This window comes from Sphingomonas endophytica, assembly GCF_014199415.1.
GTDB lineage: Bacteria > Pseudomonadota > Alphaproteobacteria > Sphingomonadales > Sphingomonadaceae > Sphingomonas > Sphingomonas endophytica.
Genome location: NZ_JACIJN010000003.1, coordinates 226,477 through 333,861, shown reverse-complemented (window position 1 = coordinate 333,861; position 107,385 = coordinate 226,477). Strand labels below are relative to the sequence as shown.

Genomic DNA, 107,385 nt, shown 5'->3' with positions numbered 1-107,385 from the left:
GCGGCTAGAGTACCCGTCATGGCGAGCGTAGCGAAGCAATCCAGGGCGTCCTGATCCAGCCCTGGATGGCTTCGCTACGCTCGCAATAACGGTAGAGATGTTCGACGGAGCGTTACGGTATCACGCGACCTGCACGACCTCTTCCGGCTCGCGCAGCACATAGCCGCGGCCCCAGACGGTCTCGATGTAATTCTCGCCCTCGCAGGCGAGGCTGAGCTTCTTGCGGAGCTTGCAGATGAAGACGTCGATGATCTTCAGTTCGGGCTCGTCCATCCCGCCGTACAGGTGGTTGAGGAACATTTCCTTGGTCAGCGTCGTGCCCTTGCGGAGCGAGAGCAGCTCCAGCATCGCATATTCCTTGCCGGTCAGGTGAACACGCGCGCCATCGACCTCGACGGTCTTGGCATCGAGGTTCACCGACAGCTTGCCGGTCTTGATGACCGATTGCGAATGGCCCTTCGAGCGGCGGACGACGGCGTGGATGCGCGCGATCAGTTCCTCGCGATGGAACGGCTTGGTGACGTAATCGTCCGCGCCGAAGCCGAAGCTGCGCACCTTCGAATCCATTTCGTTGATGCCGCTGAGGATCAGCACCGGAGTCTGGACGCGCGCGACTCGCAGCTTCTTGAGCACGTCATAGCCGTGCATGTCGGGCAGGTTGAGGTCGAGCAGGATGATGTCGTAGTCGTAGAGCTTGCCGAGATCGAGGCCTTCCTCACCCAGATCAGTATTGTAGACGTTGAAGCCCTCGGTCGACAGCATCAGCTCGATGGCCTTGGCGGTGGTCGGCTCGTCCTCGATCAGCAGCACGCGCATCGGCAATTCCCCGGTTGTCGGTGGCGAGATGCCGTCGTCGGCCACGCCTGTCTGGTTCGTTTACCAAACTGCCTCTGAAGCATAAAGGTTAACTGCCGCTTAAATTGGGTGTTCCCTTTTTTCACTTTGCTTGTCGATATTTGCTTCACGCGGCGTGCCCATTGCCGTGAACAATGTGCGTTCGCGCGAGCGGGGGATGTCCTCGCCCAGCATCTCGCGCAGGTACAGGCTGCGCACCAGCGTGAAGGTGACGACCAGAATACCGCCCGAGAAGAACAGCCCGAACAATCCGAACACCGCGCCGGTGCCGATGATCGCGAACAGGCTCAGCGCCGGCGGGATCGCGACCACGCGGCTGGTGACGAACGGTGTCACGAAATTGGTCTGGATGATTCGCACCGCCGCGAACACGCCCAGCGCCCACAGCAATTGATCGGTCCCGGCGGTGGCGGCGAGCCCCAGCGCCGGCAGCATCGCCGCGACCGGGCCGACATAGGGGATGAACTCGCTGAGCCCGGTCAGCAGCCCGAGCATCGCCGGTGAAGGCACTCCGGCCGCCCACAGCCCGACGCCGACCATCAAGCCCATCGCGGTCATCTGGATCAGCTGCGCGCGCAACCACAGCAGCAGCGTCGAGCCGACGTCGCCGAGCGCATCCTCCAGCGCCGCCCGCCGCGACGGCGGCACCAGCAGCAGCACGCCACGCTCGTAGATCTTGGGATCGACCGCGAAGAAGATCGCGCCGAACAGCACCAGCACGGTGTTGAGCAGCAATTGGCCGGCGCCGCGCACGATCTCGCCGATGTCCTGCGCGACGCGGCTGCCCGCAAAGGCGGCGCGCACCGCGTCGACGACCTTCGCGCCGACCGGACTTTGCGACATATACGCCTGAAACTGGTCCAGCAGCCCCGGCAAGGCGACCACCAAGGTGTTCACCTGCGCGCGGAACTCGACCCCGAACAGCCAGAAGAGCAGCGCAAGGAAGCCAAGCAGCGTCAGGATCGCCGCAGTCATCGCGCGTTTGCTGCCCAGATGCGCGCGGGTCGCGTACAGCTCGGCGATCGCATGGATCACGATCGCGATCAGCACCGATCCGAACGCGAGGATCAGCAGGTGCCGGGCGAGATACAGCGCCGCGACCAGCGCCACGATCACGACGATCCACAGCACGCGGCGGATGAAGCGCGCGTCCGGTTCGTCGGGCGCCAGCCGGTTCATGCGGGAAGGGCAGAACGTTTCACGAGCGGCACAACGCGCCCGTCCCGAAAAAGGCGCGCCGTCACCGCACGATTTTGACTCAGCGTGGCAACAGCGCCACGGGCGGCGTCCAGCGGAGCAGCGCGTCATATTCCTGCGGCGGGTCGGCGAAGCCCGCGCGTGCGACGAGCGCTGGCGTGCCGAGCAGCAGCGCGATGCCGCCGGCGAGGCGCGTGGCGCGCCGTGACGGCGGGCGCTCGATGAGCAACACGCCCGCCAATGCGGTCGCGAGCATCGGCCAGAGATGATAGCGGAGGTCGGCCGCGATCGAGATCGCCGCGAAGCTCGCCTCCAGCGCCAGCGCCGAGGCGAGCAGCCCCAGCGCGAGGCGGCGCGCCGGACCGCGCGGCGCGCGGCCGGCGCCCGCCAGCAGCAGGAGCGCGGCGATCATCCACGCGAACGGCCAGCCGAGCGGGGTGCGGACCATCCCGCCGGCGAGCGTCTGCCACGCCGCCGCGGCGCGACCGGGGCTGGCGATCCCCGCGGCATTGGGCTCGCTGCGCGTCGGCGGCGCGGCGCCGGGCAGATGCGCGGGGACCAGCCACCGCCATGTCATGTTCAGATGGGCGACGCGCTGCGCCAGATACGCGGCCGGATGACGAAGCGCCGCGACGGCGAGCTGGCGATAGAGCGTGCCCGGCGACCGGGTCGCGAGCGGTGCCAGCGCGGCGACGCAGGCGGGCGTGTCGCCGAGCGGATCCCAGAAATAAGGCGTGACGCATTGCGCCGCGCGCAGGGTCGCGCCGGTACCGGCGGGCAAAGCCGCGACCCCCGCGTCGCGGGTGCGCACGGCGATGCCCGCGAGGTCGTAGCGCGGCTGGGTCGAGGTGACGTCGCTCGGCGCCGCGCCGAGCAGGCGATGGTTGATCGTGCCGGACAGCGCGAGCACCGCCGCGACGATGGTGATCGCCGCGCCGAATTGCGCTGCCGGACGGCGGACAGGAGCGAGCGCGGCGATCAGCGGCGCGAGCGCGAACACCGCATTGGCGCGGACCAGCAGCGCATAGCCGAACAGCAGCGCCGCGCCTGCGCCGATCGCGCCCGGCACCGGCCGGTCGCGGAGACGATAGCGCGCGATCAGCCCGGTCGCGGCGAGCGCCGCGCCGACCAGTTGCGCGTCCTTGAGGACCACGCCTTGCCAGCCGAGCAGCGGCGGGAGCAATCCCGCGGCGAGGACCGCCCAACCGGCGCGGCGCCTGCCGATCGCGGTGAGCGCGTCCGCGATCAGCGCGAGGCCGAGCCAGTAACCGGCGAGCTGCACCGCGAGCAGCGGCGCGGTGCCGTGACCGAGCGGCAGCAACGCTTGCCAGAGACGGGCCATGATCGGGGGGTGCCAGTCGTCGAGCTGGTTCGAGACGACCTGCTCATACTGGCGCAGCGTGTCGTATTCGGCATAGCCCGGCCAGAACAGCGCGAGCGACGCCGCGAAGAGGAGCGCGCCGGCGACGAGGTGAGGGCGGCCCGGATCGATGAGTCGGCGCGGTCGCTCGGGCATCATCGGATCGGGATAGTCACGCCGCTCGGGCATTGCGAGTGCGGCGACGCACGCCGGCACTGTGCCTGCATGTGCGGGATCGTTTCATGCGCTCGCGATGGTGCCGATCGTGCTGCCTTCGCGTCGAAGCGAGGCCGGCGCCTTGTCGCTATTCGACGCGATCCGACCCGCGTTGCTGGGGTCGTGGTCAAGAGGCGGGCTCGCATCGACCTACCCGTCCACCGTGCCGCCGCTAAGGATCGATCATCTGCCCCACCCGTCATCCCGGACTTGATTCGGGATCCCGCTTCTCTCTGCTGTTGCCAAGAAAAAGCGGGACCCCGATCTAATCCGGGGCGACGATGGTGTGGGTCAGGATCGACGAAAGCGCCGATCCGGTCGGCACCTGTGTCCTAGAAGTGGATCGCGCGGCCGTAGGCGCCGAGCACGCTTTCGTGCATCATTTCGCTGAGCGTCGGGTGCGCGAACACCGTCTCCATCAGCTCGTGCTCGGTCGTCTCGAGCTGGCGCGCGACGACATAGCCCTGGATCAGCTCGGTGACTTCCGCGCCGACCATGTGCGCGCCGAGCAGCTCGCCGGTCTTGGCGTCGAAGACGGTCTTGATGAAGCCGTCCGCCTCACCGAGCGCGATCGCCTTGCCGTTGCCGATGAACGGGAATTTGCCGACCTTGATGTCGCGGCCGGCTTCCTTCGCCTTCGCCTCGGTCAGCCCGACGCTCGCCACCTGCGGGCGGCTGTAGGTGCAGCCCGGGATGTTCCACGTCTCGAACGGATGCGGGTTGCCGCCGGCCAGCTTCTCGACGCAGACGATGCCCTCGTGGCTCGCCTTGTGCGCCAACCACGGTGCGCCGGTCACGTCGCCGATCGCGTAAATGCCCTCGACATTGGTGCGGCCGAAGCCGTCGACCTTGATATGGCCGCGCTCGGTGGTGACGCCGAGCTTCTCGAGCCCGATCTCCTCGGTGTTCGGGACGATGCCGATCGCGACGATGACGTGGCTATAGTCCTCGGTCGTGGACTTGCCGTCCTTGCCCTTGATCGTCGCCTTCACGCCGTCCGCGCCGGTGTCGATCTTCTCGAGCGCAGCGCCGGTGACGATCTTGATCCCGTCCTTGGTCAGCCGCTTCTCCATGAAGGCGCTGACTTCCTCGTCCTCGACCGGCAGGATACGCGGCAGCATCTCGACGATCGTCACGTCCGCGCCCATGTCGTTGTAGAAGCTCGCGAACTCGACGCCGATCGCGCCCGAGCCGATCACCAGCAGCTTGGTCGGCATCACTTCGGGCACCATCGCGTGGCGATAGGTCCAGATCCGCTTGCCGTCGGCCTTGGCGAACGGCAGGTCGCGGGCGCGCGCGCCGGTCGCGACGAGGATGTGCTTGGCTTCGAGGTCGACCGTGCCGTTGCCCTGCTTGACCGACAGCTTGCCCTTCGCCGTGATCGTGCCGAAGCCTTCGACCACGGTGATCTTGTTCTTCTTCATCAGGCCCTTGACGCCGGCGTTGAGCTGGCCGGAGACCTTGCGGCTGCGGTCGACGATCTTGGCGAGGTCGAAGCCGATGTTGTCGGCCTTGAGCCCGTAATCGCCCGCGTGCGTCATGTAGTGATAGATTTCCGACGTGCGCAGCAGCGCCTTGGTCGGAATGCAGCCCCAGTTGAGGCAGATCCCGCCGAGCCGCTCGCGCTCGACGATCGCGACCTTCAGGCCGAGCTGTGCGCCGCGGATCGCGGCGACATAGCCGCCGGGGCCGGAGCCGAGAACGATAAGGTCGTAGGTGTCAGCCATGTAACCACTCCCGGGCCGCAGCCCCTGTTGTCACCACGGGCACAGCGGCCCGCAAAATCCTTACGCCGCCGTAGGCACTTCGCGCGGGCGGCGGTCCTCGTCGATCGCGACGAAGGTGAAGCGCGCTTCGGTCACCTTGCGCGATTCCTCACCGTGGCGGTCGCGCGCCCAGCTTTCGACCTGGATCGCGATCGAGGTGCGCCCGACGCGCTCGATCTGCGTGTAGACCGACACTTCGTCGCCGACATGGACGGGGGCGTGGAATTGCATCCCGTCCATCGCGATCGTCACCGCGCGCCCGCGGGCGCGCCGCGCCGCGGTCAGCCCGGCGGCCGAGTCCATCAGGCTCATCAGCCACCCGCCGAAGATGTCGCCATACGCATTGGCGTCGGCGGGCATTGCCGAGACGCGGATCGTCGGGGCCTGTTGCGGTTCGGTAGCGCTCATGCGGCGGCTCCTTCGCGGCGCACGCGCCAGATGTCGCGCGCGCCGAGCAGGCCGACCGCGACCAATGTCGCCGCGCCGACCAGCCAGATCGTGTCGGCGCCCTGCGGATAGCTCCACGCCGCGCCCTTGAAGACCAAAGCGGTCACGCCGAGCGACAAGGCGCTCCACGCGAACTCGCGCTTGTCCGCGCCCAGCTCCATCTGCGCCACGCGCCGGTGCCTCAGGCGAGCATCGCCAGCGGGTTCTCGACCAGCTCGCGGAACGCCTTCATCAGCTGCGCACCGTCCGCGCCGTCGATCGCACGGTGATCGAAGCTGCCGGTCGCCGACATGATCGACGCGACGCCGAGCGAACCGTCACCCAGCACCCACGGGCGCTTCTCACCCGCGCCGACCGCGAGGATCATGCCCTGCGGCGGGTTGATCACCGCCTCGAACTGCTTGATCCCGAACATGCCCATGTTGCTGATCGACGCGGTGCCGCCGGTGAATTCCTCCGGCTTCAGCTTCTTGTCACGCGCGCGCGCGGCAAGGTCCTTCATGCGCGTCGAGATGCTCGACAGCGAGGCGGTATCCGCCTCGGTGATGACCGGGGTGATGAGCCCGTCCGGGGTCGACACCGCGACCGAGATATCCGCGCGCTGGAAGCTGACGAGCTGGTCCGGGGTGAACATCACGTTGCACTTCGGCACCTGGATCAGCGCGACGGCGAGCGCCTTGATGAGCAGGTCGTTGACCGACAGCTTCACGCCGCGCGATTCGAGCCCGGCATTGAGATCGCCACGCAGCTTGAGCAGCTTGTCGAGCTGCACGTCGACCGTGAGGTAGATGTGCGGCACCTGCTGCTTCGATTCGGTCAGGCGGCGCGCGATCGTCTTGCGCATGTTGGTGAGCTTGGTCAGCTCGTGCGGGATGTCGGGCACCTCCGCCGGGGTCGGCGCGGGGGCGGGCGATGCCGCGGGGGCCGCGCTGCTCGCGGCGGCGGCCGGCGCGGACGCCTTCCCCGGCTGCGCGCCATCGACGTCGGCCTTGACGATCCGGCCGTTCGGGCCGCTGCCCTTCACGCCCGACAGGTCGACGCCCTTGTCGGCGGCGAGACGGCGCGCGAGCGGGCTCGCCTTGACGCGGTCGCCGTCCTGACGGGCAGGAGCGGGCTTCGGATCGGCGGGCTTGCCGTGGTCGCGGACGTCTTCCTTGGCGGGCTGCGCCTCGGTGCCGGTCTTGTTCGGGTCGGCGGGCGACGGCTTGGACTCGCTCTCCTTGGCGGCGGGGGCGGGGGTGCTCTCACCCTCTTCCTCGCCATCGGCGAGCAGCAGCGCAATGACCGTGCCGACCTTCACGCCGTCCGACCCTTCCGCGACCGCGATCTTCGAGATCACGCCTTCGTCAACCGCCTCGAACTCCATCGTCGCCTTGTCGGTCTCGATCTCGGCCATGATGTCGCCGGCCTTGACGGTATCGCCTTCCTTCACGAGCCATTTGGCCAGCGTGCCCTCCTCCATCGTCGGCGACAGGGCAGGCATCTTGATTTCGATCGGCATCGTGATCCTCGAGAGGCTCGTGGGACAGGCGCCCGTCTCTTGCGGACGCGCGCCGTACGGTCAAGCCCGTCGCCCTGTCTCATGTGCTTGGCGCAGGCGGGCGCGACCGATACACTTGGCGAAAAAGGGGGGCATGGATGCGCATCTATCTGACCGTGATCGACGATACGCCCGAGGCGCTGATCGCGCTGCGCTTCGCGGCGCGGCGCGCGGTGAAGACCGGCGGCGGGGTGGAGATCCTCGCGCTATTGCCGCCGCAGGAGTTCATCCCGTTCGGCGGCGTGCAGGCGACGATCGAGGACGAGCAGCAACGCCATGCCGAGGGACTGGTCGCGCGCGCGGCGGGGACGCTGCTGGAGGAATCGGGGGTGCGCCCGTCGATCACGGTGCGCAGCGGCGACGGACCGAAGGTGATCCGCGCGCTGATCGCCGAGAATCCGCAGATCGCCGCGCTGGTGCTTGGGGCGGCCGCCGACGGCGCGCCCGGCGCGCTGGTCACCCATTTCGCGGCCGATGTCGGCGCCCTGCCGGTGCCGCTGATGATCGTGCCGGGCGGGCTGTCGGCGGAGGCGATCGACCGGCTGAGTTGATCGCAATCGCTTGAGCGCCCGCGATTCCCTCGCCACAAGCGGGGCATGAACCATCGCCTGTTGCTCGCCGCCGCCCCGCTGCTCCTCGCCACCCCCGCCGCCGCGCGCGAGGCGCCGTCGCCGGCGCGGCAGCGTGCCACGGTCGAGAAGCTGGTGTCGTTCGGCACGCGTCACTCGCTGTCGTCGGCGACCGACCCGAAGCGCGGGATCGGCGCGGCGCGAAGCTGGGTGGCGGGGGAGTTCGCTTCGCTGTCGCGCGCGTGCGGCGGATGTATCGCGACCGAGCGGCTGTCGCGGCGCTTCGTCGGCCCACGCGCGCCCGACGGCGTGGTGATCGAGGACGTGCTCGGCGTCCAGAAGGGCAACGATCCCAACCGCTACATCATCGTCGGCGCGCATATCGACAGCCGTGTCACCGACGTGATGAACGTCACCAGCGACGCGCCGGGGGCGAACGACGACGCGAGCGGCGTCGCGCTGGTGCTGGAGGCGGCACGCATCCTGTCGAAGGAGAAGTTCGCGGCGAACATCGTCTATGTCGCCTTTTCCGGCGAGGAGCAGGGGCTGTGGGGCGCGACCTTGCTCGCCGAGACCGCACGGGCCCGCGGCTGGCAGGTCGATGCGATGCTCAACAACGATATCGTCGGCAACACCGTCGGGCAGGGCGGGGTGACGATCGACGGCTATGTCCGGGTCTTCTCCGAGGGCATCCGCAGCAGCGAATCGCTCGTCGAGGCGATCGAGCGGCGCGGCGTCGGCGGCGAGGACGACGGCCCGAGCCGCGCGCTCGCCAAGGCGATCGACGGCATCGCGGGGACGCTGCCCGGCGGGTTCGGCGTGTTCGTCGACCGCCGCCCCGACCGCTTCGGGCGCGGCGGCGATCACGAGCCGTTCCTGAAGCAGGGCTATCCGGCGGTGCGCTTCTCGGTCGCGGCGGAAAACTGGGATCGCCAGCATCAAGACGTGCGCACCGAAAACGGTCGCGTCTATGCCGATACGATCGAGGGGATGGACTTCCCTTATCTGGCGAAGGTCACCGCGATCAACGTCGCGACGATCGCGCGGCTCGCCGCCGCACCCGCCGCGCCGCCGGTCGCGTCGATCTCGGGCGCGTTGTCCTATGACACGAAGGTGACGTGGACCGCGGTGCCGGGGGCGACGCGCTACAAGATCTACTGGCGGCGCGCCGATGCAGCGGCATGGACACAGTCGCGCGAGGCGACCGGCACCAGCCTCGACGTCGCGGGCGTGCCGGTCGACGATCATTTCTTCGGCGTCGCGGCGGTGGGCGCAAATGGTGCGGAAAGCCTCGTGACCTTCGCGGGCCGCGAGAAGAAGTAGTTTCGTCGCCCCGGACCTGATCCGGGGCCCCGCGTCTTCTTGGCGGGCGTTGTTGAAGCGGGACCCCGGATCAAGTCCGGGGCGACGAAGTGTTCAGAGCCGCGCGGCCAGCAGCGCCATCAATTGCTCGCACCCGCGCGCATCCTCTTCATCGAAGCGCGCCGGCAACGGGCTGTCGAGGTCGAGCACGCCGAGCAGCGCGCCATCGCGGACGATCGGCACCACCAGCTCCGAGCGGCTTGCCGCGTCGCAGGCGATATGGCCGGGAAAGGCATGGACGTCGGCGACCAATTGCGTGCGCCGCTCCGCCGCCGCCGTGCCGCAGACGCCCTTGCCCAGCGGGATACGGATGCAGGCGACCTTGCCCTGAAACGGCCCGAGCACCAGCATATCCTCGACCAGCCGATAGAAGCCGGACCAGTTCAGGTCGGGCAGATAGTGCGCGATCAGCGCCGCGGCATTGGCCATGTTCGCGATACCATCGCGCTCGTCGGCGGTCAGCGCGTCGAGCGCGCCCAGCAGCTCGCGATACAATGCCGGCTTTGATTCGGCTTCGATGTGAAAGTCGTACATGCCGTCGAGGTAGGCGCTGCGTGGCTGCTGCGCCAGAGGGAGCGCATCGCGGGACGAACCGAAATTAGGGTGCTGGTAAATGAAGTAAACAGGAAGTAACCAGCATCCTTGAAGCGGTCCCCTAAGTATTCGAACACTTAACGAAAATAAACTAGAAGTGTTAGATTATGTTAGGGTTTTGTCGCTAATCATGTCTCTACAGCGCGGCACCGGCCGTGCCGGTCGAAAAACAGCGTTCGAAAGGAACATGGGTTCCACGAACGCCAACAACGCCAGGGACTGTGATGAACAAAATCGTCATTTCGGGCGCCATGATCCTGGCGGCCTCCACTGCTTACGCTGCCGTCGTTCCGGCAGGTGTTATCAAGGCGATCACGAGTAAGGTGACCGTTATCGCCGCGCCGGTGACCGCAAAGCTCAACGGCGTGCTGCCGCCGACGATTACCGGCGGTGGCCCCGGCAAGGCGATCGAGCCGGTGCCGGGTGCGGTGACCAAGGGGCTGCTGCCGGGTCAGGGCCAGCTCGAGAAGATCGCTTCGAACTTCGATGTGAAGAAATTGCTGGTCCCGTCGTGGGGCAGCGGCGAGATCGCCAGCACCGGTCGCCCCGATGTGGTCGGCGCGTTCCGCTTCATGTGCAGCGCGGGTCAGGTGCTGCGCGACGATCCGATCGTGTTTCCGGGGCAGCCGGGCAAGAGCCACCTGCACCAGTTCTTCGGCAACACTGCCGCGAACGCCTTCTCGACCTATGGCAGCCTGCGCACCAAGGGTGACAGCACCTGCAACAACATCCTGAACCGGTCCGCTTACTGGATCCCGGCGATGCTGGACGGCAAGGGCAAGGTCGTGCGCCCCGATTACGTGTCGATCTACTACAAGCGCCTGCCGGAAAGCAGCCCGGAGTGCCAGCAGATGGGCAAGGCGTGCGTCGCGCTGCCGCGTGGCATGCGCTACATCTTCGGCTATAACATGGCGACCGGTGAAGCCGACCATTTCTACTTCAACTGCGACGGCCCGACCGGCAAGCAGGCGTGGTACCCTGACATCGTCGCCGCGGCAAAGGAATGCCCGGTCGGTAACCGGCTGGGCGCGATCGTCGCCGGGCCGAACTGCTGGGACGGCAAGAACCTGAACAGCGCGGACCACCGCAGCCATGTCGGCTATCCGAAGTGGAACGATCGCGGTCAGCTGCGCTGCCCCGACAATCTGCCCTATGTCATCCCGACCTTCACGCTGGGTGCGTGGTACTCGGTCGACGAGAACCTCGATCGCTCGGGTGAATGGTCGCCGGGCACCTCGACCTGGTCGCTGGCGTCGGACGCCATGCCCGGCATGCCGGTCAAGCGCCCGGGCTCGACCTTCCACGCCGACTGGATGGGCGCGTGGGACGACGAGACCATGAAGACGTGGATGGACAATTGCATCAACAAGCTGCTGAGCTGCAACGGCGGCGACCTGGGCAACGGCACGCAGATGCGCGGTGACCCGAACTTCGACTGGGTCGCGCATCCGCGGCTGGTCGACATCCCCGCCGCCTGATCCCCGGCGCGGACGAACGGGAGGCCCGGTCGCACCGATGGTGCGGCCGGGCCTTCGGCTTTATGGAGCCTGCATGGCCCGCGTTCCCGTCACCCGTTCGATCAGCATCGACACCGATCTGATCGAGGAGAGCTTCACCCGTTCGGGCGGGGCCGGCGGGCAGCATGTCAACACCACCGATTCGGCGGTGCTGCTGCGCTACGACGTGGCGCGTTCCGATCTGCCCGAGCGGGTCAAGCTGCGGCTGGCGGAGCTGGCGGGGTCGCGGATGACGCGCGACGGCGTGCTGACGCTGCGTAGCGAAGGATCGCGCTCGCAGCACATGAACCGCGCCGAGGTGCGCGAGCGGTTGCTGGCGCTGGTGCGCGAGGCGACGGTCGTGCAGGCCAAGCGCCGCGCCACCAAGCCGACGCGTGCGTCACAGGTCCGGCGCGTGGATGCGAAGAAGGGGCGCTCGGCGGTGAAGTCGGGGCGGAAGAAGCCGGGGTTCGACTAGCGTCTTTCAAACGGGTCAGAGGCGGGTAATAGAATGCCTGGCGGGGTATTGAGCGCCGTCGTGCCTCCGGCCATGCACCCTCCATGGCTCCGATCATGGATCCTTCCCCGCCAACAGGCCCACAGGCAAGACGGCGCTGGTGGGCGGGTGTTCCCGCGGTGTGGCTGTCGACCCTGCTATTGCTGGCCGGCGGCTATTTTGGCTCGATGCAACGTTTTGGAGCGTTCCTGTTTTCGATACCCGTGCTCGCGAGCCTGCTGCTCATAGCAGTGGTTGCTGCGATAAGAGCGTCTATGAAGCGCGCTGGGCGTGCCCACCTGCTCGTCGCGTGGTTGCTGATCGGCCTCACCCCCTTAGCTTATCTGGAGTCTTACGACGCCGTTCAGCAGATCCGCTTCTTGGTTTGGGCCGCGACGCACTACCGGCAAGTGTCGGAGGTCGTGAAAGCGAATAACATTGTGATGGGATGGGACAGCTGGGGCATGGCGGGGCAGGACAATTATTCCTACCTTGTAGTCGATGTCGATGATCGTCTAGAGTCGAAAGATCGAGCCATTCGATGGACCAAGCAGGTTGGTCAATCCTGTGGACTGTGGAAAACGCAAAGAGTGTGGCCCGAAATCTACATCGCCACAACTTATACCAATTGTCCTTTCAATGGGATTGAACCGGCGGAATGACTGCTGGACGGCGGCAACCGTTAAATTTTACTAATTGGCAGGCGCCGGCATTGGTGAGAGCCGGCATCTACGAGCCATTTAGCCCGCCGCAAACCCCAACGCCGCGAACCGCGCCGGCCACGGCGCCTCGGCTGCTATGTCAGCCTTGCCCGCACGCGGCAGCGACAGCGCGATCGCGTGGAGCATCATCCCGCCGTCATGCTTGGCACCATAGACGGGATCGCCGGTGACCGGCGCGCCAAGTCCCTCCAGCGCGTGAACGCGGATCTGGTGCGTGCGCCCGGTCGCGGGGCGGAACTCGACCAGCGCGCGGCCATCATGCGTCGCGAGCACGCGCCAGTCGGTGCGCGCCGCCTTGCCGCGCGGGTCGCGGGTCATCCGCCAACCCGCCTCGGCGGTCGAGACCTTGCCGAGCGGCAGGTCGATCGTGCCCGATCCGCCCTCGGGCACGCCGTCGAGGATCGCGACATAGCGTTTGCTGACCTCGCCGCGCTCGAACGCCTGCTGGAAGCGCGCATGCGCCTTCGGATTGCGCGACAGCAGCAGACAGCCGCTGGTGTCGCGATCCAGCCGGTGCACCGCGACCGGCCAGCGCCGGAACCCGAAGGTGAGCGATGCCAGATGGTTTTCGAGGCTGATCCCGCCGGCGCGCGGCGGATCGACCGCCAGCCCGGCCGGCTTGTCGATCACCAAAGCCTCGCCATCGAGGAAAAGAACATGCTCACCCAACATGGCGCGGCTCTTGCCAGTTGGCGCGCGGCATGGCCAGAGGGCGTGGTGCGACTCCCGAAGATCCTCGCCGCGCTGACCGCGCTCGCCGCCACGCCCGTTCAGGCGCAATTGTGCGACGGTCGCCGCGTCCCGACCGCGGCGGACGGACGGACACTGGGGCATCTGCCTTATGGCGACGCCGCGCCCGATGCGCTGGTCGCCGTGCCGGCTACGCTGACGGTCAATCCGTGCGTGCTGCGGCGCGAGGTGCTCCCCGATCTGCAACGGCTGATCGAGGCGGCGGCGCGCGATCCGGCCGCGGGCGGGCAGGTGCTCGCGCTGTCCTGCCACCGCTCGATCACCTATCAGGAAGCGGTGTTCTGCCGCGAGGGGCAGACCGATGCCGCGCAGCGCGCGCTGTCGGTAGCCCCGCCGGGGCATAGCGAGCATGCGACCGGCTTCGCGCTCGACTTCGCCTTCCGCCCGCGTCGCAACGACTGCCCAGATGCCGAGGCATGCGTCGCGGCGACCCCGGCATTTCGCTGGCTGATGAAGAATGCGGCGCGCTACGGGTTCGAGATGTCGTTTCCGGCGGGCAATCGCCAGCGCGTGAAATGGGAGCCGTGGCATTGGCGCTGGGTCGGCGCGCGCGCCACCGCACCCGGGGCGGCGCGGGCGCGGGCGTTGTTCGCGGCGGCGCGTGCGCGCTACCCGGCCGAACCGGCGGTGCCGCGCGACCCGATCGTGATCGCGCAGGTAGCGCCCCCGCCGGTCTATATGGGCGCGATCGCACCGCCGGAATGCCGCAAGGGCAAGTGCAAGGTGGCGCGGGTGAAGAAGCGGTAAGAGTAATGAGGCGTCCCGGACTTGATCCGGGACCCCGCTTTTCTTCCGGATCCGAGAGGAAGAAGCGGGGCCCCGGTCAAGCCCGGGACGACAGCAAGGATTACGCCGTCAGCTTAGCGGCGGTCTCGGCGATGCGCTTGCCCTGATAGCGCGCGCCGTCCAGTTCGACCTGCGAGGGCTGGCGGCTGCCGTCGCCATCGGCCAGCGTGCTCGCGCCATAGGGCGTGCCGCCCTTCACCTCGTCGACGCCCATCTGCCCCTGGAAGCCATAGTCGAGCCCGACGATCGTCATGCCGTGGTGGAGCAGGTTGGTGAGGATCGAGAACAACGTCGTTTCCTGACCGCCATGCTGGCTGGCGGTCGAGGTGAACGCGCCGCCGACCTTGCCGACCAGCGCACCCTTCATCCACAGCCCGCCGGTCGTGTCCCAGAAGGCCGCCATCTGGCTGGGCATCCGGCCGTAGCGGGTCGGCGCGCCGACGACGATCGCGTCATAGTTGGCGAGCGCGTCCGGCCCTTCGATCTCGGGATGCGCGGTGTCGGTCTTGAAGCCGGCCGCCTTGACGATCTCGGCGGGCGCGGTTTCGGCGACACGGCGAATGTCGACCTCCGCGCCGCCGCTGCGCGCGCCCTCGGCGATCGCGTCGGCCATCTTCTCGATATGGCCGTAGGACGAATAATAAAGCACGAGCACCTTGGTCATGGTCGTCAGCTCCTTTCAGTAACGTCAGTTGGCGTCGACGAGCACCAGTTCGGCCTCGTCGATCGCGGTGATGGTGATGGTGCGACCGCCGGTGATCGCGACACCGTCGCGCGCCGCGAAGCGCGCGCCGTCGATCTCGATCGCGCCGGTCGCGGGGACCAGATAGGCGTGGCGGCCTTCGCCGACCGCGTGGGTCAGCGTCTCGCCAGCCGCCAGCGTCGCCGCCAGCACGCGCGCCTCGGCGCGGATCGGCAGCGCCGCGCCCGGCCCGGTCACATCGGCCTCGAACCCGCTGGCGAGCGTCACGAACTTGCCGGTACGGTCGCCCTTGGGGAACGGCTTGGCGCCCCAGCTCGGCGCGCCGCCGCTGCGGGTCGGTTCGATCCAGATCTGGAACAAGGTCGTCGGCTCGCTCTCGAGATTATATTCGGCGTGGCGGACGCCCGACCCCGCGCTCATCACCTGCACGTCGCCGGCCTCGGTGCGGCCGGTGTTGCCCAGCGAGTCCTGATGCGTGATCGCGCCGCTGCGGACATAGGTGATGATCTCCATGTCGCGGTGCGGATGCGGGGGAAAGCCGCTGTTCGGCGCGATCGTGTCGTCGTTCCAGACGCGGATGGCGCCCCAGCTCATCCGTGCCGGATCATGGTAATTGGCGAAGGAGAAATGGTGACGCGCGTCGAGCCAGCCATGGTTGGCGTGGCCCAGCGTCTCGAAGCCGCGACGCTCGATGCCGGCGGGGCGGGTCAGGATGGCGGTGTCGGTCATGATGAACCTCCGTTTCGTTGCCGCCAAGGTAGGGGGCCATGACCTTCGCCAAAACAGAAACGATTGAAACGGATCGTTTCGCGAGATAGGGAAAACGTCATGAGGCTCCCCGATTTCGAGGCATGGGCGATCTTCGCCGCCGTGGCCGAGCACCGGTCGTTCAGCGGCGCGGCGGATGCGATCGGGGTGAGCAAGGCGACGGTATCCAAGGCAGTGTCGCGGCTGGAAGCGCAGCTGGGGGTGTCGCTGTTCCATCGCACGTCACGGCGATTGGCGCTGACCGAGGCCGGCGCGCCGCTTGCCGAACACGCCGCGCGGATCGTCGCCGAGGCGCAGGCGGCCGAGGAAGCGGCGCGGATCGGCGCCAGCGTGCCGAGCGGGCGGGTGCGGCTGGCCGCGCCGATGACCTTTGGAGTGAAGAATGTCGCGCCGCTGCTCGCCGACTTCCTGCGCGAGCATCCGCAGATCGAGATCGAGCTGCACCTCTCGGACGCGCGCGTCGATATCGTTGCGGAAGGATTCGATGTCGCCCTGCGGATCGCCGATCTGCCCGACAGTTCATTGCGTGCGCGGCGGCTGTGCTCGATCGCGGCGCATCTGGTCGCCGCGCCGTCCTATCTGGCCGCGCATGGCACCCCGACTCACGCGGCGCAGCTCGGCGAGCACCGGCTGCTCGGCTATACCAACATCACCGGTCCGTGGCGTTTCCGCGGGCCGGAGGGCGCTGAGGTGTCGGTACGCGCCGTCGGGCCGCTGGCGGCGAACAGCGGCGAGGCGCTGGTCCCCGCGCTCGAGGCCGGGCTCGGCATTGCGCGGCTGCCCGGTTTTATCGTCGGCGAGGCGCTGGCGGCGGGGCGGGTGGTCGAGATCCTCCATGACTGGGCGCCCGCGCCGATCGGCCTGCATCTGCTCACCCCGCCCAGCGCGCTGCGCCCGGCGCGGGTCGACGCGCTGATCGACTTCCTCTCCACCCGCCTGCGCGATTGAACCGTTCGAGGCGTCGCGCTTTTCCCGCGTGAGGAGAAGCAGATGGCCGACGATTACGACACGATTGCGAAAGACTTCGCCGAGGCGGTCAACATGGCGCCCGCCGAGCTGGAGAAATTCCTGGACAGCGACGACAGCAAGCGTGTCGGCTGGAAGGGCGACGACGGCAAGGGATCGGGCGAGAGCGTCGGTCACGAATCGGGGCGGCGGATCGTGGCGATCAAACGCAAGAAGAAGGCGGAGCTGACCGACGACGATTATGCGCATATGAAGAAGGTGGTCGGCTATGTTCACCGCCACCTCGCGCAGGGCGGGCCCGCGAAGGACAAGGAACAGTCCGACTGGCGCTATTCCTTGATGAACTGGGGGCACGATCCCTTGAAGTGAGCCGCCTCGGCGAGCGGTGTGACCCCCCGGCCATCTGGCAGCCGCTCGCGCACCTCGCGCCACGTCAGCACCAGGCCGGCGGTCATCGCGAACGCGCCGACGAACGCACCGCCCGTCAGGTGGAGCAGGAAGGTGGCGTAGGACAGCAGCGAGCCGATCGTCACCAGCCGCACGATCCAGAACGCGCGCGTCGTCGGCCGCAGGAAGACATAGGCACCGGCCAGCAGGTCGGCCATGAAGAAATAGCGATTGTGCATCTTGGGGAGCAGGTACGGCACCACGATCGCGCCGAGCAGCGCGACCAGCACGACATCCTCGGGCTGGAGCAGATGGCGACGCGTCCGCCACGCCACCGCGATCGTCGCGCCGGCGGCGGCGAGCAGGCCGATCGCGACGCCGACCGGATAGGGGATGGTGACCAAAGCGCGCAGGATCTGCCAGACGTTCGGCACCGAGCGCGCCAGGTCGTGATAATGATGCCCTTGGCGCAGATAAAGGAGCGCGAGGTCGATCGCCGGGCGTCCGGCGAGCCACGCGGGCAGCATCGCGACGACATAGGTCGCGGGGATGATGGCGAGCGTCCACCAGCGCGCGCGCCCGGCCAGCAGCATCGCGAGCACCAATGGTGCGATGAAAATCCCTTGCAGCTTGAACGACAGCGCCGCACCGACCGCCATCATCGCCAGCGCCGGGCGTTGTCGGATGAAGGCTGCGACTGCCAGGATCGCGCAACTGGTATAAAGCGCGTCGCACTGCCCCCAGACCGGACCGTTCGCGACCGCCGTGGGCGCGATCAGGGTCAGCGCCGCGCCCGACAGCGCCTGGCGCCGCGTGAGGCGGGTCGCCAGCAGGGCGTACATGGCGACCGAAAGGACGATCGTACCAACGATCGACACCAGTTTGATTGCTGGCACCACGCCGATCACCGGCGCAGTCCAGCTCCCCAGCGCCAGCAGATAGAGATATGGTGGCGCATATTCGGAGAAATTGTCGCCAAAGGCCGCGAATCGCCCGTGATCGAGCAGATAGTGCGTCCACGGGATCAGGTAGTTGCGGACGTCGCCGTTCATCAGCGGCACGCAGGCGACATACAGCAGCGCCGTGCCGATCAGAAGCGCGACGAAATCGCGATCGCGAAAAGCGCGTGCCCGCGCCATGACATTCGGCATCGCGTATCCTGCTAACGCATGTGAGCTGGTGCGCGTCGTAAACGGTTGCGCGGCGGCGGCAAGCGCCGATGCTGCGCAGTGTGGCGATTGACCGACGGGACGAGCGTGCGTATAGCGCGCCGGTCCGGGAGGAGGCGACTCCGCCGGGCAGCTTGAACATTGCTGGATGCATCAAGGGCCATCCGGTCGCCGCCCAAGCGGCGGCGCCGCGGTCCCTTTTCGTATTCCAAGTCTTGTTTTAGGGCTCCAGCAAAGTAACCTATCGGAAAGGTGAAGGCTTCAATGCCGACGATCAACCAGCTGGTCCGCAAGGGCCGCGACCCGCAGAAGGCCAAGAGCAAGGTCCCTGCGATGGAACAGAACCCGCAAAAGCGTGGCGTCTGTACCCGTGTCTATACGACGACCCCGAAGAAGCCGAACTCGGCGTTGCGCAAGGTGGCCAAGGTTCGCCTGACCAACCAGCGCGAAGTCATCAGCTACATCCCGGGTGAAGGCCACAACCTGCAGGAGCACTCGGTGGTGCTGATCCGCGGCGGCCGTGTGCGCGACCTTCCGGGCGTGCGCTACCACGTGCTGCGCGGCGTGCTCGACACGCAGGGCGTCAAGGACCGCAAGCAGTCGCGGTCGAAGTACGGTGCGAAGCGGCCGAAGTAAGCCGCTCCCGTATTCTCACCAGCTGATTGAAAGGTATTCATCATGGCGCGTCGTCGTCGTCCCGAGAAGCGGGAAATCCTGCCTGATCCCGTGTACGGGGATGAGGTTCTGTCCAAGTTCATGAATTCGGTGATGCTCGACGGCAAGAAGTCGGTCGCCGAAGGCATCGTCTATTCGGCGATGAACACCGTCGAGACCCGCGCCAAGCGCGAGCCGATCGGCGTGTTCCACGATGCGCTGAACAACATCAAGCCGGGCATCGAGGTCCGCAGCCGCCGCGTCGGCGGTGCGACCTATCAGGTCCCGGTCGAGGTTCGCCCCGAGCGCGCACAGGCGCTGGCGATCCGCTGGCTGATCACTGCCGCACGTGCGCGCAGCGAGAACACGATGTCGGCGCGTCTGTCGGGCGAACTGCTCGACGCGTCGAACAACCGCGGCAACGCGGTGAAGAAGCGCGAGGACACGCACCGCATGGCGGAAGCGAACCGCGCCTTCTCGCACTACCGCTGGTAACACCGGCGGTGCGGACGCTCCCTGTCTTGGAAGCGTCTCAAATCTGACCTATATCGTGGGGAGCCGGCGACACGCTGCGCTCCCCACATTTGCTCAAGGAAGCCTGTCATGGCCCGCAGCCATCCGCTCGAACTCTACCGTAATATCGGCATCATGGCGCACATTGACGCCGGCAAGACGACGACGACCGAGCGTATTCTTTACTACACCGGCAAGTCCTACAAGATCGGCGAAGTCCATGAGGGCACCGCCACGATGGACTGGATGGAGCAGGAGCAGGAGCGCGGGATCACGATCACGTCGGCTGCCACCACCTGCAAGTGGAAGGCCGAAGAGGGCAAGGGCCCCGAGCATCTGATCAACATCATCGATACCCCGGGCCACGTTGACTTCACGATCGAAGTCGAGCGTTCGCTGCGCGTGCTCGACGGCGCGGTTGCGTGCTTCGATGGCGTCGCGGGCGTGGAGCCGCAGTCGGAAACCGTGTGGCGTCAGGCCGACAAGTACGGCGTGCCGCGCATGTGCTTCGTCAACAAGCTCGACCGCACCGGTGCCGATTTCTACTTCTGCGTCAATTCGATCATCGAGCGTCTCGGCGCGAAGCCGGCGGTGCTGTACCTCCCGATCGGCATCGAGGGCGGGTTCAAGGGTCTGGTCGACCTGGTCGAGAACCGCGCGATCATCTGGCTCGAGGAGTCGCTGGGCGCGAAGTTCGAGTATCAGCCGATCCCCGACGACATGGTCGAGAAGGCGGCGAAGTATCGCAACGACCTGATCGAGCTGGCCGTCGAGCAGGACGACGACGCGATGGAGGCGTATCTGGAGGGCAACGAGCCCGACGCCAAGACGCTGAAGGCGCTGCTCCGCAAGGGCACGCTGAACATGTCGTTCGTCCCGGTCGTCTGCGGTTCGGCGTTCAAGAACAAGGGCGTCCAGCCGCTGCTCGACGCCGTCGTCGACTATCTGCCGAGCCCGCTCGACGTGCCGGCGATCAAGGGCGTCAAGCTCGACGGCGAGACCCCGGACGAGCGTCCGTCGTCGGACGAGGCGCCGTTCTCGGCGCTGGCATTCAAGATCATGAACGACCCGTTCGTCGGCTCGCTGACCTTCGCGCGCATCTATTCGGGCGTCCTGACCAAGGGCGGCTACCTGAACTCGGTGAAGGACAAGAAGGAAAAGATCGGCCGTATGCTCCTCATGCACGCGAACTCGCGTGAGGACATCGAAGAGGCGCGCGCGGGCGACATCGTCGCGATCGCGGGTCTCAAGGAGACGACGACCGGCGACACGCTCTGCGATCCCGCGCACCCGATCATTCTCGAGCGCATGGAATTCCCGGAGCCGGTGATCGAGCTGTCGGTGGAACCGAAGACCAAGGCCGACCAGGAGAAGATGGGCATCGCGCTCAATCGCCTGGCCGCCGAGGATCCGTCGTTCCGCGTGTCGACCGATCACGAATCGGGCCAGACGATCATCAAGGGGATGGGCGAGCTCCACCTCGAGATCCTCGTCGACCGCATGAAGCGCGAGTTCAAGGTCGAGGCGAACGTCGGTGCGCCGCAGGTGGCGTATCGCGAATACCTCAAGAAGGCCGTCGACATCGACTATACCCACAAGAAGCAGTCGGGCGGCACTGGCCAGTTCGGTCGCGTGAAGGTGAAGCTGACGCCGGGCGAGCGCGGCGCGGGCATCGTCTTCAAGGACGAGATCAAGGGCGGCAACATTCCGCGCGAGTACATTCCCGCGATCGAGAAAGGCTTCCGCGAGACCGCGGCGACCGGTTCGCTGGTCGGCTTCCCGATCATCGACTTCGACATCACGCTGTATGACGGCGCGTACCACGACGTCGACTCGTCGGCGCTGGCGTTCGAAATCACCGCGCGCGGCGCGATGCGCGAAGGCGCGCAGAAGGCCGGCATCACGCTGCTCGAGCCGGTGATGAAGGTCGAGGTCGTCACCCCGGAAGATTATCTGGGCGACGTCATCGGCGACATGAACTCGCGCCGTGGCCAGATCCAGGGCACCGACACGCGCGGCAACGCGCAGGCGGTGACCGCGATGGTGCCGCTGGCGAACATGTTCGGTTACGTGAACTCGCTCCGCTCGTTCACGCAGGGCCGCGCCAGCTACTCGATGCAGTTCTCGCACTATGACGAAGTGCCGCAGAACGTCGCCGACGAAGTGAAGGCGAAGCTCGCCTAAGGCGCATGGGAGCAGGGCAACCTGCTCCCGAGACGCCGCAGGCCGGCCGGCGGGTCGGCCTCGCCGATCCCGTCCGACGACGCAGGATTAAGTCCTGCGTCGGCTCGCAAGAGCGGGGCAGGGTTTGCACAACGGTTAAACAGCCGCTATGGGGCCGCGTTCTGGCGCGGCTCCGTTCGCGAAGACGAATCCAAGAAGGTAGGGAAACAATGGCTAAGGCTAAGTTTGAGCGGAACAAGCCGCACCTGAACATCGGCACCATCGGTCACGTCGACCATGGCAAGACCTCGCTGACCGCAGCGATCACGAAGGTGCTGGCGGAGAACGTCGCGGGCAACGCCGCGGTCGACTTCGCGAACATCGACAAGGCGCCGGAAGAGCGCGAGCGCGGCATCACCATCTCGACCGCGCACGTCGAGTATGAGACCGCCAACCGCCACTATGCGCACGTCGACTGCCCGGGCCACGCCGACTATGTGAAGAACATGATCACCGGCGCGGCGCAGATGGACGGCGCGATCCTGGTCGTCTCGGCCACCGACGGCCCGATGCCGCAGACCCGCGAGCACATCCTGCTCGCCCGTCAGGTCGGCGTGCCGGCGATGGTCGTGTTCATGAACAAGGTCGATCTGGTCGACGACGAGGAAATCCTCGAGCTGGTCGAGCTGGAAGTTCGCGAGCTGCTCAGCTCGTACGAATTCCCGGGCGACGACATTCCGATCATCAAGGGTTCGGCGACCTGCGCGCTGTCGGGTTCGAACCAGAAGCTCGGGCCGGATGCGGTCATGGAGCTGATGAAGGCGGTCGACGAGTACATCCCGCAGCCGGAGCGTCCGCTGGACAAGCCGTTCATGATGCCGATCGAGGACGTGTTCTCGATCTCGGGTCGTGGTACGGTCGTGACCGGCCGCGTCGAGACCGGGATCATCAAGGTCGGTGAGGAAGTCGAGATCGTCGGCATCCACCCGACCGTCCGCAAGACCACCGTCACCGGCGTGGAAATGTTCCGCAAGCTGCTCGATCAGGGCCAGGCCGGCGACAACGTCGGCGCGCTGATCCGTGGCGTCGCCCGTGACGAGGTCGAGCGTGGCCAGGTGCTCTGCAAGCCGGGCTCGATCAAGCCGCATACCGACTTCTCGTCGGAAGTGTACGTGCTGTCGAAGGACGAGGGTGGCCGTCATACGCCGTTCTTCGCCAACTATCGTCCGCAGTTCTACTTCCGTACGACCGACGTGACCGGCACCGTCGAGCTGCCCGAGGGCACCGAGATGGTCATGCCGGGCGACAACGTCGCGCTGGGCATCAAGCTGATCGCCCCGATCGCGATGGACGTCGGCCAGCGTTTCACCATCCGTGAGGGTGGCCGGACCGTCGGCGCGGGTGTCGTGAGCGGCATCACCAAGTAAGAAACGACCGGCCGCGTCAGCGGCCTGTCGCAAAAGCTGCCGCCCGGCGCGCCGAAAGGTGCGTCGGGCAGTTGCCTTTTAATGAGGGCGGCACTAATGCCGCCGCTTCGGTTTTCGTTCGAGAACAGCAAGAGGTGCTCCCGATTCGTCGCGCCGGGTCATCCGGCAGGCGGGCAGGGCAGGTACCCCGCTCTTTCGCATTGGTAGGGACTATGGACAGCAACATCCGCATCCGCCTGAAGGCGTTCGATCATCGTGTGCTCGATCAGGCGACCGGCGACATCGCCGAAACCGCGCGCCGCACCGGCGCGCTCATCCGTGGTCCCATTCCGCTCCCGACCCGCATCGAGAAGTTCACGGTCAACCGTGGGCCGCACATCGACAAGAAGTCGCGTGAGCAGTTCGAGGTCCGCACCTACAAGCGGATGCTCGACATCGTACAGCCGACCCCGCAGACCGTCGACGCGCTGATGAAGCTCGATCTGGCGGCCGGTGTTGACGTCGAGATCAAGCTGGCGTAATCGGCCGGCTCCCGCGGTTGACGTGAGTCCCGCGGGTTTGTCGTTTCGTGGCGTATCGCACGAAACGGACGAGCGCACCGCCTGAGCGGACGCTTCGACGACCATGAGATACCGCCGGTCGCCTTCGGGTGGCCGGGTCCAGCGTCTCCCGTCTGCTCTTCCTTCGTGGAGAGCGCCCAGCCCGGGACGGGGGCACGCTTCGCTATTCCGGGCCGGACTGATCCGCGGCGCAAGCCACGGGTCGCAAGCACCCTGGGGATGGGCTTCAGGGTGCCTCTGTCAAGGAGCAAGGGATCATGCGTACTGGCGTGATCGCGAAGAAAATGGGGATGACCCGCCTGTTCCAGGACGACGGCCGCCACGTGCCGGTCACCGTCCTGCAGATCGAGGCGCTTCAGGTCATCGCCCGTCGCGAAAATGACCGGGACGGCTACACCGCCGTCCAGCTTGGTGCAGGTGTCGCCAAGGCCAAGAACGTCGCCAAGCCGCAGCGCGGCCATTTCGGCAAGGCCGAAGTGGAGCCGAAGGCGATCGTCCACGAATTCCGCGTGACCGAGGACAACCTTCTCGACGTCGGCGCCGAACTGTCGGCCGACCATTATGTCGCCGGCCAGCTGGTCGACATCCAGGGTCGCACGCAGGGCAAGGGCTTCGCCGGCGCCATGAAGCGCTGGAACTTCGGCGGTCTGCGCGCCACGCACGGCGTGTCGGTCAGCCACCGTTCGCATGGTTCGACGGGTAACCGTCAGGATCCGGGCCGCGTCTTCAAGAACAAGAAGATGGCCGGCCACATGGGCGACAAGAACCGCACGCAGCAGAACCTCGAGATCGTCGGCACCGACGTCGAGCGTGGGCTGATCTTCGTGAAGGGTTCGGTCCCCGGCTCCAAGGGCGGCTGGCTGTTCGTCAAGGACGCCATCAAGCAGGACCGTCATGAGAGCGCGCCGTTCCCGGCGTCGATCAAGGCGGCCAACAACAATGTTTCCGCAGACCCTGCTCCGGCAGCTGCCGAGAGCCAGGAGGGCTAAGAAGTGAAGGTCAAGATTTCTTCCTTCGCCGGCACCGATACGGGCGAAGTCGAGCTCAACGACGAGGTCTTCGGCCTCGATCCGCGCGCCGACATCCTGCACCGCGTCGTGACCTGGCAGCTCGAGAAGCGTCGCGCCACCGCGCGCGGCACCCGCGAGCGTTCGGATGTCGCACGGTCGGGCAAGAAGCTCGGTCGTCAGAAGGGCGGCGGCGTCGCCCGTCACGGCGATCGTCGCGCCCCGGTGTTCATCGGCGGTGGTAAGGCGCACGGCGCCCGCGTCCGCGATTTCAATCCGGGCCTGAACAAGAAGATCCGCGCGCTGGGCCTCAAGATGGCGCTCAGCAGCCACGCCAAGGCGGGTTCGCTGATCGTCCTGGAAGGCTTCGAGGTCGCCAAGACCAAGGAGCTGAAGGGCCATTTCGCCGGGCTCAACACGGGCAAGCGCACGCTGGTGATCGACGGTGAGGCAGCCGAGGGCTTCCGCGCCGGCCGCAACCTTCCGGGCGTGAACATGCTCCCGGCCGTGGGCGCCAACGTCTACGACATCATCAAGGCTGACACGCTGGTGCTGACGCGCGCGGCGGTCGAGAAGCTGGAGGCGCGCTTCAATGGCTAAGCCGGCAAAGGCGATCGACAACCGTCATTATGACGTGATTGTCGCGCCGCACATCACCGAGAAGGCGACCCTGCTCTCCGAGCAGAACGCGGTGGTCTTCAAGGTCGCCAACAAGGCGACCAAGCCCGAGATCAAGGCGGCCGTGGAAGCGCTGTTCGACGTCAGCGTCGTCAGCGTCAACACGATTGTCCAGAAGGGCAAGACCAAGCGTTGGAAGGGTGCGCCCTACCAGCGGTCCGACATGAAGAAGGCGATCGTCACGCTCCGCGAGGGGCAGTCGATCGACGTCACCGAGGGGGCCAAGTAAGATGGCACTCAAGCATTATAACCCGACCTCGCCGGCGCAGCGCGGCCTGATCCTCGTCGACAAGTCGTCGCTGTGGAAGGGCAAGCCCGTCAAGGCGCTGACCGAGGGCAAGCGCAAGACCGGCGGCCGCAACAACAAGGGCCACGTGACCTCGCGCGGCATCGCGGGCGGCCACAAGCAGCGTTACCGCTTCATCGACTTCAAGCGTCGGAAGTGGGACGTCGACGGCACCGTCGAGCGGCTGGAATATGACCCCAACCGCACCGCGTTCATCGCGCTGGTCTCCTATCCGGACGGCGAGCAGGCGTATATCATCGCGCCGCAGCGTCTGGCCGTCGGCGACAAGGTCGTCGCTGGCAAGAAGACCGACGTGAAGCCTGGCAACGCGATGGAGCTGGGCCAGATGCCGGTCGGCACCATCGTCCACAACGTCGAGATGAAGCCCGGCAAGGGCGGTCAGATCGCGCGTTCGGCGGGCACCTACGTCCAGGTCGTCGGTCGTGACCGCGGCATGGTCATCGTCCGCCTGAACTCGGGCGAGCAGCGCTACATCCATGGCGACTGCATGGCGACGGTCGGTGCGGTGTCCAACCCGGACAACCAGAACCAGAACCTCGGCAAGGCCGGTCGTTCGCGCTGGATGGGCTCGCGCCCGCTGACGCGCGGCGTGGCGAAGAACCCGGTCGACCACCCGCACGGCGGTGGTGAAGGCCGGACCTCGGGCGGTCGCCATCCGGTGACGCCGTGGGGCAAGCCGACCAAGGGTGCGCGCACGCGCCACAACAAGTCTACGGACAAGATGATCATCCGTAGCCGTCACGCGAGGAAGAAGTAATGGCGCGCTCCGTCTGGAAGGGCCCGTTCGTCGAACTGAGCCTGCTCAAGAAGGCCGAAGTCGCACAGGATTCGGGCGGCCGCGCGCCGATCAAGACCTGGTCGCGTCGCTCCACCATCCTGCCGCAGTTCATCGGCCTGACCTTCACCGTCTATAACGGCCGCAAGTTCGTGCCGGTGACGGTGAACGAGGACATGGTCGGCATGAAGCTCGGTGAATTCGCGCCGACCCGCTATTTCCCGGGTCACGCGGCTGACAAGAAGGGCAAGCGCTGATGAGCAAGCCTCAGTCCCCCCGCAAGGTCGGCGAGAAGGAAGCCCTCTCGGTCGGCACGCAGATCCGTGGTTCGGCGCAGAAGCTGGGCCTGGTCGCCGCGCTGATCCGTGGGCGCTCGGCCGCCGACGCGATGAACATCCTCGCCTTCTCGAAGAAGTCGATGGCGGTTGATGCGCGCAAGGTGCTGGCCTCGGCCATCGCCAACGCCGAGAACAACCACAATCTCGACGTCGACGCACTGGTCGTCGCCGAGGCGTCGGTCGGCAAGTCGATCACCATGAAGCGGTTCGCCACGCGCGGCCGCGGCAAGTCCACCCGCATCCTGAAGCCGTTCTCGCGGCTGCGGATCGTCGTGCGCGAGCAGGAAGAAGCCTAATGGGTCACAAGAGCAACCCGATCGGTCTGCGCCTGCAGATCAACCGCACCTGGGACAGCCGCTGGTTCGCCGAGGGTGCGGATTACAAGAAGCTGCTGCTGGAGGATCTGAAGATCCGCCAGTACATCCTGAAGACGCTGCCGCAGGCGGCGATCTCCAAGGTGGTAATCGACCGTCCGGCCAAGCTGTGCCGGATCTCGATCTTCGCGGCCCGCCCCGGTGTCATCATCGGCAAGAAGGGCTCGGACATCGAGAAGCTGCGCAAGACGCTCGGCGCGATGACCAGCTCGGACGTGTCGCTGAACATCGTCGAGATCCGCAAGCCGGAAGTCGATGCCAAGCTGATTGCGCAGGGCATCGCCGACCAGCTCGAGCGTCGTATCGCTTTCCGCCGCGCCATGAAGCGCGCGGTGCAGTCCGCGATGCGGCTCGGCGCCGACGGCATCAAGGTCTATTGTGGTGGCCGTCTGGGCGGCGCGGAAATCGCGCGTTCGGAGAGCTATCGCGAGGGCCGCGTGCCGCTCCACACGCTGCGCGCCAACATCGACTACGCTCATGCCGAAGCGCACACCGCGTACGGCGTCTGCGGCGTGAAGGTGTGGGTGTTCAAGGGTGAGATCCTCGGTCACGACCCGTTCGCCACCGATCGTCTCATGATGGAGGCCCAGACCTCCGGCGTGCGCCCGGCGCGCGACGACCGCCGCTAAGGATTAACGGACATGCTGCAACCGAAGCGCACCAAGTTCCGCAAGGCGTTCAAGGGCCGTATCCACGGCGACGCCAAGGGCGGTACGTCGCTGAACTTCGGCTCCTATGGCCTCAAGGCGATGGAGCCGGACCGTATCACCGCGCGTCAGATCGAGGCGGCCCGCCGCGCGATCACGCGTCACATCAAGCGCCAGGGGCGTCTGTGGATCCGCGTGTTCCCGGACGTGCCGGTGTCGAGCAAGCCTGCCGAAGTCCGCATGGGCTCGGGTAAGGGTTCGCCGGAATTCTGGGCCGCGCGCGTCAAGCCGGGCCGGATCCTGTTCGAGCTCGACGGTGTCGAAGGGCCGCTGGCCGCGGAGGCGTTCGAGCGCGCCGCGATGAAGCTGCCGATCAAGACCAAGGTCGTGGCGCGCCTCGGCGACACCTCGCACCTGGGAGGCGAGTAAGATGGCGAACAAGACCGACTATAACGGCCAGAGCGACGACCAGCTCTCCGAGAGCCTGGGCAACCTGAAGCGCGAGCAGTTCAACCTGCGGTTCCAGGCGGCGACCAGCCAGCTCGAGAAGCCGAGCCGCGTGCGCGAGGTCCGCAAGGACATCGCCCGCATCAAGACCCTTCAGACGCAGCGCAACGCTGCGGCTGACGCCAAGTAAGAGGACGACACATGCCGAAGCGCGTGCTGACCGGAGTGATCGTCTCCGACAAGGGCGAGAAGACGGTGGTCGTGAACGTGGAGCGCAAGGTCAAGCACCCGCTCTACGGCAAGATCATCCGCCGTTCGAAGAAGTACCACGCCCATGACGAGGCGAACGAGTACAAGGCTGGCGAAACGGTGCGCATCGAGGAGATCGCGCCGATGTCGAAGCTGAAGACCTGGAAGGTCCTGGACCGCGTGAACACGCACGTGGCACCGGAGCGGGTCGACGTCGACGCCTGAGCGTCGATGACCGAGTGCCTCGCACCGTTTCGTGCAGGGTCCGTTCGCAAGGGCGGAGACCACATGAGCGGGCGAGGGGCGACGTAGGCTGGAGGGCTTGCCTTTCACCCATGGAGCGGCTACCGGGCTGCTCCCCCTGGCGCGGGCCAAGCCCGCCGCCGGGGGTCGTTTTTTTAGGCGGGGTTGGGTCGGTATCCACCCCATGAGCGAGAAGGAAGCGGATCGATGATCCAGATGCAGTCCAATCTCGACGTCGCTGACAACAGCGGCGCGAAGCGGGTGCAGTGCATCAAGGTGCTTGGCGGGTCCAAGCGCCGCACGGCCAGCGTCGGCGACATCATCGTCGTCAGCGTGAAAGAAGCGCAGCCGCGTGGCCGCGTGAAGAAGGGCGACGTTCACCGCGCGGTGATCGTGCGTACCGCCAAGGACATCCGTCGCGCCGACGGTTCGGTGATCCGTTTCGACGGCAACGCCGCGGTGCTGGTCAACAAGAACGAGGAGCCGATCGGCACCCGTATCTTCGGCCCGGTGGTGCGTGAACTGCGCGGCAAGAAGCACATGAAGATCATCTCGCTCGCGCCGGAGGTGCTGTAATGGCTGCCGCGAAGATCAAGAAGGGCGACCAGGTCATCGTCCTGTCCGGCAAGGACAAGGGCAAGACCGGCACCGTGACCGCGTCGATGCCGCGTGACGGCAAGGTGATCGTGGGCGGCGTCAACGTCGCGACCCGTCACCGCAAGCCGAGCCAGGCGAACCCGCAGGGCGGTCTCGAGAAGATCGAGGCGCCGCTGCACATCTCGAAGGTGGCGCACGTCACCGCCGACGGCAAGCCGACCCGCGTCCGCTTCGAGACGCAGGACGGCAAGAAGGTCCGCGTCGCCGTCAAGACCGGGGAGAAGATCGATGGCTGATGCCTACAAGCCCCGCATGAAGGCGATCTATGACGATCGCATCGTCGCGGCGATGACCGAGAAGTTCGGTTACAAGAATGCGCTGGAGATCCCGCGCATCGAGAAGATCGTGCTCAACATGGGCGTGGGCGAAGCGACGCAGGACAAGAAGCGCGTCGATCAGGCCGCGTCGGAAATGGAGCTGATCGCGGGCCAGAAGCCGGTGATCACCAAGGCGAAGAAGTCGATCGCGCAGTTCAAGCTGCGTGAGGGCATGCCGATCGGCGTCAAGGTGACGCTGCGTCGCGAGCGCATGTACGAGTTCCTCGACCGCTTCATCACCATCGCGCTCCCGCGCGTCCGCGACTTCCGCGGGCTGAACCCGAAGAGCTTCGACGGTCGTGGCAACTATGCCTGCGGCATCAAGGAGCAGATCGTGTTCCCGGAGATCAGCTATGACCGCGTCGACAAGGTGCGCGGCATGGACGTGATCGTGACGACGAGCGCGAAGACCGACGACGAGGCGCGCGAGCTGCTGCGTCTGTTCGGCTTCCCGTTCCCGATCGAGGAAGAAACGACCGAGAAGAAGGCGGCATGACCGCGCTTCTGGTCTGATAGAGAGAGCTTAAGTCCATGGCGAAACTGAGTTCCGTGAACAAGAACGAGCGTCGCAAGAAGCTGGTGGCGCAGTATGCGCCCAAGCTGGCGAAGCTGAAGGCGCAGGCCAACGACCAGTCGCTGGATGAGACCGAGCGTCTCATCGCGCGGCTGAAGATGGCCGAGCTGCCGCGCAACGCGAACCCCACGCGTATTCGCAACCGCTGCGCGCTGACCGGTCGTCCGCGTGCCTACTACCGCAAGTTCGGGCTTGCCCGTGTGATGCTGCGCGATCTGGCCAACAAGGGCCTGATCCCGGGTCTCACCAAGTCGAGCTGGTAAGGACGTAAGATGGCAGTGACCGATCCCCTGGGTGACCTGCTCACCCGTATCCGCAACGGCCAGCGCGCGCGCAAGGACAGCGTCCTTTCGCCGTCGTCGAAGCTGCGCGTCCGCGTGCTCGACGTGCTCCAGCGCGAAGGCTACATCCGTGGCTATTCCGAGGAGCAGATGGGCCCCGCCGCCGGCGTGCGCATCGAGCTGAAGTATTTCGAGGGCCAGCCCGCGATCAAGCATGTCGCGCGCGTCTCCAAGCCCGGCCGCCGCATCTACAGCGGGTCGCAGGACCTGCCGCGCGTGATGAACGGCCTGGGCATCACCATCGTCTCGACGCCGCGCGGCGTGCTTTCCGATGCGGAAGCGCGCGAGCAGAACGTCGGCGGCGAAGTGCTGGCGGAGGTGTTCTGATGAGCCGCATCGGCAAGAAGGCGGTCCCGATTCCTTCGGGCGTTACCGCAACCCGCAACGGCAACGAGCTGTCGGTCAAGGGGCCCAAGGGCACCCTGTCGATGCCGCTGTCGGACCTGATCACCTATGACGTCCAGTCGGACGCGATCGGTGTGCAGCCGGCCAACGACACCAAGCGCGCCCGTGCCTTCTGGGGCATGCAGCGTACGATGGTGCAGAACCTGGTCACCGGCGTGACCGAGGGCTTCAGCAAGAAGCTGCTTATAACCGGCGTCGGCTATCGTGCCGCGGCGCAGGGCAAGACCCTGAAGCTGCAGCTCGGCTACAGCCACGACGTCAACATCGACGTGCCGGAAGGCATCGAGGTGAAGACGCCGGACGCCACCACCGTCGAGATCAGCGGTGCCGACAAGCAGCGCGTGGGTCAGCTCGCCGCCGAAGTCCGCCGCTGGCGCAAGCCGGAGCCGTACAAGGGCAAGGGCATCAAGTACGACGGCGAGTATATCTTCCGTAAGGAAGGGAAGAAGAAGTGACCAAGGGTCTTTCGCTTTTCGAGAAGCGGCGTCGCCGCAACCGTACCGCGCTGCGTGCGCGTGCGGGCACCCGTCCGCGCCTGTCGGTGCATCGTTCGGGCAAGCACATCTATGCGCAGGTCATCGACGACGCGCAGGGCCGCACCGTGGCCTCGGCGTCGACCTTGTCCAACCACGATGGCAAGACCGCCACTGCCGAGGCGGCGTCCGCCGTCGGCAAGCGCGTCGCCGAGGCGGCCAAGGCTGCCGGCGTCACGCAGGTCGTCTTCGATCGTGGCGGCTTCCTGTTTCACGGCCGCGTGAAGGCGCTGGCCGAGGCAGCGCGCGAAGCCGGACTGGAGTTCTAAGACATGGCTGACGAGAACAACCAGCAGCCGCAGGCTGCGGAGAACGAAGCCCCCGCGGCGGCGCCGCAGGACGGCAATGCGGGCGGTTACCAGGGCGGCGGCGAGCGCGGTGCGCGCGGCGGCCGTGGCCGTGGCGGCCCGGGTGGCGGTCGCGGTGGCCCCGGTGGCAATCGTGGCGGTGGCCGTGACGGTCGCGGCGGGCGTCGTGACGACCGTCGCGGTGGCCAGGACGATGGCGGCGAAGAGCTGATCGAGAAGCTGGTCCACATCAACCGCGTCTCGAAGACGGTGAAGGGCGGCAAGCGCTTCGGCTTCGCGGCGCTGGTCGTCGTGGGCGACGGCAAGGGCCGCGTCGGCTTCGGTCACGGCAAGGCGCGCGAGGTGCCGGAGGCGATCTCGAAGGCGACCGCCGCTGCCAAGAAGAAGATGATGCGCGTGCCGCTGAAGGAAGGCCGCACGCTGCACCATGACGGCAACGGCCACTTCGGTGCCGGCCGCGTCACCGTCCGCTCGGCGCCGCAGGGCACCGGGATCATCGCGGGCGGCCCGATGCGCGCCGTCTTCGAGAGCCTGGGCGTGCACGACGTGGTGACCAAGTCGGTCGGTACGTCGAACCCGTACAACATGATCCGTGCGACGTTCGAGGCGCTGGGCAACCAGACCTCGCCGAAGTCGGTGGCACAGCGTCGCGGCAAGAAGATTGCCGACCTGCTGGGCCGCGCGCACGGTGCCGATGCGCAGACCGCCGAGGCGGATGCCGCGGCCGTGGTGGAGTAAGGCGACATGGCGACCATCAAGGTGAAGCAGACCGGATCGCCGATCCGGCGCACCAAGGACCAGCGCGCGACTCTGGTCGGCCTGGGCCTCAACAAGATGCACAAGGTGTCCGAACTCGAGGATACCGAGTCGGTCCGCGGCATGATCCGCAAGGTGCAGCACATGGTCGAGGTGGTGGAGGGCTGAGCCCTTCGTCACTTCGGTGATGACAAGACGAGCGAAGGGGGCTAACCGGCCCCCTTCCTTATTTCAGCGCGTAAAAAGCGAAAGCGAGTGCATAACATGAAGCTCAACGAACTCAGCGACAACCAGGGCGCCCGTCACCGCAAGATCCGGGTCGGTCGCGGCATCGGCTCGGGCAAGGGCAAGACCGGCGGTCGCGGTCAGAAGGGCCAGAAGAGCCGCGAAGGCGTGTCGATCGCGGGCTTCGAGGGCGGCCAGATGCCGCTTCACATGCGGCTGCCGAAGCGCGGCTTCAACAACATCTTCGCCAAGGATTATGCCGAGGTGAACCTGGGCGCGATCCAGAAGGCGATCGACTCGGGCAAGCTGACCGCAACCGACATCGACCATGGCGCGCTGAAGGCGGCCGGTCTGGCGCGTGGCGGCAAGGACGGCGTCCGACTGCTCGCCAAGGGCGAGTATTCGGCGAAGCTGAACTTCACCGTCGCGGGCGTTTCGGCGTCGGCGCGCGAAGCGGTCGAAAAGGCGGGTGGCTCGGTCACCGTGCCAGAGATCGTGCCGGCTGCGGAAAAGGCCAAGGCCAAGCACCGCACCGCGCAGAACGCGCGCACGCAGGCATAACGAATCGGGGAAGGGGCGCGGGCTGGGTCCGCGCCCCTTCGTCGTTTCCGGGCCGGTGGCGCGCGGCAACCGCGCGCGCGGGACGCCCGACCTGCCGGCTTTCCCGCCGTTCGCGCCTCACCGGGTTAGACAAGGCGCGCCAAGCGCCTATATGAGCGGCGGGGCGGTACAAACGCATCCCGCCGTTCTTCGTTTCCAGGATACACCGACACGATGGCATCCGCAGCCGACCAGATGGCGCAGAGCATCAGCCTCGCGAAATTCTCGCAGGCTACCGACCTCAAGAAGCGACTGTGGTTTACGATCGGCGCGCTGATCGTTTTCCGTCTGCTCAGCTACGTTCCGCTGCCGGGGATCGACCCGACGCAGCTCGGCGTGCTGGCCGAACGGATGAAGGGCGGCGTGCTCGACTTCTTCAACACCTTCTCGGGCGGCTCGCTGTCGCGCGCGTCGCTGATCGCGCTCGGCGTGATGCCGTACATCACGGCGTCGATCGTCGTGCAGCTCGCGACCTCGCTGAGCCCGCAGCTCGCCGCGATCAAGAAGGAAGGCGAGTCGGGGCGCAAGAAGCTCAACCAATATACCCGCTACGGCACCGTCGGCCTGACCGCGGTGCAGGGCTATTTCATCGCACGCGGGCTCGAGGCCGGCGGCGCGGTGATCGAGCCGGGGATGCTGTTCCGCGTCGGCGCGGTGATCTCGCTGATCGGCGGGACGATGTTCCTGATGTGGCTGGGTGAGCAGATCACCAGCCGCGGCATCGGCAACGGCGTGTCGCTGATCATCATGGCCGGCATCGTCGCGCATCTGCCGACGACGTTGCTCAACCTGCTCGAAGGCGGGCGTTCGGGGTCGACCAGCGCGGTGTCGATCATCGCGATCGTGGTCGTGGTGGTCGGGCTGATCCTGCTGATCTGCTTCATGGAGCGCGCGCAGCGCCGCATCCTGATCCAATATCCCAAGCGCCAGACGCAGCGCGGGATGCAGGCCGATCGCAGCCACCTGCCGCTCAAGATCAACACCGCGGGCGTGATCCCTCCGATCTTCGCTTCGTCGCTGCTGCTGCTGCCGCTGACGATCACGCAGTTCGCGGGCAACCGCGTCGCGGGCGAGAGCCGCTTCGGCGACATCCTGATCGGGCTGAACCAGTATCTCCAGCATGGCTCGCCGGTGTACATGGCGCTCTACGCCGCCGGGATCATCTTCTTCTCGTTCTTCTACACCGCGGTGGTGTTCAACCCCGAGGAGACGGCCGAGAATCTGAAGCGCTACGGCGGGTTCATCCCGGGCATCCGCCCCGGCAAGAACACCGAGAGCTATTTCGATTACGTGCTGACCCGCATCACGGTGATCGGCGCGGCGTATCTGACCTTCATCTGCGTCGTGCCGGAATATCTGGTGTCGGCGCTGTCGATCCCCTTCTATCTGGGCGGGACCAGCCTGCTGATCGTCGTCAACGTGACGATGGATACGGTGACGCAGATCCAGTCGCACCTGCTGGCGCACCAGTACGGCGATCTCATCAAGAAGGCGAAGCTGAAGGGCGCGCGCCGCCGCTGAGGCAATGACGCCCGGCAGGGACGGGCGCAAAGGGGAGAGTTCGGTGAACATCATTCTGCTGGGGCCGCCGGGGGCGGGCAAGGGAACCCAGGCGCAACGGCTGGTCGAGCACCATGACATGGTGCAGCTGTCCACCGGTGACATGCTGCGCGCCGCGGTGAAGGCGGGCACGCCGGTCGGCTTGCAGGCCAAGGCGGTGATGGAGGCTGGCGAGCTGGTCAGCGACGCGATCGTCTCGGCGCTGATCGGCGAGCGACTCGACGCCGGCACCGCGAACGGCGCGATCTTCGACGGCTATCCGCGCACCGCCGCGCAGGCCGATGCGCTCGACCTGTTGCTCGACGAGCGCGGGCAGAAGCTCGATGCGGTGATCGAGCTGGAAGTCGACGAGGATGCGCTTGTCGAGCGGATCGTCGGGCGCTTCACCTGCGGCAATTGTGGCGCGGGCTATCACGATCGCTTCAAGCAGCCGAAGGTCGAGGGCACCTGCGACGTGTGCGGCGCGCACGAGTTCAAGCGTCGTCCCGACGACAACGAGGCGACGGTGCGGACGCGGATGGCGGAATATCGCGCCAAGACCGCGCCGATCATCCCGATCTACGAAGCGCGTGGGCTCGTGACGCGGGTCGACGGCATGGGTGCGATGGACGCGGTGACCGCGCAGATCGAGTCGATCCTTGAGGCGGTGCCCGCGCAATAAGTGACGGAAATGTCATGGTCGCGTAAGGCGATCGTGGGGTTGGGAGGTGTAGAGGCGATCGGGTCGGCAGCGAGACGCACGCTGCCCCGTCGCTTCTTTCTCCCGAGGGCGACGGCACTGATCGCCGCCTGAACTCCCGAAGGTTGGCGATGGCCGGCGGAGGTTCCCTGTCCTCCGTCGGCCTTTTCTTTTTCGGCGCGGCGGGGTGGTCCTCGCGGTGCGTCTGGGTAACAAGGCGGCGCATGGATGCGCTCACCGCCTTCGGACTGTTCGCGGTCACCTTCACGTTGATCTGCTACGCGCTGGAGGCGCGCGCGGCCTTTTGGACGTTGCTGTTCGCGATCGGCTGCCTGCTGGGATCGGCCTACGGCTTCCTGCAAGGCGCGTGGCCGTTCGGGCTGGTCGAACTGGCGTGGTTCGTCGTGGCGTTGCGGCGCTGGAGCCAGTTGCGGCGAATCGAGCGGAACCCGTCGCTTGACACGACGTTACCGCCCGCCTAACCGCTCTTCCTTCCAATCCATCGATTCCCGGCGGTACGTTCGTGCCTGCCGTTTTTGCCGCGCTCGCGGCCAGGACAACGGGAGGCGGCGGGGCGGAGTTGCAATGCGACGAGATGGGGTGCGTGGCAGCCATGCCGCATCCCGTGGAGCACAGGAGAAAAACTTCATGGCACGTATCGCGGGTGTCAATATCCCGACCAACAAGCGCGTTCTGATCGCGCTGACCTATATCCACGGCATCGGTCCGGCCAAGGCGCTGGAAATCACCACGAAGCTGAACATCGCCGCCGATCGTCGCGTGCAGGACCTGAGCGATCAGGAAGTGCTGCAGATCCGCGAGACGATCGACGCCGACCACACGGTCGAGGGTGATCTGCGTCGCGAGACCGCGATGAACATCAAGCGCCTGATGGATCTGGCCTGCTATCGCGGCCTGCGTCACCGCAAGGGCCTGCCGGTCCGCGGCCAGCGCACGCACACCAACGCGCGTACCCGCAAGGGCAAGGCGAAGCCGATCGCCGGCAAGAAGAAGTAAGCGTCAGCGCTTCTTCCTCTCCGTTGGCCGGTTGCAGGTTCACGCCTCCCGGCCGCGTTGTAAGATAAGGTCAGGAATACCATATGGCACAGGCACCGCAGCGCATTCGTCGGCGCGAGCGCAAGAACATCACCGCGGGCGTCGCGCACGTGAACGCCAGCTTCAACAACACCATGATCACCATCACCGATGCGCAGGGCAATGCGATCAGCTGGTCGTCGGCCGGCATGATGGGGTTCAAGGGCAGCCGCAAGTCGACCCCGTATGCGGCGCAGGTCGCAGCCGAGGACGCGGGCAAGAAGGCCGCCGAGCACGGCGTCCGCACGCTCGAGGTCGAGGTCAAGGGCCCCGGTTCGGGCCGCGAATCGGCACTGCGCGCGCTGCAGGCGGTCGGTTTCCAGATCACGTCGATCCGCGACGTGACCTCGATCCCGCACAACGGCGTCCGCCCGTCCAAGCGCCGTCGCGTCTGACGATCACGCTTCGCGTGGCCGCTGACGAGTGGCCACGTTCATTACCCGGCCGTACGCGTCCCCCGCGTCCGGCCCAACCCCAGGGGACGAGAGCTTGTCTGTCAACGCAAAGAACTGGCAAGAACTGAAGAAGCCCAACCAGCTCGAAAAGAAGAGCGGTGACGGCAAGCGCAAGGCGACCTTCGTCGCCGAGCCGCTGGAGCGGGGCTTCGGCCTCACGCTGGGCAACGCGCTGCGGCGCGTGCTGCTGTCGTCGCTGCAGGGCGCGGCGGTGACGTCGATCAAGATCGAGAACGTGCTCCACGAGTTCAGCTCGCTTGCGGGCGTTCGCGAGGACGTGACCGACATCGTCCTGAACGTGAAGCAGATCGCGATCCGGATGCAGGGCGAAGGCCCGAAGCGGCTCCAGCTTTCCGCCACCGGCCCCGCCGAGGTGAAGGCGGGCGACATCGCGGTGTCGGGCGACATCGAGGTGATGAACCCCGAGCTGGTCATCTGCCATCTCGACGAGGGCGCGACGTTCAACATGGAACTGACCGCCGATGTCGGTAAGGGCTATGTCGCGGCGGTCAACAACCGTCCGGCGGATGCGCCGATCGGGCTGATCCCGGTCGACGCGCTCTACTCGCCGGTACGTCAGGTATCGTACAAGGTCGACCCGACCCGCGTCGGGCAGGACCTGGATTACGACAAGCTGACGCTGACGATCGAGACCGACGGCACCGTGACCCCGGAAGACGCGGTCGGCTATGCCGGTCGCATCCTTCAGGACCAGCTGGCGCTGTTCGTCCACTTCGACGATTCGTCGGTCACGCGGTCGGCGCCGATCGGCGTTGCCGCGCCGGCGGCGACGGGTGGCGAGGCCCCGAGCGACACCGCGCAGATCAACCGTTACCTGCTTAAGAAGGTCGACGAGCTGGAACTGTCGGTCCGTTCGGCGAACTGCCTCAAGAACGACAACATCATCTATATCGGCGATCTGGTCGGCAAGACCGAGGCCGAGATGCTGCGCACGCCGAACTTCGGCCGCAAGTCGCTCAACGAGATCAAGGAAGTGCTGTCGTCGATGGGGCTGCGGCTTGGGATGGAAATCCCCGGCTGGCCGCCCGAGAACATCGAGGAAGTCGCCAAGAAGCTCGAGCAGGAAATCATGGGCTGAGCCGCACGCGCGTAGCCATGCTACGCGCGAGACGGCGCAAGCCCGGCCGGCGGGGCGGCCAGCCGCCCCGACCGACGACGCGGCTCTGCCGCGTCGCCACCCGGCCACCTCCTGCGATAACAACCGGCGTCCCGAACGCCGAACCAGACATGGGCCCCTGCCTCCGCAGCGGCGACGGCAAATCGGGTGAGCCACCGTCCTCACCTGTCCCGGGGTTCCGTCGAACGGCCCCCTGACGAACGAGAAGGAAGACTATCATGCGCCATCGTGTAGGCGGTCGTAAGCTGCAGCGTACCTCGGCACATCGCATCGCGCTGTTCCGCAACATGTCGGCCGCGCTCATCAAGCATGAGCAGATCACCACCACCGTCGCCAAGGCGAAGGAACTGCGTCCGTACATCGAGAAGCTGGTGACGCTCGGCAAGAAGGGCGGCCTGTCGAACCGCCGTCTGGCGCACGCCCGGCTGCTCGACGACGCGCAGCTGGTCAAGCTGTTCGACGTGCTCGCCAAGCGCTACGCCGACCGCAACGGCGGTTACACGCGCATCATCAAGGCCGGCATCCGCGCGTCGGATGCCTCGCCGATGGCGATCATCGAGTTCGTCGACCGCGACGTCTCGGCCAAGGGCCAGGACTCGGGTCCGGTGATGAACGACGACGAGGATTTCGACGCCGCCGCCTGATCGGGCGACCGCGCTGAAACGAACAGGCCGCTCCGGCAACGGGGCGGCCTTTTTCGTGATGTGGCCGGTGCCCGACAGTCTCGCCCGGCCGTCATTCCCGCGAAGGCGGGAATCCAGACGCACTGGCCTCACGACTCTTTCGAAACGCCCTGGGTTCTGGATTCCCGCCTACGCGGGAATGACGGATGAGGTGACACTCGGCTATCCACACCGTATACGCTTCGTATGTTGATAAGTGCGTGGAGAAGTTGTGTGGGCATTGTGAAGATCGACGACGTGCTCCATGAGGAAGCGCGTCGCGCGAGCACGGTGATGTGCCGCTCGATCAATGCGCAGGCGGAATTCTGGATGAAGATCGGGATGCTCGCCGAGGCGAACCCGACCCTGTCGTTCAACGAGATCGTCGCCCGCGAGCGCGCTGCCGTGCCGATCGCGACCGCTGCATGACCGCGATCCTCAAGACTCCGGACGAGCTGGCGCTGATGCGCGAGTCCGGCCGGCTGCTCGCGCAGGTGTTCGCGATGCTCGACCGCGAGACGCTCGCCGGCCAGTCGACGCTGGCGATCAACGACCGGGTCGAGCGCTATATCGTCGACGAGCTGCACGCGCGTCCCGCCAGCAAGGGGCAGTATGACTTCGCGTTCGTGCTCAATAGTTCGATCAACCAGGTCGTCTGCCACGGCGTGCCGAACGACGCCGACGTGATCCGCGACGGCGACATCGTCAATCTCGACATCACGCTGGAGAAGAACGGCTTCATCGCCGACTCCAGCAAGACCTATCTGGTCGGCGAGGTCGCGCCCGCCGCGCGGCGGCTGGTGCGCGTCGCGCAGGAAGCGATGTGGAAGGGGATCGCACAGGTCCGCGCGGGCGCGCGGCTCGGCGATGTCGGCGCGGCGATCGACCGCCACGCCAAGCAGCACGGCTATGCGGTGGTCCGCGACTTTTGCGGCCACGGCATCGGGCGCGAGATGCACGAGGCACCCGAGGTGCTCAATTACGGTCGCCCCGGCACCGGTCCGGTGCTGCGCGAGGGCATGACCTTCACGGTCGAGCCGATGGTCAATCAGGGCACGCGTAAGGTCGCGACGCGCGACGACGGCTGGACGGTCGTCACCGGCGACGGCAAGCTCTCCGCGCAATTCGAGCATACGGTGGCGGTGACCGCGACCGGCGTCGAGGTGCTGACGCTGCGCGAGGGCGAGACGGTGCCGAAAGGGGTGCGTGGCTGACCCTTCTCGTCGCCCCGGACTTGATCCGGGGCCCCGCTTCTTCTTCCTGCTGTCGGAAGAAAGAAGGGGGATACCGGATCAAGGCTCTCCTGAGCTTGCCGAAGGGTCCGGGATGACGGGTGAGAAGTCGAACCCTCAAGCGCCCCTCTTTCCCCCCGCGCGCCATCCCGCTACAGGCCCGCCATGGAGCATCCCGACAACATCCTCATCGTCGATTTCGGCAGCCAGGTGACCCAGCTGATCGCGCGTCGCGTCCGCGAGGCGGGAGTCTATAGCGAGGTCGCGCCCTTCCAGTCCGCGGCCGAGGCGTTCGCGCGGCTGAAGCCGAAGGGCGTGATCCTGTCGGGCGGCCCGGCGTCGGTGGTCGATGACAACAGCCCGCGCGCGCCGCAGGAGATCTTCGACGCCGGCGTCCCCGTGCTCGGCATCTGCTACGGGCAGCAGGTGATGAACACCCAGCTCGGCGGACGCGTCGAAAAGGGCATGTCGGGCGAGTTCGGGCTGGCGTTCGTGCAGGTCGACCAGACCTGCGCGCTGTTCGACGGGCTGTGGCAGGCCGGCGAGAAGCATCAGGTGTGGATGAGCCACGGCGACCATGTCGCGGCGCTCGCCCCCGGCTTCGCCCCCGTCGCCTCCTCGCCCGGCGCGCCGTTCGCGATCACCGCCGACGAGGCGCGGCGCTTCTACGGGATGCAGTTCCACCCCGAGGTCGTCCACACGCCGCACGGCGCCAAGCTGATCGCCAATTTCGCGCGCCACGTCTGCGGGCTGGCCGGCGACTGGACGATGGCCGAGTTCCGCAGCGTCAAGATCGCCGAGATCCGCGAACAGGTCGGCGACCGGCGCGTGATCTGCGGCCTGTCGGGCGGGGTCGATTCGGCAGTCGCGGCGGTACTGATCCACGAGGCGATCGGCGAGCAGCTCACCTGCGTGTTCGTCGACGGCGGCATCTTGCGTCAGGGCGAGGCCGAGCAGGTCGTCGGGCTGTTCCGTGGTGCCTATAACATCCCGCTGGTGCACGTGCAGGCGCAGGACCTGTTCATGGACGGGCTGGCCGGCGTCACCGACCCGGAGGCGAAGCGCAAGTTCATCGGCAAGACCTTCATCGACGTGTTCGAGGCGGAGGCGAAGAAGATCGGCGGCGCGGACTTCCTCGCGCAGGGCACGCTCTATCCGGACGTGATCGAGAGCGTCAGCTTCACCGGCGGTCCGTCGGTGACGATCAAGAGCCACCACAATGTCGGCGGGCTGCCCGAGCGGATGAACATGAAGCTCGTCGAGCCGCTGCGCGAATTGTTCAAGGATGAGGTCCGCGCGCTCGGCCGCGAGCTGGGGCTGCCCGAGGTGTTCGTCAGCCGCCATCCGTTCCCGGGGCCGGGGCTGGCGATCCGCATTCCCGGCGAGGTGACGCGCGAGCGCTGCGACATCCTGCGCAAGGCCGATGCGATCTATCTCGAGGAAATCCGCAACGCGGGGCTCTACGACACGATCTGGCAGGCGTTCGCGGTGTTGCTGCCGGTGCGCTCGGTCGGGGTGATGGGCGATGGGCGGACCTATGACAGCGTGCTGGCGCTGCGCGCGGTGACCTCGGTCGACGGCATGACCGCCGAGGCATTCGAGTTTCCGGGCGGCTTCCTGCCGCGCGTCGCGACGCGGATCATCAACGAGGTCAAGGGCGTCAACCGCGTCACCTACGACTATACGTCGAAGCCGCCCGGCACGATCGAGTGGGAATAAGGCCGGTTCCCCGACCCGCGAACACCGGCGGATGAGCGGCGCTATGGCGCGGCGGTCGCGCCCCGGTTCGCCGCCACGAAGAAGTCGATCGTCGCGCGCACCGCCGGGCGCATCTGGCGACGGCTCGCATGATAGATGAAAAAGCCGGGGAAGGGCGGGCAAAGGTCGCGGAACAGCTCGACCAGCCGCCCCGCGGCCAGATCGTCGGCCAGCACGCTTTCGATCGCGAAGCCGATCCCGGCGCCGTCGCACAGGGCGCGGCGCAGCAACGCGTCGTCGTTGACGATCAGCGTCTGCGGCAAAGCGTCGAGCACCAGATCGGACCCGTCGCGCGTCACCTCCCAGCGATAGACGCCCGCGCCGAGCCGGCGGTGCAGGCAGCGATGCCGGGCGAGATCCTCCAGCGTCGCCGGCCGCCCGTGCCGCGCGAGATAGGCGGGCGACGCCACCGCCGCCATGCGCAGCGGTCCGCCGATCCGCGTCGCGATCATGTCGGGGCGCAGCGTCTCGCCCAGCCGCACGCCGAGATCATAGCCCTCCGCCACCGTGTCGACGAAGCGGTCGTCGATCACCAGATCGAGCGTGATACCCGGAAAGGCGTCGACGAAGCGCGCGAGGTGCGGCGCGAACAGCGCGTGCGCCGATAGCGGCGTCATCGTCACGCGGACCGGCCCGGCGGGCGCGGCATCGCTGTCGCGTGCCTCGGCCACCGCGGCGTCGATCTCGCCCAGCGCCGGCGCGACGCGATCGAGCAGCGCGCGCCCGGCATCGGTCAACGCCAGGCTGCGCGTCGACCGGTTGAGCAGCCGCAGCCCCAGCGCGGTCTCCAGCCCGGCGACCGCATGGCTCACCGCCGACGGCGACAGGCCGAGCGTTCGCGCCGCCGCCCGGAAGCCGCCTGCCTGCACCACGGCGGCGAAGATGCTCAGACGTGCCAGTCGCTCGCGATCCATTGTCCCATCCGGTCGATCGGTGTGTCCGATCGACGCGGTCTAGTCCGCACAATCCGCCGCGCCAATATGCGCGGCGTAACCGACAGTGGAGCGACGACGATGCAGACACGCAAATTGGGCAGCCTCGAGGTTTCGGCGATCGGCCTCGGCTGCATGGGCTTTACCGCGGCCTATGGCGGGCAGGATCAGGCGGCATCGCTCGCCACGCTCCACCATGCGGTCGACCGCGGCATCACCTTCTTCGACACCGCCGAGGTCTATGGACCGTACGAGAACGAGGAGATCGTCGGCCGCGGGCTGAAGGAGGTCCGCGACAAGGTGGTGATCGCCACCAAGTTCGGCTTCGACATCGCGCCGGAGGGCGGCGCCGGCTTCGAGCGGATGCGCGGCGCCGACGGCAGCCCCGACAATGCGCGCCGCGCGATCGAGGGATCGTTGCGCCGGCTCGGCACCGACGTGATCGACCTCTTCTATCTGCACCGCCCCGATCCCGCGACGCCGATCGAGGACTCGGTCGCGGCGATGGCCGGGCTGGTGCAGGCGGGTAAGGCGCGCTTCCTCGGCCTGTCCGAAGTCACCGCCGACCAGCTGCGCCGCGCGCACCAGGTGCATCCGATCACCGCCTTGCAGAGCGAATATTCGCTGTGGGAACGCTATGTCGAGGACGAGATGCTCGCGACCTGCCGCGAACTCGGCATCGCGCTGGTGCCGTACAGCCCGCTCGGCCGTGGTTTCCTGTCGGGCAAGATCCGCAGCACGGCCGATCTCGAGGCGAACGACTTCCGCAGCACGCTGCCGCGCTTCGACGCGGCCAATCTCGACGCCAATCTGAAGCTGGTCGATCGCCTGCGCGAGCTTGCCGGGGAGAAAGGCGTGACCGCGGCGCAGCTCGCGCTCGCCTGGGTGCTGGCGCAGGGCGACGACATCGTGCCGATTCCGGGGTCGCGCAAGATCGCCAACCTCGACGACAATATCGCCGCGGTCGACATCGTGCTCACTGCGGAGGACCGGACGCGGATCGCCGCGGCGATGCAGGGCGTGCAGGGCGCGCGTTATGCCCCGCGCGAGCAGTCGATGCTGCCGCGCCGCTAAGTCCGGTTCGCCGGGTCGCACCGAGCGGCCCGGCAGACGGCCGCCGGCAGGGGAGGACAGGATGTCCGGGTGACAGGCCGCGCCGTTCGCGATAACGACGGACCGGTGCAGGCTGTCCGGCAATTCCTGGCGCAACGCCATCTCGCGCTGTTGCTGTGCGCCGGGGCCTTGTTGCTCAAGCTGTTGGTGCCGGCCGGCTATATGATCGTCGCCGACCATGGCCGGCTCGCGCTCGCCGTCTGTCCGGGCGTGGTGCCGCAATCCGCCCCGATGGCGTCCGCCGCGATGGGCGACACGATGGTCCATGCCGCGATGCCCGGCCATGACGAGACCAAGGATCACGGCAAGAGCGAGATCCCCTGCGCCTTCGCCGGGCTTTCGGCGCCCGCGACCGGCGCGATCGACGCCGTGCTGCTTGCGGTGGCGCTCGCGGTGGTCGCGGCGCTGGCGTTGCGCGCCGTCGGGGCCACGCCGCCGACCGCCGCTCCCTATCTGCGCCCGCCGCTCAGGGGACCACCGCTGCCGAACTGACGGTTGCCGGCCTCGCGCCCGGCGAACCGTCGTTCGTCGTGGCGCGCCGGTGCAGACCGGTCCGCGCTCTCCGTCCGTCCACGCGATGGACCGGATGGGTCGCCCGGCGCAACAGGTCGCCGCGGCCGACCCGCAGCTCAAAGGCATGTGCCGATGTTTCGAAGCCTTTCCCTCGGCGTGGCCGCGCTCTGCGTCGCCGGCCCCGCTTTCGCGCAGCAGCGTCCCGCGCGCGCCGATCAGGACCAACCCGATACCCAGCTCACGATCGGCGGCGACGAGGTCGTCGTCACCGCCGCGCCGATGGCGCGCTCGACCGCCGCGATCCTGACCTCGGTCGACATCCTGTCCGGCGAGATCGCGCAGCGCCAGAACGTCAATTCGGCCTTTGAACTGTTCGGGCGGCTGCCGGGCGTGGTGCTCACCGATTTCGGACAGGGCACCACCCCCGGCCGCTTCTCGATCCGCGGCTTCAACGGCGAGGGCGAGATCAACGCGGTCAAGCTGCTGATCGACGGCGTCCCGTCGAACGACAATGCCGGACGCATGGACTTCATAGACATGATCGCGCCGCTCGACATCGGCGCGGTCGAGCTGGTGCGCGGAACGTCGGACCCGCGCTGGGGGCTGCATGCCATCGCCGGCAGCGCGAACGTGCGCACCCGCACCGGCGGCACGTATCTCGACACGCGCGCGAGCGCCGGGGCGTTCGGCAGCTATGACGCGCAGCTTTCCGCCGGGCTCGAAACGGGCAGGCTCAGCCAGAACTATCTGCTCGGCTACCGCCAGACCGACGGCTATCGCGACCATGCCGGGCTCGACCGTATCAACGTCGCGGGCAAATGGTTCTACGATTTCGGCGCGGCGAAGCTCGGCCTGATCGCGCGGCACAGCCGGATCACCGCCGACGAGCCGGGCTATCTGACCGATGCCGACGCTTATGCCGACCGGCGGCGCTCCTATGCGCTGTCGGCCTATGACGGCGGCACGCGGCAATTGTCGCAATACAGCCTGCACCTCGACACCGACCCGGCGCGGCGCGTGTCGTTCACCGGCACCGCTTATGCGAACACGATCGACGACGATCGGCTGGTGCGCTTCTCGGCGAACGTCGCGCAGCAGCAGCGGCGCGGCAACGAGCGGCAATATGGCGTGATCGCGGGGCTGCACTGGCATGTCGCCGACTGGTTGATGGCCGAGACCGGTGGCGACGTGCAATGGCAGCACAACCAGAGCCGGCGCTGGACCACCGACCGTCGCACCATCGTCGCGGCGACGCGCGATCAGGACTTCGACCTGACGGTGGGCGGCGCCTATGTGCAGGCGGTGCTGTCGCCACTGCGCTGGCTGACGGTTACGCTGGCGTGGCGGATCGATCGGATCGGCGGCGACTTCACCAACCGGCTGAACGGCCGCAGCTATCCGGTCAACGATTATGGCACGATCAGCCAGCCCAAGCTGTCGCTGGCGGTGACGCCGGTCGCGGGGGTGACCGCCTATGGCAATTACGGGCGCACCTTCCAGATCGGTGCCGGGTCGGGCGCGTTCGTGGTCCCGCCGCGCGTTCGCGACGTCGCGGCCTCGATCAACGAGGGGTTCGAGGGCGGGATCAAGCTGGCGCAGGGCCGCTGGCTCAGCGCGCGTGCGGCGGTGTGGCAGCAGACCGCCAGCGGCGAGCTGCGGCGGCGGCTCAACGATCCGTCGGGCGAGTTCGACAATCTCGGCGAGACGCGGCGGCGCGGGCTCGATCTGGAAGCGACGGTGCAGCCGGTCTCCGGCCTGTCGGCCTGGGCGAGCTGGTCGCATCAGAAGGCGGTGATCCGCGTGCCCGATCCCGCCGCACCGCTCACCCGCGGCAACCGGATCGACCATGTCCCGCAGAACGTCTACACCGCCGGGATCGAATGGGCACCGCGCACCCGGCCGTGGCGTGCCTCGCTGTGGGGCAACGGCCAGTCATCCTACGAGCTGACCACCGCCAACGATCGGGGACGCTATGGCGGCTATTTCCAGCTCACCGGCGAGCTGGCGTACCAGCTGACCGACGCGCTCGAAGTGTCGGCGCAGCTGCGCAACCTCACCAACGACCGCTACGAATATGTCTGGTACGACGGCACGCAGCGTCTCCACGCGCCCGCCGATCCGCGCAGCCTGTCCGGCGCGATCCGGGCGCGGTTCTGACGCGCGCGGACCGCGCCCCGGCGGGTCAGCGGACGGTGGCGATCGGTCGTGAAGCGTGCCACAAGCACCGCGTTCCAGACAGGGGATGACCGAATGATTGCCGCCGCTGTGCTCGCTTTGGGGTTGCAGGCCGCTGCCCCGCCGCCGCAACAGCTCCCCGACAGGCCGCAGTTCCGCGGGCAGGGGCAGATGGCGATCTTCGACATGGTCTGCGGCCGCGTCTTCCCCGACGAGGCGCGGATCGCGACCGCGATGGCGCGGATCCCGGGGACGCGTCCGCTGACCCCCGACGAGGTCCGCACCTATCTGAAGGACGATCCCGGCCGCGGCTGGATCATGCCCGCCGGCAGCAGCCAGATCGTCGTCACGATCGAGGCCCCGCCGATCCGCTCGTGCGCGGTGCGGATCACCAACACCGACGGCGTGATCGACGAGCGCAAGTGGCAGGAGCTGCTGACCGCCGCGCAGGCGCGCAGCGGCGGCGGGTTCGTCACGCTGCCGCCGCAGACCTTCGAGGTCGGCGACATCCGCTCGCAGGCCAGCGGCGTCCAGAAGCAGGGCGCGGGTGGCGCGGCGGAGGCGATCTATCTGATCCGCAGCACGCCCAAGAAGCCGGGCTATGCGACCGAGATCCGCATGGTGCGACAGCTGGTGGCACCGCAGGGGCGGTAGGGTCGATGAGATCCACCTGACCCGTCATTGCGAGCGTAGCGACGCAATCCAGGGCGTTCTGGTAGGATCCTGAATTGCGTCGCTGCGCTCGCAATGACGATCGATAGCGTTGACCTTATGTCATCGCGCTCCGGGATGTGCTGGCTCTGCATCGGAGGGCCGCCACCTGCCGTATCTCACCCGGCCAAGCCCGCAACGGCGAAGGTAACGAGCGGATTGCAGCCGACGCGTTTTGCGTTGATGATCCCCACGCAAGACGGGGGGGGGGGGGGGGGCAGCATGACCGGCAGGAAAAATGTCACGCGCGCATTTCTCTGGCTCGCGGTGCTGCTGGGGGGCCCGCTGCTTGGTGCCAAATTGTTCGACCTGCTGGTGCTCGCCGGCGCGTGGAGCGCCGACCCGCCGGCTTCGCTGGCGATGATGCCGTATGGCAAGGCGTGGCCGGTCGATACCGGCGTGTTCTTCATCCCCTTTTCGGCGGGGATGCTGGTCGCCGGCTTCGGCGCGTTGATCGCGGGGTGGCGGACGCCGTGGCGCTATCGCTGGCTGCTCTGCCTGCCATCCGTGGGCATATTGCTGCTGCTGGTCCTGACGGTCGTTGCGTTCTGGCCGATGAACGCCGCGCTTTATTACCACGGCATCGGCTCGGCCAGGGACACGATCACCGACGCGCAGTCCATCGCGATGGCGCACCGGTGGATAGCGCTGGACTGGATTCGCGTGGCGGGAGCGACGGCGGCGTTCGTCGCGCCGCTGAAAGCGCTCACCACGCCATGGCCGGAGGATGTTCCGCCGAGCGATCCCCTGATCGTCCGCATCCTGCTGGCGCTGGCGCTGGCGGGCGTGGCGGGGTTCGTCCTCTGGTTCGTCTCCGGTCTATAGCAGCGCTGACCGTCTTCTTCGACCGATCACACAGGAACCATGATGACCGCCACCCTCTACGGCATCCCCAATTGCGATACCGTCAAGAAGGCGCGCACGTGGCTCGCCGACCACGACATCGCCTTTACCTTCCACGACTATAAGAAAGCCGGCGTCGACGAAGCGGCGCTCGATGCCTGGATCGCGCAGCTCGGCTGGGAACCGCTGCTCAACCGCGCCGGCACCACGTTCCGCAAGCTGCCCGACGCCGACAAGGCCGACATCGACACGGCGAAGGCCCGCGCGCTGATGATCGCGCATCCGTCGACGATCAAGCGCCCGGTGCTGGTCGACGGCGAGCGCATCGAAGTCGGCTTCAAGCCGGAGCGCTACGCCGCGCTGTTCGCCTGATCCGCTTCGCCGTTGACCGCGCGCGCGCGGAAACCTAGGAAAACCGCCCGTGCCCCCGTAGCTCAGCAGGATAGAGCGACGGTTTCCTAAACCGCAGGCCGTGAGTTCGAATCTCGCCGGGGGCACCACACCTGCGACGGAGCAAGACGTGGCGCGTGCGCTCGGCCTCGATTTCGGCACCACCAACACCGTCGTCGCGCTCGCCGAGGACGACGACGCTCGGCTCGTCGAGTTCACCGGCACGGAAGCGACCGGCGCGGTATTCCGTTCGGCCTTGTGCTTCTGGGAAGACGAGCAGGGCTGGAACGGCGTCGCCAGCGAAGCCGGGCCCTGGGCGATCGCCGAGTATCTCGAGGCGCCGCTCGACAGCCGTTTCGTCCAGTCGTTCAAGACCGTCGCCGCCAGCCCGCTGTTCGAGCGGACGACGATCTTCAACCGCCAGATGCGCTTCGAGGATCTCGGCCGGCTGCTGCTCCAGAAGCTGGTGCGCCACGCCGGCGGGCAGCTCGACGATCGCCCGGCGCGCGTGATCGTCGGGCGGCCGGTCGAATATGCCGGCGCGCGCCCCGACGAAGCGCTCGCCCGGCAACGTTACGACCTGATGCTGCGCGAGTTCGGCGCGGAGGTTCATTACGTCTACGAACCGCTCGGCGCGGCGCACAGCTTCGCCGCGCGGCTGACCGAGCCCGCGACGATCCTCGTTGCCGATTTCGGCGGCGGGACGACCGACTTCTCGCTGGTGCGCGTCGCCGCGCCGGGGGCCGAGCGCCGCTGCGTCCCGCTCGCCTCGACCGGCGTCGGGATCGCCGGCGACCGCTTCGACCAACGGATCGTCTCGCAACTGGTGCTGCCGCTGCTGGGGAAGGGCGGGCAATATCGCTCGTTCGGCAAGGTGCTCGACATCCCCGGCGGCTTCTTCAACGACGTGGCGGACTGGTCGCGGCTGGCAATGATGCGCAACCGCCGCACGCTTGAAGAGCTGCGCAAGCTGCAACGCGACGCGCTCGATCCCGAGGCGATCGGGCGGATGATCGCCTTGGTCGAGGAGGAGCAGGGCTTTCCGCTCTATGATGCGGTCGGCCGGCTGAAGCGCGCGCTGTCGGGCGCCGACCATGCCGAATTCGCGTTCGAGGGTGGCGGGATCCGCATCGCCGCCGACGTGACGCGTGCCGATTTCGAGCGCTGGATCGCCGACGATCTGGTGCGGATCGAGGCGGCGCTCGACGCGGCGCTGACGCGCGGCGGGGTGGCGGCCGACGCGATCGACCGCGTGTTCCTGACCGGCGGCTCGTCGCTGATCCCCGCGATCCGCGCGATCTTCGACCGGCGGTTCGGTGCGGAGCGGATCGCGACCGGCGGCGAGCTGACCTCGATCGCGCACGGGCTCGCGCTGATCGGTGCCGAGCCCGACATCACGCCCTGGGAGGCGTGAGCCGCACCGGCGCTCCGGCAAAGTCTTCGGCGAGCACCTGCGCGATCGACCGCTCGATGCCGCGCGTCAGCGCCGGCGGGACCTCGACCATGAAGCCGCGCGCGACCAGTCCGGCGACCGCCCAGCGCACGCAATAATCCGCCGCCACGCCGACCACCGTCGCCGCCTCGACGCCTGCGGCGCGTTGCTGCGCGAAGAAAGCCTCGCGGTCGATCGTCGTCCTGTCGGTGATGCGCTCCACCACGAGGCCCGGTTCGGCCCACATGTCGAACACGCCTTTCTCCAGCCGCCAGATCGGGATCGCCGGGTCGACCATCGCCGAATCGAGCACGTTCGCCCAGCCATCGGTGCCGCGCAGGCAGTGCGGCGGGAACAGCGCTGCCTCGGGCGACGAAGGGTAAAGCGCGGCGTCATGCGTATCGAAGGTGAACAACACGCCCGCCACGTCGTCCGCCCGCAATCCGCGCAGATAGTCGTTCAGCGGCGCGATCAGCGAATCCGCTTCGTTCACCGCCAGCGTGCCCTCTGCGTTCATGAAGTCCGCCTGCGTATCGACCACCAGCACCAGCCGCTTCATCATCGTTCCTCCGCTCGGTCCTGATTGACATAGTCGCAAATTGCACATAAGTAAAGCGCATGACAAATATAAGCCATGACGATCATCTCGATGGCTACGATCCGTCCGCCTATGACCGGCCGTCTGTGACCGTCGATCTGGTGCTGCTCGCCTCGACCGATCGTCGATTGCGCGCGCTGCTCCTTCGCCGCGACCAGCCGCCCCAGGCCGGACGCTGGGCGTTGCCCGGCGGCTTCGTCGCAACCGACGAAAGCCTCGACGCGGCCGCCGCGCGCGTGCTGCGCGAGAAAGTCGGGCTGGACGGCGCGCGTCTCGAGCAACTTTACACGTTCGGCGCGGTCGATCGCGACCCGCGGATGCGGATCGTGACCGTCGCCTATCTGGCGCTGCTGCGCCCGGAGCAGATGGTGCAGGCGCTACGGGGCGGTCGCGTTACTGCCGCGACGCTCGATGGCGATCCACTTGGCGCACTTAATGACGAGGGCGCGGAGCTTCCACTCGCCTTCGATCACCGCCACATCCTGAGCGTCGCGTGTGAGCGGCTGCGTGGCAAGATCGACTATTCCGATCTCGCCTTCGCTTTCCTGCCCGAACGCTTCACGCTGCGCGCGTTGCAGGACGTGCACGAGGCGGTGTTGGGCACGACGCTCAACAAGCCCGCCTTCCGCCGCAAGATGCTCGATCGCGGGCAATTGATCGCCACCGGCGACCGCGAGGCTGACGCCTCGCACCGCCCCGCCGAACTGTTCCGCGTCCGCGACGCGGTCGCCTGAATCCTGGAGAATGGCCATGGTCTACACCGACATCGCGACGCGCACCTGGGATCATGGCTGGCGGCTCGACCCGATCGTGCGCAGCCTGCTCGACACCGATTTCTACAAGCTGCTGATGCTGCAACTGATCTGGCGGCGGCATCGCGAAACGCACGCGACCTTCGCCCTCATCAACCGCACGCACGGCGTCCGACTTGCCGAGGTGATCGACGAAGCCGAGTTGCGCGCGCAGCTCGATCACGCGCGTGGCCTGCGCTTCTCCAAGAAGGAGCTGATCTGGCTGGCGGGCAACAGCTTCTATGGCGAGGCGCGGATGTTCGCGCCCGACTTCCTCGCGTGGCTCGCCGACTTCCGCCTGCCGGAGTACGAGTTGCGCACCGTCGACGGCCAGTTCGAGCTACATTTCGACGGCCCGTGGATGTGCACGACGATGTGGGAGATCCCCGCGCTCGCGATCGTCAACGAGCTGCGCGCGCGCGCCGCGCTGCGTGGCAAGGGGCGCTTCACGCTCGACGTGCTCTATGCACGCGCCAAGGCGAAATTGTGGGAGAAGGTCGAGCAATTGCAGCAACTGCCCGAGCTCGCGCTGTCAGACTTCGGCACCCGCCGCCGCCACGGCTTCCTGTGGCAGCGCTGGTGCGTCGAGGCGCTCAAGGAAGGGCTGGGCAAGCGCTTCATCGGCACGTCGAACGTGCTGCTCGCGATGGACCACGATCTGGAGGCGATCGGCACCAACGCGCACGAGCTGCCGATGGTCGCCGCCGCGCTCGCGACGGACGATGCCGCGCTCGCGCAGGCGCCTTATCAGGTGCTCGACGAATGGCGGCAGGCCTATGGCGGCAATCTGCTGATCGCGCTGCCCGATGCGTTCGGCACTGCCGCCTTCCTGCGCGACGCGCCCGAGTGGGTTGCGGACTGGACCGGCTTCCGCCCCGACAGCGCGCCGCCGATCGAGGCCGGTGAGCGGATCATCGCCTGGTGGCAGGCGCATGGCCGCGATCCGCGCGAGAAACTGCTGATCTTCTCCGACGGCATGGATACGGATTCGATCGCGGCGACCTATCGCCATTTTCAGGGCCGGGTACGGATGAGCTTCGGCTGGGGCACCAACCTCACCAACGACTTTCGCGGCTGCGACCCTGATGGCGCGACCGGGCTGGAGCCGATCTCGCTCGTCTGCAAGGTGGTGAGCGCCGATGGCCGCCCGGCGGTCAAACTGTCCGACAATCCCGCCAAGGCAACCGGCACGCCGGAGGAAATCGCACGCTACCTCCGCGTGTTCGGCGACGAGGCGCGCGCGGCAGTGCCGGTGGCGGTGTGAAGGTCGACGGCGTCCAGCCCTCTCCTCGCGATATTGGTTGCGAACGGCAATAAAAAACGCGCCGCCGGTCATGGCCAGCGGCGCGCGCGATCAGTCGAAAAGCCTCAAGCCTTGACGTGCTGCGAGATATACTTGTTCATTTCGAACATCGTGCACTTGTCCTTGCCGAACACCTTCTTCAGCTTGTCGTCGGCGAGGATCTCGCGCTTGTTCTCCGGGTTCTGCAGGTTGTTCGACTTGATATAGTCCCACACCTTGCTGATGACCTGGCTGCGCGGCAGCTTCTCGTTGCCGACGACGGCGCCCAGTTCGGCCGAGGGCTGAACGGGGGCGTGGATGCCGCCGGTCTTGGTGGTGGTAGCCATTCTAATCCTTCCATTTGCGCCGGTCCGTCCGGACCGTGCGCAGAATCACGCCTTTTTCAGCGCAGCGGGCTTGTGCGCCGCCTTTCCGCCCTTGTCACTCTCGACGAGATATTGCGGATCGTCCTTCGATGCCTTGACCTTGTGCCCCTTGATCGAGGTTTCGGACGTCAGCTTCTTCTCGACCGTGCCGTGTGCGGTGCCGCCGTGCGACTTCCAGGTCACGTCGTCGCCCTTCTTCAGATTGTCCGCCATCGTCCGTCTCCTTCGTTGCGGAGGATGCAACCCGCGGAGGTCGCGCAGGGTTGCGCTGGATCAATTCGTGCTACAGCCGGGCGCGATACGGACGAGGACATGATGAACGACAAGGGTCAGGCGACGCCCGACGACGGCGATCTGGTGGCGGAAGACGGCAAGATCGCGGTGCCCGATCACGTCGCCGAGGCGGTGCGCACCTTGCTGCGCTGGGCCGGCGACGATCCGGCGCGCGAAGGGCTGGTCGACACCCCGAAGCGGGTCGCGCGCGCGTGGAAGGAATATTGTGCGGGTTACGGCGAGGACCCGGGCGTGCATCTGTCGCGCGTGTTCGAGGAGGTCGGCGGCTATGACGAGATTGTGCTGCTGAAGGACATCCCGTTCCAGTCGCATTGCGAACATCATATGGCGCCGATCATCGGCAAGGCGCATATCGCCTACCTCCCGCGCAACCATGTCGTCGGCATCTCGAAGCTGGCGCGCGTGCTGCACGGCTATGCGCGACGATTGCAGGTGCAGGAGCGGCTGACCGCGGAGGTCGCCGATTGCATCTGGAACGGGCTCAAGCCGCTCGGCGTCGCGGTGGTGATCGAGGCGAGCCATGCGTGCATGACCGCGCGCGGGGTCCGCACCTCCGGCGTCAACATGGTGACCAGCCGCATGATGGGCGTGTTCCGCGACGACGACCGCAGCCGCAAGGAAGTGCTGTCGCTGATGGGGCTCGGCTGACCGCGATGCGGGTGCTGGTGACCGGCGGCGCGAAGCGGCTCGGCGCGGCGATCGCGCGCGCGGTGGCGGCGGCCGGGCATGAGCCGGTGATCCACTACGGCACCTCACAGGCGGAGGCCGAGGCGCTGGCGACCGAACTGGACGGGACGGCGGTGCAGGGCGATCTGGCGGACCTCGCCGACGTCCCCGCGCTGTTCGCGCGCGCCTGTGCGGGCGGCCCGATCGACGGGCTCGTCAACAGCGCCTCGCTGTTCGAATATGACGCACCCGCCGCGCCCGATGCGGAACTCGCCGCACGGCTCCACGCGGTCAACGTCATCGCGCCGTCGCTGCTCGCCGCGGCGCTGGCCGGGCAGGGCAGGGAGGGGGCGGTCGTCAACCTGCTCGACCAGAAGCTCGCCAACCCCAATCCCGATTTCTACAGCTATACGCTGACCAAGGCTGCACTCGCGCAGGCGACGGTGCTGATGGCGCAGGCCCATGCGCCGCGCGTCCGCGTCAACGCCGTGTCACCCGGGCTGACGCTGCCGAGCGGCGACCAGACCGATGCCGAATTCGACGCGGTCGCACGCGCCAATCTGTTGCAACGCCCGGTCGGCGCGGAGGCGGTCGCCGACGCGGTGGTGTGGCTGCTGGCAGCGCGCAGCGTCACCGGGCAGAACGTGTTCGTCGATTGCGGGCAGCGCTTCGTGAAGAGCGCGCGCGACGTGATGTTCGGGACCGATCATGGCTGACTATGCGATCATCCTCGACGATCTCGCGGTGCAGATGCGGCTCGGCATCCATCCGCACGAGGCCGCGCCACAACGCGTGCTGGTGTCGGTGCGGCTGACGGTCGATTACCCGAAGACGCCGGACGCGGACTCGATCGCCGAGGTGCTCGACTACGACACGATCCGCGACGGCATTCACGCGCTGGCGGGGGGCGATGGCTTTGCGTTGCAGGAGACGCTGGTCGAGCGCATCGCCGCCTTCTGCCTCACCGATCCGCGCGTGCGGGCGGTACGTGTCCGCTCGATGAAGCCCGACGTCTACCCCGACGCGCGCGTCGGCTGCGAGATCGTGCGGGGACGCTGAAAACCCACCTCGTCATTCCCGCGAAGGCGGGAATCCAGACGCGCAGGTCCGTCGATAGGGACGCAAAGGTCCGGGGTTCTGGATTTCCCGCCTTCGCGGGAATGACGGAGTGGTGCCCTGTCCTACACAACGCCGTTCCTGATATGTTCTCACCGCAACCAAGGAGAACGTCCATCATGATCGACGACCTTATCGACGCGGTGATCGACCGCGAGGGCGGGTTCGTGAACAATGCCGCCGATCGCGGCGGCGCGACGCGCTTCGGCATCACCGAGGCGGTCGCACGCGCCAACGGCTACACCGGCGACATGCGGCATTTCGCGCGTCCCGCCGCCGTCGCGATCTACCGCCGCCTCTACTGGACCGCGCCCGGCCTCGACCGTGTCGCCGCGCACGCCCCGCGGCTCGCCGCCGAATTGTTCGACACCGCGGTCAACATGGGGCCGGCGGTCGCCGTTACCTTCCTGCAACGCGCGCTCACCGCGCTCAATCGCGGCGGACGCGACTATCCCGACCTCGCCTGCGACGGCCGCGTCGGCGCGCAGACGCTCGACGCGCTCGCCAGCTTCCTCGCCACCCGCGGCCCGACCGCCGAATCGGTGCTAATCCGCGCGGTCGAGGCATTGCAGGGCGAACGCTATCTGTCGCTCGCCGAGCATCGCCCCGCCAACGAGGCGTTCCTCTACGGCTGGCTCGCCAACCGCGTCGGCGGCGGGGAGCGCTGAACGTGGCGGTCGTCGACACGATCATCGCGCCGGTCGCCGGGCTGCTCGACAAGCTGATCCCCGATCCGCGCGCGCGCGAGGCGGCGCAACGCGAGCTGCTGCGGATGGAAGGCACGCAGGAGCTGGAGCGCGTCAAGACGCAGATCGCCGCGATCCTCGCCGAGGCGCAGGCGAGCGATCCGTGGACCAGCCGCGCCCGGCCGGGCTTCCTCTACGTCATGTATGCGCTGCTGCTGTGGAGCATCCCGATGGGGCTGATCGCCGCGGTCCGCCCGCAGGCGGCGGCAGCGATCGCGCAGGCGATGAACGGCTATCTCGCGGGCCTGCCCGAGCCGCTCTACACGCTCTTCGCGACCGGTTACCTCGGCTACACCGTCGCGCGCGAATGGGGGAAGGCCAGGGCGAAATAGCCTTCGTCATTGCGAGCGTAGCGAAGCAATCCAGGGCGTCCTGATCCGGCTCTGGATTGCTTTGCTGCGCTCGCAATGACGGATCACCCCGACCGCGCCAGCCGCTGCGGATCGGGCGGCAGCCGCATGTTCGCGCCGTGCGCGGCCTCCAGATATTCGGTCGCCATCGCATAATGCGCCTGGCACACCACCGGGTCTTCCGCCTCCGCCGCCAGCCGCAATTCCGCCTCGGCGCGCGTCTGGAAATACAAACGATCTTTATCGGTAATCATCGACGCACTCACTCTCCGCGCGCCATATGGTCGCTTGTCCGTGGCGATACCATCGCCGGCGTGCAAACTTTCGTTGCCCTTGCCTGGGACACCTTCGCGCCCCAAATCGCGGGCCTATGAACGGGAACGATCCACATTCCATGCCGGTCTGGCATGGCACCACCATTCTTTCGGTCCGGCGCGGCGGCAAGGTCGTCGTCATCGGCGACGGTCAGGTCTCGATGGGGCAGACCGTGATGAAGCCGAACGCGCGCAAGGTCCGCACGCTCGGCACCAAAGGGACCGAGGGAGGCAAGGTCATCGCCGGCTTCGCGGGCGCGACCGCCGATGCCTTCACTTTGTTCGAGCGGCTGGAGGCCAAGCTCGAACGGCACGGCTATAATCTGATGCGCGCCGCGGTCGAGCTGGCGAAGGATTGGCGTACCGACAAATACCTGCGCAATCTCGAGGCGATGATGATCGTCGCCGACAAGGAAGTGACGCTGATCCTCACCGGCAACGGCGACGTGCTGGAGCCGGAGGCGGGGGTTGCCGCGATCGGTTCAGGCGGCAATTTTGCGCTCGCCGCGGCGCGGGCGCTGGTCGAGTACGAGAACGACGCCGAGGTGCTGTGCCGCAAGGCGATGAAGATCGCTGCCGAGGTCTGCGTCTACACCAACGACCGCGTCACGATCGAGACGCTGGACAGCACGACGTGACCGCGACGCCGTCGCCCCTGCGCAGGCAGGGGCCCATGTCTGTCACGTCGCGTGAGCGGTCCGACACCGAAGCGACGCTGATGTGTCAGACCTTTCGGCCAACGCCACAGCCATAGGCTCCTGCCTCCGCAGGCGCGACGGTTCACCCCGCCAGCGTCTCAACATTCACAACATTCGCCGATCAGGGCTTTGAAAAACCATGAACGATAATCTCACCCCCAAGGTGATCGTCGCCGCGCTCGACGCGCACATCATCGGGCAGCAGGACGCCAAGCGCGCGGTTGCCGTCGCGCTGCGCAACCGTTGGCGCCGCCAGCAGCTCGCGCCCGATCTGCGCGACGAGGTGACGCCCAAGAACATCCTGATGATCGGGCCGACCGGCTGCGGCAAGACCGAGATCAGCCGCCGCCTCGCCAAGCTCGCCGACGCGCCGTTCGTGAAGGTCGAGGCGACCAAGTTCACCGAGGTCGGCTATGTCGGTCGCGACGTCGAACAGATCGCGCGCGATCTCGTCGAGGAAGCGGTGCGGCTTGAGAAGGAGCGCCGCCGCGTCGCGGTGAAGGACAAGGCCGAGGCCGCCGCGATGGACCGGCTGCTCGACGCGCTGGTCGGCAAGGACGCCAGCCAGGCGACCCGCGACAGCTTCCGCCAGCGTTTCGCGGAGGGCCATCTCGCCGACAAGGAAGTCGAGCTGGAGCTGCAACAGGCGCCGCAGATGCCGTTCGAGCTGCCCGGCGGGCAGGGCTCGATGGGCATGATCAACCTCAGCGAGATGATGGGCAAGGCATTCGGCGGCGGCCCCAAGCAGCGGCGCAAATTGCTCGTCCCCGCGGCATGGGAGAAGCTGGTCGAGGAAGAGGCTGACAAGCGGCTCGACCAGGACGAGGTCAGCCGCATCGCGCTGCAGGACGCCGAGGAGAATGGCATCGTCTTCCTCGACGAGATCGACAAGATCGCGGTCAGCGACGTGCGTGGCGGCTCGGTCAGCCGCGAGGGCGTCCAGCGCGACCTGTTGCCGCTGATCGAGGGCACGACCGTCTCGACCAAATACGGCCCGATGAAGACCGATCATATCCTCTTCATCGCCTCGGGCGCGTTCCACGTCGCCAAGCCGAGCGACCTGTTGCCCGAGCTTCAGGGCCGCCTGCCGATCCGTGTCGAGCTGAAGGGGCTGACCGAAGACGATTTCGTCGCGATCCTCTCCGACACCAAGGCGTCGCTGCCCGCGCAATACAAGGCGCTGATCGCCACGGAGGGCGTGTCGGTCGACTTCACCGACGACGGGATCCGCGCGGTCGCGCGGATCGCGGCGGAGGTGAACGGCGAGATCGAGAATATCGGCGCGCGCCGGCTACAGACCGTCATGGAGAAGCTGCTCGAGGAGGTCAGCTTCAATGCCGAGGACCGGCAGGGCGCGGCGGTGACCGTCGATGCCGCCTATGTCGAGGCGCAGCTGTCCAGCGTCGCGCGCAACTCCGACTTGAGTCGCTTCGTCCTGTAATATCTGGGAATTCTTTGCCAATAGTCGGGCGCGGTGTGGCAGATGGGCAGGTCGCGCCCGGCTTTTTCCGGCAGTAAATATTTCGGGTGAATGCGATTTTGACTTTGCCGGTGCTACCGGCGGCCGCCATCGACATATCCCTATGCAGTCACGGCAAATATTCCTGAATAGATCGGGATGTAAGGGCAGGAGCGGTGGCGTGTCCTGTGCCGTTTTAGGGCAAGATCGGCAGTATTCGACCGCCGTCGCCCAACAGCGAAGAGGATTCGGGCTGCAATTTGTCCTATCAAGACCCCGCGATGACTCGCTTCATGGGCCATGGCATTGATTTCTTTGGGGGGATTTCTGGACATGAGAATGGGAATGCGCATTGCGCTTGCGGCGGTTGCAGTGACGGCGGCGGCGCCATCCTATGCGGCGACGGTGGTCTCGACCAAGTCGATCGAGATTTCGACCAGCCTGCTGGTCGGCGCGCAGGTAAAGGACGATGCCGCGACGCGCGACCGGAATGCGGTGCGGAAGTCGGCGACCGGGGCATTCGGCGGTCAGGGCTCGGCGAACGCCGCGACATCCTATGGCTATAGCAACGACAATGGCCAAAGCCTTGTCGCCGAAGCGAAGGGCACCGGGAATACGCTCGTCACCTCGACCGCGGCCGACAGCTGGGTCACGCGCTTCGTCGACGATCTTTCGGCAACGTCGACCTCGGCGGCGGCATCAGCCTCGGCGTCGATCGACCATGCGGCGGTCACCAGCTTCCTGCTCAACCAGACCGGCCTGCTCGATATCGGCTATATCGCCGCCGCGACCGACATCGACACCCGCACCGGCGCGCTCGCCGCGCGCGCGCTCGATTACATCAACATCTATCAGGGCGCGAACGACGCGCTGATCTTCGCCGGCACGCTCGCCGACTATACCGCCGCCGCCACCGCGGCGAAGACGTTCCAGGCGAACACCAGCTACAAGGTGTCGATCAACACGCTGCCGCGGACCGGCTTCGCCACCGCCGACGCCCAGGTGATCGGCGTCGGTACGCAGGCCTACAAATATGATCGCTCGATCAGCTTCTCGCTGACCGGCATCACCGGCGGCGCGGTGCCGGAGCCGGCGACCTGGGCGATGATGATCCTCGGTTTCGCTCTGGTCGGGGTGGCGCTGCGTCAACGCCGCGGCGTTCAGATCAGATTGCCGGCGTAAAAGAGGATCAGGATCGAGGCGACCAGCAGGAAGGCGAGATAGAACAGCCCGCCCTTGATCGGTCGCTTCGCCTTCCGGTCGAAGGTTGGGCCCTCGCTCAGTTCCTTGCGGATGATATCGTCGGCCATGATCGTTCTCCCGTGCCGCCCCACCAACCGGCGGCACGGCGGAACGATCCGCGCGATGATGCGGGAGAAAGCGCGTGCGCTCCTCCGCCCCCGGTAGGCCAGGCGTTGTTTAGCCCGCCGGCGCGATGATCGCGATCTGCCGTCCGTAGCTCGGCGCGCCACGGTGCGTTGCGCGGCGATAGGAAAAGAAGCGCGCCTCGTCGGCGTAGGTGTCGAGCCCCAGCGCCGCGACACGGGTCACGCCCGCCGCCGCCAGCCGGTGGACGACATAGCCTTCCAGATCGAAGCGGTGATGCCCGGCGCGCGCATCGACGAAGAACCGTTCGTTCGCCGCCTCCGCCTCCTCGAAGCGACGGCGGAACGCGTCGTCGACCTCATAGCTGGTGCGAGCGATACACGGCCCGACCGCCGCGACGATCCGCTCCGCCTGCGCCCCGCGCGCGACCATCGCCGCGACCGCCGCATCGGTGACGCCTGCCAGCGCGCCCTTCCACCCGGCATGGGCTGCCCCCACGACGCCCGCGGCAGCGTCGGCGAGCAGCACCGGCGCGCAATCGGCGGTCACCACCCCGATCGCCAGCCCGGCCCGGTCGGTGACCAGCGCATCCGCCTGCGGCCGCTCGGCGAAGGGCGCGTCGACGGTCACGCAGGTCGCCGAATGGATCTGGTACGGAGTCAGCAGGCATGCCCCCGGCGCGACCGCCGCGACCGCCGCATCCCGGTTGGCGCGCACCACCGTCTCGTCATCCGCCGAGCCGAGCCCGACGTTCAGCCCGGCGTGGATTCCCGCCGATCCGCCACCCTGCCGCCCGAAGAAGCCGTGCGCCACCTCGCCGAGCACGGCGGTGCGGAACGGCACCGGCAAGGTCACAGCGCGCGCCGCATCACGATGTCGGTGTCCTCGTGATCGCCGACCATGAAGGCGTAGCGGCCGACGTCCTTGAACTCGTATTTGGCATAGAAACGCCGCGCGCGCTCATTGTCGACGAAGACGGACAGGTACATTTCGCGCATTCCCCGCGCGCGCGCTTCCTCCAGCGCCCATTCCATCATCTTCGGCCCCATGCCCGCGCCCTGCCACGGCTGGAGCAGGTAGAATTGTCGTAGCTCGATCGCGCCTTCCTTGGGCGTGAACGGCAGGCGCGGCGGGCCGAGCTTCACATAGCCGACGACGATATGGCCTTCCTCGACCACCGCGACCGAATAGGCCGGATCGGCGATCTCGCGCGCCCAGTCCTCGGGCGTATGCTGTTCGAGGAAGGTGGCGAGGTCGGCGGCCGAATAGAGCATCCCGAACGTCTCGGTGAAGGTCGCGCGCGCGACGCCGGCCAGATCGGCGGCGTCTTTCGCGGTAGCGCGGCGCATGGTGGCGCGGCGGGTCATGCCCCGAACCCCGCCGGTTGCGGCCAGTGTGGATGTGTCAGTGCGATCACCTTGAACAACTCCCCCATGTCGTCCACCAGCCGGCGACGATCGCCGGCCACCCTTTCGCCCAGCGCCGCGGCGCGCTGGTCGATCCCCAATGCGCGCAGGAACGCGCCCTGCGCGGTCGTCCCGAACGTCGCCGCCCCCGACGCGCTCGCCACCAGCCGCAGCGTCGCCAGATCGACGTGCGCGGTCAGGTCTTGCTCGCCCGGTGCTTCGAACGGATTGGCATAGGCATGGCCGCGCACCGCCTGCAACGTGTCGCCGACCGCCGGCCCGTCATAGCCGTAATCGATGACGAGCGCCGCACCACCCTGTGCGACGATCCGCGCCGACAGGTCGGCCATGATCGCGACGCTGGCGGGCGAGGTCTCGACGATCGCGCCCGACGCTGCGGACGCCAGCGCGGGCGGGATGATCGTATCGGGCACGCTGGTTCCCGCGATCGGCAGGAACAACGTGTCCTGACACGCCACCAGCCGTTCGTGCCACGTCTCCCCGCGCTTCACGAGCTGGCGGATCGGCAGCGCGTCGAAGAATTCATTGGCGACCACGATCAGCGGCACGTCGTCGGGCAGCGTCGTGATCGAATCGTGCCAGGTCGCGCCCGGCACACGCTGTCCTTGCGCCGCGCGCATCGTCGCGCTCGTCTCGACGAAATGGACCGGCGGGGTGAACCCGGCATGCGCCATCACGCGCAGCGCATCGGCGCTCAGCGTGCCCCGACCCGGCCCCAGCTCGACCCACGCCGCCGGCGGCTGCCCGGCACGCTCCCACAGGTCCGCCGTCCAAGCGCCGATCAGCTCGCCGAACATCTGGCTGATCTCCGGCGCGGTCGTGAAGTCGCCGTCCGCGCCGAGTGGATCGCGCGTCGCATAATAATGCGTATTGGCGGCGGCCATGAACTGGCTGATCGGGATCGGCCCGCCCAGCGCGATCGCGCGCGCCAGTCGTTCGGCGAGCAGCGGCCCGGTCGTCGGCTGATCCATCAGGCGACCGCGTCCGGCCCGGCGATCGGCTCGACGCGCGTCCGGCGCCCCGGCGCGGTCAGCACCAGGAACAGCCCGACGAGGATCATCGGCACGCACAGCCACTGCCCCATGTGCAACCCGGTCGCCTCGGCGAACTGGCGCAGCTGCGCATCGGGTTCGCGAAAGAATTCCGCGGTGAAGCGCGCGAGCCCGTAGCCGGTGAGAAACAGCCCGACCAATTTGCCCGGCTGGTAGCGCGCATCGGTGCGCCAGAAGAAGAACCACAGCAATGCGAACAGCAGGATCCCCTCCAGCCCCGCCTCATAGAGCTGGCTGGGGTGACGCGCCGGCTCGGGCACGCCGAACGGCACCGTCCGCTCGAAGACGATCGCCCATGGCACGTCGGCAGGCTTGCCCCACAATTCACCGTTCACGAAATTGGCGAGCCGCCCGAAGAACAGCCCGAACGGCACGCAGCAGGCGACATAATCATGCACGCGCAGCCAGTTGAGCCCATGTTTGCGCGCAAACCAGATCAGCCCCAGCGAGGTGCCGATCACCCCGCCGTGGAACGACATGCCGCCGTCCCACAAGCGCAGGATCGACAAGGGTCGCGTCAGCATCTCGGGCGCATAGAACAGCACGTAACCGATCCGCCCGCCGAGGATGATCCCGAGCGTCGCGTAGAAGACCAGATCGTCGGCATGACGCCGCGCCATCGGCGCGCCCGGCTGGTCGAGCAGCTTGAGCAGATACCACCAGCCGATGACGATTCCGGCGATATACGCCAGGCTGTACCAGCGCAGCGTGAACACCCCGATCGAGAAGACGTCGGGGTGCAGTCCCAGATCGGAAAAATGTATGTGGCTTGCCGCTACGGCAGCCGTGAGCGCGGGCAGGATCAAGGCTTTCCCCTCGTGAATCGCGCCTCCATAAGGGGCGAATAAGACAAACCCAAGCGGAGAGAGTGATGCGGACCGAGCTTGACGCGCGCATGGATGCCACGATGGCGGCCTTGACGGGGGAGGGCGGTCCGCTCGCATTGGGATCGATTGCGCGGTTCGGCCGCACGCTGCCGTGCATCGCCACCGCGCCGCCGACGCTGCCGGCCTATTTCGCGCATTTCTGCGCCGAGCACCGCGACAAGACCTTTCTGGTCTGCGGCGACGAGCGGCTGACGTTCGGACAGGCATATGACGGCGCGACCCGCGTCGCGCAGGCACTGGTCGACGGCTACGGCATCCGGCCCGGCGACCGCGTCGCGCTCGCCGCGCGCAACTCGGCGGCATGGATCGTGCTCTACATGGGCATCGTCATGGCCGGTGGCGTCGCGACCTTGCTCAACGGCTGGTGGCAGGCCGAGGAACTCGCGGATGCGGTCGCGGAATCGACCCCGGCGCTGATCCTCGCCGACCCGCCGCGCGTCAAACGGCTCGGCGACAGTCCGGTGCCGGTCCATCCGTTCGACGACACGCTCCCGATCGAACAGGCGCTCGACGCGCTGCTCGCCCGCGCGAAGGGCGCACCATTGCCGACGGTCGGCGCGGACGATCATGCCACCATCCTGTTCACCTCGGGATCGACCGGTCGCGCACGCGGCGCGCTGTCGACGCATTTCCAGGTCGTGCAGGGCACCTTCAACTTCCTCGCCTCGGCGATGATGATGCTGGCGATTTCGACGCAGGACGGCAAGCCGATGGCCGCGCAACCCGCGACATTGCTCAACGTGCCGCTGTTCCACGTCACCGCGATGGTGCCGACCTTCCTCCAGAGCTTCGCGATGGGGCGCAAGCTGGTGTTGATGTCGCGCTGGGATGCCGAGGAAGCGATGCGGCTGATCGAGCGCGAGCAGATCACCTATTTCGTCGGCGTGCCGCTGATGAGCCTCGAAATGCTCAACCATCCGCGTCGCGACGCCTATGACCTGTCGACGGTCACCGATTTCGCCGCCGGCGGCGCGCCGCGCCCGGTCGAGCATGTCCGGCGGCTCGACGCCGAGCTGCCGGGCTCGCCGTTGATCGGCTATGGCCTGACCGAGACCAATGCGGTCGGGGCGGGCAATTGGCGCAGCAATTATCTCGCCAAGCCGGCGTCGACCGGGCGCGCCTCCGCACCGCTGGTCGAATTCGCGATCCTCGACGACGCCGGGCAGCAGGTGCGGCTCGGCGGCGTCGGCGAGATCGGCATCCGCTCGGCGGCGTGCTTCGAGGGCTATTGGGGCCGCCCCGCCGACACCGCCGCCTGCTACACTGCCGACGGCTTCTTCCGCACCGGCGACCTCGGTTATCTCGACGTTGACGGTTATCTGTTCATCGTCGACCGCAAGAAGGACATCATCATCCGCGGCGGCGAGAACATCAGCTGTCAGGAGGTCGAGGCGGCGCTCTACACGCATGGCGCGGTCGCGGAGGCGGCGGTGTTCGGGCTGGCGGACGAGCGGCTCGGCGAAGTGCCGTGCGCGGTCGTCCACCTCACCGACCCCACGGCGACCAGCGACGCGGAGCTGATCGCCTTTCTCGGCGCGCACCTCGCCGCCTTCAAGGTGCCGCAGCGGCTGTGGCTCAGCCCCGATCCGCTGCCGCGGTTGGGAACGGAGAAGATCGACAAGGTGTCGCTGCGCAAGAGCTATGCGGCGTCGGCCGCGGGTTGACGCGGCGACTGCCTGCGGCTTTGCCGCAGGTGCGAGCAAACCGGCCGCGCACGTTTGTGACCACCTGTGCGCTCGCAGCAAAATTTTATGACGCAGATGCACAAAAAGCTTGTTGCCTCGGAAAGCCTGTCATAGCTTTGTCATGACAGGAGGCGCTATGCGAACGTCACTATTGTATCCGGTTCTCGCTGGTACGCTGACGGTCTTCGCGCTCCATCTGCTGCACGCCGCGCAACTCGCCGGGCGTCCCGACCTGCACCTCCTGCTGATCGGCGGCAGCTACGGCTATCTGCTCAGTCGGCTCGGTCCGTTGCTTCGCGCCGTGGCGGTGCGGCGGCGGCGATGGATGCTGAAGGCACCGGTCCTGCCGCCCTCCACCGCGCCGTTCGGCGATACGTCGGGCAAGGTCGTGTCGATCCGCGACGCACGCCGCGAAACGGCGGCAACGCAAGCCGTGCCGTACGGGCCGTGGGCGCAAAACGTCCTGCCGATGGTCCTGCCGCGCGAGGCCCGTAGCCGGGTGAGATAACCCTCGCCAATCCGGACACCAAAATGGTCATAAGGTCCGGTCTGACGGGGTGCGCGGAACGCTCGCAGCAGGACGCCGGCTGTACCGCGCCCCGATCCCTGTTTGGCGACGCACGCGATACCGGACCGGCCTGACGTCCTCTGCCGCTACACCACCGTCAGCGACGCGGTCGCCACCGCATTCGGGTCGAATCGTTCGTGCAGCGATTGCGCGATCGCCTGCGCGGTGCGCGTCACCCTGCCGACATGGACCGTACGGCCGTTCACCACCACGCGTACCCCGCGATCGAGATTCAGCAATCGGTCGGACAGCCGCAGCGTCGTGCCCGCGGGTATGGTCCCGGTCAGCGTGATCGTTTGCCCGTTGACGCTCGCCGTCATCGTATCGCCCGGCTTCGTCGCCGTCGCGTCGGGGATCTTCAGCCAGTAGAAGTGATCGCTGCGCACGTCGTCCTGCACCCAGATCACCCGCGTCGGCCACGGATTGCGGCGGTAGCGCGCCATCCAGGGCACCGCCTCGGCGTCCTGGCGGTTCATCCAGTGTGGCAGCCCCGGATAGATGCGTGTCAGATGGACATAGTGGCCGGGATCGGCGGCGGCGAGGCGGTCGAGTTCCGCCGCCTTCTCCGCGCCCAGCCTGTTGCGATCATAAGCGGCATCGTCGCCGCCGACGAGGATCGCGAACGGCAGGTTGCGCAACGGCAGCAGCGAGGCGTCTCCGGGATGCCCCGCCATCATCGCCGCCGCCGCGAAACGGTCCGCCATCCGCGGCGCGAGCTGCCACACGCCGTCACCGCCCGCCGAATAGCCCATCAGAAACACCTTGTCGGGATCGACGCCGTTCACCGCGATCTGCGCGTCGATCAATTCCTGCAGGAGCGGATCGACATGCGCCTCGTGCCACATGTTCCAGGTGTTGGTCGGTGCGCGCGGCGTCAGATAGATGCCCTCGGCGGGCTCGTAGAGGCGCAGCTGGTTTTGCCATTGTCCGTCGTTGACCTCGGCGGGCGCGTTGCCGCCGCCGTGCAGCGAGATCCACAGGCTGCGCCGCCCCGGCGGGGCATCGCCGAAGTCCTTGTGGGTCCAGCGCAGCGTCTTGTCGCCGATCGTCAGTTTCTGCGCCTCGATCGCCCCGGCATAGCGGGCCGCCAGTGCGCGCTGACGGTCGAGGGCGAGGATCCCCCACACGCGTTCCGCTTCTTCGCGGGTCAGCGGCAGCGTCAGGCGCGGATCGTCGAGCGGGGCAGTGCCGTGTGCGCGCCACGCATTCAGCGCGGTCAGCGCGCGCGGCGAGGCATCGGCCGGTGCAGCGAGCAACAATGCGGGGGCAAGGGCGAGCAGGGCGTGGCGTTTGCGCATCGCGCCTCCATAGCGCGCGCACCCGCCACCCCGGCAAGGGCCCGGCCCGTGCGCGCTGGCCCGCATCGACGATCGCGTCGCGACCGCTCGGCTCCGACAACCCCCTTCCGCCACACCCTCGCGCCGGCTAACCCCCCGCGCATGGCGGAGATCACGCGGCGCAGGCTTCTCGTTTCCGGTGGCATCGGCGCGGGGCTGGTCGTGGCCTGGGCGGTGTGGCCGCGCGCCTATCTGCCCAACCTCGCCGCCGCACCCGACGAGCGCGTCTTTAACGCCTTTCTCAAGATCGCGCGCGACGGCAAGATCATCGTCGCGGTCCCGCAATGCGAGCATGGCCAGGGCGTCTTCACCACGCTGCCGCAGATCGTCGCCGACGAACTCGGCGCCGACTGGCGGACGATCGGGGTCGAGGCGGCGCCGGTCTCGCCGCTCTACGCCAACCCGCTCGCCGCGGACTGGCTGTTCGGCGACGGCTATACGGGCGTGCCCGAGCGAGGGCGCGACGAGGTCTGGACCCGCGAGGCGCTGATGCTCACCGGCGGCTCGACCTCGATCCGTCGCTTCGAGGCGCCGCTGCGCGAGGCGGGGGCGGCGGCGCGCGTGCTGCTGTGCCAGGCGGCGGCACAGCGCTGGGATGCCGACTGGCGCGACTGCACCACCGCCGATGGCTTCGTCGTGCAGGGCGACCGACGGCTCCGCTTCGGCGACCTCGCGGAAGCGGCGGCGTCGGGGAGCCTGCCCGCCGAGCTGCCGTACCGGATCGGCGACGAAGGCCGGTTGAGCGGCCAATCCGTTCCACGCCTCGACGTGCCGGCGAAGGTCGACGGCTCGGCGAATTTCGTCGCCGACGTGCGGCTGCCCGACATGGTGTTCGCGAGCATCCGCCAGGCGCCGCATCGCGACGCGCGGCTGCGTTCGGCCGACGTGGCCGCGGCCGAGCGGGTGCCGGGGATGCTCCACGTCGTTCGCAACGATCGCTGGATCGCCGCGGTCGCGAACAATTGGTGGGCCGCCAACCGCGCGTTGAACGCGCTCGCGCCGCGCTTCGAGGGACCGGTCCCGCCCGACGATGCCGCGATCGACCGCGCGCTCGGCGCGGCGCTCGAGGCCGAGGGCTACCCGGTCTCGCAGACCGGCGACGTCGCGGGCGTGTTCGCCGGCGGGCGGCTGATCGAGGCCGAATATCGTGTCGCGCCCGCGCTCCACGCCGCGGTCGAGCCGCCCGCCGCGACCGCGCACTGGCAGAACGAGCGGCTGGAACTCTGGGCCGCGACGCAGGCGCCGTCGCTGGCACGCGCGGCGGCGGCGCGCGCGATCGGCGTGTCGGAGCGGCAGGTGATCCTGCATCCGATGCTGAGCGGCGGATCGTTCGGCGCGGCGCTGGAGGTCGATGTCGTCGCGCAGGCCGCGATCCTCGCCAGGGAGCTGCGCCGCCCGGTGCAACTGGCGTGGTCGCGCGGTGAGGCGTTGCTCCACGACCGGGTGCGTGCCCCGGCGCGCGCGCGGATGGCGGTGCGGCTCGCCCCGAACGGTGCGATCCTCGCGTGGCGGGCGCGGATCGCGGCCCCGGCGACCGGGCGCGACCTCGCGGCACGGCTGCTGCCCGACGACCCGCTGCGGCGGCTCGCCTCGGCATTACCCCCCGGCGCGGACGATTATGCGCTACGCGGCGCGGTGCCGCCGTACCGCCTCGGCGCGTCGGCGGTCTGGCATCACCCGGTCGCGCTCGATCTGCCGACCGGGCATCTGCGCGGCGGCGCGGACGGCTACAATGCCTTCTTCACCGAATGCTTCCTTGACGAGCTGGCCCGCGTCGCCGGGAGCGAGCCGATGTCCTACCGCGTCGGGCTGCTCGGCGGCGAGCCGCGGCTGGCGCGCTGCCTCACCACCGTCGCGGCGCTCGGCGGGTGGAGCGGCGGGGTGCCGGGCAGCGGGCAGGGCATCGCCTGTCACCGGATGGCCGACAGCCGGATCGCGGTGCTCGCCGAGGCCGGGTTCGACGCCGGAGGCCGTCCGCGAGTTGATCGATTGGTCGCAGCGGTCGATTGCGGGCGCGCGATCAACCCCGATATCGTCCGCCAGCAGATCGAGGGCGGGCTGATCTTCGGCGCGGCGACCACGCAGGCGGCGGCGCACTATCACGACGGGCTGGCGAGCATCCGCCGCTATGGCGAGATCGGCCTTCCGACGCTCGCCGACGCGCCCGAGGTCAGCGTCGAGCTGATCGACTCGACGGCCGATCCCGGTGGGGTCGCCGATCTCGGCGTGCCAGCCGTCGCCCCGGCGATCGCCACCGCGCTGTTCGCCGCCGAAGGAACGCGGTGGCGCCACTTGCCGTTCAGGAGCGCGTGATGCTTCCTCTCGACCACCCGACCATCCCGCGGCCGCGCATCGGCGTGCTGCTCGTCAACCTCGGCACCCCCGATGCGGCGGACACGCGCGCGGTGCGCCGCTACCTCGCGGAGTTCCTCTCCGACCGCCGTGTCGTCGAGATCCCGCAATTGCTGTGGCAGCCGATCCTGCGCGGCGCGATACTCACCACGCGCCCGAAAAAATCGGCGCACGCCTATCAACAGGTCTGGACCGACGCCGGTTCGCCGCTGGCGGCGGTGACGCGCGCGCAGGCGGCGGCGCTGAAGGACGCGTTCGGCGCGGAGGTGCTGGTCGACTGGGCGATGCGCTACGGCAATCCCGCGATCGGCGACCGGCTGCGCATGATGAAGGAGGCCGGATGCGAGCGCATCCTGCTCGCGCCGCTCTACCCGCAATATTGCGCCGCCACCACCGCGACCGCCAATGACAAGGCATTTCTCGCGCTCGCCGCGATGCGCTGGCAGCCCGCGATCCGGACGCTGCCGCCTTATTATGACGACTCTGCCTATATCGACGCGCTCGCGCGCAACGTCACCGAGGCGCTCGCCGGGCTCGACTTCGCGCCCGACGCGGTCGTCGCCAGCTTCCACGGCATGCCGCAGCGGACGCTGGAACGCGGCGACCCCTATCATTGCCATTGTCGCAAGACCGCGCGGCTGCTCGGCGAGGCGCTCGGCCGTCCGCTGACGGTCGCCTTCCAGTCGCGGTTCGGCCGCGCGAAATGGCTGGAGCCTGCCACCGACACCACGCTGGAAGCGATGCCCGCGCAGGGCATCCGCAAGGTCGCGATCCTCGCGCCGGGCTTTTCCGCCGACTGCCTCGAAACGCTGGAGGAGCTGGCGATCCGCGGGCGCGAGAGCTTCGTCGCCGCCGGCGGGACCGATTTCGCCTATCTGCCGTGCCTCAACGACGGCGCGGACGGGATCGCGATGCTGCGGACGTTACTGGCGCGTGAACTTGAAGGGTGGGTCACCCCCGCCTAGGCTGCTTGCGGTGTACGAAACCGCCTCATTCCGGGCGGGCGACGGGAGAGGATGTTATGGCACGTGTGGCGATCGTCACGGGCGGAACGCGCGGCATCGGCGAGGCGATCAGCGTGGCGTTGAAGGACGCCGGGATGACCGTCGCCGCCATCTATGCCGGCAATGACGAGCGGGCACGCGACTTCACCGACCGGACGGGGATCGCTGCGTACAAATGGGACGTCGCGGATCACGAGGCGTGTCTCGACGGCTGCGCGAAGGTCGCCGCGGATCTCGGGCCGATCGATGTGCTGGTCAACAATGCCGGCATCACCCGCGACGGCACGATCCTGAAGATGACCTATCAGATGTGGAAGGAGGTCATGGACACCAACCTCGGCGGTTGCTTCAACATGGCCAAGGCGGTGTTCCCGGGGATGCGCGAACGCAAATGGGGACGGATCGTCAACATCGGCTCGATCAACGGGCAGGCCGGGCAATATGGTCAGGTGAATTACGCCGCGGCGAAGAGCGGCATCCACGGCTTCACCAAGGCGCTGTCGCAGGAAGGCGCACGCGCCGGCGTGACGGTCAATGCGATCGCGCCGGGCTACATCGACACCGACATGGTCGCGGCGGTCCCCGCCGACGTGCTGGAGAAGATCGTCGCCAAGATCCCGGTCGGCCGGCTCGGCCAGGCGCAGGAGATCGCGCGCGGCGTGGCGTTCCTGTGTTCGGAGGAGGCCGGGTTCGTGACCGGGTCGACGCTGAGCATCAACGGCGGACAGCATATGTACTGACGCGCCGAGGCGCGTCGCCCGGCGCCGCCGGGGACGGCGCCGCAGCGCGGCCCGGTACGGCCGGCGGGTCGGCTGCGCCGACCCGACCGACGACGCGGGCTTCGCCCGCGATGCGGTGCCAACCACCCGCGGCAATCTTTGTCCGTCATTGCGAGCGTAGCGAAGCAATCCAGGGCGTCCTGATCCGGCCTGGATTGCTTCGCCACGCCCGCAATGACGAAAATGCTTGCCTCAATGTAATCCCGCCAAAAATAACACGAGCCCGGCACCTTCCGGCACCGGGCTCGCGCCCTCATACACTACGCGAGGGAAGGGGTAGGACGACGGCAGAGCCGTCGTCGACCGGGTCGGCGTGGCCGACCCGCCGGCCGTGCCGCTGGCGGCGCTAGCGCCCCGGTCGGGAGCGTGGCTCCCGACCTGCCAGCGTCAGCGGCAGTAACGCGGGTTGTTCGACTTCTCGACCGCATTGCCCGCGACCGCGCCGCCGACACCGCCCAGCACCGTGCCGAGCGTCCGGTCACCGCGCGAGTCGATCACACGACCCAGCAGACCACCGGCGATCGCACCGACCACCGTGCCGGTCGTGCCGTTCGAGCAGCGGCGGTTGTAACCGTAACGACGGTCGTTGCCGCGATAGCCGCGGCGGTCGTAGTCGCGACGGTCATAATAGCCGCGGTTGTCATCGTAGCGGCTGTAACGGTCGCCGTAATATCGCTGGGCGTCGGCGGCAGTCGGGGCCATGGCGGCGGCGCCCATCGCGAGCGCGGCACCGGCAAGGGCGAGATTCTTGAACATGAGCAGTCTCCCGTTTGCTGTTCCGGTCGGCGGGCTTTCCCGTCGATGAGAGAGCTTTTGCCCGATTCGCATTGAGCCGAGGCTGAATGCGTCCGTTATCGCGCGTTCATCCTTTGCCGTGACCGATCGGTAGGTTACGCGCAGTCGGTGCGATGGCCGATCACCCTTGCGTTGGTGCTGCTGCTCGTGCCGCCATGGACCGGTGACGGCCGGCGCGCGCTGTTCGCGCCGGGCCTGCGGGTCACCGCCACGCGGTTCGTGCCCCGCGGCGGCTGGCCACGACGGATCGGCGCGCTCGAACCGGTCGGCGCCGTCTCGCTCACCGCCAACCAGCGGGCGTTCGGCGGCCTCTCGGCGTTAGCGCTGCACCGGGGACAGGCGATCCTGCTCAGCGACGGCGGGTTGGCGGTGCGGCTACGGATCGCGGGCGGCACGGTATCGACGCTCGGCACCGCCGAACTGACCGATGGCCCGGAGACCGGCTGGCGCAAGGCGTCGCGCGATACCGAATCGCTCGTGGTCGACCCGCACACCGGGCGGGCGTGGATCGGCTATGAGCGGATCAACATGATCTGGCGCTATGCTGCCGACCTCAACCATGCCGATGCGGCCAGCTATCCGCCGGCGATGCGCGACTGGGGGGTGAACAGCAGCATCGAGTCGCTGGCGCGGCTGAACGACGGGCGTTTCCTCGCCTTCCGTGAGGGCGGGCTATGGCAGGACGGTGCGCGCGCCGCCTTGCTCTTCTACGGCGATCCCGCGCTGTACGACACGCCCAATGCGTCGCTCCGCTACCTGCCGCCGCCGCATCATTCGCCGAGCGACGCGGCGGTGCTGCCCGATGGCGACATTCTGGTGCTCAACCGCCGCGTCCATCTGCCGATGCGCTTCGAGATGACGCTGGTGCGCATCCCCGCACGCAGCATCAGGCCGGGGGCGTTGCTCCGTGGTCAGGTCGTTGCGCGATTCGGCGATACGCTCGGCCGCGAGAATGCCGAGGGGCTGGCGGTGTCGCAGGAGCGGGGCCAGACGATGATCTGGCTCGTGACGGACAATGACGGCGCGTTCTGGCGGCGGACGATCCTCGCCAAGTTCCGCTGGCGCGGCTGACGCCACAACGCACTGCGGCCCGCCGTCCGCGAGGGAGGCGGGCCGCAGCGATGCGGGCAGAGCCGTAAGCGTCAGGCCGCGACGGCGGCCGAACGCTTCTTCACGATGTCGCGCTTCAGGCGACGCGCCTTCAGCGACAGCTTTTCGTCGGAGGTCTTCACCAGCCAGTTGTCCAGCCCGCCGTTGTGCTCGACCGAGCGCAGGCCGTGGGTGGAGACGCGCAGGCGGATCGACCGCTCCAGCGAATCGGACAGCAGGGTGACGTTCTGCAGGTTCGGCAGGAACGTACGCTTGGTCTTGTTATTGGCGTGGGAAACGTTGTTGCCCACCTGCCGGCCCTTGCCGGTCAGCTCGCAAATGCGCGACATGTGACTAATCCTGATTTCGGTTGCCCGGAAAGTGCGCGCCAGTAACCCAGGCCCGGCGATCGGTCAAGTCGCCAGCGCTGCAACCAGCCCCGCGCGGCAGCGTTGTTGCGGCAGCGAATCAACATGGATCGGGAGAAAAAGGATGCGTGGGCTGCTGGTGCTGATCGGAATCGTCGCACTCGTCTTTCTGGCGGCGTTGCTGCTGGGCTTCGTCAAGTTCGACCAGACCCAGACCGCGCAACTGCCGCGACTCGAGGGCGGGCAGGCGCCCAAGTTCGACGCCGACGTCGCCAAGGTGCGCGTCGGCACCGAGAACAAGACTGTCGAGGTCCCGAAGGTCGAGGTTGAAAAGCCCGGCGAGCAGCGCTGAGGCCAGGCGTCGCCCCGGCCTTGAGCCGAGGCCCCGCTTCTTCCTGACCGCGGAAACTGGAAGCGGGATCCGGATCGAGTCCGGGGTGGCGGATACTGGGGCCTTTGCCCTTGCGCCGCCGCGGCGTAGGCAGCGACGATGTTCCCGCTGCCCCATCCGATGCGCGTTGCGCTCGACGCGGCCCGCGACGCGGCCGCGGCCGGTGAGGTGCCGGTCGGCGCGGTCGTGGTGCATTCCGGGGAAATCGTGGCGGTCGCCGCCAACGCGCCCCGCCAGCTATGCGACCCGACCGCTCACGCCGAAATGCTGGCGATCCGCGCCGCGGCGCAGCTACTCGGCCGCGACCGGCTGGAGGATTGCGACCTGTGGGTGACGCTGGAGCCCTGCGCGATGTGCGCCGGCGCGATCGCGCACGCCCGCATCGCCCGCCTCTATTATGCCGCCGACGATGCCAAGGGCGGCGCGGTCGAGCATGGACCGCGTTTCTTCACCCAGCCGACCTGCCATCACCGCCCCGAGCTGTTCGCCGGCATCGGGGCGGGGGAGGCGGCGGCGCTGTTGCGCGACTTCTTCGCCGCGCGGCGCTGAACGAACGATCAGCGCGGCGGCAGGTCGTTCTGCGAGATCGGAACGATCTTGATCTCGACCCGCCGGTTCTCGGCGCGCCCGGCCTCGGTCTCGTTCGAGGCGATCGGCTGCGTCTCGCCGAACCCGCGCGTCGCGATCCGCGCGTCCTGTACGCCGTGGCTCGACAGATAATCCGCGACCGAGCGCGCGCGCCGCTCCGACAGGTCCTGGTTGTACGAATCGCTGCCGGTCGAATCGGTGTGGCCGTACACGTCGACATAGGTCTCTTTGTAGTCGGCGAGCACACTGGCGACCTTGTCGAGCGTCGCGCGGAACTGCGGCTGCACGTTCGCCGAATTGTACGCGAAATTGATCCCCGACGGGATGTTGAGCAGCAGATCGTCGCCCTGACGCGTCACTTCCACGTCCGTGCCGCGCGTCCGTTCGCGCAATTCGCGCTCCTGCTTGTCCATGTACGCGCCGATCCCGGCGCCGGCGATGCCGCCGAGCCCCGCGCCGATGATCTTCTCGGTCCGGTCGCGCCGGCCGCCGACCAGATCGCCGAGCAGATAGCCACCCAGCGCGCCGCCGATCCCGCCGATCGCGGTCTTGGAGATGCGGCGCTCGCCGGTGTCGGGGTCCGTCGTGCACGCCGATACGGCCACCAGCGACACGCATGCCAGCGCGGCAGCCAGCTTCGACGACAGCTTCATCTTCTTCCCTTTCGATACCTGACGTCGATCAACCCGACGCCCGCCTCCATGGTTCCGCCTGCGTACTGAATGGCCGCTGAAGCCCGCCAGCAACAAATTGGCGATTGTGGCGCGCGCGCTTTGCCGCCAAGAGGGACGCACACCATGCTACCGCCGTTCCCCTGGGTCGACGTCATCATCATCCTCGCGCTCGTTGCGCTCAATGGCGTGTTCGCCATGAGCGAACTGGCGATCGTGTCGGCGCGCAAGGCGCGGCTGGAGGCGATGGCGCGCAGCGGCCGCAAGGGTGCCGCCACCGCGATCGAGCTGGCGGCCGATCCCGGCAAGTTCCTGTCGACCGTCCAGATCGGCATCACGCTGATCGGCATCGGCACCGGCGCCTATTCGGGCGCGAGCCTCGGCACGCCGGTCGCGGCGCGCTTCGAAGCGCTCGGGCTGGCGCATGAGACCGCGGTCACCTCGGGCTTCGCGCTGGTGATCGCGCTCACCACCTACGCCTCGCTGATCGTGGGCGAGCTGGTCCCCAAGCAATTCGCGCTGCGCAAGCCCGAGGCGGTCGCGTCCTTGGTCGCGTTGCCGATGTGGTGGCTTGCCAAATTCACCAAGCCGGTCGTGTGGGTGCTGGATGCCAGCAGCGCGCTGATGTTCCGCGTCCTCGGGCTCAATCGCGAGAACGAGGAGCAGGTCACCGCCGAGGAACTGCACCTGATCGTCGCCGAGGCGAGCAAGTCCGGCGTGATCGAGGAGCATGAACGCTCGATCATCTCGGGCGTCGTGCGGCTGGCGGATCGTCCGGTGCGCGAGGTGATGACCCCGCGCACCGAGGTCGACTGGCTCGACATTGCGCTCGACGACGCCGGGATCCGCGCCAAGCTCCGCGAGACGCCGCACAGCCGTCTGCCGGTGGCGCGCGGGTCGATCGATGCGGTGGTCGGGGTGGTGCAGGCACGCGACGTCGCCGCGGCTTTGTTCCGCGACGAGACGCTCGATCTTGAGAAGCTGGTCCGCAAGGCGCCGGTGGTGATCGACCAGATCGACGCGATGGACGCGCTCGACGCGCTGCGCCGCGCCGAGGTGCCGATGGCGCTGATCCACGACGAATACGGGCATTTCGAGGGGATCGTGACCCCGGCCAACCTCCTCGCGGCGATCGCGGGCGAGTTCCTGTCGGACATCGACCCGGAGGAAAGCCCGAACGTAGTGGTCCGCGACGATGGCTCGTTGCTGGTTGCGGGGACGATGGCCGCCGATGCGCTGGCCGAGCGGCTGGGGATCGATTTGCCCGAAGACCGCGATTACGCCACCGTCGCCGGTCTCGCGCTCGCGGCGTTCCGCAAGCTGCCCGAGGAGGGCGAGAGCTTCGAGGAACAGGGCTGGCGGTTCGAGGTGGTCGATCTCGACGGACGCCGGATCGACAAGTTGCTCGTCAGCGAGGCGTGATCTGCCGCGCTCGTCGTCCCGGACCTGATCGGGGACTGGGCGCCTAACCATGACGCGGCAGGACGAACACACGGTTCGTCATTGCAAGCATGGCGAAGCAATCCAGAGCCGGACCAGGCCGCGCTGGATTACTTCGCTACGCTCGCAATGACGATCGCTGGGTCGGAGCCGAGGTCGTTCCGGCCCAGCCGTCATCCCGGACTTGATCCGGGATCCCGCTTCTTCTTCTTCCCTGAGTGCGCAGAAAGAGCGGGGCCTCGGATCAAATCCGGGGCGACGATCGAAGGAGAGAGCCGCACTTTCAAAAGCCGTCACCCCGCGAAGGCCGGGGCCAGTTGGAAGCACCATCGTAAAGGAGCGATGCCCGTCGTCACGAAGGTCACTTAGCTGGACCCCGGCCTATGCCGGAGTGACAGAGAGGAGGCTTGCGGTGACGAGCAACGAAATAGCCGTCGCTACCCCGCCGCCCCGACCTCCAGCACCTCGATCGCATCCTCGCGCCCGTTGAAGGCAACCAGTTCGCCCGCCTCCGCGCCCATCAGCGCGCGCGCCAGCGGTGCGGAGAACGACAGCAACCCCGCCGGCGGGTCCGCCTCGTCGTCCCCGACCAGCGTCACCGCGCGCTCCTTGCCCGCCAGCGCGAACCGCACCCGGCTCCCGAACCCGACCACGCCATCGCCGCGCGGCGCGGTGTCGATCGCGGTCGCGCGTCGCGTCTTCCAGTAGCGCAGGTCGCGCGCGATCGGCTTGGCCGCCTCGGCATCGGAAGCCGCCGTCAGCGCCGCCTCCAGCTCGACCACGCGTGCCTCGATCAGCGCGCGCCCGCGCGGCGTGACCAGATTGGGGCCGGGCGGGATCGGCAGCTCGAACTTCGGTTCGAGATGTTCGTCATCGCTTTCGCGACGGAAGGCGACGCTCATCCCAGCTTGCCGAACTGCGCTTCATACCCAGCGCGATCGCCCTGCGCGAGCAGCCGCGCCTGTTCGCGCCAGCGGTCGCGCTCCATGCGGCCCTGAAACACGCCAAGCTGCGCGTCGAGCTGTTCGGCCTCGGCATCGTCGAGCCATGCGAGCTGATCGAGCCGCGTGATCCCCAGTTCCGACAGCCGCGTCGCGATCTTCGGACCGAGCCCTTTGAGGATCGTGATCGACTGTGCGCCGCCTTCCTCGACCGGCGCATCCGCGGCGACGCTGGCCGGCGTCGCGTCGAGCGGTGCCGCCGCGGCGATCGGCTCGTCGTGGAGCGTCGCCTGATGATCCTCCGCGACGCGCGCGACCGGGGTCGGGGCGACCGGTATAGGCGCTGGCGCGGGAGCGATCGGAGCCGGGGGCGGCGGTGCCGTCGGCGCAGGAGCCGCCGCGGTGACGACCGGCGACCCACCCTCGGCGGTGTTCGTCGCCTCGACGCCGTCCGCCTTCAGCTCCTCGATCCGGCGCTGCTCTTCCTCCTCGGCGGCGCGGCGCTGGCGTTTAAGCCGCGCGCCCCACACCATCGCGATGATCGTGAGCACGGCGAGCACCGCGACCAGCGCGAGCGCGATCGTGACGAGCACGCCGTTCTGGGAAATGGGATCGAGATCGAAGCTGCCTGAGTTCATGAGCCGGTCCTGCGCCGAAAGTGCTGCCCGCTCAACCGTCGATCACCGCCTTGGCTCCGATGTCGCGACGGAAGAAGCCAGTCGGGAAGTCGACTTTCTCGACCGCGGCATAGGCGGCCCGCTGCGCGGCGGGCACATCGGTGCCGGTGGCGGTCACGGCGAGCACGCGCCCGCCCGCCGACACCAACTGCCCGTCCTTCAAGGCGGTACCCGCCTGAAACACCACCGCGCCCTCCGCCTGCGCGGCGTCGATCCCGGCGATCGTGCCGCCGGTGCGCGGCGTGCCGGGATAATTCTCCGCCGCCATCACGACGGTCAGCGCAACATCGTCGGAAAATTCCGGCGCGGGCACGTCCGCCAGTCGTCCTTCTGAGACAGCGAGCAACAGCGCGGCGAGATCGCCGGTGTAGCGCATCATCAGCACCTGACATTCGGGATCGCCGAAGCGGACGTTATATTCGATCAGCTTGGGGCCGTCGGCGGTCAGCATCAGCCCGGCATAGAGCACCCCGACATAGGGCGTGCCCGATGCGGCGAGGCAATCGATCGTCGGGCGGACGATCTCGCCGAGCGCGCGCTCCTCCAGCTCCGGGGTCAGCACCGCCGCCGGGCTGTACGCGCCCATCCCGCCGGTGTTGGGACCGGTGTCGCCGTCGCCGACGCGCTTGTGATCCTGCGCCGAGCCGAACGCGGCGGTGGTGGTGCCGTCCGACAGCACGAACAGGCTCGCCTCCGGACCTTCGAGCATCTCCTCGATCACCGCCTCGACCGGGCCGTGCGCGTAGAGATCGGCGATCGCCGCCTCGGCCTCGGCGCGCGTGGTGGCGACCACCACCCCCTTGCCCGCCGCCAGCCCGTCGGCCTTGATGACGCAAGCCTCGCCGAAATCGTCGAGACAGGCGAGCGCGCCGTCCTTCGAGGTGACGCGGAAATAGCGCGCGGTCGGAATGCCCATCCGCGCGCACAGATCCTTGGTGAAGCCCTTCGACCCCTCCAGCTTCGCCGCCTCGCGCCCGGGGCCGAACACCGGCACGCCGATCGAGCGGATATTGTCGGCGAGGCCGTCGACCAGCGGTGCCTCCGGCCCGATCACGACCAGCCCAACCCGATGACGCCGCACGAAATCCACCACCGCGCGGTGATCCGTCACGTCCAGCTCGGCGATCGTCGCATGTTCGGCGATGCCAGGGTTGCCCGGCGCGGCGAAGAGCGTATCCAGCGTCGGAGACTGCGCCAGTTTCCAGGCGAGCGCATGTTCGCGTCCCCCCGAACCCACCAGCAGGATGTTCATGGCCGACCCCCTTTACGATACTCAGGCGGGGCGGCTGGTAGCCGAGCCGACGCCCGGCGACAATGCGATGGCGCTCAGCGTCGGCGAACTGTCGGGGCGATTGAAGCGGATGGTCGAGGGCGAGTTCGGCCATGTCCGGCTGCGCGGCGAGATTTCCGGCTACAAGCGCGCGACTTCCGGGCATCTGTATCTCTGCCTCAAGGACGAGAGCGCGGTCATCGACGGCGTGATGTGGAAGGGCAGCGCGGGCGGGCTGGCGTTCCGCCCCGAGGACGGCGTGGAGGTGATCGCCACCGGGCGGCTGACCACCTATCCCGGTCGCTCCAAATATCAGATCATCATCGAGCGGATGGAACTGGCCGGGGCGGGCGCGCTGATGGCGTTGCTCGAAAAGCTCAAGGCCAAATTGGCGGGCGAGGGGCTGTTCGACGCCGATCGGAAGAAGCCGCTGCCGTTCATGCCGCGCGTGATCGGGGTGGTGACCTCGCCGACCGGCGCGGTGATCCGCGACATTCTCCACCGTCTGGAGGACCGCTGCCCGACGCATGTGATCGTCTGGCCGGTCAAGGTGCAGGGCGCCGGTGCGGCCGAGGAGGTCGCAGCGGCGGTGCGCGGGTTCGACGCGCTGCCCGAGGGCGGCCCGATCCCGCGCCCCGATCTGGTGATCGTCGCGCGCGGCGGCGGCTCGATCGAGGATCTATGGTCCTTCAACGAGGAACCGGTGGTGCGCGCGGTCGCGGGTTGCTCGATCCCGATCATCTCCGCGGTTGGGCATGAGACCGACACGACGCTGTGCGACCATGCCGCCGACCTGCGCGCCCCGACGCCGACCGCGGCGGCGGAGATCGCGGTGCCGGTGCTTGCCGAGCTGCGGCTGTCGCTCGACGCGATGGCGAACCGCACGCAGCGCTGCGCGCGCCGCTATGTCGAGCGCGGGCGCGAGCAGCTGGCGGCGCTGGTGCGGGTGATGCCGACCCGCGACCGGCTGCTCGGGCCGCAGCGGCAGCGGCTCGACGATCTCGGGATGCGCGGCGACCGCGCGCTGGAACGCCGCGTCGCGCGCGCACGCGGCGAACTGACCCATGCCGCGGGCGCGATCCGTCCCGCGACGCTGGAGCGGCGGCTGGAGGCGGCGCGGCGGCGGCTCGCCGATGTCGGGCGGCTGGTCGACAGCCTCAACCCCGACCGCATCCTCGAACGCGGCTATGCGCGCGTCGAGGCGGCAGAGGGCGGCACCGTCACCACCGCCGAGGCGGCGCGCGCGGCGGGTGCGCTCGCCCTGCGCTTCCGCGACGGGGCGGTGGCGGTGCAGGTCGACGGGAGCGCCAGACCCGAGGCAAAGGTTGAGCGCGCAGCCCGCCGCGCCTATCCTGACAAACCCGAGCAGCCCCGCCTGATCTGAGAGCCCGCTACCGATGCTGATGTCCCACACCGACCGCGCCGCCAAATTGCACTATATGGCCAATGGCTTCCGCATCCTGTCGCCGGGCGATCACGTAGTGTGCGCGGTCAGCGGCGCGCGGATCGCGCTCGAGGACCTGCGCTATTGGGACGTGGCGACGCAGCGGCCGTTCGCCAGCGGCGCGATCGCGATGGAGGAGCTGGTGCCGCGGTGATGCGCCGGACCGCGTATCTGGTGCCGCTGCTCGCCATTGCTGCCGCTGCACCGCCCCAGACGATCCCGCCCGCGCGCTTCGGCCTGAGCGACGGACTGCGGCAGGGCGCGCTGGTGCTCGGGACCGCGCCCGCCGGCACGACCCGCCTGACGCTCGACGGCGCGCCGGTGGCGGTCGCCCCGGACGGCCGCTTCGTGATCGCCTTCGACCGCGATGCCAAGCCGCAGGCGCTGCTCGCCGCGACGCTCTCAGATGGCACGACGCAGACCGCGACGCTCGCGATCGCGCCCGGCGACTGGCGGATCGAGCGCTTGCCGACCTTGCGCAAAATCCCGGTGCCGAGCGTGGAGTTCGCCGCCAAACGCGCCGGCGAGCTGGCGCAGATCGTCGCCGCGCGCGCGACCGGCAGCGATTCCGAAGGCTGGCGGGAGCGCTTCATCTGGCCGGCGCAGGGGCGTATCTCCGGGCTGTTCGGCGCGCAGCGCATCTATGCCGGCGAGCCGGGCAGCTACCACGGCGGCGTCGATGTCGCGAAGCCCGAGGGTGCAGAGGTGGTGGCGCCCGCCGCCGGCGTGGTGACGCTCGCCGCCGACCCGCCGTTCACGCTCGAGGGCCGGCTGCTGATCCTCGACCACGGGCATGGCGTGACCAGCGCGTTCCTCCACCTGTCGCGCATCGACGTGCGCGTCGGCGAGCGCGTGCGGCAGGGGCAGAAGCTCGGGCTGGTCGGCCGCACCGGCCGCGCCACCGGCCCGCATTTGCACTGGGCGATGACGTGGAACGGCGCGCGGATCGACCCGCTGCTGGTCGCAGGGCCGATGCCCTGATCGTCATTGCGAGCGCAGCGAAGCAATGCAGGGCGTCCTGATCCGGCCCTGGATTGCTTGCTGCGCTCGCCATGACGACGATCGGAACAACCTTCGTCATTCCCGCGCAGGCGGGCATCCAGAACCTCTGACGTGGCAACTCTTGCAAAGACCTGCGCGTCTGGATTCCCGCCCGCGCGGGAATGACGGATTACGACTTCGGCACCATCACCTCGATCACCCCGGCCGCGACATGCGCGGTGACGGGCGTATGCGCCAGCACCTCGCCGTCGATCGAGATCGGCAGCGGTGGATCGGTGCGCACCTTGATCGATTTGCCCGAGAAGCTGACCGTATCATGATGCCGCTCGCTGCGCCCGAGGAAGCTGTATGCCCAGTTGCGCACCAGCCGGCGCTTGTAATGCCCCTTCACCGCCTGCACGACGATCTCGCCCGAAGCGATCCCGGCCTCGTCGACTAGCCACGTACCGCCATGATAGGGTCCGTTCGAGATCCGCACCTCGACCACGCGCAGCTTCTTCTCGCCCGATCCGTCGTCGACATAGAGCGTGAATGGCTTGAACCGCGTCAGCTGATACCCCGCCCAGCCGAGATAGCCGATTCGCCCTGCCACCTTCTTCAGATTGTGCGGCACCGTCTCGGCGATCTGCGGGCTCAGCCCCATCGCCGCGCAATTGGCGAAATAATCGTCGTCGATCATGCCAAGATCGATCCGTTTCGCCACCCCGTCGCGCAGCACATCGATCGCGCCGTCGATATCGAGCGGCAACCCCAGCGAGCGCGCGAAGCTGTTCGCGGTGCCGAGCGGCAGCACGCCGAGGATCACGTCATGCCCGACCAGCAGGTCGACCAGCCCGCTGATCGTGCCGTCGCCACCGCCGAGGATTACCAGATCGGGCTTCTTCTCCAGCGCCTTGCGCACCGTACGGTCGAGGTGCTTGGGGTCCTTGACCGCATAGGGCGTCACCCCGAACGGCAGGTCGCGCAGCCGCCGGCAGGCGCGCTTGAACAGCTTGCGGCCACGACGCGACTTGGCGTTGACGATCAGAGCGGCGGAGCGGATCTGTCTCATGAAGCGATGAACGCACCACCGCGCGTTTCGCTTCCGTAACGCTTGCATGGAAAGTCGGATTGCGGGAAAGCGCTGGCCATGCACGCCGCTTATCCCGCGCTGCGCTTGCGCCGCACCCGTGCCGCCGCCTGGAGCCGCCGGCTCCATGCCGAGAATGTGCTCACCCCGGCCGATCTGATCTGGCCGCTGTTCATTACCGAGGGGCACGACGTCGAGGAGCCGATCGCCGCGCTACCCGGCGTGTCGCGCTGGTCGGTCGACCGGATCGTCGCGCGCGCGAAGGAAGCCGCGGCGCTCGGCATCCCGTGCCTCGCGCTGTTCCCCAACACGCAGTCCGGCCGCCGCAGCGACGATGGCGCGGAAGCGATCAATCCCGACAATCTGATGTGTCAGGCGTTGCGCGCGATCAAGGATGCGGTGCCCGACATCGGTTTGCTCACCGATGTCGCGCTCGATCCCTATACGACCCACGGCCACGACGGGCTGGTCGACGCGCGCGGCTATGTCACCAACGACAGCACCGTCGATGCTTTGGTGCAGCAGGCGCTCAATCAGGCGCGCAACGGCTCGGACGTGATCGCGCCCAGCGACATGATGGACGGCCGCGTCGGGCTGATCCGCAGCGCGCTGGAGCAGGAGGGCTTCGTCAACGTCCAGATCATGGCCTATGCCGCCAAATATGCCTCGGCCTTCTACGGCCCGTTCCGCGACGCGGTCGGCAGCCGCGGGCTGCTGAAGGGCGACAAGACCACCTATCAGATGGACCCGGCCAATGCCGAGGAAGCGCTGCGTGAGGTCGGGCTCGATCTCGCCGAGGGTGCCGACAGCGTGATGGTCAAGCCCGGGCTGCCGTATCTCGACATTGTCGCCAAGGTGAAACAGGCGTTCGTGGTGCCGGTGTTCGCCTATCAGGTGTCGGGCGAGTATGCGATGATCGAGGCCGCGGTGGCGGCGGGCGCGGCGGATCGCGATGCGATGGTGCTGGAGACGCTGCTGTCGTTCAAGCGCGCCGGCTGTTCGGGCGTGCTCACCTATCACGCGCCGCTGGCGGCACGGCTGCTCGGCGCGTGATCGAAACCGCCCGCCTGATCCTGCGGCCGCCGACGCCCGCCGATCACGCGGCGCTGTTCGCGATGTGGGGCGATCCGCTGGTCACCGCCGACCTCGGCGGCCCGAAGGATCAGGCGGCGTGCCTTGCGGTGCTGGAACGCCATCGCGGCTATGCCCCGCTCGGCTTCGGCGTGGTCGAGCGCCGCGACGACGGGCAGGTGATCGGCCACGTCGGGCTCAAGCCGGGCGCGCCCGACACGCCGATCGCGGGGCTGCTGGAGATCGGCTGGATGATCGGCCGCGACTGGTGGGGCGGCGGCTATGCGCCCGAGGCGGCGGCGGGCTGGCTCGACTGGGCCTGGGCGAACCGCCACGAGGCGGCGGTCTACGCGATCACCGGGCGGCGCAATACCGCCAGCCAGCGTGTCATGGACCGGCTCGGGATGCGCCACGTGCCCGAGATGGATTTTCTCCACCCCAAATACCCCGACGACCCGGCACTTGCCGACAGCGTGACGTATCGGATCGATCGTCCCTAGTCGGAAACGACGCGGCTGGACCTGCGCGCGTGGGGTGATCGATATCGAGATTTCGCGAAAGCGCTGCCGATTCCGCGACCCGAACACCCGTCCGTCGTCGCCCCGGACTTGATCCGGCGTCCCGCTTCTTCTTTGCGCAACAACTCAGCCGTCATTGCGAGCGCAGCGAAGCAATCCAGAGCCGGATCAGGACGCCCTGGATTGCTTCGCTACGCTCGCAATGACGAATGGCAGGCTCGACCTCACGTCACCATTATTCCAATGTCAAGTCATCCTTGATCGAGGGTTTGTAGTCGGGGACTTGCAAGCGAACTAGGCCGCCCCGTACTGACGATCGCATGGGCAGTCGGCACCAGCACCGCTTTTGCGGAAATGACCGCCGCAGCTGCGGCAAAAGGGAGCGGCTGTGTATCCGCGCGGCCGCGCCGGGCCACGGTTCGCGGCGTGGATAGAATGTTCGTGCCTGACCCGGAACGATGTGCCCGCGACTTACCCGCTCGATCCGACCTCGGGAGGCACCGCGACCCGCCGGATCGACCATCCGTGATCGGCACCGAACGCCTGATCCTGCGCGCGTGGCGCGCGGCGGATGTCGCGCCGTTCCACGCGATGGGACAGGACGCCGAGGTGATGCGCTATCTCGGCCCGGAGACGACCATCGCAGGCGCGCGCGCCATGCTGCACGAGGCGAACGAGACCGCGCGAACCTTCGGCCGATGCTTCTGGGCGATGGAGCGCAGAGCGGATCGCGCCTTCATCGGCTTCTGCGGCGTCGAGCCCGGCCCGGCGGGCAGCCCGATCGCCGGGCTCCCCGAGATCGGCTGGCGACTGGCGCGCGCGGCATGGGGGCAGGGGCTGGCGACTGAAGCGGCGCGCGCGGTGCTCGCCGCCGAGTGGGAACGCGGCACCGACACGGTCTACGCGATCACCGTCCCCGCCAATCGCCGGAGCTGGGGATTGATGGAGCGGCTCGGCATGACGCGCGTTGAGGATGGTGATTTCGACCATCCCGATCTTGCCCCGGACAGTCCCTTGCGCCGCCACGTCCTCTACCGCATCGACCACCCGCTGAATGGCTGACGCCGCCACGGCGCGCGGGCGGGGGCTGTTCGTCGCGACGATCCTCACCGGCTCGTTCCTGTTGTTCCTCGTCGAGCCGATGATCGCGCGGATCGCCTTGCCGCGGCTCGGCGGCGCGCCCGCGGTGTGGAACTCGGCGATGCTCGTCTATCAGGCGCTGCTGCTCGGCGGCTATGGCTATGCGCACCTGCTCGGGCGTGTCGCGCCGCGCCGGCAGGGCATCGTTCATCTGCTCGTGCTGCTCGCCGCCTGCGCGTTCCTGCCGATCGGGCTCAGCGACCGCGTGCTCCCCGCCGGGGCCGAGCCGGCCCTGTGGGTGCCGTATCTGTTCGTCGTCTCGATCGGGCCGCTGTTCTTCGCGGTCTCGGCCCAGGCGCCGCTGATGCAGCGCTGGTTCGCCAGCGCCCGGCCGGGCAGTGACCCCTATGCGCTCTATGCCGCGTCCAATTTTGGCAGCTTCGCCGGGCTGCTCGCCTTTCCGCTGCTCGTCGAGCCGCTGCTGAGCGTCACGCGCCAGCGGTGGCTGTGGAGCGCGGGCTATCTGCTGCTGATCGTGCTCGTGGCGGCCTGTGCACGGCTGCTGCCCGCCGGGCGCGAGCCGGCGCGCGAACAGGCGCTCGACGCGCCGCCGGGCCGCGCGCGGATGGCGCGCTGGATCGCGCTGGGCTTCGTGCCCTCGGGGATGATGCTGGCGACCAGCACCTTCGTCAGCACCGATCTGGTCGCGATGCCGCTGCTCTGGGTGATCCCGCTGTCGCTGTACCTGCTCAGCTTCTCGATCGCCTTTGCCGCGCGGCGGGGGGTTGCCGACCTGCTGACCAACACCGCGCCGGTGACGATCGTGCTGTTCGGCGGCGTGCTGATGGGCGGCTTTGCGGAACGCGCGACGTTCAGCGCGATCACCGCGCTGATCCTGCTGTTCATGATCTCGGTCGCGCTCCACACCCAGCTCTACCGCCTGCGCCCCGAGCCGGCGCGGCTGACCGGCTTCTATCTCGCCATGTCGTTCGGTGGCGCGCTGGGCGGGGCGTTCGCCGGGCTGATCGCGCCGACCCTGTTCGACTGGACGTGGGAATATCCACTGCTGATCGTCGCGGCAGGCGCGCTGGTGCCGCAGACCTATCTCACCCCCGCGCTGCGCGCGTTCTGGCATCGCCGCGGGATGATTGTCGCGGGGGCGGTGCTGATCGTCGGCGCGCTCGGCATCGCGCTGCTGGTGCTGTCGCGCGATCCGACCGGCTTTCGCGAGGTGCGGCATCCGGGCGTGATCTTCACGCTGGTCGCGCTCGGGGGGCTGGCGTCGCTGGGCGCGCGCGTCCCGTATCTGCTGGTGCTGACCAGCGGGCTGCTGCTGTTCGGCGGCATCCGCTCGCTGTCGCTCTCGCTCGAGCCCGGCGCGCGGGTGCGCAGCTATTTCGGCGTCTACACCGTCGCCGACGAAGCACGCCGCCGCACCTTGATCCACGGCACCACGCTCCACGGCGTCCAGCTGACCGGCACCCCCGCGCGCGAGCGGACGCCCACCACTTACTACACCCCCGATTCGGGCGTCGGGCGCGTGATGCGCGCCGCGCCGACCTTGTTCGGGCCGGGCGCGCGGATCGGCGTGGTCGGGCTGGGGACAGGCACGCTCGCCTGCTACGCGCAGCCGGGGCAGCGCTGGCGGTTCTTCGAGATCGATCCCGCGATGGTGGCACTGACGCGCGCCCGACGCTTCACGTTCGTGGCGGATTGCGCACCGGAGGCGACGATGGTGCTCGGCGACGCGCGATTATCGCTCGAACGTGCGCCCCCGGCGAGCCTGGACGTGCTCGCGCTCGACGCTTTCTCGTCAGATGCGGTCCCGATGCACCTCCTGACGCGCGAAGCCTTTGCCGCATATGCGCGCGTTCTGGCCCCGCACGGCGTTCTGGCGGTCCATATCTCGAACCGTTTCGTCAATCTTCGCCCTGTCGTCGCTGCCGCCGCGCGCGCCGGCGGGTGGCAGGCGCTGATCCTCGACCACCGCCCGTCGCTGCTCCAGGAGGAGGAAACGCCGTCTTCGTGGGTGGTGATGACCCGCGATCCCTGGACGCTCGCCCTGGTGGCGGGTGACGAGGGCGACTGGAAAAATCTGGTGCGCCGCCCGGGCTTTACGCCGTGGACCGACGATTATGCCAGCATCCTGCCGCTGCTGACCTTCTAGGCGCCCGGCAGCGCGCCGGCGAGCGCGTGGATGCGTGCGGTCTGTGCTTCTGCAGCGGCGCGTGCGGCAGCAAGTGCTTGTTCGAGCGCGGGATAGGCGGGCTGCAACGCCGCGGCGCGCGTGCTGGCAAGGTCATCGAGCGCTCCCACCGTATCTCCATAGCTCGACCGGAGCGCGTCGAGGTCGGCGATCGCGGTCTGCGCCGCGATCCATGCATCGCTGCCGACCTTCGCTCCCCTCGCAGCGCGCGTCAGCGTCGCGGCGCGCGCCGTCGCACGGTCGAAGTCGCGCGCGGCGGCGTCGCCCCTCGCGGTCACCGCTATCAATTTCGCATCCAGCGCAGGATCTTGCGCCGCAGGGGCCGGCGGCGGCGTCGCTGGCTCCGCGAAGCCGAGCTTCTCGACCGGACGCGGCGCGAGCGATGGATAGACGGTCGGATCGCTCGCACAGGCGGCGAGGAGCGCGAACGAAGCGGGCGGGATGAGGGCGCGGAGCATGTTTTTTGCCTAGAGGCGCAAAAAAAGTGGCGCAATGCCCTTGCGCGCATCCGATTCGCCGCGTAACAGCGCCGCTCCACAGGGCGCCCGTAGCTCAGCTGGATAGAGCATCAGACTACGAATCTGAGGGTCGGACGTTCGAATCGTTCCGGGCGCACCACTTTTCCTCCCGGGGGAAAGTCAGTGGAAATAGAGGGGCAGCGCAAGCTGCCCCTTTTTTCATGCGCGTTGTTTATCCTCGGCACTTCCGCACCAGCGATCAACGCTCCATCCCACACCGTGACTTCGCCCGCCGCAGCGATGATCTTGCGCATGCTTCCGCTAACGCTTTCTCGCCCTTACGCGCAAAGGCCGCGACGTGTCGCCACGCCACGGCCCTTTGGCTGATCGTCGAGGTGGTCGCGCTTATTCGGCGGCGAGCCCGGCGCGCGAGAACATGTCGGCCATTTCAACGGGATCTTCGTTGGCCGCGGCGGTCGAGACCTTCGCCTTCTGGCGCTTGTCAAAGCTGTCCCAGACGTCGTTCCACTGCCCGCGCGTCGCGGCCTTGGAATATTCGGTCGCGCGCGTCTCGAAGAAATTGGCATGTTCGACGCCGTTCAGCATCGGGATCAACCACGGGATCGGATGCTCGTCGATCATGTAGATCGGCTTCAGCCCCAACTGCCCCATCCGCCAGTCGGCGATGTAGCGGATATATTTCTTGATGTCCTTCGCGGTCATTCCGTTCACCGGACCCATTTCGAACGCGAGGTCGATGAAATTGTCCTCGAGCCGGATCGTCGTCTGGCACACGTCGGCGATGTCGTCCTTCACCGCCTTGGTCAGGCACTGCCGCTCGGCGCAGAAGGTGTGGAACATCTTGATGATGCCCTCGCAATGCAGGCTCTCGTCGCGAATTGACCAGGTGACGATCTGCCCCATGCCCTTCATCTTGTTGAAGCGCGGGAAGTTCATCAGCATCGCGAAGCTGGCGAACAGCTGCACGCCCTCGGTGAAGCCGCCGAACATCGCCAGCGTCCGCGCGATATCCTCGTCGCTGTCGACGCCGAAGTTCTGCATGTAATCATGCTTCTCCTTCAGCTCGGCATATTCGAGGAATGCGCCATATTCGCTTTCCGGCATCCCGATCGTGTCGAGCAGGTGCGAGTAAGCCGCGATATGCACCGTTTCCATGTTGCTGAACGCGGTCAGCATCATCTTGATCTCGGTTGGCTTGAACACGCGGCCATATTTTTCGTGATAGCAATCCTGCACTTCCACGTCGGCCTGCGTGAAGAAGCGGAAGATCTGCGTCAGCAGGTTGCGCTCGTGGTCGGTGAGCTTCTGCGCCCAGTCACGGCAATCCTCGCCGAGCGGCACTTCCTCCGGCAGCCAGTGCAGCTGCTGCTGGCGCTTCCAATATTCGAACGCCCACGGATATTCGAAGGGCTTGTACTGTTTGGACGCCTGAAGAAGCGGCATGATGTGCTCCGGTGAAAGATATTCAGAAAAATTTATCGACGAACGGTACGATCAGGCTTCGAGGCTCCATCGCCACATCGCCCAGGCCGACATCGCCAGCACGCTACCCCCCGCCAGCGCCATGATCCCGACCATTCGATAGACATAGACGCGCGCCGGCCCCTGCGGGTGCCGCAACTGGATCAGCAGCCACGCCCCGGCGAGCAGGAAGACGGCAGCAACCGCGAACATGATCGCGGATTGCAGCGGCAGCGTTTCGGTCATGCGACCAAAGCCGGTGCGGCGCGTTTGCCGCCCGAACCCAACCAAGGAGAACGACGATGGTCGATGTCAGCCAGATCAAGGAACATGCCGAAGTGATCGGCGCGGACGGCGTGCACGTCGGCACCGTCGACCATGTCGACGGCGACCGTATCAAGCTGACCAAGAACGACTCGCCGTCCACCGAAGACGGGCAGGGCGCCAAGCACCACTACCTGCCGGTCGGCCTGGTCGCGGCGGTCGAAGGTGACACCGTGCGGCTGTCCGCGACCGGGCAGAACGCGCAGGACCTGTTCGAGGAAGACGAGTGACGCGCGCGCCGCGCTGACCGCCCGGCGACGCACGACGACCCCGGCCGCCACGAGGCGCGCCGGGGTTTCGTTTGCCTGCCGAGGCGTGTCACCCTGCATCCGCTGTTGCCCGTCCCTACGACCGCGTCGGGCTCCGCTGCGGAGCCCTTTCACCATGATCGACGGAAGCCCGGCGAGTCACGATGATCTCACGGCCATAATACGCGAAGGTGGCCGCAGACGCTACAGATTGTGGGCGGTAATCGGAGCGAACACCAGATCGTCGGTGCGGGGCTGCGTCAGAACGGCCGCTCGCCGCGGTAGTTGCCGGCGTTCTTGTAGCGGCACACCAGGACGTCCTCGTCATGTCCGCGCGCCAGCGCGCATCCGACCTCGACCGTGTCGCGCCACATCAACTGCGTATAATGGCCGACATCCGCGACGCGGCCGGTGGTGCTGTTGTTCGGGAAGGCACCGGGCTTGAAGTAGCGCTTCTCGCGCGCCCAGCCGCCGACCATCGCCTCCGGTGTGTAATAGCCGCGCGTTCCCGCCCAGAGGTTTTCACCCTCCGGATCGATGCGCCGCTCGGGCGCGTGTTCGAAACGGCCGGTGGTGGCGAGATACTGGCCCCAGGCGTGCGCCGAGCCGACCAGTTCGGGGTTCCAGCGCAGTGGCGGAATGCCGAGCGCGGCGCGCTCCGCATTGTGCGCCGCGAGCACGCGGGCGTCGAAGGTGTTGGAATAGCTCGCCGCGCCGGTCAGCGCCGGTGCGCACAGCAATGCGGCAAGGGCGACGAGCAACGGGCGGCGACGCGGGGTGGAACGCGGCATGGGCCGGGTAACCTCTTCCTGATGACCAGGAGAAATTACCGCGTGCGGTCCTTACCGGCGGTTAGGGAATCTGGTTAGCGCATCTTCATATCTGCGGCCCGCCACCGGTTAACTTACCGAATTTGCGGCAGATCTACTCACGTCCCGACGATGGTCACCAGATCGCCGCGCGCGACCTGATCGAACAGCAATTGCGCAAACGACAGCGGCACGCCGATGCAGCCGTGCGTCGCCGAGCCGCGCCGGACCGAGCTGGCATGGATCGCGACGCCGTCGTTGGTGAGCCGCAGCATATAAGGCATCTCCGCATCGTACAGCGACGATTGGTGCTGGCGCGCGCGCATCAGGATGGGGAAGGTGCCGGTCGGTGTCGGCTTGTGATCGGTGCCGTACAGGATGACCGCGGTGCCGATCTCATGTCCGTCGCGAAACACCGACACCGTCTGGCGCGGCAGATCGACGCGGACGCGGACGGTGCCGGTCGCGGGCACCCCGAGGTCGTTCCAGACGTAATCGCCGAACCGCATCGGCTTGCGGATCGCAAGCAGGCTGCGCACCCGCAACGCCGCGCCGCCGGTCATCGGCAACGCACCCTCGCGCCCGGCCGGATAGCGGAACCGCGCCCCATAGGTGCCGATCGTCGTGGCGGTGGTTGTCGCCTGCGCGGCCGGCACGCCAGCCGCCAAAGCGAGTGCGACGGCGCAAAGCCGGTGCCGGATCATGCGACGGTGGCGCGCGTCCGCTTGCGGCGACGGATCGCAAGGCCGGTGATCGCGAAGCCGAGGGTCATCATCGCCCAGGTCGCGGGCTCGGGCACCGCCGGCCCGGGGGTGACCGGCGTCGGGGTCGGCGTCGGACCGGGCACGCCCGGGATGTTGCCACCCGGACCGGTCGGGAAGACCGGCGGCGGGCCGAACGAGTCGCCGCCGCCAGGGCCGAGCGGCCCCAAAGCGTCGGGCGTTACCGGCGCGAGATCGGGCACGAAGCCGGCGGGCACGATCGGCAGATCGCCGCCGGGCACGATGCCCGCGGGGCTACGCTCACGGACGGTGCTCAGCACGCGCTCACGCGGGCCTCGCGGCCGGACGTTCGCGAGCTGACGCGGGCGCTTGGTCTGCTTGACGTTGAACATCGCGCCATGGCCGCGCTCACCGGGCGAACGCGCCGTCATGATCGACAGCGGATCGGGCAACACCGCCAGCGCCGCCGGCAGGTTCATCGCCTCGGCGAACGGCACGGTGCCGCCGAGCAGCCCGAGCCCGGCATAGCCACCGATGGCCGATCCGCCGACGCCCAGCGCAACCGCCGCACGCACCAGCGATGCGCGCGAGATGGAGGCGAAAAGGGAGCGCCAGTTCTTCATCCGATCGATCGAATCCCGTCAAATAGTCCGTGCGGCGTGTAACGCTGTTCTGCCGTCGTCTCTCCGTAAGTCCAGTAAAATGTGTGCCGAAATCGAGACATAGGGCGCATTACCGACCCGGTGTGGCCGATACGTCACCGACGAGTGGCCCGCCGTGAAGCTATGACAGCATGCCGTTAATAATTGATCCAAAGGTTAACGGCGCAGCGAAAAGTTAACGCGGCGGGTCGAGTCGCGCGTGGTGCTTTGTGACGAGTCCGCCGAGCCATGCCGAAAAGGACCGAACCCGGCGCAATTGTCGCGTGTCGCGGTGCGTAACCAGCCAGAAGGTCCGATGAATGGTGACCTCGGGCAGCACGCGCACGAGATCGGGCATCCCGCCGCCGATGAAGTGCGGCAACACGCCGATCCCAGCACCGGTGGCGATCAGTCGCGCCTGTGCATTGATGCTGGAGCTGCGCAACGTCGGTGCGGGCAGCGGGCCGAGATCGTCGACGAACCGCAACTCGGGCGAATAGAGCAGGTCGGGAATGTAGCCGACCATCGGATGACGATCCCCGAGCGATTCGCGCGTCACCGCGCCGAGATGCTCGATCATCGCGCGGGCGGCGTAAAGGTGCAGCGCATAGTCGGAGAGCTTCCCGGCGACGACCGGCCCGTGTCGCGGTCGCGCGAGCAGCACTGCCACGTCCGCCTCGCGGCGCGACGGGCTGAGGAACCCCGAACTGGCGGCGAGGTCGACCGTCAGCGCGGGATGCTGCGCCGCGAATTCATGGAGATGCTCGGCGATCAGCCACGTGCCGAACCCCTCCGAAACGCTGACGCGCAGCAACCCCGATAGCGCCTCGGCCGGGCCACGCGTCTCGACGATCCGCTCGGCGGCATTCTGCATCTCCTCGACCTGTGCGAGCAGAGCCTCGCCGGCCTCGGTGAGCACCTGTCCCTCACGCGTCTGCTCGAACAGGGTGCGGCCGAGCCGCGCCTCCAGCCGCCGCAGCCGGCGGCCAATCGTCGTGGCGTCGACCCCGATCAACGCGGCGGCGCGCGCGATCTGCCCGGCGCGCGCGACCGCGAGAAAGTCCTGTAAGTCGTTCCACGGCAAAGGCTGCGTCATTGCAGGTGAACGTTGCAGATTTGTCGCTTGCCTGCAAACCATGCGGGGCGCACACCCGTCGGCAACACAGGAGAGAGATGCGATGCGCCAGCTCGACCATCATATCGCGGGTAGTGGCGGCGGGGCCGCGGCGGCGCGCACCGCCGACATTTTCGACCCGAACACCGGGCAGGTGCAGGCGCAGGTGGTGCTCGGCACCGCCGCCGATCTCGACCGTGCGGTCGCGGCGGCGCAGGCTGCGCAGCCGGCATGGGCGGCGATCAACCCGCAGCGACGCGCGCGGGTCATGTTCCGCTTCAAGGAACTGGTCGAGGCGAACATGGATGCGCTGGCGCACCTGCTGTCCTCCGAACACGGCAAGGTGATTGCGGACGCGCGGGGCGATATCCAGCGCGGGCTGGAGGTGATCGAATTCGCCTGCGGCATCCCGCATGTGCTCAAGGGCGACTATACGCAGGGGGCAGGGCCGAGGATCGACGTTTATTCGATGCGTCAGCCGATCGGGATCGGCGCGGGCATCACCCCGTTCAATTTCCCGGCGATGATCCCGATGTGGATGTTTGGCGTCGCGATCGCGTGCGGCAACGCCTTCATTCTCAAGCCGAGCGAGCGCGATCCGAGCGTCCCGGTGCGGCTCGCCGAGCTGATGCAGGAGGCCGGGCTGCCCGAGGGCGTGCTGCAGGTCGTCCACGGCGACAAGGAGATGGTCGACGCGATCCTCGACCATCCCGCGATCGGCGCGGTCAGCTTCGTCGGGTCGAGCGACATCGCGCATCACGTCTACCGCCGCGGCGTCGCGGCGGGGAAGCGCGTCCAGGCGATGGGCGGGGCGAAGAACCACGGCATCGTCATGCCCGACGCCGATCTCGACCAGGTCGTCGCCGATCTGTCCGGTGCGGCGTTCGGCTCGGCGGGCGAGCGCTGCATGGCGCTGCCGGTGGTGGTGCCGGTCGGCGATAGGACCGCCGAGGCGTTGCGGCAGAAACTGCTCCCGGCGATCGAAGCGCTGCGCGTCGGCGTCTCGACCGATGCCGAGGCGCATTACGGCCCGGTGGTAAACGCCGCGCATCGCGAGCGGGTCGCCAACTGGATACAGACCGGCGTAGACGAGGGCGCCGAGCTGGTCGTCGACGGTCGCGGCTTCGCGTTGCAGGGGCATGAACAGGGTTTCTTCATCGGCCCCAGCCTGTTCGATCATGTCACCCCCGACATGCAGGCGTATAAGGAGGAGATCTTCGGCCCGGTCCTCCAGATCGTCCGGGCGCCCGATTTCGAGACCGCGGTGCGGCTGCCGAGCGAGCATCAATATGGCAACGGCGTGGCGATCTTTACGCGCAACGGCCATGCCGCGCGCGAGTTCGCGGCGCGGGTCAATGTCGGGATGGTCGGGATCAACGTGCCGATCCCGGTGCCGGTCGCCTATCACACCTTCGGCGGCTGGAAGCGCAGCGGGTTCGGCGACACCAACCAGCATGGCGTCGAGGGCGTCAAATTCTGGACCCGAATCAAGACCGTGACGCAACGCTGGCCCGACGGCTCGGCGTTGCCGCGCGGCAGCGAGGACGGTGGACCCAGCCGTGTGCAGGATGCGTTCGTCATTCCGACCATGGAGTGAGAGACGCGATGCACGGGCGAGCCAAGACGTTTGATTCTGAAGCCGTTCGGTGCATGCCGCCGTCGCACGATACCGCATGTCGCGCGCGTCCGGCCCTCGGCCAACGGAGTTGCGGTCTTACCCGCGCGCGGCGCGCGCCGGACCGGCGATGGGGCGTGGCGCTGATGCTGACGCTCGCCGCATGCTCCGGTCACGACGCCGACTATAATCGTGTCGACGTCCCCGAAAAGGAAGCCGCAGCGCAGGCGGCGATCGAGCAGGCGGCGGCTCAGAACGGTGCCGCATCGACCGCGCGCACCGGCGTGCCGGTCGCCCGCAGCACGCCCACTGCCGCACGCGACCGCGCCTTTCCCACGGAATTCCTTGGTTATTGGGGCGCGGGCAACAATGATTGCGAGCTGGCCAACACCGAAGCGACCGGGCGCATCAACATCGACGCCGACACGATCCGCTTCCACGAAACGCGCGCCCGCGTGCAGCGCATGGACCGCCGCAGCCCGCAGGAAGTGGTAGCCGACCTGCGCTTTTCGGGAAAAGGGCAGAGCTTTCAAACCCGTGAGATCTACCGGCTCGACGCCGGCGGCACCGCTCTGGTGCGCACCAGCCCGACCGCCACGCAGCGCTACCGCCGCTGCTGAGGATATTGAGCATGACCGACCAATTCGACCTGACCGACGAGCAGCGCGAAATTCAGGCGCTGGCGCAACGCTTTACCGCCGATCGCATCACGCCGTTCGCGGCGGAATGGGACGAACGGCACATCTTCCCGCGCGACACGATCAAGGCGGCGGCCGAGCTGGGCTTCGCCGCGATCTACGTCAGCGAGGAGAGCGGGGGCATCAATCTCGGGCGGCTGGAGGCGGCGCTCATCATGGAGGCGATGGCCTATGGCTGTCCGACGACCAGCGCGTTCATTTCCATCCATAATATGGCGAGCTGGATCATCGACCGCTATGGTTCGGCGGAGCTGAAGGCGCGCTATCTACCCGATCTGGTGACGATGGAGCGGATCGCCAGCTATTGTCTGACCGAGCCGGGCTCGGGGTCCGACGCGGCGGCGTTGAAGACGAGTGCGCGCCGCGATGGTGACCATTATGTCGTCAACGGGACCAAGCAATTCATCTCCGGTGCCGGAGAAAACGAGCTTTACGTCACGATGGTGCGCACCGGTGTCGACGGACCGAAGGGAATATCCTGCCTCGTGATCGAGCGGGACATGCCCGGTGTGTCGTTCGGCGCGAACGAGCGCAAGCTGGGCTGGCATGCGCAGCCTACGCGCGCGGTGACGTTCGACAATGTCCGCGTGCCGGTCGCCAACCGCGTCGGCGCGGAAGGCGAGGGCTTCCGCTTCGCGATGGCGGGGCTCGACGGCGGGCGGCTCAACATCGGGGCGTGCTCGCTGGGCGGGGCGCAGCGCTGCCTGGATGAGGCGATCGCCTATACCAGGGACCGCCACCAGTTCGGGACGGCGCTGAGCGAGTTCCAGAACACGCAGTTCATGCTCGCCGACATGGAGACCGAATTGCAGGCGGCGCGCTGCCTGCTCTACGTCGCCGCCGCCAAGGTGAGTGCGGGCGCGCCCGACAAGACACGCTTCGCGGCGATGGCGAAGCGGCTGGCGACCGATACCGGATCGAGCGTGGTCGACCGTGCGCTGCAACTCCACGGCGGCTACGGCTATCTGATGGACTATCCGATCGAGCGCTTCTGGCGCGACCTCCGCGTCCACTCAATCCTCGAGGGCACGAACCAGGTGATGCGGATGATCGTCGGCCGCGAGCTGGTGCGGCAATGAGCTATTGTCCCTCGCCCATGCAAGGGGAGAGGGATGCGGAGACTTGGCAGCTTGCTGCCTAGTCGTAGCTGGGTGAGGGGTAAGCGATCGCGATGCGATCGCGCGAGCCGTAGGCTCGCTCACCCCTCACCCAACCTTCGCTAGGCGGCGGTGCCGCCAAGCTGCGGTATCCCTCTCCCCTCGCAGGGGCGAGGGCGGGAGAGACGATGACGCAGGATCTGATCACGACCACCCAAGGCCCGGTCGGCCTCATCCGGCTCAACCGGCCGAGGGCGCTCCACGCGCTCACCACCACCATGTGTCAGGAGATCCTCGACGCGCTGGAGGCGTGGCGCGGCGACGCGGCGGTGCGCTGCGTCATGATCGACCATGCAGAGGGGCGTGGCTTCTGCGCGGGCGGCGACATCCGGATGCTCGCCGGCAGCGGCGCCGGCGACGGGGCGGAGGCGCGCGCCTTCCTCCATACCGAATATCGCATGAACCACCGGCTGTTCACCTACGTCAAGGACACGGTCGCCTTCATGGACGGCGTGACGATGGGCGGCGGAGTTGGCGTGTCGCAGCCGTGCCGTTACCGTGTCGCGACCGAGAACACGCGGCTGGCGATGCCCGAAACCGGGATCGGCCTGTTCCCCGACGTCGGCGGCGGCTGGTATCTGTCGCGGCTGCCGGGGCGGATCGGGCAATATCTGGCGCTGACCGGCGCGCGGCTCGACGGTGCGGAGGCGCTCGCGCTCGGGCTGGCGACGCATTATCTGCCGGCCGCGTCGGTCGAGGCGGCCAAGGCGCGGATCGTCGCTGCGCCGGATGCGATCGACGCGGCGCTGGCCGGGCTGGCCGTGGAGGCGCCCGAGCCGAAGTTGCTCGCCCGCCGCGACGCAATCGACCGGCTGTTCACGGCGGACGATCTGGAGGAGGTGCTCGCGACGTTGCAGGCCGATGGCTGCGACTTCGCGCAGGCGACGCTGGTGACGCTCGCCACCAAGTCGCCGCAGGCGATGAAGGTGTCGCTCAAATTGCTCAAGGACGCCGCGGGGATGGCGACGTTCGCCGACGAGATGCGGCAGGAATATGCGGTCGCGTGCCGCGTCGTGCAGCGGCCGGATTTCGTCGAGGGCGTCCGCGCGCTGATCGTCGACAAGGACAATGCGCCGCGCTGGGAGCCGGCCACCGTCGAGGGGGTGAGCGATCACATGATCGACCGCATCTTTGCGCCGCTCCCCGAGGATGAGGCGTGGACGCCGGGGTGATGTGTGTGGCGCGAGGTCGAGGACACATGCGTGACGTGCGCGCGGCAGGCCGGGTTGATGGACTCGACAGACATGGGCTCCTGCCTGCGCAGGAGCGACGGAGGTGGCGGGATGGGAGCGTTCCTATACCGCCGTCGCCCCTGCGGAGGCAGGGGCCCATGTCTGTGGCGTTTTCCAAGCCGATGGACACAGGCTTGGCGCGCTTGTGTCCTGCCGGTGATCGATGACTAGACAGACATGGCCCCCTGCCTGCGCAGGGGCGACGGGAGAAGTGGCAGATGGCCGAATACGACACCCTGATGGTCGAGCAGCGCGGCGGCGTGACGCTTATCACGCTCAACCGGCCCAAGGCGCTCAACGCGCTCAATTCGCAGGTGCTCGCCGAGCTGCTCGCGGCGCTGGCTGCGTTCGACGCCGACGCGACGCAGGGTTGCGCGGTGCTGACCGGCAGCGAGAAGGCGTTCGCGGCCGGTGCGGACATCAAGGAGATGTCCGCGCAGGGCTTCGCCGAGATGTACGGCGGCAATTTTTTCGGCGGCTACGAACGGCTGACGCAGACGCGCAAGCCGATCATCGCCGCGGTCGCCGGCTATGCGCTGGGCGGCGGGTGCGAGCTGGCGATGATGTGCGACTTCATCCTCGCCGCCGATACCGCGAAGTTCGGCCAGCCCGAGATCAAGCTGGCGGTGACGCCGGGGATGGGCGGGTCGCAGCGGCTGGCGCGCGCGGTCGGCAAGGCCAAGGCGATGGAGATGTGTCTGACCGGGCGGATGATCGACGCCGCCGAGGCGGAACGCGCCGGGCTGGTCAGCCGGATCGTCCCCGCCGCCGAGCTGGTCGAGGAATCGGTGAGGACCGCACAGACGATCGCCGACATGGCGCCGCTGGCGGTGCTGGCGAACAAGGAAATGGTCAACGCCGCGTTCGAGACGACGCTGGCGCAAGGCGTGCAGTTCGAGCGGCGGCTGTTCCACGGGCTGTTCGGCACCGCCGACCAGAAGGAAGGCATGGCGGCGTTCGTCGAGAAGCGCCCCGGGCAATGGACGGGCAAATAGGAGAAGCAACAATGACCGTGGTGATCCTGATGGTGCTGGCGATCGTCGTCGCGGGCGCGGCGGCGGCGTGGGTGCTGCGCTGGGGCGCGTTGAAGGCGGCGGGGGCCGTCGGGCTGCTCGGCGCCACCGCGATGATCGTCGCGATGCTCGCGTCGGTGTCGGCGCGGTTCGAGGCGGTGGCGATCACCTTCGCCGGGACGTTCGTCGGGGTCGCGCTGCTGGCGCTGCTCGGGGCCGGGGCCGCCGCGCTGCTGCGGCCGCGCGCGAGGATCGCGTAATGGCGCGCGTCGGCTTCATCGGGCTCGGCAATATGGGCGGCGGGATGGCCGCCAATCTGGCGAAGAAGGGGCATGACGTCCGCGCCTTCGACCTGTCGGCGGCGGCGCTCGACGCGGCGCGGGCGGCGGGGTGCCTGCCGGTGGCCTCGGCCCGCGAGGCCGCCGATGGCGCGGCGGCGGTGGTGACGATGCTGCCCGCTGGCGCGCATGTCGCGCAGGTCTATGCCGAGAGCCTGTCCGATGTCGCGGTCGATACGGTGCTGATAGACTGTTCGACGATCGACCTCGCCACGGCGCGACGGATCGCCGGCGAGGCGGCGGCGCGCGGGATCGCGGCGGTCGACGCGCCGGTGTCGGGCGGGATCGCGGCGGCGCAGGCGGGAACGCTGACCTTCATGGTCGGCGGACCGGCGGCGGCGTTCGAGCGGGCGCGGCCGTTCCTTGAGGATATGGGCAAGGCGGTGATTTATGCCGGCGACAGCGGCGCGGGGCAGGTCGCGAAGCTGTGCAACAATCTGATTCTCGGCGCGACGATGGCGGCGACGTGCGAGGCGTTCGCGCTGGCGGAGAAGCTCGGGCTGGAGGCGCAGACCTTCTACGACATTTCGAGCAAGGCGACCGGGCAGAGCTGGTCGATGACCTCTTATTGCCCGGTGCCGGGGGTCGGGCCGGAGTCGCCCGCCGATCGCGACTATCAGGGCGGGTTCGCGGGGGCGTTGATGCTCAAGGATCTCGAGCTCGCGATGGCCGCGGCGGACGCGGCGGCGGCGCAGGTGCCGATGGGGACCCGCGCGCGCGACCTGTACCGGCAGTTCGTCGATGCGGGGCAGGGCGGGCTGGATTTTTCGGGAATCATCCGGATGCTGGAGGAAACGCAGCCGTCACCCCGGACTTGATCCGGGATCCCGTTTTCTTCTTCTACGGCAGGGAAGGAAGCGGGGCCCGGATCAAGTCCGGGGCGACGATTGAGGCGGAGCGGGTCACTCGCCCGCCGGTCCCCGTGGACGCCATCGCGCGCGCGTGGCACCTGCGCCGACATGCCGCCCGCCCTGATCGCCGCGCTTGTTACCTTCGTCGCCTTTCTGGTCGGGCTGACGCTCCCCGATCTCGACCTGCGATTGTGGCTCGGGCATCGCAGCGCGCTGACGCATAGCATCGTGCCGGCGTGTGCGCTGCTCGCGCGGCGGCGCTGGCATCCGGCGGCGTGCGGGGTCGGGGCCGGGACCGGGCTGCACCTCGCCGCGGACACGTTTCCGAACCGGATGATCGGCTATGCGACCGTCAAGCTGCCGCTGGTCGGGGCGCTGTCGGCGGGGGCGTCATATTGGTGGCTGGCGCTCAACGCGCTGGCCGCATTGGCGATGGCGGCGTGGCTCGCGCGGCGGCTCCATGCACCGGCGACCGCGGCGTTGCTGACGCTCGCGGTGGCCGTGGCGGGGGTGGGGTATCTGTGGCGCACCGATGGCGGCTGGCCGGTGCTGGCGCTGGCCGCCGCGGCGCTGTGGCGGTGGCGCGCACGTAGAGCGTCATTGCGAGCGTAGCGAAGCAATCCAGGGCGTCATGGTCCGGCTCTGGATTGCTTCGCTGCACGCGCAATGACGAATAGGGAAGTTACTCCGCAGCCTCCAGCGTCTCGGCGTCGTCGAGCGGGTGGCTGAGCCGGGTGAGCATCTCGCGCGGGATCACCTGCCAGAACGAGCCCAACGTGCGATCCCAGTCGTCGAGCAGCCCGCGCGACCAGCGGCTGTCGGTCACCTCGGCATGTTCGGCGACCAACGCGCGCAGCACTTCTTCCCAATGCGCGGCGGCGACGCGCTGCCACACGATGTTCTCGGGGTTGGCGCGACGCGCGAAGCTGCCGGTCGGATCGTAGATGAACGCCATCCCGCCGGTCATGCCCGCGCCGAAGTTCGCGCCGACCTCGCCCAGCACCACCGCAGTGCCGCCGGTCATATACTCGCAGCCGTTCGCGCCGCAGCCCTCGACCACCACCGTCGCGCCCGAGTTGCGAACCGCGAATCGCTCACCGGCCTGACCCGCCGCGAACAATTTGCCGCTGGTCGCGCCGTACAAAACGGTGTTGCCGAGGATGGTGTTCTCCTGGCTGCGCAGCGGCGACGACACCGCCGGGCGGACGACGATCTTGCCGCCCGACAGCCCCTTGCCGACATAATCGTTGGCGTCGCCGAACACTTCCAGCGTCACGCCGCTGCACAGGAACGCGCCGAGCGATTGCCCCGCCGAGCCGCGCAGCCGGATCGTGACGTGGTTTTCGGCAAGCTTCGACATGCCGAAGGTGCGCGTGATCTCGCTCGACAGCCGCGTTCCGACCGCGCGGTGCGTGTTGCGCACCGAATAGGTGAGCTGCATCTTCTCGCCGCGCGAGAACACCGCCGCCGCGTCCTTGATGATCTGCGCGTCGAGGCTGTCGGGGACGTCGTTGCGGAACGTCGACAGGCTGAAGCGGCGCTCGGCATCGGTCGCATCGACCTTGGCGAGGATCGGGTTGAGGTCGAGGTCGTCGAGATGCTCGGCGCCGCGGCTGACCTGCCGCAGCAATTCGGTGCGGCCGATGATCTCGTCGAGGCTGCGGACGCCGAGCCGTGCGAGAATGTCGCGGACTTCCTCGGCGATGAAGGTCATCAGGTTGATGACCTTTTCGGGCGTGCCGACGAACTTAGCCCGGAGCGCCTCGTCCTGCGTGCAGACGCCGACCGGGCAGGTGTTGCTGTGGCACTGGCGCACCATGATGCAGCCCATCGCGACGAGGCTGAGCGTGCCGATCCCGAATTCCTCTGCGCCGAGGATCGCGGCGATCACGATGTCGCGCCCGGTCTTGAGCCCGCCGTCGGCGCGCAGCTTGATCCGCCCGCGCAGCCCGTTGAGCGTCAGGACCTGATTGACCTCGGACAGCCCCATTTCCCACGGGGTGCCGGCGTATTTGATGCTGGTCTGCGGCGAAGCGCCGGTGCCGCCGACATGGCCGGAGACGAGGATCACGTCGGCGTGCGCCTTGGCCACGCCCGCCGCGACCGTGCCGATCCCGGCCGACGACACCAATTTGACGCAGACGCGCGCGCGCGGGTTGATCTGCTTCAGGTCGTAGATGAGCTGCGCGAGATCCTCGATCGAATAGATGTCGTGGTGCGGCGGCGGGCTGATGAGCGTCACCCCGGGCGTCGCATGGCGCAGCTTGGCGATGAACTCGGTGACCTTGAAGCCGGGCAGCTGCCCGCCCTCGCCGGGCTTGGCGCCCTGCGCGACCTTGATCTCGATCTCCTCGCAGGCGTTGAGATATTCCGCGGTGACGCCGAAGCGCCCCGACGCGACCTGTTTGATGACCGAATTGGCGTTGTCGCCATTGTCATACGGCGTGTAGCGGACCTTGTCCTCGCCGCCCTCGCCCGACACCGCCTTCGCGCCGATCCGGTTCATCGCGATCGCCAGCGTCTCATGCGCCTCGGGGCTCAGCGCGCCCAGCGACATGCCGGGGGTGACGAAGCGCTTGCGGATCTCGGTGATCGCCTCGACCTGATCGACCGGCACGCCCTCGTTCGGGAAGTTGAACTGAAGCAGGTCGCGCAGATAGATCGGCGGCAGGTCCGACACCCCGCGCGAGAATTGCAGGTAGCTCGAATAACTGTCGGTCGACACCGCGGTCTGGAGCAGGTGCATCAGCTGCGCGGAATAGGCATGCGCCTCGCCGGTGTGCCGCTGGCGATAGAAGCCGCCGATCGGCAGCGTCGCCACCGCCTGATCGTAGGCGGCCTCGTGCCGGTCGGTCGCGTTGACGTGCAGCGAGGCATAGCCCTCGCCGCTGATCTTGGCGGGCATGCCGGGGAACAGGTCGTTGACCAAGGCGCGGCTCAAGCCCACCGCCTCGAAATTATAGCCGCCACGATACGAGGAGATGACCGCGATCCCCATCTTCGACAGGATCTTGAGCAGCCCTTCCTCGATCGCCTTCTTGTGGCGTGCGGTGCACTCTTCCATCGACAATTTGCCGAACAGCCCGCGCGCGTGGCGATCGGCGATCGCCGCCTCGGCGAGATAGGCGTTCACCGTCGTCGCGCCGACGCCGATCAGCACCGCATAATAATGCGTGTCGAGGCATTCCGCGGCGCGGACGTTGATCGAGGCATAGGAGCGCAGGCCGCGTCGGACGAGATGCGTGTGCACTGCGGCGGCCGCGAGCACGCCGGGGATCGCGACGCGGTCCTCGTCGATGCGCTCGTCGGTGAGGAACAGCTCGCTCTTGCCCTCGCGCACCGCCTGTTCGGCCTGGTTGCGAATGCGCTGGATCGCGGCGCGCAGCCGCTCCGCGCCGCCGCCTGCCTCGAAGGTGCAGTCGATATCGGCGGCGGCATTGCCGAAATAGGCCTTCAGCCGCGCCCAGTCGGTCGAGGTCAGCACCGGGCTGTCGAGCACCAGCACGCGCTCGCGCCGGTCCTCGGTGTCGAGGATGTTGGCGAGATTGCCGAAGCGCGTCTTGAGCGACATGACGTAGCGCTCGCGCAGCGGATCGATCGGCGGGTTGGTGACCTGCGCGAAATTCTGCCGGAAGAACTGGCTGATAAGCCGCGGCTTGTCGGAGATGACCGCCAGCGGCGTGTCGTCACCCATCGAGCCGATCGCTTCCTTGCCGGTCTCGACCATCGGCGAGAGGATCAGCTCCATGTCCTCAATCGTCTGCCCGGCCGCGACTTGCCGCCGCGCCAGATCGGCGCGGTCATAGCGGGTGACGCTGTCGGCAGGGGCGGGGGGCAGATCGGCCATCGTCGAGAATTCGCCGATCATCGCGGCATAATCCTGCTCGCCGGCGATCCGGTCCTTGACCTCGCGGTCGAGCAGCACGCGCCCTTCCTGAAGGTCGACCGCGATCATCTGCCCCGGCCCGAGCCGGCCCTTGGCGAGCACGGTGCTCTCCGGCACCACCACCATCCCGGCCTCCGACCCGACGATCAGCAGCCCGTCGGCGGTCTGCGTGTAACGCAGCGGGCGCAGCGCGTTGCGGTCGACCCCGCCGACCGCCCAGCGCCCGTCGGTCATCGCCAGCGCGGCCGGGCCGTCCCACGGCTCCATCACCGAGGCGAGATATTGATACATCGCCGCATGGCTGTCGGGCGTGTCGGTGCTCTTCTGCCACGCCTCGGGCACCAGCATCAGCTTGGCGGTCGGCGCGTCGCGGCCCGAACGGCAGATCGCCTCGAACGTCGCGTCGAGCGCGGCGGTGTCCGATGCGCCGGCCGGGATCACCGGCTTGATGTCCTCCGAATGCTCGCCGAACGCGATCGACGCCATGCGGATCTCGTGGCTGAGCATCCAGTTCTTGTTGCCGCGGATCGTGTTGATCTCGCCATTGTGCGCGAGGCAGCGGAACGGCTGCGCCAGCCACCATTGCGGGAAGGTGTTGGTCGAATAGCGCTGGTGGAAGATCGCGACGCGGCTCTCGAAGCGCGCATCGGTCAGGTCGGGGTAGAAGACCGACAGGCTCTCGGCGAGGAACAGCCCCTTGTAGATGATCGAGCGGCACGACAGCGAGCAGACGTAGAAGCCCTGGATCTGCGCCGCGATCACGCGCTTTTCGATCCGGCGGCGCACCAGATAGAGGTTCTTCTCGAACTCCTCCGCCGACACGTCGCCGGGCAGCGGACCGGCGATCATGATCTGCTCGATCTCGGGGCGCGTCGACTGCGCCTTCATCCCGATCACCGACACGTCGACCGGCACCTGCCGCCAGCCATAGATGGTGTAGCCGGCGCCGATCACTTCGGATTCGACGATCGTGCGGCACGTTTCCTGCGCCGACAGATCGGTGCGGGGCAGGAACACCATGCCGACCGCGAGCCGGTTCGGCATCAGCTTGTGGCCGCTGGCGGCGACGCAATCGTCGAAGAAGCGCACCGGCAAATCGACGTGGATGCCCGCGCCGTCGCCGGTCTTGCCGTCGGCGTCGACCGCGCCGCGGTGCCACACCGCCTTCAGTGCGTCGATCGCCGACTGGACGACGCGGCGCGACGGCTTGCCGTCGGTCGCGGCGACGAGGCCGACACCGCAGGCATCGCCCTCGAACTCGGGGCGGTACATGCCGTGCTCGGCGAGATACTGGCGGTTGCGATCAGATGTCGCCATGAAGAAGCCTTTCCCGCTCTACGAAATTGTCGATGGATAGCCGCGTGGCGAAGAGGATTTCGCTCTTCTCCCATGCGGCGTTGACCTGCGCGGCCTGCTTGTCGGGACGCAGGGGGTATTCATGGGCCAATTCATTGCGGACTCGCACCGCATCGGCCCAGACCCTCGGATCGTCGATCACGCCAAGTGCGGCAGCGCGCTGGGCCACGTCACGCGGCGTCAGTCGCTCGACCTTGCCGAGTTGCATCAGCATGGCGATCGTCTTCAGGGTACGACCGAGCGTGTCTTCCAACTGCTCGAACGTTTTCAGGAAGGCCAGCACGTCGATGTCGCGGTCCGGATCGAGGCTACGCATCCGATCGGCGTCGATGGGCATGATCGATTCCAGCCGCGCGCGCAGCACGACAAGCCGGTCGGCAAGGCGGGCGACCGTCGCCAGATGCTCACGCAGCATCGCGATTTCGCCGTCGCGTGTCACAAGATGATCCCGTCGCGTAGCGCGATCAAGTCTATCGCGGACGGCGGTTCGCCGCGACGATGCATCACAACGTCCACCTTCTGCTCTTCTATTTGCGCGAACAATGCCTCATCGAAGCGGGCACGTGCAGCCAATTCGCTGATATCTTCCTCGACTTCGACGTGGAGGTCGATGTCGCCTCCCTTGCGCGCATCGCTGGTGCGACTGCCGAACAGCCGGACCACAGCCGAGGGGCCGAACGCCCGACGCGCGGCGCGCCGGATCGCCTCCGCTTCGCCGGGTTCAAGCCTCACGCCGCCACCTTCGCCGCCTTGGCCTTCGCCTTCAGATGCTGGTGCATCGTCGCCGCGACGTCGCGGCCGTCGCGGATCGCCCACACCACCAGCGACGCACCGCGCACGATGTCGCCCGCCGCGAACACGCCATCGAGGCTGGTCATCAGCGTCTTGCTGTCGACCAGCACCGTGCCCCAGCGCGTCACGCCCAGTTCGGGCGCGCCCCACAGCCGCGGCAGTTCCTCGGCGTCAAAGCCGAGCGCCTTGATGACCAGATCGGCGGGCATGTCCTCCGCCGCGCCGGGATCGACCTCGGGCGCGCGGCGGCCGCTTGCGTCGGGCGCGCCGAGCCGCATCCGGTTGGCGCGGACCGTCGTCGCGCTGCCGTCCGCGCCCGAGAAACCGGCCGGGGCGGAGAGCCACACGAACTCGACGCCCTCCTCCTCGGCATTGGCGACCTCGCGCTGCGAGCCGGGCATGTTGGCGCGGTCGCGGCGATAGAGACACTTCACCGACGTCGCGCCCTGGCGGATCGCGGTGCGGACGCAGTCCATCGCGGTGTCGCCGCCACCGATCACGACGACATTCTTGCCGGCGGCGTTGAGCCGACCGTCCTCGAACTCGGGAACGACGTCACCGAAGCTCTTGCGGTTCGACGCGGTGAGATAGTCCAGCGCGGCGACGACGCCGTTCAGGTCGTTGCCCGACACGTCGATCGCGCGCGCCTTGTAGACGCCGGTCGCGATCAGCAGCGCGTCGTGACGCGCGCGCAATTCGTCGAGAGTCGCGTCGCGGCCGACCTCGAAGCCTTCGTGGAAGACGATCCCGCCGGCCTTGAGCCGTTCGACCCGCCGCATCACCACCGGCTTCTCGAGCTTGAAGCCGGGAATGCCATAGGTCAGCAGCCCGCCGGCGCGGTCGTGGCGGTCGTAGACATGCACCTCATAGCCGTGGCCGCGCAGATATTCGGCGGCGCTGAGCCCGGCCGGACCCGCGCCGATCACGCCGACCGACTGGCCGCGCGCCGGGCCGGGGACGAGCGGCTCGACCCAGCC

The 107,385-nt window shown here is 67.8% G+C and carries 126 protein-coding genes and 2 tRNA genes (1 of these 128 only partly in view); 87 read left to right on the top strand and 41 right to left on the bottom strand.

Features of this window, described 5'->3' with window-relative positions; translation table 11 throughout:
- Window positions 1-120: 120 nt before the first annotated feature.
- The 7 genes from ctrA to FHS97_RS06890 all read right to left on the bottom strand — a co-directional run bounded on the left by ctrA (window position 121) and on the right by FHS97_RS06890 (window position 7,342).
- On the bottom strand, window positions 121-816 hold the full coding sequence (ctrA, locus tag FHS97_RS06920; RefSeq protein WP_184035080.1) for a response regulator transcription factor CtrA: 696 nt from the start codon (window positions 814-816) through the stop codon (window positions 121-123).
- A gap of 99 nt (window positions 817-915) precedes the next feature.
- Window positions 916-2,034 (bottom strand): AI-2E family transporter, encoded by a 1,119-nt coding sequence (locus FHS97_RS06915; protein ID WP_184034966.1) that lies wholly within the window; start codon window positions 2,032-2,034, stop codon window positions 916-918.
- A gap of 79 nt (window positions 2,035-2,113) precedes the next feature.
- Window positions 2,114-3,628, bottom strand: coding sequence for a hypothetical protein (locus FHS97_RS06910; RefSeq protein WP_184034963.1), 1,515 nt, complete (start codon window positions 3,626-3,628; stop codon window positions 2,114-2,116).
- Between the two features lie 332 nt (window positions 3,629-3,960).
- Window positions 3,961-5,355 carry a dihydrolipoyl dehydrogenase gene (gene lpdA / locus FHS97_RS06905; protein ID WP_184034961.1) on the bottom strand — a complete coding sequence of 465 codons (1,395 nt, stop codon included), beginning with the start codon at window positions 5,353-5,355 and terminating at the stop codon, window positions 3,961-3,963.
- 60 nt (window positions 5,356-5,415) lie between these two features.
- The gene (locus FHS97_RS06900) at window positions 5,416-5,802 is read right to left on the bottom strand and encodes an acyl-CoA thioesterase (protein ID WP_184034959.1); all 387 of its coding nucleotides are present in this window, start codon (window positions 5,800-5,802) and stop codon (window positions 5,416-5,418) included.
- Entirely contained in the window at window positions 5,799-6,011 is a 213-nt protein-coding gene (locus FHS97_RS06895) for a hypothetical protein (RefSeq protein WP_184034957.1), read from the bottom strand. Before FHS97_RS06895 ends, FHS97_RS06900 begins: the two co-directional genes overlap by 4 nt.
- A gap of 11 nt (window positions 6,012-6,022) precedes the next feature.
- Window positions 6,023-7,342: a pyruvate dehydrogenase complex dihydrolipoamide acetyltransferase gene (locus FHS97_RS06890; protein WP_184034955.1), complete on the bottom strand. Its 1,320-nt coding sequence runs from the start codon at window positions 7,340-7,342 to the stop codon at window positions 6,023-6,025.
- A 137-nt stretch (window positions 7,343-7,479) separates the two neighbouring features.
- On the opposite strand from FHS97_RS06890, the gene FHS97_RS06885 reads away from it, so the two are divergent.
- Window positions 7,480-7,932, top strand: a complete 453-nt coding sequence (locus tag FHS97_RS06885) for a universal stress protein (protein ID WP_028966633.1) — start codon at window positions 7,480-7,482, stop codon at window positions 7,930-7,932.
- A 45-nt stretch (window positions 7,933-7,977) separates the two neighbouring features.
- The gene (locus FHS97_RS06880) at window positions 7,978-9,273 is read left to right on the top strand and encodes a M20/M25/M40 family metallo-hydrolase (protein ID WP_184034952.1); all 1,296 of its coding nucleotides are present in this window, start codon (window positions 7,978-7,980) and stop codon (window positions 9,271-9,273) included.
- 93 nt (window positions 9,274-9,366) lie between these two features.
- On the opposite strand, the gene FHS97_RS06875 is transcribed toward FHS97_RS06880, so the two are convergent.
- Window positions 9,367-9,846, bottom strand: coding sequence for a GAF domain-containing protein (locus FHS97_RS06875; RefSeq protein ID WP_184034949.1), 480 nt, complete (start codon window positions 9,844-9,846; stop codon window positions 9,367-9,369).
- A 383-nt stretch (window positions 9,847-10,229) separates the two neighbouring features.
- Here FHS97_RS06875 and FHS97_RS06870 point away from each other — a divergent pair, with 383 nt between their 5' ends.
- The 3 genes from FHS97_RS06870 (at window position 10,230) to FHS97_RS06860 (ending at window position 12,560) form a co-directional block, all read left to right on the top strand.
- On the top strand, window positions 10,230-11,384 hold the full coding sequence (locus FHS97_RS06870) for a DUF1996 domain-containing protein (RefSeq protein ID WP_184034946.1): 1,155 nt from the start codon (window positions 10,230-10,232) through the stop codon (window positions 11,382-11,384).
- A 73-nt stretch (window positions 11,385-11,457) separates the two neighbouring features.
- Entirely contained in the window at window positions 11,458-11,880 is a 423-nt protein-coding gene (gene arfB, locus FHS97_RS06865) for an alternative ribosome rescue aminoacyl-tRNA hydrolase ArfB (RefSeq protein WP_184034943.1), read from the top strand.
- An 83-nt stretch (window positions 11,881-11,963) separates the two neighbouring features.
- Window positions 11,964-12,560: a hypothetical protein gene (locus FHS97_RS06860; protein WP_184034940.1), complete on the top strand. Its 597-nt coding sequence runs from the start codon at window positions 11,964-11,966 to the stop codon at window positions 12,558-12,560.
- Window positions 12,561-12,638: 78 nt separating this feature from the next.
- On the opposite strand, the gene FHS97_RS06855 is transcribed toward FHS97_RS06860, so the two are convergent.
- Entirely contained in the window at window positions 12,639-13,292 is a 654-nt protein-coding gene (locus tag FHS97_RS06855; protein WP_184034937.1) for an RluA family pseudouridine synthase, read from the bottom strand.
- Between FHS97_RS06855 and FHS97_RS06850 the strand changes: the two genes are divergently transcribed.
- Window positions 13,278-14,117 carry a M15 family metallopeptidase gene (locus FHS97_RS06850; RefSeq protein WP_184034934.1) on the top strand — a complete coding sequence of 280 codons (840 nt, stop codon included), beginning with the start codon at window positions 13,278-13,280 and terminating at the stop codon, window positions 14,115-14,117. The genes FHS97_RS06855 and FHS97_RS06850 overlap by 15 nt on opposite strands.
- 100 nt (window positions 14,118-14,217) lie before the next feature.
- On the opposite strand, the gene wrbA is transcribed toward FHS97_RS06850, so the two are convergent.
- Window positions 14,218-14,820, bottom strand: coding sequence for an NAD(P)H:quinone oxidoreductase (gene wrbA, locus FHS97_RS06845; protein WP_184034931.1), 603 nt, complete (start codon window positions 14,818-14,820; stop codon window positions 14,218-14,220).
- 24 nt (window positions 14,821-14,844) lie between these two features.
- A complete protein-coding gene (locus FHS97_RS06840) occupies window positions 14,845-15,588 on the bottom strand; it encodes a pirin family protein (RefSeq protein ID WP_184034929.1) in 744 nt (247 codons plus the stop codon).
- 99 nt (window positions 15,589-15,687) lie between these two features.
- On the opposite strand from FHS97_RS06840, the gene FHS97_RS06835 reads away from it, so the two are divergent.
- Window positions 15,688-16,575: a LysR family transcriptional regulator gene (locus FHS97_RS06835; protein ID WP_184034926.1), complete on the top strand. Its 888-nt coding sequence runs from the start codon at window positions 15,688-15,690 to the stop codon at window positions 16,573-16,575.
- 42 nt (window positions 16,576-16,617) lie between these two features.
- Complete coding sequence (locus FHS97_RS06830) at window positions 16,618-16,962, top strand: DUF3140 domain-containing protein (protein ID WP_184034923.1); 345 nt, start codon at window positions 16,618-16,620, stop codon at window positions 16,960-16,962.
- Here FHS97_RS06830 and FHS97_RS06825 read toward each other — a convergent pair.
- A complete protein-coding gene (locus tag FHS97_RS06825) occupies window positions 16,923-18,131 on the bottom strand; it encodes a hypothetical protein (RefSeq protein WP_184034921.1) in 1,209 nt (402 codons plus the stop codon). The genes FHS97_RS06830 and FHS97_RS06825 overlap by 40 nt on opposite strands.
- Before the next feature lie 282 nt (window positions 18,132-18,413).
- Between FHS97_RS06825 and rpsL the strand changes: the two genes are divergently transcribed.
- The 35 genes from rpsL to guaA all read left to right on the top strand — a co-directional run bounded on the left by rpsL (window position 18,414) and on the right by guaA (window position 41,787).
- The gene (gene rpsL / locus FHS97_RS06820) at window positions 18,414-18,785 is read left to right on the top strand and encodes a 30S ribosomal protein S12 (protein ID WP_022691828.1); all 372 of its coding nucleotides are present in this window, start codon (window positions 18,414-18,416) and stop codon (window positions 18,783-18,785) included.
- Window positions 18,786-18,827: 42 nt separating this feature from the next.
- Window positions 18,828-19,298, top strand: a complete 471-nt coding sequence (gene rpsG / locus FHS97_RS06815) for a 30S ribosomal protein S7 (protein WP_028966624.1) — start codon at window positions 18,828-18,830, stop codon at window positions 19,296-19,298.
- Between the two features lie 108 nt (window positions 19,299-19,406).
- Window positions 19,407-21,500 carry an elongation factor G gene (gene fusA, locus FHS97_RS06810; protein WP_184034919.1) on the top strand — a complete coding sequence of 698 codons (2,094 nt, stop codon included), beginning with the start codon at window positions 19,407-19,409 and terminating at the stop codon, window positions 21,498-21,500.
- Between the two features lie 209 nt (window positions 21,501-21,709).
- Window positions 21,710-22,906 carry an elongation factor Tu gene (gene tuf, locus FHS97_RS06805; protein WP_184034917.1) on the top strand — a complete coding sequence of 399 codons (1,197 nt, stop codon included), beginning with the start codon at window positions 21,710-21,712 and terminating at the stop codon, window positions 22,904-22,906.
- A gap of 212 nt (window positions 22,907-23,118) precedes the next feature.
- Window positions 23,119-23,427 carry a 30S ribosomal protein S10 gene (gene rpsJ / locus FHS97_RS06800; protein WP_022687067.1) on the top strand — a complete coding sequence of 103 codons (309 nt, stop codon included), beginning with the start codon at window positions 23,119-23,121 and terminating at the stop codon, window positions 23,425-23,427.
- Window positions 23,428-23,723: 296 nt separating this feature from the next.
- On the top strand, window positions 23,724-24,455 hold the full coding sequence (gene rplC, locus FHS97_RS06795; RefSeq protein WP_184034915.1) for a 50S ribosomal protein L3: 732 nt from the start codon (window positions 23,724-23,726) through the stop codon (window positions 24,453-24,455).
- Window positions 24,456-24,458: 3 nt separating this feature from the next.
- Entirely contained in the window at window positions 24,459-25,073 is a 615-nt protein-coding gene (gene rplD / locus FHS97_RS06790) for a 50S ribosomal protein L4 (protein WP_028966620.1), read from the top strand.
- Window positions 25,066-25,380 (top strand): 50S ribosomal protein L23, encoded by a 315-nt coding sequence (locus FHS97_RS06785; protein WP_022687064.1) that lies wholly within the window; start codon window positions 25,066-25,068, stop codon window positions 25,378-25,380. The genes rplD and FHS97_RS06785 overlap by 8 nt, the downstream gene beginning before the upstream one ends.
- A 1-nt stretch (window position 25,381) precedes the next feature.
- Window positions 25,382-26,215 (top strand): 50S ribosomal protein L2, encoded by an 834-nt coding sequence (gene rplB, locus FHS97_RS06780; protein WP_184034913.1) that lies wholly within the window; start codon window positions 25,382-25,384, stop codon window positions 26,213-26,215.
- Window positions 26,215-26,490 (top strand): 30S ribosomal protein S19, encoded by a 276-nt coding sequence (rpsS, locus tag FHS97_RS06775; protein WP_028966618.1) that lies wholly within the window; start codon window positions 26,215-26,217, stop codon window positions 26,488-26,490. Before rplB ends, rpsS begins: the two co-directional genes overlap by 1 nt.
- The gene (rplV, locus tag FHS97_RS06770; protein WP_028966617.1) at window positions 26,490-26,867 is read left to right on the top strand and encodes a 50S ribosomal protein L22; all 378 of its coding nucleotides are present in this window, start codon (window positions 26,490-26,492) and stop codon (window positions 26,865-26,867) included. Before rpsS ends, rplV begins: the two co-directional genes overlap by 1 nt.
- A complete protein-coding gene (rpsC, locus tag FHS97_RS06765; RefSeq protein WP_028966616.1) occupies window positions 26,867-27,574 on the top strand; it encodes a 30S ribosomal protein S3 in 708 nt (235 codons plus the stop codon). Before rplV ends, rpsC begins: the two co-directional genes overlap by 1 nt.
- A gap of 12 nt (window positions 27,575-27,586) precedes the next feature.
- Window positions 27,587-28,021 carry a 50S ribosomal protein L16 gene (gene rplP, locus FHS97_RS06760; RefSeq protein ID WP_022687059.1) on the top strand — a complete coding sequence of 145 codons (435 nt, stop codon included), beginning with the start codon at window positions 27,587-27,589 and terminating at the stop codon, window positions 28,019-28,021.
- 1 nt (window position 28,022) lies between these two features.
- Window positions 28,023-28,229: a 50S ribosomal protein L29 gene (gene rpmC / locus FHS97_RS06755; protein ID WP_028966615.1), complete on the top strand. Its 207-nt coding sequence runs from the start codon at window positions 28,023-28,025 to the stop codon at window positions 28,227-28,229.
- 11 nt (window positions 28,230-28,240) lie between these two features.
- Window positions 28,241-28,513 (top strand): 30S ribosomal protein S17, encoded by a 273-nt coding sequence (rpsQ, locus tag FHS97_RS06750; RefSeq protein ID WP_022687057.1) that lies wholly within the window; start codon window positions 28,241-28,243, stop codon window positions 28,511-28,513.
- 225 nt (window positions 28,514-28,738) lie between these two features.
- Window positions 28,739-29,107 (top strand): 50S ribosomal protein L14, encoded by a 369-nt coding sequence (gene rplN / locus FHS97_RS06745; RefSeq protein WP_007406105.1) that lies wholly within the window; start codon window positions 28,739-28,741, stop codon window positions 29,105-29,107.
- Window positions 29,107-29,424, top strand: a complete 318-nt coding sequence (gene rplX / locus FHS97_RS06740) for a 50S ribosomal protein L24 (RefSeq protein WP_184034911.1) — start codon at window positions 29,107-29,109, stop codon at window positions 29,422-29,424. Before rplN ends, rplX begins: the two co-directional genes overlap by 1 nt.
- Window positions 29,417-30,001, top strand: a complete 585-nt coding sequence (gene rplE, locus FHS97_RS06735) for a 50S ribosomal protein L5 (RefSeq protein WP_184034909.1) — start codon at window positions 29,417-29,419, stop codon at window positions 29,999-30,001. Before rplX ends, rplE begins: the two co-directional genes overlap by 8 nt.
- A 35-nt stretch (window positions 30,002-30,036) precedes the next feature.
- A complete protein-coding gene (gene rpsN, locus FHS97_RS06730; protein ID WP_028966611.1) occupies window positions 30,037-30,342 on the top strand; it encodes a 30S ribosomal protein S14 in 306 nt (101 codons plus the stop codon).
- Window positions 30,343-30,351: 9 nt separating this feature from the next.
- Complete coding sequence (gene rpsH / locus FHS97_RS06725; RefSeq protein ID WP_028966610.1) at window positions 30,352-30,747, top strand: 30S ribosomal protein S8; 396 nt, start codon at window positions 30,352-30,354, stop codon at window positions 30,745-30,747.
- A complete protein-coding gene (rplF, locus tag FHS97_RS06720; RefSeq protein WP_184034907.1) occupies window positions 30,747-31,280 on the top strand; it encodes a 50S ribosomal protein L6 in 534 nt (177 codons plus the stop codon). The genes rpsH and rplF overlap by 1 nt, the downstream gene beginning before the upstream one ends.
- The gene (gene rplR, locus FHS97_RS06715) at window positions 31,277-31,627 is read left to right on the top strand and encodes a 50S ribosomal protein L18 (RefSeq protein ID WP_028966608.1); all 351 of its coding nucleotides are present in this window, start codon (window positions 31,277-31,279) and stop codon (window positions 31,625-31,627) included. The genes rplF and rplR overlap by 4 nt, the downstream gene beginning before the upstream one ends.
- A 3-nt stretch (window positions 31,628-31,630) precedes the next feature.
- On the top strand, window positions 31,631-32,404 hold the full coding sequence (gene rpsE, locus FHS97_RS06710) for a 30S ribosomal protein S5 (protein WP_246346505.1): 774 nt from the start codon (window positions 31,631-31,633) through the stop codon (window positions 32,402-32,404).
- Between the two features lie 6 nt (window positions 32,405-32,410).
- Window positions 32,411-32,590, top strand: coding sequence for a 50S ribosomal protein L30 (gene rpmD / locus FHS97_RS06705; protein ID WP_028966606.1), 180 nt, complete (start codon window positions 32,411-32,413; stop codon window positions 32,588-32,590).
- A gap of 96 nt (window positions 32,591-32,686) precedes the next feature.
- On the top strand, window positions 32,687-33,208 hold the full coding sequence (gene rplO / locus FHS97_RS06700; RefSeq protein WP_184034904.1) for a 50S ribosomal protein L15: 522 nt from the start codon (window positions 32,687-32,689) through the stop codon (window positions 33,206-33,208).
- A 213-nt stretch (window positions 33,209-33,421) separates the two neighbouring features.
- Window positions 33,422-34,768, top strand: coding sequence for a preprotein translocase subunit SecY (secY, locus tag FHS97_RS06695; RefSeq protein ID WP_184034902.1), 1,347 nt, complete (start codon window positions 33,422-33,424; stop codon window positions 34,766-34,768).
- Window positions 34,769-34,811: 43 nt separating this feature from the next.
- A complete protein-coding gene (locus FHS97_RS06690; RefSeq protein ID WP_184034900.1) occupies window positions 34,812-35,468 on the top strand; it encodes an adenylate kinase in 657 nt (218 codons plus the stop codon).
- 242 nt (window positions 35,469-35,710) lie between these two features.
- Entirely contained in the window at window positions 35,711-35,968 is a 258-nt protein-coding gene (locus FHS97_RS06685) for a hypothetical protein (protein WP_184034898.1), read from the top strand.
- 166 nt (window positions 35,969-36,134) lie between these two features.
- Window positions 36,135-36,503, top strand: a complete 369-nt coding sequence (gene rpsM / locus FHS97_RS06680) for a 30S ribosomal protein S13 (RefSeq protein WP_056637528.1) — start codon at window positions 36,135-36,137, stop codon at window positions 36,501-36,503.
- 83 nt (window positions 36,504-36,586) lie between these two features.
- Entirely contained in the window at window positions 36,587-36,976 is a 390-nt protein-coding gene (rpsK, locus tag FHS97_RS06675; protein WP_019516037.1) for a 30S ribosomal protein S11, read from the top strand.
- A gap of 94 nt (window positions 36,977-37,070) precedes the next feature.
- Complete coding sequence (locus FHS97_RS06670) at window positions 37,071-38,135, top strand: DNA-directed RNA polymerase subunit alpha (RefSeq protein ID WP_184034896.1); 1,065 nt, start codon at window positions 37,071-37,073, stop codon at window positions 38,133-38,135.
- A gap of 257 nt (window positions 38,136-38,392) precedes the next feature.
- Complete coding sequence (gene rplQ / locus FHS97_RS06665) at window positions 38,393-38,818, top strand: 50S ribosomal protein L17 (RefSeq protein ID WP_159754625.1); 426 nt, start codon at window positions 38,393-38,395, stop codon at window positions 38,816-38,818.
- A gap of 252 nt (window positions 38,819-39,070) precedes the next feature.
- Window positions 39,071-39,265 carry a TA system antitoxin ParD family protein gene (locus FHS97_RS06660; protein WP_184034894.1) on the top strand — a complete coding sequence of 65 codons (195 nt, stop codon included), beginning with the start codon at window positions 39,071-39,073 and terminating at the stop codon, window positions 39,263-39,265.
- Between the two features lie 5 nt (window positions 39,266-39,270).
- Complete coding sequence (gene map, locus FHS97_RS06655; protein ID WP_184035076.1) at window positions 39,271-40,050, top strand: type I methionyl aminopeptidase; 780 nt, start codon at window positions 39,271-39,273, stop codon at window positions 40,048-40,050.
- A 183-nt stretch (window positions 40,051-40,233) separates the two neighbouring features.
- Entirely contained in the window at window positions 40,234-41,787 is a 1,554-nt protein-coding gene (gene guaA, locus FHS97_RS06650; RefSeq protein ID WP_184034891.1) for a glutamine-hydrolyzing GMP synthase, read from the top strand.
- Between the two features lie 41 nt (window positions 41,788-41,828).
- Here the strand turns inward: guaA and FHS97_RS06645 are convergent, their stop codons facing one another.
- Window positions 41,829-42,740 carry a LysR family transcriptional regulator gene (locus FHS97_RS06645; RefSeq protein ID WP_184034889.1) on the bottom strand — a complete coding sequence of 304 codons (912 nt, stop codon included), beginning with the start codon at window positions 42,738-42,740 and terminating at the stop codon, window positions 41,829-41,831.
- 99 nt (window positions 42,741-42,839) lie between these two features.
- Here FHS97_RS06645 and FHS97_RS06640 point away from each other — a divergent pair, with 99 nt between their 5' ends.
- The 8 genes from FHS97_RS06640 (at window position 42,840) to FHS97_RS06605 (ending at window position 49,917) form a co-directional block, all read left to right on the top strand.
- On the top strand, window positions 42,840-43,832 hold the full coding sequence (locus FHS97_RS06640) for an aldo/keto reductase (RefSeq protein ID WP_184034887.1): 993 nt from the start codon (window positions 42,840-42,842) through the stop codon (window positions 43,830-43,832).
- 69 nt (window positions 43,833-43,901) lie between these two features.
- Window positions 43,902-44,363: a hypothetical protein gene (locus tag FHS97_RS06635; RefSeq protein ID WP_343053386.1), complete on the top strand. Its 462-nt coding sequence runs from the start codon at window positions 43,902-43,904 to the stop codon at window positions 44,361-44,363.
- Window positions 44,364-44,516: 153 nt separating this feature from the next.
- Window positions 44,517-46,541: a TonB-dependent receptor gene (locus FHS97_RS06630; RefSeq protein ID WP_184034885.1), complete on the top strand. Its 2,025-nt coding sequence runs from the start codon at window positions 44,517-44,519 to the stop codon at window positions 46,539-46,541.
- Window positions 46,542-46,634: 93 nt separating this feature from the next.
- Entirely contained in the window at window positions 46,635-47,213 is a 579-nt protein-coding gene (locus tag FHS97_RS06625) for an NMCC_0638 family (lipo)protein (protein WP_184034883.1), read from the top strand.
- A 279-nt stretch (window positions 47,214-47,492) separates the two neighbouring features.
- Window positions 47,493-48,095 (top strand): anthrone oxygenase family protein, encoded by a 603-nt coding sequence (locus tag FHS97_RS06620; protein ID WP_221233161.1) that lies wholly within the window; start codon window positions 47,493-47,495, stop codon window positions 48,093-48,095.
- A 42-nt stretch (window positions 48,096-48,137) separates the two neighbouring features.
- Window positions 48,138-48,485 carry an ArsC family reductase gene (locus FHS97_RS06615; RefSeq protein ID WP_184034881.1) on the top strand — a complete coding sequence of 116 codons (348 nt, stop codon included), beginning with the start codon at window positions 48,138-48,140 and terminating at the stop codon, window positions 48,483-48,485.
- Between the two features lie 51 nt (window positions 48,486-48,536).
- Window positions 48,537-48,613 (top strand) — tRNA-Arg (locus FHS97_RS06610).
- A gap of 20 nt (window positions 48,614-48,633) precedes the next feature.
- Window positions 48,634-49,917: an Hsp70 family protein gene (locus FHS97_RS06605; RefSeq protein WP_184034878.1), complete on the top strand. Its 1,284-nt coding sequence runs from the start codon at window positions 48,634-48,636 to the stop codon at window positions 49,915-49,917.
- Here the strand turns inward: FHS97_RS06605 and FHS97_RS06600 are convergent.
- Complete coding sequence (locus FHS97_RS06600) at window positions 49,898-50,494, bottom strand: cysteine hydrolase family protein (RefSeq protein ID WP_184034874.1); 597 nt, start codon at window positions 50,492-50,494, stop codon at window positions 49,898-49,900. The two genes, FHS97_RS06605 and FHS97_RS06600, sit on opposite strands and share 20 nt — an antisense overlap.
- A 59-nt stretch (window positions 50,495-50,553) precedes the next feature.
- Here FHS97_RS06600 and FHS97_RS06595 point away from each other — a divergent pair, with 59 nt between their 5' ends.
- The gene (locus tag FHS97_RS06595; RefSeq protein WP_184034870.1) at window positions 50,554-51,267 is read left to right on the top strand and encodes an NUDIX hydrolase; all 714 of its coding nucleotides are present in this window, start codon (window positions 50,554-50,556) and stop codon (window positions 51,265-51,267) included.
- 16 nt (window positions 51,268-51,283) lie between these two features.
- Window positions 51,284-52,588, top strand: a complete 1,305-nt coding sequence (pncB, locus tag FHS97_RS06590) for a nicotinate phosphoribosyltransferase (protein ID WP_184034868.1) — start codon at window positions 51,284-51,286, stop codon at window positions 52,586-52,588.
- 104 nt (window positions 52,589-52,692) lie between these two features.
- Here the strand turns inward: pncB and FHS97_RS06585 are convergent, their stop codons facing one another.
- Both FHS97_RS06585 and FHS97_RS06580 read right to left on the bottom strand, forming a co-directional pair.
- The gene (locus FHS97_RS06585) at window positions 52,693-52,953 is read right to left on the bottom strand and encodes an SWIB/MDM2 domain-containing protein (RefSeq protein ID WP_184034865.1); all 261 of its coding nucleotides are present in this window, start codon (window positions 52,951-52,953) and stop codon (window positions 52,693-52,695) included.
- 45 nt (window positions 52,954-52,998) lie between these two features.
- Window positions 52,999-53,205, bottom strand: a complete 207-nt coding sequence (locus FHS97_RS06580) for a hypervirulence associated TUDOR domain-containing protein (protein ID WP_184034862.1) — start codon at window positions 53,203-53,205, stop codon at window positions 52,999-53,001.
- 102 nt (window positions 53,206-53,307) lie between these two features.
- Between FHS97_RS06580 and folE the strand changes: the two genes are divergently transcribed.
- From folE to FHS97_RS06555, 5 genes are all read left to right on the top strand, one after another.
- Entirely contained in the window at window positions 53,308-53,934 is a 627-nt protein-coding gene (folE, locus tag FHS97_RS06575; protein ID WP_425506288.1) for a GTP cyclohydrolase I FolE, read from the top strand.
- A gap of 5 nt (window positions 53,935-53,939) precedes the next feature.
- A complete protein-coding gene (locus FHS97_RS06570; protein WP_184034856.1) occupies window positions 53,940-54,668 on the top strand; it encodes an SDR family oxidoreductase in 729 nt (242 codons plus the stop codon).
- Window positions 54,661-55,011, top strand: coding sequence for a dihydroneopterin aldolase (locus tag FHS97_RS06565; protein ID WP_184034853.1), 351 nt, complete (start codon window positions 54,661-54,663; stop codon window positions 55,009-55,011). The genes FHS97_RS06570 and FHS97_RS06565 overlap by 8 nt, the downstream gene beginning before the upstream one ends.
- Before the next feature lie 173 nt (window positions 55,012-55,184).
- Window positions 55,185-55,736 carry a glycosyl hydrolase 108 family protein gene (locus tag FHS97_RS06560; protein ID WP_184035070.1) on the top strand — a complete coding sequence of 184 codons (552 nt, stop codon included), beginning with the start codon at window positions 55,185-55,187 and terminating at the stop codon, window positions 55,734-55,736.
- Window positions 55,737-55,738: 2 nt separating this feature from the next.
- Window positions 55,739-56,146, top strand: coding sequence for a 3TM-type holin (locus FHS97_RS06555; protein ID WP_184034850.1), 408 nt, complete (start codon window positions 55,739-55,741; stop codon window positions 56,144-56,146).
- A gap of 83 nt (window positions 56,147-56,229) precedes the next feature.
- Here FHS97_RS06555 and FHS97_RS06550 read toward each other — a convergent pair whose 3' ends face one another.
- The gene (locus tag FHS97_RS06550) at window positions 56,230-56,418 is read right to left on the bottom strand and encodes a hypothetical protein (RefSeq protein ID WP_184034847.1); all 189 of its coding nucleotides are present in this window, start codon (window positions 56,416-56,418) and stop codon (window positions 56,230-56,232) included.
- 140 nt (window positions 56,419-56,558) lie between these two features.
- Between FHS97_RS06550 and hslV the strand changes: the two genes are divergently transcribed.
- From hslV to FHS97_RS17240, 3 genes are all read left to right on the top strand, one after another.
- Window positions 56,559-57,116: an ATP-dependent protease subunit HslV gene (gene hslV / locus FHS97_RS06545; RefSeq protein ID WP_184034844.1), complete on the top strand. Its 558-nt coding sequence runs from the start codon at window positions 56,559-56,561 to the stop codon at window positions 57,114-57,116.
- Window positions 57,117-57,315: 199 nt separating this feature from the next.
- Window positions 57,316-58,617 (top strand): ATP-dependent protease ATPase subunit HslU, encoded by a 1,302-nt coding sequence (gene hslU, locus FHS97_RS06540; RefSeq protein ID WP_184034841.1) that lies wholly within the window; start codon window positions 57,316-57,318, stop codon window positions 58,615-58,617.
- 363 nt (window positions 58,618-58,980) lie between these two features.
- Window positions 58,981-59,817 carry a PEPxxWA-CTERM sorting domain-containing protein gene (locus FHS97_RS17240; protein WP_221233159.1) on the top strand — a complete coding sequence of 279 codons (837 nt, stop codon included), beginning with the start codon at window positions 58,981-58,983 and terminating at the stop codon, window positions 59,815-59,817.
- Here the strand turns inward: FHS97_RS17240 and FHS97_RS06530 are convergent.
- From FHS97_RS06530 to lgt, 5 genes are all read right to left on the bottom strand, one after another.
- Window positions 59,796-59,945, bottom strand: coding sequence for a hypothetical protein (locus FHS97_RS06530; RefSeq protein WP_184034838.1), 150 nt, complete (start codon window positions 59,943-59,945; stop codon window positions 59,796-59,798). The genes FHS97_RS17240 and FHS97_RS06530 overlap by 22 nt on opposite strands.
- 109 nt (window positions 59,946-60,054) lie before the next feature.
- A complete protein-coding gene (pgeF, locus tag FHS97_RS06525) occupies window positions 60,055-60,816 on the bottom strand; it encodes a peptidoglycan editing factor PgeF (protein ID WP_184034835.1) in 762 nt (253 codons plus the stop codon).
- Window positions 60,813-61,328, bottom strand: coding sequence for a GNAT family N-acetyltransferase (locus FHS97_RS06520; RefSeq protein ID WP_184034832.1), 516 nt, complete (start codon window positions 61,326-61,328; stop codon window positions 60,813-60,815). Before FHS97_RS06520 ends, pgeF begins: the two co-directional genes overlap by 4 nt.
- Window positions 61,325-62,359 carry a class I SAM-dependent methyltransferase gene (locus tag FHS97_RS06515; protein ID WP_246346503.1) on the bottom strand — a complete coding sequence of 345 codons (1,035 nt, stop codon included), beginning with the start codon at window positions 62,357-62,359 and terminating at the stop codon, window positions 61,325-61,327. Before FHS97_RS06515 ends, FHS97_RS06520 begins: the two co-directional genes overlap by 4 nt.
- Window positions 62,359-63,246, bottom strand: coding sequence for a prolipoprotein diacylglyceryl transferase (gene lgt, locus FHS97_RS06510; protein ID WP_246346502.1), 888 nt, complete (start codon window positions 63,244-63,246; stop codon window positions 62,359-62,361). The genes FHS97_RS06515 and lgt overlap by 1 nt, the downstream gene beginning before the upstream one ends.
- Window positions 63,247-63,311: 65 nt before the next feature.
- On the opposite strand from lgt, the gene FHS97_RS06505 reads away from it, so the two are divergent.
- Together FHS97_RS06505 and FHS97_RS06500 are read left to right on the top strand one after the other, a co-directional pair.
- A complete protein-coding gene (locus tag FHS97_RS06505) occupies window positions 63,312-64,991 on the top strand; it encodes a class I adenylate-forming enzyme family protein (protein WP_184034826.1) in 1,680 nt (559 codons plus the stop codon).
- Between the two features lie 172 nt (window positions 64,992-65,163).
- Window positions 65,164-65,520, top strand: a complete 357-nt coding sequence (locus FHS97_RS06500) for a hypothetical protein (RefSeq protein ID WP_184034823.1) — start codon at window positions 65,164-65,166, stop codon at window positions 65,518-65,520.
- A gap of 146 nt (window positions 65,521-65,666) precedes the next feature.
- On the opposite strand, the gene FHS97_RS06495 is transcribed toward FHS97_RS06500, so the two are convergent.
- Window positions 65,667-66,878: an alpha/beta hydrolase gene (locus FHS97_RS06495; RefSeq protein ID WP_184034820.1), complete on the bottom strand. Its 1,212-nt coding sequence runs from the start codon at window positions 66,876-66,878 to the stop codon at window positions 65,667-65,669.
- Between the two features lie 141 nt (window positions 66,879-67,019).
- On the opposite strand from FHS97_RS06495, the gene FHS97_RS06490 reads away from it, so the two are divergent.
- From FHS97_RS06490 to phbB, 3 genes are read left to right on the top strand one after another with little or no spacing between them, the layout of a single operon-like run.
- Entirely contained in the window at window positions 67,020-69,230 is a 2,211-nt protein-coding gene (locus FHS97_RS06490; RefSeq protein WP_184034817.1) for a xanthine dehydrogenase family protein molybdopterin-binding subunit, read from the top strand.
- On the top strand, window positions 69,230-70,234 hold the full coding sequence (gene hemH / locus FHS97_RS06485; protein ID WP_184034814.1) for a ferrochelatase: 1,005 nt from the start codon (window positions 69,230-69,232) through the stop codon (window positions 70,232-70,234). Before FHS97_RS06490 ends, hemH begins: the two co-directional genes overlap by 1 nt.
- Before the next feature lie 56 nt (window positions 70,235-70,290).
- On the top strand, window positions 70,291-71,013 hold the full coding sequence (phbB, locus tag FHS97_RS06480; RefSeq protein WP_184034811.1) for an acetoacetyl-CoA reductase: 723 nt from the start codon (window positions 70,291-70,293) through the stop codon (window positions 71,011-71,013).
- A gap of 426 nt (window positions 71,014-71,439) precedes the next feature.
- Here phbB and FHS97_RS06475 read toward each other — a convergent pair whose 3' ends face one another.
- Window positions 71,440-71,808: a glycine zipper 2TM domain-containing protein gene (locus FHS97_RS06475; RefSeq protein ID WP_184034808.1), complete on the bottom strand. Its 369-nt coding sequence runs from the start codon at window positions 71,806-71,808 to the stop codon at window positions 71,440-71,442.
- Between the two features lie 147 nt (window positions 71,809-71,955).
- On the opposite strand from FHS97_RS06475, the gene FHS97_RS06470 reads away from it, so the two are divergent.
- A complete protein-coding gene (locus FHS97_RS06470) occupies window positions 71,956-72,918 on the top strand; it encodes an esterase-like activity of phytase family protein (protein ID WP_184034805.1) in 963 nt (320 codons plus the stop codon).
- Window positions 72,919-72,989: 71 nt separating this feature from the next.
- Here the strand turns inward: FHS97_RS06470 and rpmB are convergent, their stop codons facing one another.
- Window positions 72,990-73,286 carry a 50S ribosomal protein L28 gene (gene rpmB, locus FHS97_RS06465; RefSeq protein ID WP_184034802.1) on the bottom strand — a complete coding sequence of 99 codons (297 nt, stop codon included), beginning with the start codon at window positions 73,284-73,286 and terminating at the stop codon, window positions 72,990-72,992.
- 142 nt (window positions 73,287-73,428) lie between these two features.
- Here rpmB and FHS97_RS06460 point away from each other — a divergent pair, with 142 nt between their 5' ends.
- Both FHS97_RS06460 and FHS97_RS06455 read left to right on the top strand, forming a co-directional pair.
- A complete protein-coding gene (locus FHS97_RS06460) occupies window positions 73,429-73,656 on the top strand; it encodes a hypothetical protein (RefSeq protein ID WP_184034799.1) in 228 nt (75 codons plus the stop codon).
- 159 nt (window positions 73,657-73,815) lie between these two features.
- Window positions 73,816-74,244 (top strand): nucleoside deaminase, encoded by a 429-nt coding sequence (locus FHS97_RS06455; protein WP_184035060.1) that lies wholly within the window; start codon window positions 73,816-73,818, stop codon window positions 74,242-74,244.
- An 8-nt stretch (window positions 74,245-74,252) separates the two neighbouring features.
- Here FHS97_RS06455 and FHS97_RS06450 read toward each other — a convergent pair whose 3' ends face one another.
- Window positions 74,253-74,936 carry a YiaD family glycine zipper/OmpA-like lipoprotein gene (locus FHS97_RS06450; protein ID WP_028966564.1) on the bottom strand — a complete coding sequence of 228 codons (684 nt, stop codon included), beginning with the start codon at window positions 74,934-74,936 and terminating at the stop codon, window positions 74,253-74,255.
- 144 nt (window positions 74,937-75,080) lie between these two features.
- On the opposite strand from FHS97_RS06450, the gene FHS97_RS06445 reads away from it, so the two are divergent.
- Window positions 75,081-76,376: a hemolysin family protein gene (locus tag FHS97_RS06445; RefSeq protein WP_184034795.1), complete on the top strand. Its 1,296-nt coding sequence runs from the start codon at window positions 75,081-75,083 to the stop codon at window positions 76,374-76,376.
- 455 nt (window positions 76,377-76,831) lie between these two features.
- Here FHS97_RS06445 and FHS97_RS06440 read toward each other — a convergent pair whose 3' ends face one another.
- The 3 genes from FHS97_RS06440 to purD are packed head-to-tail and all read right to left on the bottom strand — an operon-like array spanning window position 76,832 to window position 79,264.
- The gene (locus FHS97_RS06440; protein WP_184034791.1) at window positions 76,832-77,296 is read right to left on the bottom strand and encodes a GreA/GreB family elongation factor; all 465 of its coding nucleotides are present in this window, start codon (window positions 77,294-77,296) and stop codon (window positions 76,832-76,834) included.
- Window positions 77,293-77,973 (bottom strand): hypothetical protein, encoded by a 681-nt coding sequence (locus tag FHS97_RS06435; RefSeq protein WP_184034788.1) that lies wholly within the window; start codon window positions 77,971-77,973, stop codon window positions 77,293-77,295. Before FHS97_RS06435 ends, FHS97_RS06440 begins: the two co-directional genes overlap by 4 nt.
- Window positions 77,974-78,004: 31 nt before the next feature.
- On the bottom strand, window positions 78,005-79,264 hold the full coding sequence (gene purD / locus FHS97_RS06430; protein WP_184034785.1) for a phosphoribosylamine--glycine ligase: 1,260 nt from the start codon (window positions 79,262-79,264) through the stop codon (window positions 78,005-78,007).
- Here purD and xseA point away from each other — a divergent pair.
- The 3 genes from xseA to FHS97_RS06415 are packed head-to-tail and all read left to right on the top strand — an operon-like array spanning window position 79,263 to window position 81,707.
- The gene (gene xseA / locus FHS97_RS06425; protein ID WP_184034782.1) at window positions 79,263-80,666 is read left to right on the top strand and encodes an exodeoxyribonuclease VII large subunit; all 1,404 of its coding nucleotides are present in this window, start codon (window positions 79,263-79,265) and stop codon (window positions 80,664-80,666) included. The genes purD and xseA overlap by 2 nt on opposite strands.
- Window positions 80,667-80,679: 13 nt before the next feature.
- Entirely contained in the window at window positions 80,680-80,880 is a 201-nt protein-coding gene (locus FHS97_RS06420) for a DUF2093 domain-containing protein (protein ID WP_184034780.1), read from the top strand.
- Window positions 80,880-81,707 carry a M23 family metallopeptidase gene (locus FHS97_RS06415; protein WP_184034778.1) on the top strand — a complete coding sequence of 276 codons (828 nt, stop codon included), beginning with the start codon at window positions 80,880-80,882 and terminating at the stop codon, window positions 81,705-81,707. Before FHS97_RS06420 ends, FHS97_RS06415 begins: the two co-directional genes overlap by 1 nt.
- A 190-nt stretch (window positions 81,708-81,897) precedes the next feature.
- Here the strand turns inward: FHS97_RS06415 and FHS97_RS06410 are convergent, their stop codons facing one another.
- Window positions 81,898-82,779 carry a diacylglycerol/lipid kinase family protein gene (locus FHS97_RS06410; protein ID WP_184034776.1) on the bottom strand — a complete coding sequence of 294 codons (882 nt, stop codon included), beginning with the start codon at window positions 82,777-82,779 and terminating at the stop codon, window positions 81,898-81,900.
- A gap of 78 nt (window positions 82,780-82,857) precedes the next feature.
- On the opposite strand from FHS97_RS06410, the gene hemB reads away from it, so the two are divergent.
- The 4 genes from hemB (at window position 82,858) to FHS97_RS06390 (ending at window position 87,633) form a co-directional block, all read left to right on the top strand.
- Window positions 82,858-83,850, top strand: coding sequence for a porphobilinogen synthase (gene hemB / locus FHS97_RS06405; protein WP_184034774.1), 993 nt, complete (start codon window positions 82,858-82,860; stop codon window positions 83,848-83,850).
- Window positions 83,847-84,368 (top strand): GNAT family N-acetyltransferase, encoded by a 522-nt coding sequence (locus FHS97_RS06400; protein ID WP_184034772.1) that lies wholly within the window; start codon window positions 83,847-83,849, stop codon window positions 84,366-84,368. Before hemB ends, FHS97_RS06400 begins: the two co-directional genes overlap by 4 nt.
- Before the next feature lie 543 nt (window positions 84,369-84,911).
- Complete coding sequence (locus FHS97_RS06395; protein ID WP_184034769.1) at window positions 84,912-85,448, top strand: GNAT family N-acetyltransferase; 537 nt, start codon at window positions 84,912-84,914, stop codon at window positions 85,446-85,448.
- Window positions 85,441-87,633, top strand: a complete 2,193-nt coding sequence (locus FHS97_RS06390; RefSeq protein WP_184034767.1) for a fused MFS/spermidine synthase — start codon at window positions 85,441-85,443, stop codon at window positions 87,631-87,633. The genes FHS97_RS06395 and FHS97_RS06390 overlap by 8 nt, the downstream gene beginning before the upstream one ends.
- On the opposite strand, the gene FHS97_RS06385 is transcribed toward FHS97_RS06390, so the two are convergent.
- On the bottom strand, window positions 87,630-88,130 hold the full coding sequence (locus FHS97_RS06385; RefSeq protein ID WP_184034764.1) for a hypothetical protein: 501 nt from the start codon (window positions 88,128-88,130) through the stop codon (window positions 87,630-87,632). The two genes, FHS97_RS06390 and FHS97_RS06385, sit on opposite strands and share 4 nt — an antisense overlap.
- A gap of 83 nt (window positions 88,131-88,213) precedes the next feature.
- Between FHS97_RS06385 and FHS97_RS06380 the strand changes: the two genes are divergently transcribed.
- Window positions 88,214-88,290, top strand: a tRNA-Arg gene (locus FHS97_RS06380).
- Window positions 88,291-88,535: 245 nt separating this feature from the next.
- On the opposite strand, the gene FHS97_RS06375 is transcribed toward FHS97_RS06380, so the two are convergent.
- Both FHS97_RS06375 and FHS97_RS06370 read right to left on the bottom strand, forming a co-directional pair.
- Entirely contained in the window at window positions 88,536-89,594 is a 1,059-nt protein-coding gene (locus tag FHS97_RS06375; protein WP_184034761.1) for a ribonucleotide-diphosphate reductase subunit beta, read from the bottom strand.
- A gap of 51 nt (window positions 89,595-89,645) precedes the next feature.
- On the bottom strand, window positions 89,646-89,858 hold the full coding sequence (locus tag FHS97_RS06370) for a hypothetical protein (protein WP_184034758.1): 213 nt from the start codon (window positions 89,856-89,858) through the stop codon (window positions 89,646-89,648).
- Between the two features lie 56 nt (window positions 89,859-89,914).
- Here FHS97_RS06370 and FHS97_RS06365 point away from each other — a divergent pair, with 56 nt between their 5' ends.
- Window positions 89,915-90,166 carry a DUF2171 domain-containing protein gene (locus tag FHS97_RS06365; protein WP_184034756.1) on the top strand — a complete coding sequence of 84 codons (252 nt, stop codon included), beginning with the start codon at window positions 89,915-89,917 and terminating at the stop codon, window positions 90,164-90,166.
- A gap of 278 nt (window positions 90,167-90,444) precedes the next feature.
- Here FHS97_RS06365 and FHS97_RS06360 read toward each other — a convergent pair whose 3' ends face one another.
- The 4 genes from FHS97_RS06360 to FHS97_RS06345 all read right to left on the bottom strand — a co-directional run bounded on the left by FHS97_RS06360 (window position 90,445) and on the right by FHS97_RS06345 (window position 93,452).
- Window positions 90,445-90,975: a CAP domain-containing protein gene (locus FHS97_RS06360; RefSeq protein ID WP_184034753.1), complete on the bottom strand. Its 531-nt coding sequence runs from the start codon at window positions 90,973-90,975 to the stop codon at window positions 90,445-90,447.
- Window positions 90,976-91,112: 137 nt separating this feature from the next.
- Window positions 91,113-91,649, bottom strand: coding sequence for a L,D-transpeptidase family protein (locus FHS97_RS06355; RefSeq protein WP_311770341.1), 537 nt, complete (start codon window positions 91,647-91,649; stop codon window positions 91,113-91,115).
- A 44-nt stretch (window positions 91,650-91,693) separates the two neighbouring features.
- Window positions 91,694-92,338 carry a PEPxxWA-CTERM sorting domain-containing protein gene (locus FHS97_RS06350; protein WP_184034747.1) on the bottom strand — a complete coding sequence of 215 codons (645 nt, stop codon included), beginning with the start codon at window positions 92,336-92,338 and terminating at the stop codon, window positions 91,694-91,696.
- 214 nt (window positions 92,339-92,552) lie between these two features.
- On the bottom strand, window positions 92,553-93,452 hold the full coding sequence (locus FHS97_RS06345) for a LysR family transcriptional regulator (RefSeq protein ID WP_184034744.1): 900 nt from the start codon (window positions 93,450-93,452) through the stop codon (window positions 92,553-92,555).
- An 82-nt stretch (window positions 93,453-93,534) separates the two neighbouring features.
- Here FHS97_RS06345 and FHS97_RS06340 point away from each other — a divergent pair, with 82 nt between their 5' ends.
- The 8 genes from FHS97_RS06340 (at window position 93,535) to FHS97_RS06305 (ending at window position 100,986) form a co-directional block, all read left to right on the top strand.
- Entirely contained in the window at window positions 93,535-95,067 is a 1,533-nt protein-coding gene (locus FHS97_RS06340; protein ID WP_184034740.1) for a CoA-acylating methylmalonate-semialdehyde dehydrogenase, read from the top strand.
- 155 nt (window positions 95,068-95,222) lie between these two features.
- Window positions 95,223-95,705 carry a hypothetical protein gene (locus FHS97_RS06335; RefSeq protein ID WP_184034736.1) on the top strand — a complete coding sequence of 161 codons (483 nt, stop codon included), beginning with the start codon at window positions 95,223-95,225 and terminating at the stop codon, window positions 95,703-95,705.
- Between the two features lie 11 nt (window positions 95,706-95,716).
- Window positions 95,717-96,862, top strand: coding sequence for an acyl-CoA dehydrogenase family protein (locus tag FHS97_RS06330; protein WP_184034734.1), 1,146 nt, complete (start codon window positions 95,717-95,719; stop codon window positions 96,860-96,862).
- 206 nt (window positions 96,863-97,068) lie between these two features.
- Window positions 97,069-98,112 (top strand): enoyl-CoA hydratase/isomerase family protein, encoded by a 1,044-nt coding sequence (locus FHS97_RS06325; RefSeq protein WP_184034732.1) that lies wholly within the window; start codon window positions 97,069-97,071, stop codon window positions 98,110-98,112.
- A gap of 278 nt (window positions 98,113-98,390) precedes the next feature.
- On the top strand, window positions 98,391-99,167 hold the full coding sequence (locus FHS97_RS06320) for an enoyl-CoA hydratase (RefSeq protein ID WP_184034730.1): 777 nt from the start codon (window positions 98,391-98,393) through the stop codon (window positions 99,165-99,167).
- 11 nt (window positions 99,168-99,178) lie between these two features.
- Complete coding sequence (locus tag FHS97_RS06315; RefSeq protein ID WP_184034728.1) at window positions 99,179-99,445, top strand: hypothetical protein; 267 nt, start codon at window positions 99,179-99,181, stop codon at window positions 99,443-99,445.
- Window positions 99,445-100,341 (top strand): 3-hydroxyisobutyrate dehydrogenase, encoded by an 897-nt coding sequence (gene mmsB, locus FHS97_RS06310; RefSeq protein WP_184034726.1) that lies wholly within the window; start codon window positions 99,445-99,447, stop codon window positions 100,339-100,341. Before FHS97_RS06315 ends, mmsB begins: the two co-directional genes overlap by 1 nt.
- 141 nt (window positions 100,342-100,482) lie before the next feature.
- Window positions 100,483-100,986: a hypothetical protein gene (locus FHS97_RS06305; protein WP_184034724.1), complete on the top strand. Its 504-nt coding sequence runs from the start codon at window positions 100,483-100,485 to the stop codon at window positions 100,984-100,986.
- A 70-nt stretch (window positions 100,987-101,056) separates the two neighbouring features.
- Here FHS97_RS06305 and gltB read toward each other — a convergent pair whose 3' ends face one another.
- The 4 genes in view from gltB to FHS97_RS06285 are tightly spaced (each overlapping or abutting the next) and all read right to left on the bottom strand, a layout consistent with a single transcriptional unit that may run on beyond the window.
- A complete protein-coding gene (gltB, locus tag FHS97_RS06300) occupies window positions 101,057-105,577 on the bottom strand; it encodes a glutamate synthase large subunit (RefSeq protein WP_184034721.1) in 4,521 nt (1,506 codons plus the stop codon).
- A complete protein-coding gene (locus tag FHS97_RS06295) occupies window positions 105,564-106,055 on the bottom strand; it encodes a nucleotidyltransferase substrate binding protein (RefSeq protein ID WP_184034718.1) in 492 nt (163 codons plus the stop codon). Before FHS97_RS06295 ends, gltB begins: the two co-directional genes overlap by 14 nt.
- On the bottom strand, window positions 106,052-106,348 hold the full coding sequence (locus FHS97_RS06290) for a nucleotidyltransferase domain-containing protein (protein WP_184034715.1): 297 nt from the start codon (window positions 106,346-106,348) through the stop codon (window positions 106,052-106,054). Before FHS97_RS06290 ends, FHS97_RS06295 begins: the two co-directional genes overlap by 4 nt.
- Window positions 106,345-107,385 carry the 3' portion of an NAD(P)-dependent oxidoreductase gene (locus FHS97_RS06285; protein ID WP_184034712.1) on the bottom strand. It continues 399 nt past the right edge of the window, so only the last 1,041 of its 1,440 coding nucleotides appear in the window; its start codon lies off the right edge, out of view; its stop codon occupies window positions 106,345-106,347. Before FHS97_RS06285 ends, FHS97_RS06290 begins: the two co-directional genes overlap by 4 nt.

What these genes read in the sequence shown, in the direction of transcription:
- rplB (WP_184034913.1), top strand. Translation starts at nt 25,382, where the DNA reads ATGGCACTCAAGCATTATAACCCGACCTCGCCGGCGCAGCGCGGCCTG.
- FHS97_RS06360 (WP_184034753.1), bottom strand. Translation starts at nt 90,975, where the DNA reads ATGCCGCGTTCCACCCCGCGTCGCCGCCCGTTGCTCGTCGCCCTTGCC.
- hemH (WP_184034814.1), top strand. Translation starts at nt 69,230, where the DNA reads ATGCTTCCTCTCGACCACCCGACCATCCCGCGGCCGCGCATCGGCGTG.
- FHS97_RS06460 (WP_184034799.1), top strand. Translation starts at nt 73,429, where the DNA reads ATGCGTGGGCTGCTGGTGCTGATCGGAATCGTCGCACTCGTCTTTCTG.
- FHS97_RS06445 (WP_184034795.1), top strand. Translation starts at nt 75,081, where the DNA reads ATGCTACCGCCGTTCCCCTGGGTCGACGTCATCATCATCCTCGCGCTC.
- FHS97_RS06435 (WP_184034788.1), bottom strand. Translation starts at nt 77,973, where the DNA reads ATGAACTCAGGCAGCTTCGATCTCGATCCCATTTCCCAGAACGGCGTG.
- xseA (WP_184034782.1), top strand. Translation starts at nt 79,263, where the DNA reads ATGGCCGACCCCCTTTACGATACTCAGGCGGGGCGGCTGGTAGCCGAG.
- FHS97_RS06320 (WP_184034730.1), top strand. Translation starts at nt 98,391, where the DNA reads ATGGCCGAATACGACACCCTGATGGTCGAGCAGCGCGGCGGCGTGACG.
- FHS97_RS06915 (WP_184034966.1), bottom strand. Translation starts at nt 2,034, where the DNA reads ATGAACCGGCTGGCGCCCGACGAACCGGACGCGCGCTTCATCCGCCGC.
- FHS97_RS06325 (WP_184034732.1), top strand. Translation starts at nt 97,069, where the DNA reads ATGACGCAGGATCTGATCACGACCACCCAAGGCCCGGTCGGCCTCATC.
- FHS97_RS06840 (WP_184034929.1), bottom strand. Translation starts at nt 15,588, where the DNA reads ATGACCGACACCGCCATCCTGACCCGCCCCGCCGGCATCGAGCGTCGC.
- FHS97_RS06420 (WP_184034780.1), top strand. Translation starts at nt 80,680, where the DNA reads ATGCTGATGTCCCACACCGACCGCGCCGCCAAATTGCACTATATGGCC.
- rpsC (WP_028966616.1), top strand. Translation starts at nt 26,867, where the DNA reads ATGGGTCACAAGAGCAACCCGATCGGTCTGCGCCTGCAGATCAACCGC.
- rplC (WP_184034915.1), top strand. Translation starts at nt 23,724, where the DNA reads ATGCGTACTGGCGTGATCGCGAAGAAAATGGGGATGACCCGCCTGTTC.
- FHS97_RS06595 (WP_184034870.1), top strand. Translation starts at nt 50,554, where the DNA reads ATGACAAATATAAGCCATGACGATCATCTCGATGGCTACGATCCGTCC.
- rplP (WP_022687059.1), top strand. Translation starts at nt 27,587, where the DNA reads ATGCTGCAACCGAAGCGCACCAAGTTCCGCAAGGCGTTCAAGGGCCGT.
- rpsS (WP_028966618.1), top strand. Translation starts at nt 26,215, where the DNA reads ATGGCGCGCTCCGTCTGGAAGGGCCCGTTCGTCGAACTGAGCCTGCTC.
- FHS97_RS06885 (WP_028966633.1), top strand. Translation starts at nt 7,480, where the DNA reads ATGCGCATCTATCTGACCGTGATCGACGATACGCCCGAGGCGCTGATC.
- FHS97_RS06440 (WP_184034791.1), bottom strand. Translation starts at nt 77,296, where the DNA reads ATGAGCGTCGCCTTCCGTCGCGAAAGCGATGACGAACATCTCGAACCG.
- FHS97_RS06345 (WP_184034744.1), bottom strand. Translation starts at nt 93,452, where the DNA reads ATGACGCAGCCTTTGCCGTGGAACGACTTACAGGACTTTCTCGCGGTC.
- FHS97_RS06520 (WP_184034832.1), bottom strand. Translation starts at nt 61,328, where the DNA reads ATGACCCGCCGCGCCACCATGCGCCGCGCTACCGCGAAAGACGCCGCC.
- wrbA (WP_184034931.1), bottom strand. Translation starts at nt 14,820, where the DNA reads ATGACCAAGGTGCTCGTGCTTTATTATTCGTCCTACGGCCATATCGAG.
- FHS97_RS06450 (WP_028966564.1), bottom strand. Translation starts at nt 74,936, where the DNA reads ATGAAGCTGTCGTCGAAGCTGGCTGCCGCGCTGGCATGCGTGTCGCTG.
- rplO (WP_184034904.1), top strand. Translation starts at nt 32,687, where the DNA reads ATGAAGCTCAACGAACTCAGCGACAACCAGGGCGCCCGTCACCGCAAG.
- FHS97_RS06825 (WP_184034921.1), bottom strand. Translation starts at nt 18,131, where the DNA reads ATGCCGAATGTCATGGCGCGGGCACGCGCTTTTCGCGATCGCGATTTC.
- tuf (WP_184034917.1), top strand. Translation starts at nt 21,710, where the DNA reads ATGGCTAAGGCTAAGTTTGAGCGGAACAAGCCGCACCTGAACATCGGC.
- FHS97_RS06785 (WP_022687064.1), top strand. Translation starts at nt 25,066, where the DNA reads ATGGCTAAGCCGGCAAAGGCGATCGACAACCGTCATTATGACGTGATT.
- mmsB (WP_184034726.1), top strand. Translation starts at nt 99,445, where the DNA reads ATGGCGCGCGTCGGCTTCATCGGGCTCGGCAATATGGGCGGCGGGATG.
- FHS97_RS06375 (WP_184034761.1), bottom strand. Translation starts at nt 89,594, where the DNA reads ATGCCGCTTCTTCAGGCGTCCAAACAGTACAAGCCCTTCGAATATCCG.
- FHS97_RS06550 (WP_184034847.1), bottom strand. Translation starts at nt 56,418, where the DNA reads ATGATTACCGATAAAGATCGTTTGTATTTCCAGACGCGCGCCGAGGCG.
- FHS97_RS06530 (WP_184034838.1), bottom strand. Translation starts at nt 59,945, where the DNA reads ATGGCCGACGATATCATCCGCAAGGAACTGAGCGAGGGCCCAACCTTC.
- rplE (WP_184034909.1), top strand. Translation starts at nt 29,417, where the DNA reads ATGGCTGATGCCTACAAGCCCCGCATGAAGGCGATCTATGACGATCGC.
- FHS97_RS06625 (WP_184034883.1), top strand. Translation starts at nt 46,635, where the DNA reads ATGATTGCCGCCGCTGTGCTCGCTTTGGGGTTGCAGGCCGCTGCCCCG.
- FHS97_RS06370 (WP_184034758.1), bottom strand. Translation starts at nt 89,858, where the DNA reads ATGACCGAAACGCTGCCGCTGCAATCCGCGATCATGTTCGCGGTTGCT.
- FHS97_RS06630 (WP_184034885.1), top strand. Translation starts at nt 44,517, where the DNA reads ATGTTTCGAAGCCTTTCCCTCGGCGTGGCCGCGCTCTGCGTCGCCGGC.
- pncB (WP_184034868.1), top strand. Translation starts at nt 51,284, where the DNA reads ATGGTCTACACCGACATCGCGACGCGCACCTGGGATCATGGCTGGCGG.
- rpmB (WP_184034802.1), bottom strand. Translation starts at nt 73,286, where the DNA reads ATGTCGCGCATTTGCGAGCTGACCGGCAAGGGCCGGCAGGTGGGCAAC.
- FHS97_RS06415 (WP_184034778.1), top strand. Translation starts at nt 80,880, where the DNA reads ATGCGCCGGACCGCGTATCTGGTGCCGCTGCTCGCCATTGCTGCCGCT.
- FHS97_RS17240 (WP_221233159.1), top strand. Translation starts at nt 58,981, where the DNA reads ATGCGCATTGCGCTTGCGGCGGTTGCAGTGACGGCGGCGGCGCCATCC.
- FHS97_RS06875 (WP_184034949.1), bottom strand. Translation starts at nt 9,846, where the DNA reads ATGTACGACTTTCACATCGAAGCCGAATCAAAGCCGGCATTGTATCGC.
- rpsE (WP_246346505.1), top strand. Translation starts at nt 31,631, where the DNA reads ATGGCTGACGAGAACAACCAGCAGCCGCAGGCTGCGGAGAACGAAGCC.
- hslV (WP_184034844.1), top strand. Translation starts at nt 56,559, where the DNA reads ATGCCGGTCTGGCATGGCACCACCATTCTTTCGGTCCGGCGCGGCGGC.
- ctrA (WP_184035080.1), bottom strand. Translation starts at nt 816, where the DNA reads ATGCGCGTGCTGCTGATCGAGGACGAGCCGACCACCGCCAAGGCCATC.
- gltB (WP_184034721.1), bottom strand. Translation starts at nt 105,577, where the DNA reads ATGGCGACATCTGATCGCAACCGCCAGTATCTCGCCGAGCACGGCATG.
- rpsN (WP_028966611.1), top strand. Translation starts at nt 30,037, where the DNA reads ATGGCGAAACTGAGTTCCGTGAACAAGAACGAGCGTCGCAAGAAGCTG.
- arfB (WP_184034943.1), top strand. Translation starts at nt 11,458, where the DNA reads ATGGCCCGCGTTCCCGTCACCCGTTCGATCAGCATCGACACCGATCTG.
- FHS97_RS06475 (WP_184034808.1), bottom strand. Translation starts at nt 71,808, where the DNA reads ATGTTCAAGAATCTCGCCCTTGCCGGTGCCGCGCTCGCGATGGGCGCC.
- FHS97_RS06585 (WP_184034865.1), bottom strand. Translation starts at nt 52,953, where the DNA reads ATGGCTACCACCACCAAGACCGGCGGCATCCACGCCCCCGTTCAGCCC.
- fusA (WP_184034919.1), top strand. Translation starts at nt 19,407, where the DNA reads ATGGCCCGCAGCCATCCGCTCGAACTCTACCGTAATATCGGCATCATG.
- FHS97_RS06515 (WP_246346503.1), bottom strand. Translation starts at nt 62,359, where the DNA reads ATGGATCAGCCGACGACCGGGCCGCTGCTCGCCGAACGACTGGCGCGC.
- FHS97_RS06850 (WP_184034934.1), top strand. Translation starts at nt 13,278, where the DNA reads ATGCTCACCCAACATGGCGCGGCTCTTGCCAGTTGGCGCGCGGCATGG.
- rplN (WP_007406105.1), top strand. Translation starts at nt 28,739, where the DNA reads ATGATCCAGATGCAGTCCAATCTCGACGTCGCTGACAACAGCGGCGCG.
- FHS97_RS06880 (WP_184034952.1), top strand. Translation starts at nt 7,978, where the DNA reads ATGAACCATCGCCTGTTGCTCGCCGCCGCCCCGCTGCTCCTCGCCACC.
- lpdA (WP_184034961.1), bottom strand. Translation starts at nt 5,355, where the DNA reads ATGGCTGACACCTACGACCTTATCGTTCTCGGCTCCGGCCCCGGCGGC.
- FHS97_RS06835 (WP_184034926.1), top strand. Translation starts at nt 15,688, where the DNA reads ATGAGGCTCCCCGATTTCGAGGCATGGGCGATCTTCGCCGCCGTGGCC.
- FHS97_RS06900 (WP_184034959.1), bottom strand. Translation starts at nt 5,802, where the DNA reads ATGAGCGCTACCGAACCGCAACAGGCCCCGACGATCCGCGTCTCGGCA.
- FHS97_RS06495 (WP_184034820.1), bottom strand. Translation starts at nt 66,878, where the DNA reads ATGCGCAAACGCCACGCCCTGCTCGCCCTTGCCCCCGCATTGTTGCTC.
- FHS97_RS06390 (WP_184034767.1), top strand. Translation starts at nt 85,441, where the DNA reads ATGGCTGACGCCGCCACGGCGCGCGGGCGGGGGCTGTTCGTCGCGACG.
- rpmC (WP_028966615.1), top strand. Translation starts at nt 28,023, where the DNA reads ATGGCGAACAAGACCGACTATAACGGCCAGAGCGACGACCAGCTCTCC.
- FHS97_RS06570 (WP_184034856.1), top strand. Translation starts at nt 53,940, where the DNA reads ATGCGGGTGCTGGTGACCGGCGGCGCGAAGCGGCTCGGCGCGGCGATC.
- phbB (WP_184034811.1), top strand. Translation starts at nt 70,291, where the DNA reads ATGGCACGTGTGGCGATCGTCACGGGCGGAACGCGCGGCATCGGCGAG.
- FHS97_RS06600 (WP_184034874.1), bottom strand. Translation starts at nt 50,494, where the DNA reads ATGAAGCGGCTGGTGCTGGTGGTCGATACGCAGGCGGACTTCATGAAC.
- rpsH (WP_028966610.1), top strand. Translation starts at nt 30,352, where the DNA reads ATGGCAGTGACCGATCCCCTGGGTGACCTGCTCACCCGTATCCGCAAC.
- rpsL (WP_022691828.1), top strand. Translation starts at nt 18,414, where the DNA reads ATGCCGACGATCAACCAGCTGGTCCGCAAGGGCCGCGACCCGCAGAAG.
- guaA (WP_184034891.1), top strand. Translation starts at nt 40,234, where the DNA reads ATGGAGCATCCCGACAACATCCTCATCGTCGATTTCGGCAGCCAGGTG.
- FHS97_RS06565 (WP_184034853.1), top strand. Translation starts at nt 54,661, where the DNA reads ATGGCTGACTATGCGATCATCCTCGACGATCTCGCGGTGCAGATGCGG.
- FHS97_RS06890 (WP_184034955.1), bottom strand. Translation starts at nt 7,342, where the DNA reads ATGCCGATCGAAATCAAGATGCCTGCCCTGTCGCCGACGATGGAGGAG.
- FHS97_RS06855 (WP_184034937.1), bottom strand. Translation starts at nt 13,292, where the DNA reads ATGTTGGGTGAGCATGTTCTTTTCCTCGATGGCGAGGCTTTGGTGATC.
- FHS97_RS06315 (WP_184034728.1), top strand. Translation starts at nt 99,179, where the DNA reads ATGACCGTGGTGATCCTGATGGTGCTGGCGATCGTCGTCGCGGGCGCG.
- rpsK (WP_019516037.1), top strand. Translation starts at nt 36,587, where the DNA reads ATGGCACAGGCACCGCAGCGCATTCGTCGGCGCGAGCGCAAGAACATC.
- rplX (WP_184034911.1), top strand. Translation starts at nt 29,107, where the DNA reads ATGGCTGCCGCGAAGATCAAGAAGGGCGACCAGGTCATCGTCCTGTCC.
- FHS97_RS06490 (WP_184034817.1), top strand. Translation starts at nt 67,020, where the DNA reads ATGGCGGAGATCACGCGGCGCAGGCTTCTCGTTTCCGGTGGCATCGGC.
- hemB (WP_184034774.1), top strand. Translation starts at nt 82,858, where the DNA reads ATGCACGCCGCTTATCCCGCGCTGCGCTTGCGCCGCACCCGTGCCGCC.
- FHS97_RS06645 (WP_184034889.1), bottom strand. Translation starts at nt 42,740, where the DNA reads ATGGATCGCGAGCGACTGGCACGTCTGAGCATCTTCGCCGCCGTGGTG.
- rpsM (WP_056637528.1), top strand. Translation starts at nt 36,135, where the DNA reads ATGGCACGTATCGCGGGTGTCAATATCCCGACCAACAAGCGCGTTCTG.
- FHS97_RS06685 (WP_184034898.1), top strand. Translation starts at nt 35,711, where the DNA reads ATGGATGCGCTCACCGCCTTCGGACTGTTCGCGGTCACCTTCACGTTG.
- FHS97_RS06455 (WP_184035060.1), top strand. Translation starts at nt 73,816, where the DNA reads ATGCGCGTTGCGCTCGACGCGGCCCGCGACGCGGCCGCGGCCGGTGAG.
- FHS97_RS06620 (WP_221233161.1), top strand. Translation starts at nt 47,493, where the DNA reads ATGACCGGCAGGAAAAATGTCACGCGCGCATTTCTCTGGCTCGCGGTG.
- FHS97_RS06860 (WP_184034940.1), top strand. Translation starts at nt 11,964, where the DNA reads ATGGCTCCGATCATGGATCCTTCCCCGCCAACAGGCCCACAGGCAAGA.
- FHS97_RS06350 (WP_184034747.1), bottom strand. Translation starts at nt 92,338, where the DNA reads ATGAAGAACTGGCGCTCCCTTTTCGCCTCCATCTCGCGCGCATCGCTG.
- rpsJ (WP_022687067.1), top strand. Translation starts at nt 23,119, where the DNA reads ATGGACAGCAACATCCGCATCCGCCTGAAGGCGTTCGATCATCGTGTG.
- rplV (WP_028966617.1), top strand. Translation starts at nt 26,490, where the DNA reads ATGAGCAAGCCTCAGTCCCCCCGCAAGGTCGGCGAGAAGGAAGCCCTC.
- rpsQ (WP_022687057.1), top strand. Translation starts at nt 28,241, where the DNA reads ATGCCGAAGCGCGTGCTGACCGGAGTGATCGTCTCCGACAAGGGCGAG.
- purD (WP_184034785.1), bottom strand. Translation starts at nt 79,264, where the DNA reads ATGAACATCCTGCTGGTGGGTTCGGGGGGACGCGAACATGCGCTCGCC.
- FHS97_RS06365 (WP_184034756.1), top strand. Translation starts at nt 89,915, where the DNA reads ATGGTCGATGTCAGCCAGATCAAGGAACATGCCGAAGTGATCGGCGCG.
- FHS97_RS06305 (WP_184034724.1), top strand. Translation starts at nt 100,483, where the DNA reads ATGCCGCCCGCCCTGATCGCCGCGCTTGTTACCTTCGTCGCCTTTCTG.
- rpmD (WP_028966606.1), top strand. Translation starts at nt 32,411, where the DNA reads ATGGCGACCATCAAGGTGAAGCAGACCGGATCGCCGATCCGGCGCACC.
- rplF (WP_184034907.1), top strand. Translation starts at nt 30,747, where the DNA reads ATGAGCCGCATCGGCAAGAAGGCGGTCCCGATTCCTTCGGGCGTTACC.
- hslU (WP_184034841.1), top strand. Translation starts at nt 57,316, where the DNA reads ATGAACGATAATCTCACCCCCAAGGTGATCGTCGCCGCGCTCGACGCG.
- FHS97_RS06505 (WP_184034826.1), top strand. Translation starts at nt 63,312, where the DNA reads ATGCGGACCGAGCTTGACGCGCGCATGGATGCCACGATGGCGGCCTTG.
- rpsG (WP_028966624.1), top strand. Translation starts at nt 18,828, where the DNA reads ATGGCGCGTCGTCGTCGTCCCGAGAAGCGGGAAATCCTGCCTGATCCC.
- folE (WP_425506288.1), top strand. Translation starts at nt 53,308, where the DNA reads ATGAACGACAAGGGTCAGGCGACGCCCGACGACGGCGATCTGGTGGCG.
- FHS97_RS06330 (WP_184034734.1), top strand. Translation starts at nt 95,717, where the DNA reads ATGACCGACCAATTCGACCTGACCGACGAGCAGCGCGAAATTCAGGCG.
- FHS97_RS06580 (WP_184034862.1), bottom strand. Translation starts at nt 53,205, where the DNA reads ATGGCGGACAATCTGAAGAAGGGCGACGACGTGACCTGGAAGTCGCAC.
- FHS97_RS06410 (WP_184034776.1), bottom strand. Translation starts at nt 82,779, where the DNA reads ATGAGACAGATCCGCTCCGCCGCTCTGATCGTCAACGCCAAGTCGCGT.
- FHS97_RS06385 (WP_184034764.1), bottom strand. Translation starts at nt 88,130, where the DNA reads ATGCTCCGCGCCCTCATCCCGCCCGCTTCGTTCGCGCTCCTCGCCGCC.
- FHS97_RS06830 (WP_184034923.1), top strand. Translation starts at nt 16,618, where the DNA reads ATGGCCGACGATTACGACACGATTGCGAAAGACTTCGCCGAGGCGGTC.
- FHS97_RS06640 (WP_184034887.1), top strand. Translation starts at nt 42,840, where the DNA reads ATGCAGACACGCAAATTGGGCAGCCTCGAGGTTTCGGCGATCGGCCTC.
- FHS97_RS06340 (WP_184034740.1), top strand. Translation starts at nt 93,535, where the DNA reads ATGCGCCAGCTCGACCATCATATCGCGGGTAGTGGCGGCGGGGCCGCG.
- rplQ (WP_159754625.1), top strand. Translation starts at nt 38,393, where the DNA reads ATGCGCCATCGTGTAGGCGGTCGTAAGCTGCAGCGTACCTCGGCACAT.
- FHS97_RS06615 (WP_184034881.1), top strand. Translation starts at nt 48,138, where the DNA reads ATGACCGCCACCCTCTACGGCATCCCCAATTGCGATACCGTCAAGAAG.
- secY (WP_184034902.1), top strand. Translation starts at nt 33,422, where the DNA reads ATGGCATCCGCAGCCGACCAGATGGCGCAGAGCATCAGCCTCGCGAAA.